At 63.1% G+C, this 113,974-nt stretch carries 100 protein-coding genes and 3 pseudogenes (1 of these 103 only partly in view); 48 read left to right on the forward strand and 55 right to left on the reverse strand.

Annotated elements, in window-relative coordinates; all coding sequences use genetic code 11:
* Window positions 1–1,713: 1,713 nt before the first annotated feature.
* From KSS90_RS25760 to KSS90_RS17235, 4 genes and pseudogenes are all read right to left on the reverse strand, one after another.
* Window positions 1,714–2,601 (reverse strand): annotated as a pseudogene (locus KSS90_RS25760) (dermonecrotic toxin domain-containing protein); the annotation flags it as partial.
* A 132-nt stretch (window positions 2,602–2,733) separates the two neighbouring features.
* The gene (locus KSS90_RS17225; protein WP_217866550.1) at window positions 2,734–7,230 is read right to left on the reverse strand and encodes an NEL-type E3 ubiquitin ligase domain-containing protein; all 4,497 of its coding nucleotides are present in this window, start codon (window positions 7,228–7,230) and stop codon (window positions 2,734–2,736) included.
* A 65-nt stretch (window positions 7,231–7,295) separates the two neighbouring features.
* Window positions 7,296–8,318 (reverse strand): AraC family transcriptional regulator, encoded by a 1,023-nt coding sequence (locus tag KSS90_RS17230; protein ID WP_217866551.1) that lies wholly within the window; start codon window positions 8,316–8,318, stop codon window positions 7,296–7,298.
* A 57-nt stretch (window positions 8,319–8,375) separates the two neighbouring features.
* Window positions 8,376–9,239, reverse strand: coding sequence for a LysR substrate-binding domain-containing protein (locus KSS90_RS17235; protein ID WP_217866552.1), 864 nt, complete (start codon window positions 9,237–9,239; stop codon window positions 8,376–8,378).
* A 113-nt stretch (window positions 9,240–9,352) separates the two neighbouring features.
* On the opposite strand from KSS90_RS17235, the gene KSS90_RS17240 reads away from it, so the two are divergent.
* Both KSS90_RS17240 and phnX read left to right on the forward strand, forming a co-directional pair.
* Complete coding sequence (locus KSS90_RS17240; protein WP_217866553.1) at window positions 9,353–10,459, forward strand: 2-aminoethylphosphonate--pyruvate transaminase; 1,107 nt, start codon at window positions 9,353–9,355, stop codon at window positions 10,457–10,459.
* 34 nt (window positions 10,460–10,493) lie between these two features.
* Complete coding sequence (phnX, locus tag KSS90_RS17245) at window positions 10,494–11,321, forward strand: phosphonoacetaldehyde hydrolase (protein ID WP_217866554.1); 828 nt, start codon at window positions 10,494–10,496, stop codon at window positions 11,319–11,321.
* 70 nt (window positions 11,322–11,391) lie between these two features.
* On the opposite strand, the gene KSS90_RS17250 is transcribed toward phnX, so the two are convergent.
* A complete protein-coding gene (locus KSS90_RS17250) occupies window positions 11,392–11,952 on the reverse strand; it encodes an NADPH-dependent FMN reductase (RefSeq protein WP_217866555.1) in 561 nt (186 codons plus the stop codon).
* A 158-nt stretch (window positions 11,953–12,110) separates the two neighbouring features.
* Here KSS90_RS17250 and KSS90_RS17255 point away from each other — a divergent pair, with 158 nt between their 5' ends.
* Window positions 12,111–12,329, forward strand: a complete 219-nt coding sequence (locus KSS90_RS17255) for a hypothetical protein (protein WP_028690532.1) — start codon at window positions 12,111–12,113, stop codon at window positions 12,327–12,329.
* Here KSS90_RS17255 and KSS90_RS17260 read toward each other — a convergent pair.
* From KSS90_RS17260 to KSS90_RS17275, 4 genes are all read right to left on the reverse strand, one after another.
* On the reverse strand, window positions 12,313–14,556 hold the full coding sequence (locus KSS90_RS17260) for an Orn/Lys/Arg family decarboxylase (protein ID WP_217866556.1): 2,244 nt from the start codon (window positions 14,554–14,556) through the stop codon (window positions 12,313–12,315). The genes KSS90_RS17255 and KSS90_RS17260 overlap by 17 nt on opposite strands.
* Window positions 14,557–14,698: 142 nt before the next feature.
* Entirely contained in the window at window positions 14,699–15,454 is a 756-nt protein-coding gene (dnaQ, locus tag KSS90_RS17265) for a DNA polymerase III subunit epsilon (protein ID WP_217866557.1), read from the reverse strand.
* A gap of 161 nt (window positions 15,455–15,615) precedes the next feature.
* On the reverse strand, window positions 15,616–16,062 hold the full coding sequence (gene rnhA / locus KSS90_RS17270; RefSeq protein ID WP_217866558.1) for a ribonuclease HI: 447 nt from the start codon (window positions 16,060–16,062) through the stop codon (window positions 15,616–15,618).
* Between the two features lie 13 nt (window positions 16,063–16,075).
* The gene (locus tag KSS90_RS17275; protein WP_217866559.1) at window positions 16,076–16,849 is read right to left on the reverse strand and encodes a methyltransferase domain-containing protein; all 774 of its coding nucleotides are present in this window, start codon (window positions 16,847–16,849) and stop codon (window positions 16,076–16,078) included.
* Window positions 16,850–16,933: 84 nt separating this feature from the next.
* Here KSS90_RS17275 and gloB point away from each other — a divergent pair, with 84 nt between their 5' ends.
* The 14 genes and pseudogenes from gloB to KSS90_RS17345 all read left to right on the forward strand — a co-directional run bounded on the left by gloB (window position 16,934) and on the right by KSS90_RS17345 (window position 32,105).
* A complete protein-coding gene (gene gloB, locus KSS90_RS17280; RefSeq protein ID WP_217866560.1) occupies window positions 16,934–17,713 on the forward strand; it encodes a hydroxyacylglutathione hydrolase in 780 nt (259 codons plus the stop codon).
* Between the two features lie 100 nt (window positions 17,714–17,813).
* On the forward strand, window positions 17,814–19,244 hold the full coding sequence (locus tag KSS90_RS17285) for a lytic transglycosylase domain-containing protein (RefSeq protein WP_046854819.1): 1,431 nt from the start codon (window positions 17,814–17,816) through the stop codon (window positions 19,242–19,244).
* 178 nt (window positions 19,245–19,422) lie between these two features.
* Window positions 19,423–21,255, forward strand: coding sequence for an extracellular solute-binding protein (locus KSS90_RS17290; RefSeq protein WP_217866561.1), 1,833 nt, complete (start codon window positions 19,423–19,425; stop codon window positions 21,253–21,255).
* Entirely contained in the window at window positions 21,252–23,084 is a 1,833-nt protein-coding gene (locus KSS90_RS17295) for an extracellular solute-binding protein (RefSeq protein WP_217866562.1), read from the forward strand. Before KSS90_RS17290 ends, KSS90_RS17295 begins: the two co-directional genes overlap by 4 nt.
* A 1-nt stretch (window position 23,085) precedes the next feature.
* The gene (locus KSS90_RS17300) at window positions 23,086–24,159 is read left to right on the forward strand and encodes a microcin C ABC transporter permease YejB (protein ID WP_046854817.1); all 1,074 of its coding nucleotides are present in this window, start codon (window positions 23,086–23,088) and stop codon (window positions 24,157–24,159) included.
* Window position 24,160: 1 nt separating this feature from the next.
* On the forward strand, window positions 24,161–25,180 hold the full coding sequence (locus tag KSS90_RS17305) for an ABC transporter permease (protein ID WP_217866563.1): 1,020 nt from the start codon (window positions 24,161–24,163) through the stop codon (window positions 25,178–25,180).
* Between the two features lies 1 nt (window position 25,181).
* Window positions 25,182–26,780: an ABC transporter ATP-binding protein gene (locus KSS90_RS17310; protein ID WP_217866564.1), complete on the forward strand. Its 1,599-nt coding sequence runs from the start codon at window positions 25,182–25,184 to the stop codon at window positions 26,778–26,780.
* 148 nt (window positions 26,781–26,928) lie between these two features.
* Window positions 26,929–29,019: a translation initiation factor IF-2 associated domain-containing protein gene (locus KSS90_RS17315; RefSeq protein ID WP_217866565.1), complete on the forward strand. Its 2,091-nt coding sequence runs from the start codon at window positions 26,929–26,931 to the stop codon at window positions 29,017–29,019.
* A gap of 517 nt (window positions 29,020–29,536) precedes the next feature.
* Entirely contained in the window at window positions 29,537–29,773 is a 237-nt protein-coding gene (locus tag KSS90_RS17320; protein WP_217866566.1) for a hypothetical protein, read from the forward strand.
* Between the two features lie 154 nt (window positions 29,774–29,927).
* Window positions 29,928–30,197: a DUF3077 domain-containing protein gene (locus KSS90_RS17325; RefSeq protein WP_062363628.1), complete on the forward strand. Its 270-nt coding sequence runs from the start codon at window positions 29,928–29,930 to the stop codon at window positions 30,195–30,197.
* 95 nt (window positions 30,198–30,292) lie between these two features.
* A pseudogene (locus KSS90_RS17330) lies at window positions 30,293–30,733 on the forward strand (GNAT family N-acetyltransferase); the annotation flags it as partial.
* A gap of 237 nt (window positions 30,734–30,970) precedes the next feature.
* A complete protein-coding gene (locus KSS90_RS17335) occupies window positions 30,971–31,438 on the forward strand; it encodes a hypothetical protein (RefSeq protein WP_217866568.1) in 468 nt (155 codons plus the stop codon).
* A 69-nt stretch (window positions 31,439–31,507) separates the two neighbouring features.
* Window positions 31,508–31,729, forward strand: coding sequence for a hypothetical protein (locus KSS90_RS17340; protein WP_217866569.1), 222 nt, complete (start codon window positions 31,508–31,510; stop codon window positions 31,727–31,729).
* Window positions 31,719–32,105 carry a hypothetical protein gene (locus KSS90_RS17345; protein ID WP_217866570.1) on the forward strand — a complete coding sequence of 129 codons (387 nt, stop codon included), beginning with the start codon at window positions 31,719–31,721 and terminating at the stop codon, window positions 32,103–32,105. The genes KSS90_RS17340 and KSS90_RS17345 overlap by 11 nt, the downstream gene beginning before the upstream one ends.
* A gap of 13 nt (window positions 32,106–32,118) precedes the next feature.
* Here KSS90_RS17345 and KSS90_RS17350 read toward each other — a convergent pair whose 3' ends face one another.
* The 3 genes from KSS90_RS17350 to KSS90_RS17360 form a co-directional block, all read right to left on the reverse strand.
* Entirely contained in the window at window positions 32,119–32,661 is a 543-nt protein-coding gene (locus KSS90_RS17350; protein WP_217866571.1) for a hypothetical protein, read from the reverse strand.
* A 115-nt stretch (window positions 32,662–32,776) separates the two neighbouring features.
* Complete coding sequence (locus KSS90_RS17355) at window positions 32,777–33,649, reverse strand: contractile injection system protein, VgrG/Pvc8 family (RefSeq protein ID WP_217866572.1); 873 nt, start codon at window positions 33,647–33,649, stop codon at window positions 32,777–32,779.
* Window positions 33,650–33,815: 166 nt separating this feature from the next.
* Entirely contained in the window at window positions 33,816–34,919 is a 1,104-nt protein-coding gene (locus KSS90_RS17360) for a polyamine ABC transporter substrate-binding protein (protein ID WP_217866573.1), read from the reverse strand.
* Between the two features lie 138 nt (window positions 34,920–35,057).
* On the opposite strand from KSS90_RS17360, the gene KSS90_RS17365 reads away from it, so the two are divergent.
* Entirely contained in the window at window positions 35,058–35,849 is a 792-nt protein-coding gene (locus KSS90_RS17365; RefSeq protein ID WP_217866574.1) for a response regulator transcription factor, read from the forward strand.
* Between the two features lie 2 nt (window positions 35,850–35,851).
* On the opposite strand, the gene KSS90_RS17370 is transcribed toward KSS90_RS17365, so the two are convergent.
* Genes KSS90_RS17370 through KSS90_RS17380 form a run of 3 tightly spaced genes read right to left on the reverse strand, consistent with a single transcriptional unit; the run spans window position 35,852 to window position 37,832 of the window.
* Window positions 35,852–37,015 (reverse strand): AAA family ATPase, encoded by a 1,164-nt coding sequence (locus KSS90_RS17370; RefSeq protein WP_217866575.1) that lies wholly within the window; start codon window positions 37,013–37,015, stop codon window positions 35,852–35,854.
* Window positions 37,016–37,029: 14 nt separating this feature from the next.
* On the reverse strand, window positions 37,030–37,521 hold the full coding sequence (locus tag KSS90_RS17375) for an MAPEG family protein (RefSeq protein ID WP_217866576.1): 492 nt from the start codon (window positions 37,519–37,521) through the stop codon (window positions 37,030–37,032).
* Window positions 37,518–37,832 (reverse strand): DUF2834 domain-containing protein, encoded by a 315-nt coding sequence (locus tag KSS90_RS17380; RefSeq protein WP_217866577.1) that lies wholly within the window; start codon window positions 37,830–37,832, stop codon window positions 37,518–37,520. Before KSS90_RS17380 ends, KSS90_RS17375 begins: the two co-directional genes overlap by 4 nt.
* Before the next feature lie 123 nt (window positions 37,833–37,955).
* Between KSS90_RS17380 and KSS90_RS17385 the strand changes: the two genes are divergently transcribed.
* Window positions 37,956–38,777, forward strand: coding sequence for a helix-turn-helix domain-containing protein (locus KSS90_RS17385; RefSeq protein ID WP_225933097.1), 822 nt, complete (start codon window positions 37,956–37,958; stop codon window positions 38,775–38,777).
* A gap of 164 nt (window positions 38,778–38,941) precedes the next feature.
* Here KSS90_RS17385 and KSS90_RS17390 read toward each other — a convergent pair whose 3' ends face one another.
* Entirely contained in the window at window positions 38,942–40,294 is a 1,353-nt protein-coding gene (locus KSS90_RS17390; RefSeq protein WP_217866579.1) for a spinster family MFS transporter, read from the reverse strand.
* Between the two features lie 487 nt (window positions 40,295–40,781).
* On the opposite strand from KSS90_RS17390, the gene KSS90_RS17395 reads away from it, so the two are divergent.
* Window positions 40,782–42,086, forward strand: a complete 1,305-nt coding sequence (locus KSS90_RS17395; protein ID WP_217866580.1) for a hypothetical protein — start codon at window positions 40,782–40,784, stop codon at window positions 42,084–42,086.
* Window positions 42,087–42,241: 155 nt separating this feature from the next.
* Here KSS90_RS17395 and cynS read toward each other — a convergent pair whose 3' ends face one another.
* Together cynS and KSS90_RS17405 are read right to left on the reverse strand one after the other, a co-directional pair.
* Window positions 42,242–42,712: a cyanase gene (gene cynS / locus KSS90_RS17400; protein WP_038706489.1), complete on the reverse strand. Its 471-nt coding sequence runs from the start codon at window positions 42,710–42,712 to the stop codon at window positions 42,242–42,244.
* 28 nt (window positions 42,713–42,740) lie between these two features.
* Complete coding sequence (locus KSS90_RS17405) at window positions 42,741–43,400, reverse strand: carbonic anhydrase (protein ID WP_046854796.1); 660 nt, start codon at window positions 43,398–43,400, stop codon at window positions 42,741–42,743.
* A gap of 112 nt (window positions 43,401–43,512) precedes the next feature.
* Here KSS90_RS17405 and cynR point away from each other — a divergent pair, with 112 nt between their 5' ends.
* On the forward strand, window positions 43,513–44,430 hold the full coding sequence (cynR, locus tag KSS90_RS17410; protein ID WP_217866581.1) for a transcriptional regulator CynR: 918 nt from the start codon (window positions 43,513–43,515) through the stop codon (window positions 44,428–44,430).
* Here the strand turns inward: cynR and KSS90_RS17415 are convergent.
* The gene (locus KSS90_RS17415; RefSeq protein WP_102683713.1) at window positions 44,418–44,756 is read right to left on the reverse strand and encodes a hypothetical protein; all 339 of its coding nucleotides are present in this window, start codon (window positions 44,754–44,756) and stop codon (window positions 44,418–44,420) included. The two genes, cynR and KSS90_RS17415, sit on opposite strands and share 13 nt — an antisense overlap.
* 92 nt (window positions 44,757–44,848) lie before the next feature.
* A complete protein-coding gene (locus KSS90_RS17420) occupies window positions 44,849–45,763 on the reverse strand; it encodes a LysR family transcriptional regulator (RefSeq protein ID WP_217866582.1) in 915 nt (304 codons plus the stop codon).
* A gap of 145 nt (window positions 45,764–45,908) precedes the next feature.
* On the opposite strand from KSS90_RS17420, the gene lysA reads away from it, so the two are divergent.
* Window positions 45,909–47,138 carry a diaminopimelate decarboxylase gene (gene lysA, locus KSS90_RS17425; RefSeq protein ID WP_217866583.1) on the forward strand — a complete coding sequence of 410 codons (1,230 nt, stop codon included), beginning with the start codon at window positions 45,909–45,911 and terminating at the stop codon, window positions 47,136–47,138.
* A gap of 40 nt (window positions 47,139–47,178) precedes the next feature.
* Here the strand turns inward: lysA and KSS90_RS17430 are convergent, their stop codons facing one another.
* The 7 genes and pseudogenes from KSS90_RS17430 to KSS90_RS25935 all read right to left on the reverse strand — a co-directional run.
* The gene (locus tag KSS90_RS17430) at window positions 47,179–47,874 is read right to left on the reverse strand and encodes a response regulator (RefSeq protein WP_217866584.1); all 696 of its coding nucleotides are present in this window, start codon (window positions 47,872–47,874) and stop codon (window positions 47,179–47,181) included.
* Window positions 47,871–50,525 (reverse strand): DUF4118 domain-containing protein, encoded by a 2,655-nt coding sequence (locus KSS90_RS17435; RefSeq protein WP_217866585.1) that lies wholly within the window; start codon window positions 50,523–50,525, stop codon window positions 47,871–47,873. The genes KSS90_RS17430 and KSS90_RS17435 overlap by 4 nt, the downstream gene beginning before the upstream one ends.
* A gap of 52 nt (window positions 50,526–50,577) precedes the next feature.
* The gene (gene kdpC / locus KSS90_RS17440) at window positions 50,578–51,135 is read right to left on the reverse strand and encodes a potassium-transporting ATPase subunit KdpC (RefSeq protein WP_217866586.1); all 558 of its coding nucleotides are present in this window, start codon (window positions 51,133–51,135) and stop codon (window positions 50,578–50,580) included.
* 12 nt (window positions 51,136–51,147) lie between these two features.
* Complete coding sequence (kdpB, locus tag KSS90_RS17445) at window positions 51,148–53,202, reverse strand: potassium-transporting ATPase subunit KdpB (protein WP_217866587.1); 2,055 nt, start codon at window positions 53,200–53,202, stop codon at window positions 51,148–51,150.
* 10 nt (window positions 53,203–53,212) lie between these two features.
* Window positions 53,213–54,907, reverse strand: coding sequence for a potassium-transporting ATPase subunit KdpA (kdpA, locus tag KSS90_RS17450; protein WP_217866588.1), 1,695 nt, complete (start codon window positions 54,905–54,907; stop codon window positions 53,213–53,215).
* A gap of 9 nt (window positions 54,908–54,916) precedes the next feature.
* Complete coding sequence (kdpF, locus tag KSS90_RS17455; protein WP_011534724.1) at window positions 54,917–55,006, reverse strand: K(+)-transporting ATPase subunit F; 90 nt, start codon at window positions 55,004–55,006, stop codon at window positions 54,917–54,919.
* A gap of 204 nt (window positions 55,007–55,210) precedes the next feature.
* Window positions 55,211–55,355: pseudogene (locus tag KSS90_RS25935) on the reverse strand (DNA polymerase V subunit UmuC); the annotation flags it as partial.
* 338 nt (window positions 55,356–55,693) lie between these two features.
* Here KSS90_RS25935 and KSS90_RS17465 point away from each other — a divergent pair.
* The 4 genes from KSS90_RS17465 to KSS90_RS17480 all read left to right on the forward strand — a co-directional run bounded on the left by KSS90_RS17465 (window position 55,694) and on the right by KSS90_RS17480 (window position 59,023).
* Complete coding sequence (locus KSS90_RS17465) at window positions 55,694–55,939, forward strand: hypothetical protein (RefSeq protein ID WP_217866589.1); 246 nt, start codon at window positions 55,694–55,696, stop codon at window positions 55,937–55,939.
* 138 nt (window positions 55,940–56,077) lie between these two features.
* On the forward strand, window positions 56,078–56,347 hold the full coding sequence (locus KSS90_RS17470) for a DUF3077 domain-containing protein (protein ID WP_217866590.1): 270 nt from the start codon (window positions 56,078–56,080) through the stop codon (window positions 56,345–56,347).
* A gap of 315 nt (window positions 56,348–56,662) precedes the next feature.
* Complete coding sequence (locus KSS90_RS17475) at window positions 56,663–57,001, forward strand: hypothetical protein (protein ID WP_217866591.1); 339 nt, start codon at window positions 56,663–56,665, stop codon at window positions 56,999–57,001.
* Window positions 57,002–57,277: 276 nt separating this feature from the next.
* Window positions 57,278–59,023, forward strand: coding sequence for an AIPR family protein (locus KSS90_RS17480; RefSeq protein WP_217866592.1), 1,746 nt, complete (start codon window positions 57,278–57,280; stop codon window positions 59,021–59,023).
* Window positions 59,024–59,156: 133 nt separating this feature from the next.
* Here KSS90_RS17480 and umuC read toward each other — a convergent pair whose 3' ends face one another.
* Together umuC and KSS90_RS17490 are read right to left on the reverse strand one after the other, a co-directional pair.
* Complete coding sequence (umuC, locus tag KSS90_RS17485; protein WP_217866593.1) at window positions 59,157–60,434, reverse strand: translesion error-prone DNA polymerase V subunit UmuC; 1,278 nt, start codon at window positions 60,432–60,434, stop codon at window positions 59,157–59,159.
* Window positions 60,424–60,852, reverse strand: a complete 429-nt coding sequence (locus tag KSS90_RS17490; RefSeq protein ID WP_217866594.1) for a LexA family protein — start codon at window positions 60,850–60,852, stop codon at window positions 60,424–60,426. The genes umuC and KSS90_RS17490 overlap by 11 nt, the downstream gene beginning before the upstream one ends.
* Window positions 60,853–60,959: 107 nt before the next feature.
* On the opposite strand from KSS90_RS17490, the gene KSS90_RS17495 reads away from it, so the two are divergent.
* Window positions 60,960–61,661: an SOS response-associated peptidase family protein gene (locus tag KSS90_RS17495; RefSeq protein WP_217869819.1), complete on the forward strand. Its 702-nt coding sequence runs from the start codon at window positions 60,960–60,962 to the stop codon at window positions 61,659–61,661.
* 58 nt (window positions 61,662–61,719) lie between these two features.
* Here KSS90_RS17495 and KSS90_RS17500 read toward each other — a convergent pair whose 3' ends face one another.
* Both KSS90_RS17500 and KSS90_RS25765 read right to left on the reverse strand, forming a co-directional pair.
* Window positions 61,720–61,875, reverse strand: coding sequence for a hypothetical protein (locus KSS90_RS17500; RefSeq protein WP_217866595.1), 156 nt, complete (start codon window positions 61,873–61,875; stop codon window positions 61,720–61,722).
* Between the two features lie 55 nt (window positions 61,876–61,930).
* Window positions 61,931–62,500, reverse strand: coding sequence for a hypothetical protein (locus KSS90_RS25765; protein WP_367616213.1), 570 nt, complete (start codon window positions 62,498–62,500; stop codon window positions 61,931–61,933).
* Window positions 62,501–62,606: 106 nt separating this feature from the next.
* Here KSS90_RS25765 and dusA point away from each other — a divergent pair, with 106 nt between their 5' ends.
* The 3 genes from dusA (at window position 62,607) to KSS90_RS17520 (ending at window position 66,746) form a co-directional block, all read left to right on the forward strand.
* On the forward strand, window positions 62,607–63,614 hold the full coding sequence (dusA, locus tag KSS90_RS17510; protein ID WP_217866596.1) for a tRNA dihydrouridine(20/20a) synthase DusA: 1,008 nt from the start codon (window positions 62,607–62,609) through the stop codon (window positions 63,612–63,614).
* A gap of 213 nt (window positions 63,615–63,827) precedes the next feature.
* Complete coding sequence (gene tal / locus KSS90_RS17515) at window positions 63,828–64,748, forward strand: transaldolase (RefSeq protein ID WP_217866597.1); 921 nt, start codon at window positions 63,828–63,830, stop codon at window positions 64,746–64,748.
* 144 nt (window positions 64,749–64,892) lie between these two features.
* Entirely contained in the window at window positions 64,893–66,746 is a 1,854-nt protein-coding gene (locus tag KSS90_RS17520) for an alkaline phosphatase D family protein (RefSeq protein ID WP_217866598.1), read from the forward strand.
* A 103-nt stretch (window positions 66,747–66,849) separates the two neighbouring features.
* Here KSS90_RS17520 and rssC read toward each other — a convergent pair whose 3' ends face one another.
* Complete coding sequence (gene rssC, locus KSS90_RS17525; protein ID WP_217866599.1) at window positions 66,850–67,332, reverse strand: anti-sigma factor antagonist RssC; 483 nt, start codon at window positions 67,330–67,332, stop codon at window positions 66,850–66,852.
* Window positions 67,329–68,513 (reverse strand): two-component system response regulator RssB, encoded by a 1,185-nt coding sequence (gene rssB / locus KSS90_RS17530; RefSeq protein WP_217866600.1) that lies wholly within the window; start codon window positions 68,511–68,513, stop codon window positions 67,329–67,331. The genes rssC and rssB overlap by 4 nt, the downstream gene beginning before the upstream one ends.
* Before the next feature lie 269 nt (window positions 68,514–68,782).
* On the opposite strand from rssB, the gene KSS90_RS17535 reads away from it, so the two are divergent.
* Window positions 68,783–69,082 carry a PilZ domain-containing protein gene (locus KSS90_RS17535; protein ID WP_217866601.1) on the forward strand — a complete coding sequence of 100 codons (300 nt, stop codon included), beginning with the start codon at window positions 68,783–68,785 and terminating at the stop codon, window positions 69,080–69,082.
* 51 nt (window positions 69,083–69,133) lie between these two features.
* On the opposite strand, the gene KSS90_RS17540 is transcribed toward KSS90_RS17535, so the two are convergent.
* Window positions 69,134–69,841 carry an MlaA family lipoprotein gene (locus tag KSS90_RS17540; protein WP_217866602.1) on the reverse strand — a complete coding sequence of 236 codons (708 nt, stop codon included), beginning with the start codon at window positions 69,839–69,841 and terminating at the stop codon, window positions 69,134–69,136.
* 188 nt (window positions 69,842–70,029) lie between these two features.
* Between KSS90_RS17540 and pcrP the strand changes: the two genes are divergently transcribed.
* Together pcrP and KSS90_RS17550 are read left to right on the forward strand one after the other, a co-directional pair.
* A complete protein-coding gene (gene pcrP, locus KSS90_RS17545) occupies window positions 70,030–70,581 on the forward strand; it encodes an HAD superfamily inactivated hydrolase PcrP (protein ID WP_217866603.1) in 552 nt (183 codons plus the stop codon).
* A 123-nt stretch (window positions 70,582–70,704) separates the two neighbouring features.
* Window positions 70,705–70,968 carry a DUF4404 family protein gene (locus KSS90_RS17550; protein ID WP_031315272.1) on the forward strand — a complete coding sequence of 88 codons (264 nt, stop codon included), beginning with the start codon at window positions 70,705–70,707 and terminating at the stop codon, window positions 70,966–70,968.
* A gap of 119 nt (window positions 70,969–71,087) precedes the next feature.
* Here KSS90_RS17550 and queF read toward each other — a convergent pair whose 3' ends face one another.
* Both queF and KSS90_RS17560 read right to left on the reverse strand, forming a co-directional pair.
* On the reverse strand, window positions 71,088–71,918 hold the full coding sequence (gene queF / locus KSS90_RS17555; protein ID WP_217866604.1) for an NADPH-dependent 7-cyano-7-deazaguanine reductase QueF: 831 nt from the start codon (window positions 71,916–71,918) through the stop codon (window positions 71,088–71,090).
* Window positions 71,919–71,986: 68 nt separating this feature from the next.
* Complete coding sequence (locus KSS90_RS17560) at window positions 71,987–72,490, reverse strand: cupredoxin domain-containing protein (protein ID WP_217866605.1); 504 nt, start codon at window positions 72,488–72,490, stop codon at window positions 71,987–71,989.
* A 158-nt stretch (window positions 72,491–72,648) separates the two neighbouring features.
* Between KSS90_RS17560 and KSS90_RS17565 the strand changes: the two genes are divergently transcribed.
* Window positions 72,649–73,329 carry a heavy metal response regulator transcription factor gene (locus KSS90_RS17565; RefSeq protein WP_217866606.1) on the forward strand — a complete coding sequence of 227 codons (681 nt, stop codon included), beginning with the start codon at window positions 72,649–72,651 and terminating at the stop codon, window positions 73,327–73,329.
* A complete protein-coding gene (locus tag KSS90_RS17570; RefSeq protein ID WP_437180041.1) occupies window positions 73,329–74,672 on the forward strand; it encodes a heavy metal sensor histidine kinase in 1,344 nt (447 codons plus the stop codon). The genes KSS90_RS17565 and KSS90_RS17570 overlap by 1 nt, the downstream gene beginning before the upstream one ends.
* Window positions 74,673–74,820: 148 nt before the next feature.
* Here the strand turns inward: KSS90_RS17570 and KSS90_RS17575 are convergent, their stop codons facing one another.
* The 3 genes from KSS90_RS17575 to KSS90_RS17585 form a co-directional block, all read right to left on the reverse strand.
* A complete protein-coding gene (locus tag KSS90_RS17575) occupies window positions 74,821–76,065 on the reverse strand; it encodes a lipoprotein-releasing ABC transporter permease subunit (protein WP_217866607.1) in 1,245 nt (414 codons plus the stop codon).
* A 62-nt stretch (window positions 76,066–76,127) separates the two neighbouring features.
* A complete protein-coding gene (lolD, locus tag KSS90_RS17580) occupies window positions 76,128–76,811 on the reverse strand; it encodes a lipoprotein-releasing ABC transporter ATP-binding protein LolD (RefSeq protein ID WP_172670900.1) in 684 nt (227 codons plus the stop codon).
* A 7-nt stretch (window positions 76,812–76,818) separates the two neighbouring features.
* A complete protein-coding gene (locus tag KSS90_RS17585) occupies window positions 76,819–78,069 on the reverse strand; it encodes a lipoprotein-releasing ABC transporter permease subunit (RefSeq protein WP_217866608.1) in 1,251 nt (416 codons plus the stop codon).
* 93 nt (window positions 78,070–78,162) lie between these two features.
* On the opposite strand from KSS90_RS17585, the gene KSS90_RS17590 reads away from it, so the two are divergent.
* Window positions 78,163–78,747 (forward strand): PilZ domain-containing protein, encoded by a 585-nt coding sequence (locus KSS90_RS17590; RefSeq protein WP_217866609.1) that lies wholly within the window; start codon window positions 78,163–78,165, stop codon window positions 78,745–78,747.
* A 30-nt stretch (window positions 78,748–78,777) separates the two neighbouring features.
* Complete coding sequence (locus KSS90_RS17595; RefSeq protein WP_038705752.1) at window positions 78,778–79,494, forward strand: glycerophosphodiester phosphodiesterase; 717 nt, start codon at window positions 78,778–78,780, stop codon at window positions 79,492–79,494.
* A gap of 48 nt (window positions 79,495–79,542) precedes the next feature.
* Here the strand turns inward: KSS90_RS17595 and sthA are convergent, their stop codons facing one another.
* The 3 genes from sthA to KSS90_RS17610 form a co-directional block, all read right to left on the reverse strand.
* Window positions 79,543–80,937 carry a Si-specific NAD(P)(+) transhydrogenase gene (gene sthA / locus KSS90_RS17600; RefSeq protein WP_023631920.1) on the reverse strand — a complete coding sequence of 465 codons (1,395 nt, stop codon included), beginning with the start codon at window positions 80,935–80,937 and terminating at the stop codon, window positions 79,543–79,545.
* Window positions 80,938–81,151: 214 nt separating this feature from the next.
* Window positions 81,152–82,186: an FAD:protein FMN transferase gene (locus KSS90_RS17605; protein WP_437180042.1), complete on the reverse strand. Its 1,035-nt coding sequence runs from the start codon at window positions 82,184–82,186 to the stop codon at window positions 81,152–81,154.
* A gap of 152 nt (window positions 82,187–82,338) precedes the next feature.
* Window positions 82,339–83,802 carry a glyceraldehyde-3-phosphate dehydrogenase gene (locus KSS90_RS17610; RefSeq protein ID WP_217866611.1) on the reverse strand — a complete coding sequence of 488 codons (1,464 nt, stop codon included), beginning with the start codon at window positions 83,800–83,802 and terminating at the stop codon, window positions 82,339–82,341.
* A 167-nt stretch (window positions 83,803–83,969) separates the two neighbouring features.
* Between KSS90_RS17610 and mfd the strand changes: the two genes are divergently transcribed.
* Genes mfd through KSS90_RS17625 form a run of 3 tightly spaced genes read left to right on the forward strand, consistent with a single transcriptional unit; the run spans window position 83,970 to window position 91,305 of the window.
* Window positions 83,970–87,419, forward strand: a complete 3,450-nt coding sequence (gene mfd, locus KSS90_RS17615; protein ID WP_217866612.1) for a transcription-repair coupling factor — start codon at window positions 83,970–83,972, stop codon at window positions 87,417–87,419.
* Window positions 87,420–87,428: 9 nt separating this feature from the next.
* On the forward strand, window positions 87,429–87,989 hold the full coding sequence (locus tag KSS90_RS17620; protein ID WP_217866613.1) for a CsiV family protein: 561 nt from the start codon (window positions 87,429–87,431) through the stop codon (window positions 87,987–87,989).
* Window positions 87,990–87,993: 4 nt separating this feature from the next.
* A complete protein-coding gene (locus KSS90_RS17625) occupies window positions 87,994–91,305 on the forward strand; it encodes a DEAD/DEAH box helicase (protein ID WP_217866614.1) in 3,312 nt (1,103 codons plus the stop codon).
* 67 nt (window positions 91,306–91,372) lie between these two features.
* On the opposite strand, the gene nagZ is transcribed toward KSS90_RS17625, so the two are convergent.
* Window positions 91,373–92,371, reverse strand: a complete 999-nt coding sequence (gene nagZ / locus KSS90_RS17630) for a beta-N-acetylhexosaminidase (protein WP_172670930.1) — start codon at window positions 92,369–92,371, stop codon at window positions 91,373–91,375.
* A 177-nt stretch (window positions 92,372–92,548) separates the two neighbouring features.
* A complete protein-coding gene (locus KSS90_RS17635; protein WP_217866615.1) occupies window positions 92,549–93,253 on the reverse strand; it encodes a TetR/AcrR family transcriptional regulator in 705 nt (234 codons plus the stop codon).
* Between the two features lie 219 nt (window positions 93,254–93,472).
* Here KSS90_RS17635 and lexA point away from each other — a divergent pair, with 219 nt between their 5' ends.
* Together lexA and sulA are read left to right on the forward strand one after the other, a co-directional pair.
* Entirely contained in the window at window positions 93,473–94,081 is a 609-nt protein-coding gene (lexA, locus tag KSS90_RS17640) for a transcriptional repressor LexA (RefSeq protein WP_023632613.1), read from the forward strand.
* A 13-nt stretch (window positions 94,082–94,094) separates the two neighbouring features.
* Window positions 94,095–94,571, forward strand: coding sequence for an SOS-induced cell division inhibitor SulA (gene sulA / locus KSS90_RS17645; RefSeq protein ID WP_217866616.1), 477 nt, complete (start codon window positions 94,095–94,097; stop codon window positions 94,569–94,571).
* A 51-nt stretch (window positions 94,572–94,622) separates the two neighbouring features.
* On the opposite strand, the gene KSS90_RS17650 is transcribed toward sulA, so the two are convergent.
* The 7 genes from KSS90_RS17650 to KSS90_RS17680 all read right to left on the reverse strand — a co-directional run bounded on the left by KSS90_RS17650 (window position 94,623) and on the right by KSS90_RS17680 (window position 102,847).
* A complete protein-coding gene (locus KSS90_RS17650; protein ID WP_023630868.1) occupies window positions 94,623–94,856 on the reverse strand; it encodes a hypothetical protein in 234 nt (77 codons plus the stop codon).
* 51 nt (window positions 94,857–94,907) lie between these two features.
* Window positions 94,908–95,429 (reverse strand): DUF6586 family protein, encoded by a 522-nt coding sequence (locus KSS90_RS17655; protein ID WP_217866617.1) that lies wholly within the window; start codon window positions 95,427–95,429, stop codon window positions 94,908–94,910.
* A 110-nt stretch (window positions 95,430–95,539) separates the two neighbouring features.
* A complete protein-coding gene (gene topA, locus KSS90_RS17660) occupies window positions 95,540–98,149 on the reverse strand; it encodes a type I DNA topoisomerase (RefSeq protein ID WP_217866618.1) in 2,610 nt (869 codons plus the stop codon).
* A 100-nt stretch (window positions 98,150–98,249) separates the two neighbouring features.
* Complete coding sequence (locus KSS90_RS17665; protein WP_050704830.1) at window positions 98,250–98,501, reverse strand: DUF1653 domain-containing protein; 252 nt, start codon at window positions 98,499–98,501, stop codon at window positions 98,250–98,252.
* 78 nt (window positions 98,502–98,579) lie between these two features.
* On the reverse strand, window positions 98,580–99,755 hold the full coding sequence (fadA, locus tag KSS90_RS17670; protein WP_217866619.1) for an acetyl-CoA C-acyltransferase FadA: 1,176 nt from the start codon (window positions 99,753–99,755) through the stop codon (window positions 98,580–98,582).
* Window positions 99,756–99,785: 30 nt separating this feature from the next.
* Window positions 99,786–101,933, reverse strand: coding sequence for a fatty acid oxidation complex subunit alpha FadB (fadB, locus tag KSS90_RS17675; protein ID WP_217866620.1), 2,148 nt, complete (start codon window positions 101,931–101,933; stop codon window positions 99,786–99,788).
* Between the two features lie 476 nt (window positions 101,934–102,409).
* A complete protein-coding gene (locus KSS90_RS17680) occupies window positions 102,410–102,847 on the reverse strand; it encodes a hypothetical protein (RefSeq protein WP_217866621.1) in 438 nt (145 codons plus the stop codon).
* 110 nt (window positions 102,848–102,957) lie between these two features.
* On the opposite strand from KSS90_RS17680, the gene KSS90_RS17685 reads away from it, so the two are divergent.
* Complete coding sequence (locus KSS90_RS17685) at window positions 102,958–103,401, forward strand: universal stress protein (RefSeq protein WP_046856401.1); 444 nt, start codon at window positions 102,958–102,960, stop codon at window positions 103,399–103,401.
* An 81-nt stretch (window positions 103,402–103,482) separates the two neighbouring features.
* Here the strand turns inward: KSS90_RS17685 and KSS90_RS17690 are convergent, their stop codons facing one another.
* A complete protein-coding gene (locus tag KSS90_RS17690) occupies window positions 103,483–105,414 on the reverse strand; it encodes an ATP-binding cassette domain-containing protein (protein WP_217866622.1) in 1,932 nt (643 codons plus the stop codon).
* Between the two features lie 206 nt (window positions 105,415–105,620).
* On the opposite strand from KSS90_RS17690, the gene KSS90_RS17695 reads away from it, so the two are divergent.
* Entirely contained in the window at window positions 105,621–107,549 is a 1,929-nt protein-coding gene (locus tag KSS90_RS17695) for a transglycosylase SLT domain-containing protein (RefSeq protein ID WP_217866623.1), read from the forward strand.
* An 80-nt stretch (window positions 107,550–107,629) separates the two neighbouring features.
* On the opposite strand, the gene KSS90_RS17700 is transcribed toward KSS90_RS17695, so the two are convergent.
* Together KSS90_RS17700 and KSS90_RS17705 are read right to left on the reverse strand one after the other, a co-directional pair.
* Window positions 107,630–108,433, reverse strand: coding sequence for an MOSC domain-containing protein (locus tag KSS90_RS17700; protein WP_217866624.1), 804 nt, complete (start codon window positions 108,431–108,433; stop codon window positions 107,630–107,632).
* A gap of 55 nt (window positions 108,434–108,488) precedes the next feature.
* Window positions 108,489–109,424: a chemotaxis protein CheV gene (locus tag KSS90_RS17705; protein ID WP_217866625.1), complete on the reverse strand. Its 936-nt coding sequence runs from the start codon at window positions 109,422–109,424 to the stop codon at window positions 108,489–108,491.
* A gap of 338 nt (window positions 109,425–109,762) precedes the next feature.
* On the opposite strand from KSS90_RS17705, the gene KSS90_RS17710 reads away from it, so the two are divergent.
* From KSS90_RS17710 to KSS90_RS17720, 3 genes are all read left to right on the forward strand, one after another.
* Complete coding sequence (locus KSS90_RS17710; protein WP_217869822.1) at window positions 109,763–110,275, forward strand: histidine kinase; 513 nt, start codon at window positions 109,763–109,765, stop codon at window positions 110,273–110,275.
* A 376-nt stretch (window positions 110,276–110,651) separates the two neighbouring features.
* Window positions 110,652–111,548 (forward strand): sensor histidine kinase, encoded by an 897-nt coding sequence (locus KSS90_RS17715; RefSeq protein WP_217866626.1) that lies wholly within the window; start codon window positions 110,652–110,654, stop codon window positions 111,546–111,548.
* Window positions 111,538–112,197, forward strand: a complete 660-nt coding sequence (locus tag KSS90_RS17720; protein ID WP_217866627.1) for a response regulator — start codon at window positions 111,538–111,540, stop codon at window positions 112,195–112,197. The genes KSS90_RS17715 and KSS90_RS17720 overlap by 11 nt, the downstream gene beginning before the upstream one ends.
* On the opposite strand, the gene yegS is transcribed toward KSS90_RS17720, so the two are convergent.
* Window positions 112,181–113,068 (reverse strand): lipid kinase YegS, encoded by an 888-nt coding sequence (gene yegS, locus KSS90_RS17725; RefSeq protein ID WP_217866628.1) that lies wholly within the window; start codon window positions 113,066–113,068, stop codon window positions 112,181–112,183. The genes KSS90_RS17720 and yegS overlap by 17 nt on opposite strands.
* A gap of 272 nt (window positions 113,069–113,340) precedes the next feature.
* On the opposite strand from yegS, the gene KSS90_RS17730 reads away from it, so the two are divergent.
* Window positions 113,341–113,974: the 5' portion of a mannose-1-phosphate guanylyltransferase/mannose-6-phosphate isomerase gene (locus tag KSS90_RS17730; RefSeq protein ID WP_217866629.1), read on the forward strand. 821 nt of this gene lie beyond the right edge of the window; the window shows 634 of its 1,455 coding nt (coding positions 1–634); the start codon lies at window positions 113,341–113,343; its stop codon lies off the right edge, out of view.

Raw genomic sequence — 113,974 nt, forward strand, 5'->3', positions numbered from 1 at the left:
CAGCGACACCCGCGATTGCGGAAGCTGGGCCAGCAGCAACTGACGCAGTTGCTCGCCCTGGTTCTCACCGACGATGCCCAGGCCGTTCAACCGCTCAGGGTTGAGCAACGCGACCAGCGTCTGGAAAAGCCCGGCAGGCTCGTCGACATCGACCTGGAGCACGCGCCCCCGATTGTCGTACAGGTGGAAGCGTCCCTCCCTGCGGACCAGCACCGCCGCAGCGCCAGATTGTGCCGGGGTGCCACTCCTGGCCAGCAGCAGCCCTGTAGCTGAATTGGCGCGCAACTCAAGGCAAAGCGAAACCGGCCAACCCGGTATCTGCGAAAGCAAGGAGAACACCAGCTTTCCCGTTTCCTGGCTGTAGCTGTTGCGCAGGAACACCCCCTCCAACGCCCGATTGAGGCGAGCGACTTGCAACAAGGCACGTACCCGGCCAGCCACGGTCGCGGGAACACGTGCCTCACGCGCGACCAGCAGGCGCTCGCCTTCGTTCACGGTTTGCGCCAGCTCGAGGACATACGCATCGGGAAGCGTCGGAAAATCACGTTTGATCAGCGCCAGCAAGGTGTCCTCGCCAAGGGTGACCCTCGTCAAGTACTCCATGAGTCGTTCGCGCAACAGCGGCGCCTGGGCCAGCAAGCGCTCGCGCAGGGCGGCGGCGTCGAGGCCGCTCATCCCGGATTGCTCCAGGCACCACTCCTGGATCTGCCGGTCTTGCATCTCCCCTTCCGGGTGCTCCAGGTTGCCGAAAAATGCATCGATACGGGCATCGGCCGCAAAACGCCGCAGCGTATCCCGCAAGTTGGCCGGCAGGGGACGGTTCTCGCCGATAACCGCCCGCAGTTCGTCCTTGTCCATGCCCGCCACCCGTAGGATCGAATCGGCGCGCTGCGAGTCCAGCGCTGGATGCTGCGGCCATACACTGTCGAGCATCCGCCCGCTGTCATTCCACGTCCGCGCCTGGTCGCTGCGCAGATGCCAACCGCGCTCACCATTGCCATCGACAATCGGCCCGAAGCCCTCTTCACGCCGAGGATGCAACAAACGCCACGGTCCGTCGGCCTCGGGGCGATGAATCCGGTAGTAACGCGCCTCGAGGCGCAACCAGCGCCGCTCGCCCTGGTGATACAACCCGTCCTCGCCCAGCGCCGCATCCTCCGGGGAGACTTCATACGCTTGCAAGTCATTGGCCCACAGGCGTTCGCCCCGTTCGCCGACACTAACCGGCTCCAACCCCTCGACAAAACCACTGCGCAGGAAGCCGCGCGCAACCATGCTCGCGCCACCGGCGACGGCAGCGCTAACCGCGAGGGTCTCAGCCACTCCCAGCATATGCTCCAGCGCCTCGTGCTGATGCCCCTGTGCCCAGTCGACGACGCCTTCGTAGACCTCATGAAGGGTCTGCAGCAGCAGTTGGCCCAACAGCACCATACCCACCACGGGAATGAAGAACCCTGCCAGATTGACCAGCGCCCATCCCGCCGATGTCCATGCCTCCAGCCGTGCTCGGCTGGCACGCAGATCAGCTTCGGCGCTGGGCACCAGCAGCAGACGGGCGTCTTGCTGCAGCCGCCGCAGCTGTTGCTCGACGAGGGCATCGAACAGCGGCCCGTCCGGCTCATCGGGGGCCACTTGGAGATCGGGCCGGTCGTCCTTGAGCCGCAATGCCAGGGTCTGGACAAACTGGGTACGCTGGCCCAGTTCTATCAGCTGCACGAAGAACCGCTCAAAGGCACTACTGCCCAGGCGCTCGGCCAGCGTGTCATTCATCGCGCTCAGCGACTCGAACCGAGACAGAGCCTGGGCCGGATCGCCGGGCAAATACAGAATCCAGCCGTTGTCAGCCTGCTGCTCATCGCGTAACTGGATGGCCAGCGCACCGGCCACCGACTGGCCAAGCAACGTCAGCAATTGTGGATGGGCCGTCATCCTGGAAGTCGCGGACTCGTCCGCGAGCAGACCGTTCAGCGCTTGTTGCTGGTGCGCGGTGATTTCGCTGCGCAATGCGGCCACTTCGATCGCCAGTCCGAACCCCGCGCGTTTGTCGGTGGCCAACAGCGCTTTGTTGTCAGCCGTGAAGGTGTCCCGCAGCAATTGCTGGTAGCGCCCTCCAGCATCCAAGACGCGGCAGGCTTGCGCCAACGTCGCCACGTCACCCGATAACACCGTCTCGCCATCCGCGGCCACCAGGCCACTGCCATCGAGTGGCGTAGCGCCCTCGCCGAAATTCTGCATCAAGCGCCACAAGGCCGGTTCATGGCGGTACTGGGTATCGATGTACGACCAGTTGGAGCCCATCGACCGGCCCACATCCAATTGCGCGGTTTGCCAGCGTAGTCCTGCCAGCTCGACGCCTTGCGGCAGACGCCCCGCCAGCAATGTCGCGAACTGCGCCTGGGCAAACTGCAACAGGTCTAACGGTTCCAGCATGGCTTTGACCGGCTCCTGACTCGATCGATAAGCCGTGAAGCGGTCACGCAGTCGGTTGATCTGCCCGGCGGAGGCCCGAGCCAGCCAGCCAGGCAGACGCCTGCCTATGAAATCATCGGTAATCGTGGCGCTGCTTGCCGGAACAGGAACGGGAGAGGTGTTGGACGACATGTCGACTCCAGGGGTTGGGTGGAGTCGCCATGTTCCGCGCAGCGTTGCTAGGCTGGCAGCGGGAAGCGCTTCAATTCTGCAGCCCAGATTGCTTGAAATCCCGGCCAGGCCCTGCGGCTGACCGGGACGGTTTCAATCGCCCGGGCTGGATACCTCGATCAACGCCTCCTGGGTCAGGCACAACACCAGTGCCTCGACCGCGTCCTGACGCTCGACCGCCAATTGATTGGACAGGATGAGATATTGACTGCTGTCCAAGCGCAAATTGTCGAGCGCCTCCAGGCGAGCCCAGAAAGGCGCCTCGACCTCGCTGAAACGCTCGCCATGCCAGCTACGCAAACCCTCTATCCAGAAATCACGCTGGCTGATGTAACGCGGCAGTGCTTCGCCCGCCTCGGCCTGGCGCACTGCCGCGAGCGCCGCATCCAGGTCGCTTTGGGCGACTCCGGCGATGGTTTCGAAGTGCATGGTGCGCGGTTGGCCCGGCAAATCAAGTCGGCTGGCCAGGCCAGTACGGTACGCCAGGCTTACCTCGATTTCATCCACGTGCTGGCCCAGGGAGATGCGAGTACGAATATCCTCGCGGGCGATTGCTTCGACCTGATCAAGACGAAACAGTCGCCTGGCCAAGCGCAAGCGCGCGGCACGGGCTGTGAGCGGATTGGCTTCGCGCAGGGTCTGTGCCATGTACAAACGGACCTCCAGGCTGCTGAAGCAAGACGCGACGCTGTCCGCGCACGTGCGCGCATTGCCGGCGAGGGTGAACAGCTCGTCACGCAAGGCGGTATCTTCGGCTGCAGCCTCCAGCATGGCCCATACCCTGCGGCGCAAGTCGACGGGCACTTGCTGGAAATCACGGGTAGCGCTCAGTTCCGCCAACAGCTGGAAAAAGTTGCCACTGCCCGCCTCGGCATGCAGCGTATCCCAGATATCGCCACGGGACTGAAGCTGCGGCGCGGCCTCGCCTTCCAGCCACGCAGCCCGAACCGCGGCCAACGCCGATGGTCCATCGGCGCCCTGTACCGCGATGGCCGAGGCTATCCCCAGACGCTGCCTGATCGCCTCGGGCAGCGGATTACCCGTCAGCAGCAATGCCCGACGCCATGCCTGCGGGGCATCGAGCACCGCCTGCGGCATGCTTGCCAGATGGTTGTCGCGCAAGTCGGCGATCTCCAGCTGGCCACACCACTGCAGGTCGGCGGGCACGGTCAGCAGGTTGGTGCTGCGCAGGTTGAGTTCACGTAGCCTGGTCAATGGGCGAAGGTGCAGGCTGATCGCGCCCAGTGGATTGAAGCTCAAGTCCAGCGACTGCAGGCGCGTCAAGCGGCCCAGTGCCTGCGCCCCGTTCATGCCCATGATGATCCGGTTCTCGGCCATGCGCAGGTTACGCAGCTGGCTCAGGTGGCCAATGTCGACCGGCACACTGGCCAAGGCGTTGTTGCCCAGGTTCAACCAGCGCAACTGTGCGAAGCAGCGCAAAAAACCATCAGGGATCTGTTCGAGGCTCAAACCGGTCAGGGTCAGCTCGGCCACATGGCCGAAATCGATACTGGCAGGAAGGTGTGGCAGGCTGCGCAGGACAGTGTTGTTCAAGCTCAGGCTCATGCCCAGGGGTACATCCCACTGGTCGACGATGCGCTCACCTATCAGTTGCCAGCAACGCCGCAGTTGCCGCCCCGCACGCCGGCGCAAGGCCATGGCATCCGAGCCCCTCGCCCGGCCGACCCACAAGGCCAGCACCCGTTTGAGGAGTTGATACTGTTGCTCCTGCTGCAACAGGTTGCGAAACGCCGAGCCTGGGCGCGCCAGCAGGATGTCCAGAAAAACCCTGGTTTCAAGCTGATTGAAACCGGGGTACAGGCTGCGGATACGCGCCATCAGCAAGGTGTGACTGGCGTGGTCACCCGACATGCGCCCGCTCAGCAGATAGCCCACGCGACCATCGGCCAGACGCTGCGGCGGATTGTGGGACGAGCCTATGTCACGCATCCCGAGCAGTTGCAACAGTGCCTCCCGGTCGCTCGGCAACCAGTTCTGCAGGTCTCTGCGCAACTGCCGCGCCGCATCGGCCTCTCCCCAGCCGAACCACATACGATCCTTTTGATCCAGACAGGCCAGCAGCGCTTCGGGCAAGCCGGCGGGCTCGGCCACGAGAACTTGGCTACCGTCGCCCTCATAAACGCTGAAGACACCGTTCGAGTTGACCAGCACCTTGGCCTGTCCCGGGGCAGACGGTGCGCCCAGGCTGGCCAGCACGCGTCCTGTGGGTGAGCCATCGCGCAACTCCAATGCCACCGAGGCCGGCCAGCGTACCTCCTGGCCAAGCAGGGCGAAGGCCAGCTTGACCAGGTCGGGCCGATAGCTGGCCCGCAGGTAGAACCCCTCGCACAGACGTGTCAACTTGGCCACCTGCAACAGTTCGCGCGCCTGTTGAGCCAGCGCCAGCGGAATGCGTGAACCCGTGCGCATCGCAGTGCGCTGCTCGACGCTGATACGCGTGAGCAAATGTACGGCATAGGCCTTGGGCAAGCTGGGGAAATCCCTGTTCAGCAGCGCCAGTTGCGGATCATCGAGCAGATAGGCCTCGGAAAAATACTCGAACAGCCGGCCACGCAGGGATTCGGCCTGCAAGCTGAGGGTATCTCTTTGCGCTGGCAACTCGAGGTCCTGGACGCCCAGTTCTTTCAAGCACCACTGCCAAAGTTCAGTATCGGAATCTGGGTTGGCGAGAAATGCGTCTACCCGGGTATCCACGGCAAAGCGCTCCAGCGTATCGCGCAACACTAACGGCAACCGCCGGCCCTCCACCAGCAGGCCACGCAAATATGCCTCGTCGACACCCGCTACCTTGAGCACCTGCGTGACCCGCTGGATGCTGAAATCCTCCGCCGGCGGCCACAGGCGCCCAAGCAACTGCCCTGACCCTTGCCATTCCAGCGGCCGCTCGTGCGTCATGCGCCAGGCGCGCTCGCCATTGAACTCCAGGGCCGGGCCATAGCCCTGTGGCCGCCTGCCATCGAGCAACCGCCAGGGACCGTTGGCGCTGGTGGCGCGTACCCGGTAATGCACACCCTGGTGGCGCCACCACAGACCTTTGCCATCGCTGAGCAGGCCATTGTCGAGCTCGCTCAGTTGCGCGGGCGGGCTTGCATCCTGGTAAGGCGTCAGGTCATTGCGCCAGAGGCGATGCTCACCGGCGTCATTGACCACAGGCTCCAGGCCATCCACCCAAACGCTGCGGGTGAAGACCGTGGTCACCACCTTGGCCCCAGCCATCACCGTTGCATTCACCGCCACAGATTCGGCGACCCCAAGAAGATGTTCGAACGCCTCGTGCTGATGCCCCTGGGCCCAATCGGCGACGCCCTCACACACCTGCGACACGGTTTCCCGCACCATGTTCGCCAGCAACAGACTGCCCAGCCCAGGCACGAACAACCCAGCCAGGTTGAGCATTGCCAGGCCCACCGAGGCCATCAACGCCAAACGCTCGGACGATTGGCGTTGATCCACTTGCGTATTGGGAACCAACAGAAAGCGCGCGTCGTCACGGATACGTCGGATCCGGCGCTCGGCCAGCTTAGTGAACAGATCCCCCACCAGGGCGTCGACCTCGGGGGCCAGATCGGGCTCATCATCCTGCAGGCGCTGGCCCAGTGTCTGGAGAAATTCCGCCCGGTCCTGCAGGGCGACTCGTTGCAGCAGCAGAGCACGCTTTTGCGGAACGTTCAGCCATTCCAGCAGTGTCGTGTTGACCGCTTCCCAGGTGGCCAAAAAGCGCACTGGGTTGCTCGGATCATCTGGCATGTACAGCAACACGCCGCTGATCCGTCGGCGCTTGACGGTACCGCTCAGGCCGGGCAGCCACGTGCCGGCCAACTCAACCACCAACATGCCGGACAAAACGCAGCCGAGCACTTGCAGCTCACCCCGCTGGATGTTCGGACATTGGGGATACACAACGGATCGCCCTGCCGCCAGATCGCGCAGCACCTGCAGCTCCCTGGGTGGCATCAGGCGCCGCGTGGCGGCGATTTCGGCCATGAACGCCGATGCCAGGCGCATATCCTCGCCAAGGTCATCTACGAAGTCCTTGGAGAACAACTGGTCCAGGCGCTCCTGATATTGCTTGCCGGCGTCGACGTCACGGGTCAGCTGGACCAGTTGCTGCGAAGCCGTGGTCAGCAAGCGCTCCTCGGCCCCAGTAGCCGCATTGGCCGGGTACACCAAGGCTGTTCCGCTGTAGAACGATTCGCCTTGCTTGAAGTTCTGCATCAGCTTTTGCAAGGCGGGAGCCGAAACGAAATACGAGTCGCTTTTGGGTAGCTGGCCTGGCTTGACGGTGAATGTACGCCGCTCCTCCCGCCAGCACGCCCGGGCAAGATCGACCGTCAACCCCGTTCTCCTGGTCAACTCGGTCTGAAGCAGGCCTTGGGCGAAGGCATCCACCGGTAAAAGACGCCCGAATACAGCCGCAACCTTGTGCTGGCTGGCCTTGTACGCGCTGTATGCTTCGCGCAGCTGCGCGATCTCAGCCGCCGGGGCTGTCTTGAGCCAAGTTGGCAACAACTCGCCAATGAATTGATCGGTCGCGTGCTCGACCTTCGGTGTCAGTGTGAACGCAGACATTACCAGTACCCCTCGGATGGAAACCATCGACACTGGGCTATCTCGATGTCGCACGGCAGGGGGAATCAGTGACCGGGTTGCCTGGCCTGGCTCAATGCACGGTAATGCCCTGGATTACAGCCGAACCATTTGCGAAACGCCTTGTAGAAGGAGCTGCTGTCAGCAAAGCCCAGGCGCTCGACGATCTCTCCCATGGTCAGTTCAGGCGTGGCCAACCAGGCGATGGCCAGCTCACGTCTTACGCTGTCCTTGAGCCCTTGATAGGTTTGCCCTTCTTCGGCCAGGCGCCTGCGCAGGGTGGACACCGACAGGCATAGACACTGCGCCAAGCGCTCGGCATCCGGCCAGAGGCTGGGCGGCTGGCGCAGCAGGTCGTTGCGAATGCGCCGCCCAAGGCTCGCGGGGTCGCGGTACTTGACCAGGATGTTGGCCGGTGCCTCGGCCAGGAAGCGTTGCAGCTCCTCCTCGCTGCGCCGCAGCGGCAAGTCCAGGCAGTCGGCAGCGATGATCATGCGGCTACGCGGGCGCTCGAACTGCAGGTTCTCGGAGAACATCACCCGGTAGTCGTCGCAAAAGGGCGGTTCGCCACAGCGCAGCTCGATGGCCAGGATCGGGATGCGTCGGCCCGCCAACCAGCACGCCACGCCATGCACGATCATCCAGAAGGTGAAGTAGGTAAAGGCTCGCCGTGGCTCGTCACGTGGTTCGTTGATTACGATCTCGGCCAGGCTTTGCTGGCGCACCAGGCCCGGTTGCATATCATCGAGCATCAGCGAAAGGAACGCCAAGGCAGTTTCCAGGCCCGCGCCGAGGGTCGGCTGCGCCATGCTCGCCCGGCACAGGAACGCCAGGCTGCCACTGCGCAGCCCACGCGGATCCATGGCGAAGAACTCGTCATTGCAGCGCCGCGCCAACAGGCGCCAAAGCCGGGCATAGGACTCGGCGCTGACCCGCGCCTCGGGCTCGCGCAACTGCTCGACGGCGATACCGGCGCGAGCCAGCAAACCGGCATCGGGCTCACCGTGTGGGCAAGTCTGCAACAGCGCCTCGCGCACCAGTTGCATGGAGATGGTGTCTTTTTCGCTCATCGACGGTCCTGTCGGCTCAATGCCGGCCATCTTAGGCCGCGCCACTGAAAACAGCCATCACAGGCCAGCCGCCAGCCCCAGGAATGCCTGGATCAGGCGCAGCTCCCGACGTCGCTCCAGGCAGCCGACCAGATGCTGGTTGACCAGCCCGGCACCGTTCAATGGCCGCGCCACGACCCTTGGGTCGTGGGCCACCTCGGTGGACGACACCACACCGATACCCAACTGCGCCGCCACCGCCTCGGTCACCGCCTCGCGGCTATCCAGCTCCAGCAGCACTCGCGGCTGCACCGAGGCATCGGCGCAAGCCTTATCGAAGGTACGGCGGGTGGTCGAGCTGGGCTCGCGCAGCACCATGATCTGCTTGTCCAGCTCGGCCAATGGCAAGTCGTCGGTGGCCGAGGCCCAGGCGTGCCCCACCGGCAGCAAGGCACACAGTCGCGACTCGCACAGGCTTTGCAGGTGCAGCCCTTTGCGCGGCTCGATCTCGGTCAGCACCGCCACATCGGCATGTTCGGACAACAGGGCCGCCAAGGTTTCCTGGGCATTGCCCAGGCGCAGGTTGACGGTGATCCCGGGGTAACGCTCGCGCAGTTGCGCCAGCATCGGCATGACTCGGTGCGGTCCGTCGGCGGCGACCTCCAGGCGGCCGGTAAGCAGTTGCCGATTGGCCTCGAGCATGGCCTGGGCCTCCTCGGCCAGGCCGAACATCGCCCGGGTGATGGCCGCCAGCCGTGTGCCCTCCTCGGTCAGCTCGACTCGTCGTGCGGTACGCCGCAACAAGGTGATCTGGTAGTGCTCCTCCAGCGCCTTCACGTGCCCGGTCACCGCCGGCTGGCTGATGAACAGGCGCTCGGCGGCACGAGTGAAGCTGCCCTCGCGGGCGACGGCATCGAAGGCACGGAGCTGGAACAGGTTCATATCTATCGGCCTGACTTATGGCTGGCATATCTACAAACAATTTGATTGATGACTCGGCGAATTGCAACCTAGCCCCACTAGTTTCCAGCCCACCGCAAGTGAGGAACCACGGAATGAGCAACGCCCCGATCCTGCTGACCCCCGGTCCTTTGACCACATCGCTGCGCACCCGCCAGGCCATGCTTGTGGACTGGGGCTCCTGGGACCGCGACTTCAACCAGCTGACCGCCAGCGTGTGCGAGCAGTTGCTGGCGATCCTCGACGGCGCCGCCAGCCACCACTGCGTGCCACTGCAAGGCAGCGGCACCTTCGCCGTGGAGGCGGCCATCGGCACCCTGGTGCCGCGCGACGGCAAGGTGCTGGTGCTGATCAACGGCGCCTACGGCCAGCGCCTGGCGAAGATCTGCAAGGTACTGGGCCGCGCCTACAGCAGCTTCGAGACCGCCGAGGACCAACCGACCACCGCCGCCGACGTCGACCGCCTGCTCGCCGCCGACCCCGCCATTACCCACGTGGCGCTGATCCACTGCGAGACCAGCACCGGCATCCTCAATCCGCTGGCCGAGATCGCCCAGGTGGTCCAGCGCCACGGCAAACGCCTGATCATCGACGCCATGAGCTCGTTCGGCGCGCTGCCGATCGATGCCCGCCAGGTGCCTTTCGAAGCGCTGATCGCTGCCTCGGGCAAATGCCTGGAAGGCGTGCCGGGCATGGGCTTCGTCTTCGCCGAAAAAGCCGCCCTGGCCGCCGCCGAAGGCAATGCCCATTCCCTGGCCATGGACCTGCACGACCAGCACGCCTACATGGCCAAGACCGGCCAGTGGCGCTTCACCCCGCCGACCCACGTGGTCGCTGCCCTGCACGAAGCGTTGCAACAGTACAACGAGGAAGGCGGCCTCACTGCCCGCCACCAGCGTTACGCCGACAACTGCAAGACCCTGCTCGACGGCATGGCACGGATTGGCCTGCGCAGCTTCCTCCCGGCCGAAATCCAGGCGCCGATCATCGTCACCTTCCACGCCCCGAACGATGCTCGCTACCAGTTCAAGGACTTCTACGAGCGGGTCAAGGCCAAGGGCTTCATCCTCTACCCCGGCAAACTGACCCAGGTCGAGACCTTCCGCGTCGGTTGCATCGGCGTGGTCGGCGCCGGGGGCATGCAGGCCGCCGTGAACGCCGTGGCCGAGGTGCTGCGGGAAATGGAAGTACTGGACATCTGACCTTCTGCCTACCCAATTCAAGGAAACAGCGCACATGAACTACAGCAACCCTACCCAGCTGCAAGCCGCCATCCTCGACTGGGCCGGCACCGTGGTCGACTTCGGCTCCTTCGCCCCCACGCAGATCTTCGTCGAGGCTTTCGCCGAGTTCGACGTTCAGGTGTCCATCGAAGAGGCCCGTGGGCCGATGGGCATGGGCAAATGGGACCATATCCGCACCCTGTGCGACGTGCCGGAGATCGCCGAGCGCTACCACAAGGTGTTTGGCCGCACGCCGAGCGACGATGACGTCACCGCCATCTACGAACGCTTCATGCCGCTGCAGATCGAGAAAATCGCCTTGCACTCGGCGCTGATCCCCGGCGCGCTGGACACCCTTACCGGCCTGCGCAAGGACGGCTTGAAGATCGGCTCCTGCTCGGGCTACCCGAAAGTGGTGATGGACAAGGTGGTGGAGCTGGCGGCGCAGAACGGCTACGTCGCCGACCACGTGGTGGCCACCGACGAAACCCCGAACGGCCGCCCATGGCCGGCCCAGGCCCTGGCCAACGTGATCGCCCTGGGGATCGACGATGTGGCGGCCTGCGTGAAGGTCGACGACACCGTGCCGGGCATTCTCGAAGGCCGCCGCGCCGGGATGTGGACCGTGGCGCTGGTGTGCTCGGGCAATGCCCTGGGCCTGACCTGGGAAGGTTACCAGGCCTTGAGCGCGGAAAAGCTGGAGAGCGAGCGCAAGCGTATTCACGCGATGTTTGCCGGGTCGCGCCCGCACTACCTGATCGACACCATCAACGAGCTGCCCGAGGTGATCGCCGATATCAACCGCCGGCTGGCCAAGGGGGAGATGCCGCAGGCTTGCTGATCGTCCGCGTGATGGCCATCGCCGGCAAGCCTGCTCCCACAGGAGCCGGCTTGCCGGCGATGAGGCATCTTCAGACCGCCCGGTTCAGCTTCACCCACGAGGCAAACTTGTCGATGAACCCCTGCAGGAACGGCCGGGTCTTGTCATTCAGCTTGCCACTGTCATCGAACAGCGTCGCAGCCCCGCCGATATAGGCCTCGGGCATCTGCATGCACGGCATGTCGAGAAACACCAGCGACTGACGCACGGCATGATTGGCACCAAAGCCGCCGATCGCCCCCGGCGAGACGCTGGCCACCGCCGCCGGCTTGCCGCCCCATACGCTCTGCCCGTAAGGCCGCGACCCCACATCGATGGCATTCTTCAACCCGCCCGGCACCGAACGGTTGTACTCCGGAGTGACGAACAACACCGCGTCGCTGCGGCGGATCTCATCGCGAAAATGTTTCCACGCCTCGGGAGCGCCCTCGGCCTCGACATCCTCGTTGTACAACGGCAGGTCGCCGATCTCGACGATCCGCAGGGCAAGGCTGGACGGCGCCAGCTCAGACAGCGCGCGGGCCACCTTGCGGTTGTAGGACTCCTTGCGCAAGCTGCCGACGACAACCGCTACCGAATAGACCTGGCTCATGGCGTTTTGCAACCTCTGCTCTGGGAATGGGACCAGTTAGTTATAGATGACCGTTCCTCGGCTTCCCGGTTTTTTTCCATTCGGCTGAAAACTTCCCAGGCGGTTCGCTGGTCTATGCCTACAGACATTTCCTACACGATTCAGAGGTTTCCACCTAAATGGCAGCAGTAATGGTCGGCCAGTTCCACGCCCGCGACGCAGAAGGCCGTATCTACCCGGTCCACGAGTTCCAGGAGTCCACCCTCCAGGCCGACGGCAGCACCCTCGGCGCGCCGGTTACCAGCTATCGCCTGGCTATCGGCGACCGCGTCAACCACCTGGGCGACGATCGTTTCGAGCTGGCCCAGACCGGCGTCGAGATCATTCGCATTCCTTGACGCAGTCCACCGTATACAACTGACCTTCCCGCTGCAGGCCATGCACGTCGGCGACGAAGCCCGGGAAACCCTGGTCGAAGGCCCGGGCGCAGTCCAGGTAGACCAGGATCGAGCGGGTCGCCTCGGTGAAGCGCTCGCCCGGCATGATCAACGGGATCCCTGGTGGATAGGGCACCAGCATCACCGCCGCGACCCGGCCCAGCAGATGCTCGATAGGCACCGCCTCCACCTCCCCGCGCACCATCCGGTCATAGGCCTCGGCCGGAGTCATCGCCACCTCCGGCAAACGGGTGAACAGCAGCTTGAGCTGCCTGGACGTGGCATTGCCACGGTAGAAACCGTGCAGTTGCTGGCACAGGTCGCGCAGCCCCAGCCCTTGGTAGCGTGACGGCTGCTCCACCATCACGCTGGGCAGGCAGTCGGCCAGGGCGGTATTGGCGTCGTAGTGGCGCTTGAATTCCAGCAGTTCGGTGAGCAGCGTGCTCCACTTGCCCTTGGTGATCCCCATCGAAAACAGCACCAGGAAGCTGTACAGCCCGGTCTTTTCCACCACCAGCCCACGCTCCCAGAGAAACTTGCCCACCACTGCGGCGGGAATTCCATGGCCCTCCGCTGCGCCAGCGGCGCCCGGCATCACCAAGGTGACCTTGAGCGGGTCGAGCAAGACATAGTCGTCGCCCAGCCCGCCGAAGCCATGCCACTCGGCCCCCGGCTGCAGCAGCCAGTCCGCCGCCGCCTGCAGCTCGCCGGCCTGCGCCGTCGGCGGCTGCCAGATGCTGAACCACCAGTCATCGGCGGCGAGGTGCTCGCGCAGGTTGGCCAGCGCCCGGCGAAAGCTCAGGGCCTCATCGAACATCTCCTGCAACAGCGAACGCCCCGCCGGGCCTTCCATCATCGCCGAGGCCACGTCCAGCGAGGCGAGGATGCTGTACTGCGGCGAGGTGGAGATATGCATCATGAACGCTTCGTTGAAACGGTCACGGTCCAACTGGCGGCTGGCACCGTCCTGCACATGGATCATCGAGGCCTGGCTGAAGGCCGCCAGCAGCTTGTGGGTGGAATGGGTGCTGAACAGCAGCGGCCCGTCGTCGCCACGCGGCGTACCCATGGCATAGCGGCCGACGAAGAATTCATGGAAGGCGGCATAGGCGAACCAGGCCTCGTCGAAGTGCAGCACCTCGGCGCTGGCACCCAGGGCCTGCTTGATCATCCCGGCGTGGTAGCACAGGCCGTCGTAGGTGGAGTTGGTGACCACGGCCAGCTTGATCTTCGCCGGCTTTCCCTGGGCCAGAGGATGGGCCTGGATCTTCGCCTGGATAGACGCCGGGCTGAACTCGCTGAGCGGGATCGGCCCGATGATGCCCAGCTCGTTGCGCTCCGGGCACAGGTAGATGGGGATGGCGCCGGTCATGATGATCGCATGCACCACCGACTTGTGGCAGTTGCGGTCCACCAGCACCAGGTCCCCGCGCCCGACCATGGCGTGCCAGACGATCTTGTTGGCGGTGGAGGTGCCATTGATGACGAAGAAGGTATGGTCGGCGCCGAAGTTGCGTGCCGCTCGTGCCTCGGCGGCCGCCAGCGGGCCAGTATGGTCGAGCAGCGAGCCCAGCTCCGGCACCGAGACCGACAGGTCCGAGCGCAGAGTGTTTTCACCGAAGAACTGATGGAAGGCCTGCCCCACCGGGCTCTTGCGGTAGGCCACGCCACCGCCGTGGCCCGGTGTGTGCCAGGAGTAGTTCGATTGCGCGGTGTGCTGCACCAGGGCCTTGAAGAACGGCGGCAGCAGGCCGTCGAGGTAGTTGTGCGCGGCCCGCGCCACTTGGCGGGCGAGAAACGGCACGGTGTCTTCGAACAGGTAGAGGATGCCGCGCAGCTGGTTCAGCTCGCCCATGGCCTCGGCCGGGGCATTCTCCAGGGTCACCTGCTCGCCCAGGGCGAAGATCGGCAGGTTGGGCGCCCGCAGCCGGGCCAGGCGGATCAGCTCGGCCATGTTCTGCAGCAGGCGGCTGTTGTCGCCGACGCCCTCGGCGGCGATCAGCATGCAGGCTAGGCCGTGATGGGTGGCAGCCACCAGCCGCGCTTCGGCCTGGTCGGCGGCGGCGAGGATGGCGAAGCCGTCCCGTGCCAGTTCATCGGCGATGCCGCGCACCCGCTCGCCGGCGACGCTGTCGGCCTTGATGGCCCGGTGGACGATGAGGATCGGGAACTGCAGGTCCTTGTACATCGGGCGGCTACCTCTGCGGGTAATTTCCCTCAGGGTAGTCGAGTGTGATGCTGTCATCGCCAGGCCGGCTCACAAGGTGCAGCGCTGGATCCGGTCCCTGTGGGAGCTGGCTTGCCAGCGATGGGCCGGGCCTGCCTTCAAGTCAGCTGGCGGCTGGCTCGGTCAATGCCTGCCACATCGACGGCCCACCCGCCGACTTGGCGATAGCCGCCAAACGCTCGGCATGGGCGTCGAGCTCTTCCGCGCTGGCCAGGATCACCCGCCCCGGCGCACGCCCGACGATTCGGCGGATCTCGCTGCCGGTACCGCCCTGCCCCTCCTCGTCGCCCGCCCCTTCGCCCGCCAGCGACAAGCTGGTCTGGCCACCGGTCATCGCCAGGTAGACGTCGGCCAGCAGTTCCGAGTCGAGCAGTGCGCCGTGCAGCTCACGGCCGGAGTTGTCGATGCCGTAGCGTTTGCACAGGGCATCGAGGCTGTTGCGCTGCCCCGGGTGGCGCGAGCGCGCCATCATCAGGGTGTCGAGGATCGGGCAATGCTGCGAGATGTCGGCGCGATCCTGCTGGCCGATCCGCGCAAACTCGTTGTTGATAAAGCCAACGTCGAACGCGGCGTTGTGGATGACCAGGGTGGCGCCCTGGATGAACTCGAAGAACTCCTCGGCCACATCGCCGAAACGCGGCTTGCCGACCAGGAAGGCATCGGTGATGCCGTGGACGTTGATCGCGCCCTCGTCACTCTCGCGGTCGGGCTGCAGGTAGACATGGAAGTGCCGCCCGGTCAGGCGCCGGCCCACGACCTCGACGCAACCGATCTCGATGATGCGGTGGCCTTCGGCCACCGGCATGCCGGTGGTCTCGGTGTCGAGGATGACGAACCGTTTGTCTTGCTGCTGCTCCACGCGGGGACTCCAACTGGCGGTGCTTGAATTCGGGGTGGGAGTATAACGAAATCGGGGCCGCTTTGCGGCCCATCGCGGCTGAAGCCGCTCCTACAGGAAGCACGCGGATCGGGGTAGGAGCGGCTTCAGCCGCGATGGGCTGCACAGCAGCCCCAATCGGATCAACGCTGAGCGCGAACCTCATCAACCCCACGATTGGCAAGCTGGTCGGCCCGCTCGTTGCCCGGATGGCCGATATGCCCACGGACCCACTTCCAGGTCACCTTGTGCCGGTTGACCTGTTCATCGAGCTGCATCCACAGGTCGGCGTTCTTCACCGGCTCTTTCGCGGCGGTCTTCCAGCCACGCTTCTTCCAGTTGACCATCCACTCGTTGATGCCCTTCATGACGTACTGCGAATCGGTGGTCAGCACCACCTCGCACTCACGCTTGAGCGCCTTCAAGCCCTCGATCGCCGCCATCAGCTCCATGCGGTTGTTGGTGGTCTCGCGCTCGCCACCCCACAGTTCCTTCTCGACGCCCTTGAAAACCATCAGCACGCCCCAGCCGCCCGGGCCAGGGTTGCCCTTGCAGGCACCATCGGTGTAGATCTCGACGCTATCGCTCATGTACCACTCGTGTTCAGTGCTTTTCGGATTCGGGATGGGTGGCACTGCGGTTGACCTTGGCCAGCGGCAGCGGCAGCAGTTTGCCCATCGGCTCGCGGCGCTCCAGGCGCAGCGGCCGCAAGCCCACCACCATCTTGCGCGCCACCAGCAGGTAGACACCGCCGCCGGCGGTTTGCCAGCCTCCGGCTACGCGCTCCCAGCCAGCCATACGCTGTTGCCAGGCCGGCGAGGCAAGCGGCGGACGATAACACCCGAAGCGGCGTTTCTCCAGCGCGAAGCCCAGCAGGTTGAGCCAGTCGCCAACCCGCGACGGCGAGATGCATCGGGCCTTGCGCAAGGCCCCGTTGCTAAAGAAATGGCGTATGCCCCAACTGCTCCACGGGTTGATCCCGATGATCAGCAGGTGGCCACCAGGGCGCACGGAACTGGCGGCCTCGCGTAACAGGCCATGGGGGGACAGGCTGAAGTCCAGGCCATGCTGCAGCACCACCACGTCGGCGGCATGCTCCGACAACGGCCAGGCCTGCTCCTCGCAGACGATCTCCACCCCCGGCAGCGGCGCGCCCAGGCGCACGTTGCGCTGCACCTGCGGGGCGTTGGGCGGGGATTCGGCGCAGGGGCCGTAATGCACAAGGTAGCCACCGAAGAAGCGCCGCAGCTCTTCTTCGAGCAACTTTTCCTCCTCCTTGAGCATCAACTGCCCAAGAGGCCCATCGAACCAGTCGCGGGCCAGGCGGATCAGTTCGACCCAGTCGGGGTCGGCCTGGGCGAAGGCTTGGTCGGTCATTGCGTTCTCCCTCGAAGGTTCTCCGCTCGCGCCATCGCGGCTAAGATGCCCTCAATGTCCAGGCTTGGCGATACGGATCCGCACATGATACAGATCGATGCCCTACCCGCTTTCAACGACAACTACATCTGGTTGTTACAGGATACTGCCAATCGCCGCTGCGCAGTGGTCGACCCCGGTGACGCCGGGCCGGTGCGCGCATGGCTGGAGCAGCACCCGGACTGGGCATTGGAGGCAATCCTCGTCACCCACCACCACCATGACCATGTCGGCGGCGTCGAAGCCTTGAAACAGGCCACCGGCGCCCAGGTGTACGGCCCGGCCAGCGAACGTATTCCGGGCCGCGATATCGCCCTGGAAGACGGTGCATGCATCGAGGTACTGGGCCTGGCCTTCGAGGTCCTGGCCATGCCCGGCCACACCCTGGGGCACATCGCCTATTACACTGCGCAATCGCCCACACCGCTACTGTTCAGTGGCGACACCCTGTTCGCCGCCGGCTGCGGCCGCTTGTTCGAAGGCACGCCTGAGCAGATGCACCACTCGCTGCAACGCCTGGCGGCGCTGCCTGCCGCGACCGAAGTGTACTGCGCCCACGAATACACCCTGAGCAACCTGCGCTTCGCCCGTGCCGTGGAACCCGACAACGAACACGTTCGCCAACGGTTCGAGGACGTTACCCGGTTGCGCGCCGACAATCGCATCACCTTGCCTTCCAACATCGGTTTGGAGCGCCTGACCAATCCGTTTTTGCGCACCGCTGAAACATTCGTTAAACAAAAAGCAGACGAATGGAAGGGACATTCCAACCCCACCCAAGCCACTGTTTTTGCTGCCTTGAGGTCTTGGAAGGACGTGTTCTGATAACCCCAAGATATATCGCATCATAGGCCCGATGGTTGACCCGGCCGGGAGCGGTTTCTAGAATCGCCCAACTTTTTTGCCCGGATAACCGTCCCCGCCGATGTCTTCCCGTAGCCGCAGAACCTCTCATTCGGTCGCCCTGACGCGACTGGCCCAGATCAGTGCATTGGCGCTGGCCGCCACCCTGGTCGGCTGCCAGAGCACCCGTCAGCTCGACGAAGCCGACAGCGTTCGCGCGCACAACTACCAGGCGCGGATCAAGCACAAACCGGCGCCGCTGGTGGTCAAGCCCAAGGAGCAGGCACCGCCGCAGGACGTCTGGGAGCGCATGCGCCAGGGCTTCGCCCTGCAGGACGGCATGGACGTCAACCCGCGCATCGAACAGCAGCGCCTGTGGTTCGCCAGCAACCCGTCGTTCCTCGAGAACGCCGGCGAGCGCGGCAGCCTCTACCTGCACTACATCGTCGAGCGCCTCGAAGAACGCGACATGCCGCTGGAGCTGGCCCTGCTGCCGGCCATCGAGAGCGCCTACAACCCGATGGCCTACTCCCGCGCGCACGCCGCCGGCATGTGGCAGTTCATCCCGTCCACCGGGCGCCACTTCAACCTGCGTCAGACCAACTTCTACGATGGCCGTCGCGACGTCACCGCCTCGACCAACGCCGCGCTGGACTACCTGAACCGCCTGCACGACATGTTCAACGGCGACTGGCTGCTGGCCCTGGCGGCCTACAACGCCGGTGAAGGCACCGTCAGCCGCGCCATCGAGCGCAACGAGCGCCTGGGCCTGCCGACCGACTACTGGAACCTGCCGCTGCCGCAGGAAACCCGCGACTACGTGCCCAAGCTGCTGGCCCTGTCGCAGGTGGTCAACACCCCGGCCGCCTACGGGGTCAACCTGAACCCGATCGCCAACGAGCCGTACTTCGAAGCCGTCGCCATCAACGACCGCCTCGACCTGTCCCGCGTGGCCGCCTTCGCCGACATCGACGAAGACGAACTGATCCAGCTCAACCCCGCTTTCAAGAAGCGCATGACCGTGGACGGTCCGCAGCAACTGCTGGTGCCAACCGCCAAGGCGCAACTGCTGAGCGACCGCATGTCCAACCTCAAGCCCGAGGAACTGGTCAGCCTGCAACCGAACAAGGCCGTGTTCCAGGCCGCCCTGGCCGAGGCCAAGGCGCCTGCGGCGCGCAGCTACCGGGTCAAGCGTGGCGACAACCTGGGCAGCATCGCCAAGGCTAACCGGGTGTCGGTCAAGCAGCTGCAAAGCTGGAACCGCATCCGTGGCAACAACCTCAAGGTCGGCCAGGTCCTGGCCCTGCGTGGCGGCAGCGCGCCGAGCGCGGCGGCCAACCGCGTGGCCGACTCGAAACAGCGCTCCACCCAGTACAAGGTGCGCAAGGGTGACTCGTACTACCTGGTGGCCAAGCGTTTCAACGTCGAGATGAAGCACCTCAAGCGCTGGAATCCACGCACCGGGCATGCGCTAAAGCCAGGCCAGACTCTGACCGTCTACCTGGCGCGCTGATACCTCGCTCGCGGGGCCAGCTCTCCTCCCACGCCAGTCACGATCGGCGTGGGAGCGGGCTGGCCCCGCGATGCTTTGAAGGCTGAAGCAAAGCCCCGCGCCCTACCCTTTTTCCATTCCAGACAAGCTGTTACTGTACCCCGAACCAAGCCCAACGCCCTCTGGATCGGATGCCGACTTGATACGTCCCCTCCTGCTGTCACTCAGCCTGGCCTTGAGCTTCCCCGCCGTCGCGATGGTGAGCGAAAGCCACGGATACGCACAGTTCGGCACGCTCAAGTACCCGGCCAGCTTCACCCACTTCGACTGGGTCAACCCGCAAGCCCCTAAAGGCGGCACGTTGCGGGCCATGGCCTTCGGCACCTTCGACACGCTCAACCCCTACACCTTCAAGGGCTCGAGCCCGGTCACCACGCCCAACTTCCTGCAGTACGGCATCAACGAGCTCAACGAGCCGCTGATGGTCGGCACCGGCATGTACGACCCCTCGGGCGACGAGCCCACCTCCAGCTATGGCCTGATCGCCCGCTCAGTCGAGTACAGCGAGGACCGCAGCTGGGTGGTGTTCAACCTGCGCCCCGAGGCGCGCTTCCACGATGGCGTGCCGATCACCGCGCAGGACGTGGCGTTTTCCTACCGCACCCTGCTCAAGGACGGCCACCCGATCTACCGCACCAACCTGCAGGAAGTGGCCCGGGTCGATATCCTCGGGCCGCTGCGCATCCGCTTCGTGTTCAAACGCGCCGGCAACCCGCTGCTGATCCTGCGCCTGGGCGAGATGCCGGTGCTGCCCAAGCACTACTGGGCCAAGCGCGACTTCAAGGCCACCACCTTCGAACCGCCGCTGGGCAGCGGCCCCTACCGCATCAGCGAAGTGCAACCCGGTCGCCGGCTGGTGTTCGAACGGGTGAAGGACTACTGGGGCAAGGACCTGGCGGTTAACCGCGGCAAGTACAACTTCAAGCGCGTCGAATACGAGTTCTACCGCGACGCCACCGTGGCCTTCGAGGCGTTCAAGGCCGGTGAATTCGACATCTACATCGAGCACCAGGCGAAGAACTGGGCCAACGGCTACAACTTCCCCGCCGTGCGCCGTGGCGAAGTGATCAAGGCGCAGATCCCGCACAAGATCCCCACCCAGACCCAAGGCCTGTTCATGAACAGCCGCCGCGCCGCGTTCAGCGACCCACGGGTGCGCCAGGCGCTGGGCCTGATGCTCGACTTCGAGTGGACCAACCGCGCCCTGTTCAGCAGCGCCTACCGCCGCTCGACCAGCTACTACCCCAACAGCGACTTCACCGCCAGCGGCCTGCCCACCGGCAAGGAATGGCTGTTGCTCAAGCCATTCCGCGACCAGCTGCCGGACAAGCTGTTCACCGAGCCCTACCAGGTCAGCCACACCGACGGCAGCGGCATCAGCCGCCCGGCCCTGCGCCAGGCCCTGGCATTGCTCGCCCAGGCCGGCTGGAAGCTCAACGGCCAGCGCCTGGTGGACAGCACAGGCCAACCGTTCAGGCTGGAGTTGCTGCTGGTGAACCCCAACCTCGAACGCATCCTGCAACCTTATGTCGAAAATCTGGCCAGCATCGGCATCGATGCGCGCTTGCGCACCGTGGACCGGGCCCAGTACAAACAACGGCTCGACCAGTTCGATTTCGACATGATCCTGATGACCCTGAACCAGACCCTGAGCCCGGGCCTCGAGCAGTGGCTGTATTTCCACTCAAGCCAGGCCGCCACCAAGGGCAGCAAGAACTATGCTGGCGTGAAGGACCCGGTGGTCGACCACCTGCTCGACACCTTGCTCGCCGCCCGCAGCCGCGATGACCAGATCGCCGCCGCGCGCGCCCTGGACCGCGTGCTCTCATGGCAGTACTACATGATCCCCAACTGGTACCTCGACAATCACCGCCTGGCCTACCGCAACCGGTTCGCCTTCGTCACCACTCCGCCCTACACCCTCGGGCTGAACAGCTGGTGGATCAAGAAGACTTCGGAGAAAGCCAAATGACGCCGACCCTGCGCCGCCTGGCCGCCAGCCTGCTGCTGACCTGCCTCACGCTCCCGGCCGTGGCCGCCCCGCAACACGCCCTGACCCTGTACGACGAGGCACCGAAATACCCGGCCAACTTCAAGCACTTCGAGTACGTCAACCCCGACGCACCGAAGGGCGGCACCTTCCGCCAGTCCAGCTTCGGCGGCTTCGACAGCCTCAACCCGTTCATCAACAAGGGCGTACCCGCCGACAACGTCGGCGCAATCTACGACACCCTGATGCGCCAGAGCCTGGACGAACCCTTCACCGAGTACGGCCTGGTGGCCGGCAAGATCGAAAAGGCCCCCGACAACAGCTGGGTGCGCTTCTACCTGCGCCCCGAGGCACGCTTCCACGACGGCCACCCGATGCGCGCCGAGGACGTGGTGTTCACCTTCAATGCCCTGATCAAGGATGGTGCGCCGCTGTACCGCCAGTACTACGGCGATGTCGCCGAAGTAGTCGCCGAAGCGCCGCTCAAGGTGCTGTTCAAGTTCAAGCACAACAACAACCGCGAGCTGCCGCTGATCCTCGGCCAGTTGCCTGTGCTGCCCAAGCACTGGTACCAAGGCCGCGACTTCGACCGCGGCAACCTGGAGATCCCGCTCGGCAGCGGCCCGTACAAGGTCGCCGAGGTGAAGGCCGGCCGCTCGATCCGCTACGAGCGGGTCAAGGACTACTGGGCCAAGGACCTGCCGATCAACCGCGGCTTCTACAATTTCGACGTGATGACCTTCGACTCCTACCGCGACAACACCGTCGCCCTAGAGGCGCTCAAGGCCGGCCAGTTCGACTACGGCCTGGAGGTGAGCGCGAAGAACTGGGCCACCGCCTACGACGTGCCCGCCGTGCGCGACGGCCGGCTGATCAAGGAAGAACTGCCCAACGGTACCCCGGTGGGCATGCAGGGCTTCATCTTCAACCTGCGCAAGCCGATGTTCCAGGACATCCGCGTGCGCCACGCCATCAGCCTGCTGCTGGACTTCGAGTGGACCAACAAGCAGCTGTTCAATGGCGCCTACACCCGCACCGGCAGCTACTTCGAGAACTCCGAAATGGCCGCCAGCGGCCTGCCCAGCCCCGCCGAGCTGAAGATCCTCGAGCCGCTGCGCGGCAAGGTGCCGGACGAAGTGTTCAACGGCGCCTTCCACAACCCGGTCACCGACGGCAGCGGCATGATCCGCGACCAGCAGCGCCAGGCCTACAAGCTGCTGCAGGAGGCCGGCTGGAAGGTCGTCGACGACAAGATGGTCGATAAAGACGGCAAGCCGATGACCATCGAGTTCCTGCTGGCCCAGACCCAGTTCGAGCGCGTGCTGCTGCCGTTCAAGCGCAACCTCGCGGACCTCGGCATCAACCTCGAGATCCGCCGCGTGGACGTTTCGCAGTACATCACCCGCCTGCGCTCGCGTGACTACGACATGATCGTCGGCGGCTTCGCGCAATCCAACTCGCCCGGCAACGAGCAACGCGAGTACTGGAACAGCGCCGCCGCCGACAACCCCGGCAGCCGCAACTTCATCGGCCTGCGCGACCCTGGCATCGACCAGCTGGTGGAGCAGTTGATCAACGCCGACTCACGGCAGAGCCTGATCGAGCACTGCCGCGCCCTGGACCGCGTGCTGCAATGGGGTTACTACGTGATCCCCAACTGGCACATCAAGACCTGGCGCGTGGCCTACTGGAACCATATCGGCCACCCCGCCGTATCGCCCAAGTACGACATCGGCATCGACACCTGGTGGATCAAGCCCGACGTCACGCCCGCGGTAAGCGAAGCCGCCGCACCGGATGAGGCCAACTGACATGCTGGCCTATATCCTGCGGCGCCTGCTGCTGATCATCCCCACCCTGTTCGGCATCCTCATCATCAACTTCATCATCGTCCAGGCCGCCCCCGGCGGCCCGGTGGAGCAGATGATCGCCAAGCTCGAAGGCTTCGAAGGCGCCACCAGCCGCATCGCCGGCGGCGGCGCCGAAGTCTCGGTGGCCGGCTCCAACTACCGTGGCGCGCAAGGCCTGGACCCGGCGCTGATCGCCGAGATCGAGCGCATGTACGGCTTCGACAAGTCCGCGCCCGAGCGGCTGTGGATCATGGTCAAGAACTATGCCCAGCTGGACTTCGGAAACAGTTTCTTCCGCGACGCCAAGGTCATCGACCTGATCGCCGAGAAGATGCCCGTGTCCATCTCGCTGGGGCTGTGGAGCACGCTGATCATGTACCTGGTGTCGATCCCGCTGGGGATCGCCAAGGCGGTGCGCCACGGCAGCCACTTCGACGTGTGGACCAGCTCGGCGATCATCGTCGGCTACGCCATCCCGGCGTTCCTGTTCGCCATCCTGCTGATCGTGCTGTTCGCCGGCGGCAGCTACTTCGACTGGTTCCCGCTGCGCGGGCTCACCTCCAACAACTTCGACGAACTCAGCACCACCGGCAAGGTCCTCGACTACTTCTGGCACCTGGTGCTGCCCATCACCGCCCTGGTGATCGGCAACTTCGCCACCATGACCCTGCTGACCAAGAACAGCTTCCTCGACGAGATCAACAAGCAGTACGTGGTCACCGCCAAGGCCAAGGGCCTGAGCCGCACCCGCGTGCTCTACGGCCATGTGTTCCGCAACGCCATGCTGCTGGTGATCGCCGGCTTCCCCTCGGCGTTCATCGGCATCTTCTTCACCGGCTCCCTGCTGATCGAGGTGATCTTCAGCCTCGACGGCCTGGGCCTGATGAGTTTCGAAGCGGCGATCAACCGCGACTACCCGGTGGTGTTCGGCACCTTGTTCATCTTCACCCTGCTGGGTCTTGTGGTGAAGCTGATCGGCGACCTCACCTACACCCTGGTCGATCCGCGCATCGACTTCGCCAGCCGGGAGCACTGACATGGCCCTCTCCCCCCTCAATCGCCGGCGCTTCGAGCGCTTCAAGGCCAACCGCCGCGGCTGGTGGTCGCTGTGGATCTTCCTGGTGCTGTTCGTGCTCAGCCTGGGCGCCGAGTTCATCGCCAACGACAAGCCCATCGCCGTGCGCTACGACGGCGAGTGGTACTTCCCCGCCTTCAAGCGCTACCCGGAGACCACCTTCGGCGGCGAGTTCCCGCTGGAGGCCAACTACAAAAGCCCGTACATCCGTGAGTTGCTGGCCAAGAAAGACGCCTTCGTGTTGTGGGCGCCGATCCCCTACAGCTACCAGAGCATCAACTACGACCTGAAAGTGCCCGCCCCCGCGCCGCCCTCCACCGACAACCTGCTGGGCACCGACGACCAGGGCCGCGACGTGCTGGCCCGGGTGATCTACGGCTTCCGCATCTCGGTGCTGTTCGCCCTGACGCTGACCATCGCCAGCTCGATCATCGGCGTGATCGCCGGCGCCCTGCAGGGCTTCTACGGCGGCTGGGTCGACCTGGCCGGCCAGCGCTTCTTGGAGATCTGGTCCGGCCTGCCGGTGCTGTACCTGCTGATCATCCTCGCCAGTTTCGTGCAGCCCAACTTCTGGTGGTTGCTGGGCATCATGCTGTTGTTCTCGTGGATGAGCCTGGTGGACGTGGTGCGCGCCGAGTTCCTGCGCGGGCGCAACCTGGAATACGTGCGCGCCGCCCGCGCCCTGGGCATGCGCAACGGCCCGATCATGTACCGGCATATCCTGCCCAACGCGATGATCTCGACCATGACCTTCATGCCGTTCATCCTCACTGGCGCCATAGGCACCCTCACCGCCCTGGACTTCCTCGGCTTCGGCCTGCCCGCCGGCTCCCCCTCGCTGGGCGAGCTGGTGGCCCAGGGCAAGTCCAACCTGCAAGCCCCGTGGCTGGGCATCAGCGCCTTCGCCGTGCTGGCGGTGATGCTGAGCCTGCTGGTATTCATCGGCGAATCCGCCCGCGACGCCTTCGACCCGAGGAAATGACATGAGCCAAGACACCCTGATCGAAGTCCGCGACCTGGCGGTGGAGTTCGTCACTGGCGAGCAGGTCAACCGCGTGGTCGACGGCATCAGCTTCGACATCCGCAAGGGCGAGACCCTGGCCCTGGTCGGCGAAAGCGGCTCGGGCAAGTCGGTGACCGCCCACTCGATCCTGCGCCTGCTGCCCTACCCGCTGGCGCGGCATCCTTCTGGCACCATCCATTACCAAGGCAAGGACTTGCTGCACCTGGGCGAAAAGCCCATGCAGCGCATTCGCGGCAACCGCATCGCGATGATCTTCCAGGAGCCGATGACCTCCCTGAACCCGCTGCACAGCATCGAGAAGCAGATCAACGAGATCCTCTTGCTGCACAAGGGCCTCACCGGCAAGGCCGCCACGGCGCGCACCCTGGAGCTGCTGGAGCTGGTCGGCATTCCCGAGCCGCAGAAGCGCCTGAAAGCCCTGCCCCACGAGCTGTCCGGTGGCCAGCGCCAGCGGGTGATGATCGCCATGGCCCTGGCCAACGAGCCCGAACTGCTGATCGCCGACGAGCCCACCACGGCGCTCGACGTGACCGTGCAGTTGAAGATCCTCGACCTGCTCAAGTCGTTGCAGGCGCGCCTAGGCATGGCCCTGCTGCTGATCAGCCACGACCTCAACCTGGTACGCCGCATCGCCCACCGCGTGTGCGTGATGCAGTGCGGCAAGATCGTCGAGCAGGCCGATTGCGCCACGCTGTTCAGCAAGCCGCAGCATCCGTATACGCAGATGCTGATCAACGCCGAGCCCAGCGGCGCACCGGCTGCGAATGCCGAAGGCGCGCCGTTGCTGGAGGTGAAGGACTTGAAGGTGTGGTTCCCGATCAAGAAGGGGCTGCTGCGCCGTACCGTGGACCATGTGAAGGCCGTGGACGGGGTGAACTTCAGCCTGCCCCAGGGGCAGACCCTGGGCATCGTTGGCGAGAGTGGCTCGGGCAAGTCCACCTTGGGGCTGGCCATCTTGCGGTTGATTTCCAGCCAGGGCGGGATTCGCTTCCACGGGCAGAATCTTGAGGGGCTGAACCAGAAGGAAGTGCGGCCGCTGCGGCGGGAGATGCAGGTGGTGTTTCAGGATCCCTTCGGCAGCCTGAGCCCGCGCATGTGCGTGGCGGATATCGTTGGCGAAGGGTTACGGATTCACAAGATCGGCACACCGGCTGAGCAGGAAGCGGCGATTATTGCGGCGTTGGAGGAAGTGGGGTTGGATCCGCGGACGCGGCATCGGTATCCCCATGAGTTTTCCGGCGGGCAGCGGCAGCGGATTGCGATTGCGCGGGCCTTGGTGTTGAAGCCCGCGTTGATTCTGCTGGATGAGCCGACCTCGGCGCTGGATCGGACGGTGCAGAGGCAGGTGGTTGAGCTTTTGCGGAATTTGCAGGTTAAGTACAACCTGACTTATCTGTTCATCAGCCACGACCTGGCGGTGGTCAAGGCGTTGAGTCACCAGTTGATGGTGATCAAGCATGGGCAGGTGGTGGAACAGGGGGATGCGGGGGCTATATTTCATGAGCCGCGGCATGGGTATACTAGACAGCTATTGGAAGCTGCATTTTTGCAATCGTAGCCAACTACAATAAAGTTCCCCCTATTGGAAGCACGAGCGCCAATGCATTCCACGCTCCTCATCAAGTACACAACACTCGAAATCAACAACAAAACCTAAAATTGCAACAAAAAGACTAACGAAAAAAAATAGCATAAAGATCAAAACAATGGACAGCAAAAAACCCGAATTACCGACCGCTCTGCAACTAGCGAACGAACTAAATACAACCCCTCAGGTGATACTGGATCATTTGAGAGCATCCGGAATCACCAAGACAACTGAAACCGAAATAATTACACACGAAGAACAAAGCATTATTAAAGATCGGTTACTCTCATCTAGCCAACCAACTCAATCCAAAAAAATAAAACTGGAAAGAAAAACAACCTCCACCCTAAGAATTGCCGGTTCAAAATCCATATCAGTAGAAATCAGAAAGAAAAAAGTATATATCCAACGAGCCCCTCACGATACGAAAGAAGAACCGTTGACCGAGGCCGAAAAAATAATTTCCTTTAGCAACGACCGAGGAGATGATAGTGCAAAAGCTGACCGCTGGATAAAGCCAACCTCAATAGAGGTTGAAAACTTCAAAGCCATTAAAAAGCTAAACCTACCTCTTGCTGATGTCACAATCCTAGTTGGCCCCAATGGCTCCGGAAAATCATCAATTCTTCAAGCAGTTCACTGGGCTGCTCGAGCGGCCAGCTATATAGAGCCAAAAAAACAGTCAGAAGTGGTATCTTTTGATCGATTAGACTACGCTCCGTCCAGCGAACCGCTGAAAACAGCACATAAAGCTGAGCTTTCGTCCGCTCGAGATACACCTTCTACAATTGTTAGTTTCATCATCTCCAATGAAACTGACGAAAACCCAACTATTGCAAGTATTAAAATTTGGGCCGCGCGAAACAAGAGTGGCATTTCGGTACACATAGAGGGCGGTTCCGCAGTCACCCCATTCAAACAGCGAACTGAACTTATAACTGCCTACATCCCTGGACTGGCTGGACTTTCTGAAAAAGAAACAATCTTGGTACAACCCCTACTACGAAGGCAAGCTGCGAGCGGCGATGCCGGGGGAGTTTTACGAAACATCCTATTTAACCTATGGAACAGACAACCTGGCGAGATAGACGATACCAGTGCAACAATGCGGAAGGAGAGCCTTGATCGCTTTATACAAATGATACACCCAGGTGTTTCAGTCAAAGTAACATTTGACGAACGTGAAGACTTCCATATAAACGTCACATTTGACGACGAACGCCTAAAAGGTGAAAGTCGACCATTAGAAAGTGCAGCAACTGGAATATTGCAGGTTATTCAAATCTTTGCATACCTTGTGCTATTTCGCCCAAAGCTTCTACTCATTGACGAACCGGATGCTCACCTCCATCCAGATAAACAAGAGAAGCTGATAGAGGCACTAGAGCTGGCTGCAAGAGAGTTTAACACTCAAGCCATTATTACAACTCACAGTCCTCACATAGTCCGTGGAGCCTCCCATACCTCAAAAATCTTATGGGTCAGAGATGGCCAAATAGTGAGTGAAGATGACAATCTAATAAAAAATCTACTTGGCTGGGGCGGTCTGAACAAAAAAATACTATTTTTCGTGGAAGATGAAAACGCAGAGCCTATCAAAGCAATACTAAAACAATGGCCAGAACTAGCCAAGAACATTGCCATATGTCGTTGCTTTGGCGTGGACAACCTTCCTCGCAACCCTTTACTAAAGGGATTAATTGGCGACAACAATCTAAACATAAAAGTTCTAATACACAGAGATCGCGACTTTATGACAGAACAAGATACTTTACTCTGGGGCGAAAGGTACAGCACCCCAGGCGTATACACCTGGATTACTGACCATGTTGATGCAGAGGCCTACTTTTGCCAACCTGAGTATTTATCCAACCTATACAATATCAGCCTAGAGCTTTCAAGCAAGATAGTAAGCCTCGCGATTTCCGACTGCAAAAACACACAAAAAATATTTTTTGAAAAGCGTAAAACAATCAACAGATCGCTCTATGAAGATGGAGGCTCCGAAAGCTCAGAAAAACTATGGAACTTGCTGAATAAAGAATCCATCGAAACAACGGTAGGCAAAACACTACATCGAACATTAAAACAGCATCTAAAAAACCACAACCTAGATGAAAAAGAAATCAATCGTTTTGCGACACCACAAAACCACGCAATAGCCATCTCCCTAAAAAATAAAATCGAAAAAATCCTTGAATCTTTCTAGCAGCCTACAACTTGCAAAAAACCATCACGCACAGCTCAGTACATATAAACATACTGAGCCAGCGAGAAACCACACAACACACTTTAAATTAAACTACTAAATCACTCTAAGTTCAGAAAAACAAAATCCGCAGAGCAATAGCCTATCATCACTAAAATTTTCTAGCCATCGCACAAGACGTTGTCGCAGGCACCTCTACCGAAGCCCTAGATTATGAAAAATAATCAGAATTATCTCCTTTCGTGTAGTCCGTTTCCCAAATATTCTTCTACCGCCTTTTTTCCGTTGCAGCCTCACTGGGAGCACCCTAGTCTCAGCCAGTCGCTATCTTCAGCGATCGACTTTGACAGGTCGCAACGGTATTAAGCATACGGCTAGCCCTCAATGGTAGCTGTACGTGCGGGCACGCTTGCGTGCGCCGGAACTTTGCTTATTCCGCCGGTCTGTCAACCCACGTACAGCTGCCACCCTTCTGTTTGACAGCAGAAAGGTGGCAGTCCCCAGAAGGAATAAGAAGATGCTAAAGATCGTCCCCGACCCACCCCACAACCACCACTCCCTCGAAGACACCATCATCCAGGCCACGGAGTACGCCCTGTGCGCACAGACCGTGGTGCATCAGGCTGTTCTGCTGCATCCCAGGTCGCCCGTGTCGATTCTGGTCATGGCCGCGATGCATGAAATGGAGGCGCTGCTCGAGTCAGCGTTGATTCAGGTGCAGATGCCGCAGGTGGAGCCTCGCACACTGCACTAGGCCGTTAGCCATGGGTTGCCTGGGCTGGCCTCATCGCCGGCAAGCCGGCTCCCACAGGGGATCGGCGTGGCCGCGCGGCAGATGCTGTGTAGCTGATAGCGGATCTAAATGCGAGAGCTCGCCCAGGCACCGATCATTTCAGGGAGATTGAGCAATAAGCACAGACGACACCACGCCCCACACCACGGTGGGCAAGACCAAGTTCTACCAGGGTGAAGGGCATACCGACCCGCTGTTCTGCATCGAACCCGGCATCCCTTGCCAGCACGCACGGGAACAGGCTTCGGAGTTGATGGGCTGCGTGTGCGACCTGACCATCACCGGGATCATGGAGGAAAAACCTCAGCTGATCTGGGCATCGTATTACCTGAGCGCGCTGGCCAAGGCGCTGATGGATGATGCGGAGCTGGGGATGAAGCACTGAGGTCACAGATGCACAGGGCCGCTTTGCGGCCCTTTCGTAATACAAGGACGCTCGACACGGGTTAGGCTTTGGAGACATCAGTTCGGGATACGTCCATGGAATGTCATATCCGTCGCGCTAAGCGCGAAGACGCACAAGCCATTAGTCGCCTCGTGATCGCGGCACTGCACGAATCCAACTCGCAGGATTACCCGGCAGAGGTGATCGCCCAGGTAGAACAAAGTTTTTCACCTACGGCGGTCAGTGCCTTGCTCGATAGCCGGTTGATATTCGTGGCGGTCAAGCAGCACGATCTGCTGGGGACGGCAAGTCTCGATGGTGATGTCGTCAGGACAGTGTTTGTCGCGCCGATCCATCATGGGGCAGGTATTGGCAGGCAACTGATGAGGGCTATCCACACAGCGGCGATCAAGGCCGGCGTCACAGCATTGCGCGTTCCTTCATCCATCACAGCCCAAGGCTTCTACGCGCGGCTGGGATATCGGAAACTTCGTGATGAATTCCATGGTGCAGAACGCACCATCGTCATGGAAAAGTCTACTCTGACCATTTCGGAAGCGGCACGCGCGCTCAACGCTTCTTGCGAGTGTCTGGCAAAGCAGTTGGACGAGGGGGCAATCCCTCATACCTGCGTCGACGGTGAGCGGGGTATCACGTTCCTCGACCTGATTGCCTACAAGGACAGGCATGACGCGATCAACCAGACCTGACATTGGCATCGTCAGGCGTTTCCTGTATTACGACCGCTTCGCACCTCGCTTCAAGGACGCCCCATGCACCATCGCCTCACCGCCCTCTGCCACCAAGCCAGCTGTTCGCGCAGTGCCTGTGCCTGGCTGGCCATCGATGATGTACCCATCGAGGTATGGCTGGCCAAGCACCTGGACCAACCCGATCTGGAACGCAGCGGCCTGTCCTTAATGTGGTTGCTGGACGAGGAAGAAGACGCCCTAGCCAACCGGCGCATCATCCCCGCCGAGGATGGCACCTCCACCCTGGTACCGCTGCTGGTATGCAGCGACGACATGAACTTCGACTGCTTCGCCTTGATGACCGAGCAGGTGATCGACGGTGATACCGTGCAGTGGCGGCGGTTCGGGCACAGCGCCACTGGCGGCCTGGAAGTGGGTGCTTCCACGCACTGGTATCCCGACAGCAAGCCGATGAGTTTCAACCTCGGCGACTTCAACCAGGCGTTGAGCGAGCATCGTCGGCTGATCAAGGCATGTGTCGGCCTATAGTCGCAGGTACCTTGGCGCAACGACCACAGCACGATGCACAATGCTCGCGCCCATAGCCAAGGAAGCCGAATGGACACCTCCCTGCTGAACAATTGGCACGCCCTGGTCGACGGTCGGGCCGATTTCGACAAGTGCCAGTTCATCACGCTGTTCAAGGAACATGGCCAACCCCACAAGGTGGCCGTCACCTGGCGATGGCGCCTGGGTGGCGCCTACCTGCACCTTGGAGAAAAACGCCGGGTCGCCCAGCGGTTCGAAGCACTGACCGAGGGTAACGTAATTGAGCCTTGATCTGTTCCTGGAAGCTGACGCTGCGCTTGACCCAGCGGCACTGGCAAACGCCCTGCAAGAAGCCGGCGCGATCGAAGTCACGCGTACAAACGACAGTCTGCAAGCCTACTTCGCGTCATGGCTGACGCTGACCGCCGACCTCGTCATCACCGACCACACCCTCTATGCAGAGGAAACCAAAGCGCTCGATTTCAGGGTCGCCACACGTTGCAGCATCAGGATCAAAGGGCCCGGACCGCAGGAGCATTCACCCATGGCGGACCTGGACAGGATTGCCAATGCCATTGCGCGGACAGGTTCACGCTTCGTGATCAGCTTCCAATTCGAGCGAACCCTGTATTGGCAAGACGCCGAAGGATTGCATCGGCACGTTTAACCGGCCCCATGCATCAACTGCACTTCAATGCCTCCCCCGACACCACATCAAAACGGTAGACGGTGTCGTAGAAATCCACGACTTCCACATAGTCAGGCGCCAGCTGAAAGCGTCCGGTAAAGATGTCGGCGCCCATGGCCTTCCAAATGATGTCGCCCTCAAGAGAAACACCTGTGATTTCCAGCTCGCCGTGCGAAATCAGGACACGCTGCTGCGCTGCCCAATAAAGACCGAAACACGTCGCCAGGTCCACCTTGCGCGACCAAAGCAGATCATTGGGAACGATCAGCGACACGCAGGCGATCTGGTTGCCCACGGCCAGTAGCAGCTTGTCGTCGATAACCAGCGCCGAATGTGCGTGTACGCCTGTCCCACCCCCACCGGCACGGACCACCAACATGCTGGCTTCGTCCAGCATCACACCATGAACCGATGACGGATCGTCGTCATCCAGGGTGATTTCCCGCGCATAACGCCGAGTATTGTCTATGGAGTCGAACGTGTAAGTGGGTTCGTCAACGACGGTAATCACGCCATACCGAGAGTCGATGTTCATCGGCGTGTCCAAACGGGCAGGGAATCGTCAGCCATGGGTTTAATCGTAATTATGGGATGCCAACAATTATCGGCCTGGAATACTTTCGGATAAAGCTGCCGTGGCCGGAATGAGCCTAACGGCAACACAGGCACCCACCGACCCGCGGCTGATCGGGGTCGTTCCCGAGAAACGAGACCATCACCTCCGTGCCCATTTGCAAAGGCGTAACAGCACAAGGCCAATCGGAGGCCACCGTCAGCCAGCAACAGCTCTTGTCATCAAACCTGTCCTCGGGGTCCCACGGGAATTTGACCTGAATCCTGGCAAGCCGGCGCTCACACGGGCTCTCGCCTGCCTCCACGGCGATGACGACGGCAGTCTGGCTCCCCGGCACCTGGGGTTTGGCATGCACCAGGGGCGGACGATAGAGCACGCCCCACGGCAACACCGTCTGACCATCGGTGAACACCAGCACATGGCCTTGGATACCGTGCTGAAAGTGAAAGCGAATACCCTCCTCTTCACACAAGCGCTGGACGAAGTGCAGATCCGTTTCGCCGTACTGGGTGCAGTAATCGCGCTCGGGATAGCTCGAACTCAGCTCGAAACGATAAGCGTCCCCCACGATCCCATGCTCTTCCAGGATCAAGGCCACGATCCTGGGCACCGAGAACTGTTGAAAGATTCTCTGGTTGATGCGATGGCGCAAGTAGGACAAATGCGGCACGAGGGTCAGCCTGTAGCGGATCGAACACGAGCCCTGCCCCAACTGCGCGATATGGTAGATCCGCCCATGGATACCATTGCCGTGCATGTCAAAGGCGAAGAACGCCTCAAGGTCGAGAAAGCGCTCGAGATCCAGAACAGGCCATTCGCTGGCAAGTTCCACGTTGCAGAAGTAAGGCCGGTTGGCCACCACTTCCCCGGTATAGCCGAGCACTTGAAAATCGTGCTCTACACCTTCGATTGTCAAACTCAGGTGCGTCTTATGGGCTGGGCTGAACATCCGCTGTTCTCCTCCGGCATAAGATGGGGATGAAGCACGCGAAAGCATCGCCCCGCCCAACTGGGCGCCATCAGACGATGTTTCACAAGTCACTTGAATCAGTAGGCCGCAAACGTGCTGCCCGATACCCACCGGCACAGGGCAGCTGGCGACACATCAACTCAGCTCAGACGCCACTCTTCACCTTGGTCCAGACCCGCGTACGGATCCGCTCCAGCTTCAACGGCAATGGCTCGAGCGGAATCAGCGTGGCGACCGTTTTCTTGTCGGGGTAGATCCACGGGTTGTCCCGCAACGCCTGCTCGACGAACTGGGTGGCATCCTTGTTAGCGTTGGGGTATAGGGTGTGGTTCGAAGTCTTGGCGATCACTTCCGGGCGCATCATGTAGTTGATGAACGCCATGCCCTCCTTGGGATGGGGCGCATCCTTGAGCAGCACCAGGTTTTCCGACCACACCAACGCACCTTCACGCGGCAGGCTGTAGCTGATCCTGCGCCCGGTGTTGTTTTTCTCGTTGAGCGCCTGCGCGGCCAGGGCGCCGTTGGCCCAGCCGACCACCGCACAGATATTGCCGTCGGCCATGTCGGTGTCGATGCGCGACGAGTCGAAGTACAGCACGTAGGGGCGGATTTTCATCAGCAGGTCTTGCGCCTTCTGGTAATCCGCCGGGTTAGTGCTGTTACTGGGCAGGCCCAGGTAGTTCAGGGCAATCGAGATGATCTCGCTGGGCGAGTCGAGCATCGCCACGCCGCAGCCCTTGAGCTTGCTGATGTTCTCTTCCTTGAAGATCAAATCCCAGCTGTCCACCGGTGCCTCGTCGCCCAGCGCGGCCTTGACCTTGTCGACGTCGTAGCCGATGCCGGTGGTGCCCCACAGGTAGGGCACGGCGTAGCGGTTGCCAGGGTCATTGACCGCCAGTTGGGCGAGGATATCGGGGTCGATGTGCGACAGGTTGCCCAGTTGCGCTCGGTCCAGCGGCTGCAGCACGCCCGCCGCGATCAGGCTGGGCAGCACGTTGGAGGTCGCCACTACCACGTCGTAGCCGGTGCGCCCGGCCATGACCTTGCTCTGCATGATGTCGGCGCTGTCGAAGGCATCCATATGCACGCGGGTGCCGGTTTCCCGCTCGAAGGCCTTGGGGGTTTCCGGCGCAAGCAGCCCGAACCAGTTGTACAAGTGCATTCCGGGCTCGGCGGCGAGCACCGAGGTGCTGATCCCGGCGCAGAGCAGCGACGCCGCAAAAAGGGTTCGCAAACGTGATCTTCTCATGCAACATCCTTATCGAATCGATGTATCTTCACGGCCATCCCAGGCCCAGTGAGCGACTATACCGGGCAAGGCCGGAGAGTAAATACCTCCGAGTACTTACCTGCGACCCACACCTGCCTAACCCAAAAGGGGTAGAAAATGCCGCTCGACCTCCAAAACCTGGCCTGGCATCGATCGATCGGCAAATTGATCATGCAGCTGGATCGCCCGGACTTCTGGAGTTCGCTGGTGCGGGTCTTGAATGAGTACGTGCAGGTCGACAACTGGGTGGTGTTGATCTTCGCCAGCCAGCAAGTGGAAGTGGTGAGCCTGCCCGAAGTGGCGGATGCCGAAGAAGTCGATGCGTTCATTCATCGTTATGTAAAGGGGCTCTACTTGCTGGACCCGTTCTACATCGCCAACCGGGAACACCCGCAGAGCGGTTTCTTTCATCTGCTGGATATCGCCCCGGAATACTTTCTGCACACCGAGTACTACGACCAGTATTTCGCCCAGTACATTTGCACAGACGAGGCGCAATACAACGTCCAGCTCGACCCGGACCGCACGCTGTGCATCTCCATTGGCAGCAAGATGCGTTTCAGCCAGGAGCAGATCACCATGCTCGATCTGATCAAACCCTGGGTCACCGCGCTCATGCTCCAGCGCATGAACTTTGAAATCGACCTCGAGAAGAACCTTAGCGAACCACCGCCCTGGCAGGAGACGATCGCCCAGCTCGGCACACAGATCACCACCCGCGAAAGCGATGTACTGCGGTTGTTGCTCAGCGGGTTTTCCAACAAGGAAATAGCCGGCAAGCTGGCACTGTCGACGGAAACGATCAAAGTTCACCGTCGCAACCTCTACGCCAAACTGAACATCAAGTCGCAATCGGAGTTGTTTGCCCGTTTCTTCATGCCGAAACAGGAAGCCCACCCGGCCAGTTGACGTCAGCGCTTGCCCAGCAAGGCCTGGCGCTCGCGCCAGATCTCCTGCACGAACGGATCGGTCACGCCATACAGGCCATGCCCACGGCGAATGATGAGGTTGGCGGCCAGCAGGTCATTGGCCACCGGCTGGACCTCCTCCACGCGCACCTCGCGCCCGACGAACTTCGAATACTCCCCCGCCGCCTCGCTGGAGAACACTCCGCGGGTCTCGCCGTCCACCGAGGCGATGCGGGCGAAAATGGCCTGGGCCAGCACGCCCAGTTCCTCGACTTTCATCAGTTCCAGGTCTGCCGCCGCCGAACGCAGGGTGGCCGCGATCACCGGCAGTACCACGTCCGCGCCGGTACTGAGGCTTGGCGAATGGACCAGCTGCCGCAGGGCACGGATGAACTCCTCAGGCCGGCTGCCCAGGGTAGCGAACGCCTCGCTCGCCACCGCCAGCGACGGCAGGTTATCCAGGCCCTCGGCCGCAAGCCGGTCGAGCCAGAACGCGACATAGTCCTCGCCCAGCACCGGGTAGGCCACGTTGGTCGCGCCGGCGAACGCCTGGTTACGGCGGGCAGTCAGCTCGTTGACCATCGCTCGGTGCGAGCCGGTGCCGATGAACAGGAAATGCCCGGCAGGGGAGGGCCGCGGGTTGATGGCGTCGCGCGCGGCCTTCAACGCCAGCATCATCTGCTGGCCGTCCTCGGTGGTGATGGCGTGCTGCACTTCGTCGACGATCAACACCACATTGGCCTTGGCCTGATCCACCACTTCGCTCAGGGCCTGGGCCAGCGTCACGCCGCCCGCCTCGCCCAGGGTGTCGAGGTTGAAGCCAAACTTGAAGCCGGCCAGCTCCACCTCGGCGCCGCGCAGGGCCCGCAGCCGTTGCATGAACGACGAGGCTGGGGTCTGCAGCTCGTGCAAGGCCTTGCGCACGGCGGCGAGTACCAGCTTCACCGGGCTGGTCTGGGTGTCGCTCCACAGGTCGACGTAGATGACCAGCGCGCCCTTGGCTTCCAGCGCGGGGATCAGGTCGTTCTTGAGGAAGGTGGTCTTGCCCGTGCGCCGCAGGCCAGACAGGAACAACCCGGAGCGCAGGCCGATATCCAGCGCGGACGGCTCGAGCAACTGCTTGGCCATGTCGGCGGCCAGTTCAGGGCGCAGGAAGATGTCGGCCATGGGTTTATCCTGAATTATGCAATGGCAATAATTATTGGCTTTGAATAATTCAATGTAAAGGCGCCAACGCGCCCGTCGCTGCTGATATCGGCCACGGCCTCGATGACCAAGGCCGCCAACCCGATCAAACAGACTACCCCCAAGGCGTAACTCACCGTCCTCCACGGTTGAATGCTCGCCAGGTAGGTCGCCGTGTGCAGTATCCGTGCGACGGTGAATAGCCCCATCAGCCAGGCGCTCGGGGTCAACGGTGTTTCAAGCGCTACTGCCAGCCCAGACAACGCGAGGAACAGCGGAATGTTCTCCAGATCATTCCGCCAGGCCTGCGTGGCCCGCGTAACCTGCGGCAGTTCCGCGGGCCACGCCGAGCGTCTGAACACCGCCGCATCCTCACTATTGGTGAAGGCCAGGAAGCGCAGGCGGAAGTAACCCTGGTAGCAGGAAATCGCCAGCATCTTGAAGAACAGCACCACCACGCAGCAGGCATAGATCGTCAGGCCACTCATGCCTCACGCCTCTGCGCAAAGCCCCTGACCACGATGTACAGCAGCGGCCCCATGGAAACAAACACCGCCGTCAGCAACAGATAGGGCAACACGCCGAGCAACGACCCACCTCTCTGGTACTGGTCGCGTGCCATCCACACACAGCCCAGACCGGCCATCACATACAGGTCGATGACAACCTGGGCCGTATCTGGCCGAGACATCAGTTCAAGGCCAAAGGCGATGAGCGACTGATCCGCGACTATCAAGGTCCAGCCGGTGTACAGGGTGAACAACAGCAATACGGGCAGCGCGATCCATTCAGCTTTCATTGTTCGATTCCTTGGCAGGGACCTATAGGAGGATGTTGCCGTCACGGTAGTGATAGAGTCGTTTCCGCCTCAATGACCTCACAGGTCATGGACGCATCCGCCAAGGACAGCCAGAGTCGAAGCATGAGCCCCTCTCCCTTTCACCCCACGCGAACGCCTGCCGTCACTGAAGCGGGAGAGCACCTGCGGCGCCTGCGACGCCAGGCCGGGCTCAGCCAGCTGGACCTGGCGTTGCTCGCTGGCGTTTCGCAACGCCACCTGAGCTGCGTGGAAACCGGCCGCGCCAAGGCCAGCCCCGCCACCCTGCACGCTTTGCTCGGCGCGTTGAGCGTCCCGCTCGAGCACTGCAACGAAGTCTTCCTCGCCGCCGGCTACGCACCGCGCTACGCCGCTTCGGCGCCAGACGCCCCGGCCTTGAAGATGGTGCATGACGCGCTCGAACACATCCTGCTGGCCAACAACCCCGCGCCGGCCATCGTCATCGCCAGCAACTGGGACATCATCGCGGCCAATGCCAGCGTCGGCTTGCTGTTCGCCATGGCCGGCGTACCGACAAGCAGCGCTACGCGCCTCAACCTGCTGGACACACTGCTGCGTCCAGGCGGGCTGGGGGATCATCTGGTCAATGCCGACGAGATACGCGCAATCGCCTGGCAGCGGGCGGCGCGGGAAGCGCTGGGCAACCCTGACCTGGCGCAGCGGCTGCAAGGCTTGCCTGCCCCACCTGCGCTGGCGCCCGACACCCCGCTCGCACCGGTGGTGCTGACCCGGGTGCGCACTGCCGAGGGTGAGCTGAGGTTCCTGTCCACCTTCACCACCTTCGGCATGCCGCAGGACATCACGGTGGCATCGCTGCGCATAGAACACCTGGTACCGGCCGACGATGAATCATGGCAAGCCATGGCGACAGCCTATCAACGGGTAATCCGCAACGCCGAGATTTGAGTAACAGCCTCGGCGTTAACCTCAGTGACAACCTTCACGACGACGACAAGCAAGTACTGATAAACCAAGCTATCCGCTTAATCACCCGCACTGCCCATCAGTATCCAGCGCTGCCCCTGGGTTCGAATGTCGCAGGCAAAATCCCACCACAGATACGCGTGGACTCAAGCCTGTACTGCCTGCCCCGTCACCGCTGCGCCTTCCAGCACCATCCCCTCGCGCATCCGCTGCGCATCCCGGCTGAAACACCTCGAAGCCGCCAGTAGGAACACCATGGTCAGCATCAGCGCCACGGGTATCAGGTACATCGCGTCATGCAGCCCCTGGGCCTTGAACGCCTCGCTCATCACGCCCTCGCCCGCCGCCGTCATCGCCGCCACGGCGAAGTGGTCCGACAGCCCGCCGACCACTACCGGCCCCAGACCGCCGCCAAGCAGGTACAGCCCGGCGAAGAACAGCGCCATGGCGGTGGCCCGCAAACGCGGTTGCACCACGTCCTGGATGGCGGTGTACACGCAGGTGTAGAAGTTGTACGAGAACAGCCAGCCGATCCCGAAGACCGCCACGAACACGCCCAGCTCGATGCGCCCGGCATGCAGTGCCCAAGCGGTACACAAGGTTGCGACCAGCATGCTCAGCGCGGCGAACACCAGGCGGCCATTGGTGAAGCGCTGATGCACCTTGTCGGCCACCCAGCCGCCGAGGGTCAGGCCCACCAGGCCGCTGAGCCCGACGATCAGCCCGGTAGCCACGGCGGCGTCGTGCAGCGGTAGTGCGAAGTAGCGCTGCAGCATCGGCACCATGAACGAGTTGCAGGCGTAGGTGGCGAAGTTGAAGGTCAGCCCCGCCAGCACCAGCCAGGCGAAGGTGGGCACGCTCAGTACCCGGCGCAGCGGGCGGTCCAGCGGGGTCTGGGCGATGGCCACAGACTCCGCCGCACCGCGCGCGGGTTCGCGGATCATGAAGATGAACAGCGCCAGCAACACGCCGGGCACGGCGGCAATGAAGAACGGTGCGCGCCAGCTGCCGAAGGCCTCGACCATCGCGCCGATGCTGAAGAACGCCAGCAACAGGCCAAGCGGCAGGCCGAGCATGAAGATGCCCATCGCCCTTGCCCGCCGCCCGGCGGGGAACAGGTCGCCGATCAGCGAGTTGGCCGCCGGCGCATAGCTGGCCTCGCCGATGCCCACGCCCATGCGCACCAGCAGGAAGCTCCAGAAGCTGCCGACCATGCCGTTGACCGCCGTCAGCCCGCTCCAGGCCAACAGGCCCCAACCCATGAGCTTGCTGCGTGAACCGGTGTCGGCGATACGTGCCAGCGGCAGGCCGGCGATGGCGTACACCAGGGTGAAGGCGGTGCCGATGATGCCGATCTGGAAGTCGCTCAGGTGCCACTCCAGGCGGATCGGCTCGATGACGATGGCGGGTATGGTGCGATCGAAGAAGTTGAACAGGTTGGCCAAGAACAGCAGGAACAGGATGCGCCAGGCGTTGGACGCTTGGGGGGCGGTGGGCATAGTCGGGTCCCTCGTTATTGTTGTTCGGGGCTTCCAGCACGCCACACGAAATCTAGAGAGAGACCGTGGAAACGTCTGCCAACATTGACCGCATTGATGACGGTAAATGCTTGGCGGCGATCATTACCAAGCCGCTGCGACTGCGGATTGCAGCAACATAAGACTGAAAAGTCAGACTCACTTGCCCCTACCGCTCTCCCTTCGGCAGGGAAAATGCTTGCAGTTATCACCGACCACTTCTGAGCAACAACAAAAAATCACACTACTCCCTTCCAGACATTTAATCCTAGCTGTTGATCAAGCGCATGCTATGACATTTCGAAATTCTCCCTTCGCAAAACCGAACAAACTACAAATATTCACGCTCGTCGTACGAAAACCCACGCCAGCCATACAGCACCTATAGTTTAAATACGCGTGACAACTGACTAACACCCCCTACGCCTGCCAGCATAAAGCAGCTCAATTGAACCAAGGGGACACACGAATGAACAGACACTGTGCCTATCGCACCTCTAAAAGCATGTTAAAGCTAGTAATTTTTTGCACTTTCACATTGGGCGCAGTGGGTTGCTTGAGTCGCCATCTCCCCCCAGACAACGACCAGATAAAGTGCGAGCACGGTGGCGGATTCGACCCATTCACCAATTCGTCGTTTGATCCAGGTAGCAAAGCGCGACTCGACGCAAACCCTCTACTGAGGGTTGTCGAATTCACGGACGATGGCGAATTTGTAAACCGCTGCCAGTTGAGCGATGTTATCTATGCCGTCAGAGGCACCCCTCGCGCCACTGGCACGCAGATACCACCCGTAAAGGTGCGGACCCCTAAGCTTGTCGTGATTTACATACACGGTTGGAAACACGACGCGGACACCCAGGACAATGACGTCCTTCAATTCCAGACGTTATTGAAGCAGCTCAAGACCCTGGAGTCGCACCGCGATAAGCCACGTGATGTTGTGGGTATCTTCATCGGCTGGCCTGGCAGAGCATTAGATGTTCCAATTCTGGATAACTTGAGTTTCTGGGGGCGTAAGGGCGGGGCAGATCGTGTGGCAGCAGCAGGCAATGTAGCGAAACTTTTGAGTTCGATCAGGAGTGTTAGCTGCCTGGAAGAGGCCTCTGAAGACTTCATTGTAGGTATCGGCCACAGCTTTGGTGGACGAGTACTCTACACTGCAACAGCGCCCATGTTTATCAATGCGCTGGCGATGAGTCACCCTGGCAATAAAAACATGCACTATGAGCAAATTTCCGGAGTTATCGACCTGACCATATTACTGAACCCTGCATTCGAAGCATCGCGATATACAGCTCTGGCAGCCAGCAGGAGATACCAAGAGACCTTAGGCAATTCACAGCAGCCGGTACTACTCACCGTGTCAACCGATAATGACCTGGCGACTCGCTATGCGTTTCCAACCGGACAAATACTGGGAACTCGCTGGAGAGAACGTGAGCGCACCACGCTAGGAAACCACCAACCTTACCAAACACACACACTAAGTTCGAGTGAAGGCCTGCCAGCATCAGGCGAAAACTTTTGGTACGACAGTTTTTGCCAAAGCAACATTTGCCTAAAGAATAAAGACACCATTTCAGGCTATCCATTTATAGTAGCCAGCACCGACGCTACTGTACTGAATGGTCACAACGGCATATGGTCGGAAGATTTCAAATCCTGGCTCTCCAACTTCATTGAAGTCAGTAGCGCCAAACAGGGCGATGCCGCGGGTTCAGGACTTAAATGCCCGACACGATCCAAAGCCACTGTCCAGGCCAAGCGTTAGGACTATTACAATCCAGCGCGCGAGTTTCATCTACAGGGAACCCGCTTGCTCCCAAAGGGATATCATTTTCTGTATGACAGCACTTCCTGCGAAACGATAGGAATTAGTTTTCCGTGCTAACGGCCCCGGCCGCCCGAAGGCGGCCGGGCTCCAGCTTAGAAAGGCTTGGTCGGCAAGTACTTGCCATCCAGGGTGATCACCGCGCGGGAACCGCCTTCCGGGTCGTCGACCTTCTTCACGTCGAGCTTGAAGTTGATGGCGCTGATGATGCCGTCGCCGAACTTCTCGTGGACCAGTGCCTTCAAAGTCGTGCCGTACACCTGCAGCATCTCGTAGAAGCGGTAGATGGTCGGGTCGGTCGGCACGCCGCCTTGGATGCTGCCGCGCAGCGGCACGGTCTGCAGCAGGGCGATACCGTCGGCGTCCAGGCCGAGCTTGTCGCCCACCACCTGGGCAGCGCTGGCCGGCAGCGGGTGCTGGCCCAGCAGCGCGGCAGTGACGAAGGCTTCGGACAGGCCGGTGCCGTCGGTGATCTGGGCGAACGACAGGTCCTTGCGGGCCTTGGCCAGGAGGATGACTTCGCTCAGGGCAAGGCGGGCGTTCTGGCTGATTTGCGACTGGATCATGGTGTGTCTCCTTGGGTTTGAAAGGGGTTCAGGCAACGTGCCTGGAGGGGTGGGAAACGGCGTTGACGTCGGGGTTCTGCGCCAGGGCGACGAACTGGCCGGTACGTCCGTCGAAGGCATCGATGCGGCCGCTTTCGATGTCGTAGATCCAGCCATGCAGGCGCACGCGGCCCTCTTCCAGGGCCAGGCGTACCGAGGGGTGGGTCTGGATATTGGCCAGTTGGGCGATCACGTTCTCGCGCACCATAGCCTCGACCTTGGCCTGCGGGCTGTGATGCTGGCGCGCCTCGTTGACCACCCGGGCGGAGTCGGCGTAGCGCAGCCAGCCGGCCACGGCGGGCATGTGGTCCAGGCACTTGCAAGTGGCGATGGCGGTCATGGCGCCGCAGTCGGAATGGCCGCAGATGACGATGTCGGCCACCTGCAGGGCGGCGACGGCATATTCGACCGAGGCCGATACGCCGCCAGGCTCAGGGCCGTAGGACGGCACGATGTTGCCGGCATTGCGGATGACGAACAGGTCGCCCGGCTCGCGCTGGGTGACCAACTCGGGCACCAGGCGGCTGTCGGAGCAGGAGATGAACAGCGCCCGCGGGCTTTGCTGGGTGGCCAGGTCCTTGAACAGCTTGACCCGCTCGGGGAAGGCGTCGCGCTGGAACTTCAGAAAACCGTCGATGATGTCTTTCATGGCTGCTTGCCTCAATGTCGCGGTGTGTTGAGGCAAAGGTTACGCAGCGCATTACATAAGGTAAAAGTCTCATTTATGATGAAGCACATCAGATTATCTTATGGGAACAGCCATGCTTGCCCGGCACCTCCAGTACTTTCTCGCAGTGGCGCAACACCACAGCTTCACCCGCGCCGCAGCGGCGCTGCATGTCTCCCAGCCGGCGCTGTCACAGCAGGTCAGGCAACTGGAAGAAAGCCTCGGCGCGCAGTTGTTCGACCGTTCCGGGCGCGCCACACGCCTGACCGATGCCGGGGAGGTCTACCTGCGCTATGCCAAGCGGGCGGAACAGGAACTGCTGGAGGCCAGGCGCGCCATCCATGACGTGGGCGACCTCAGCCGGGGATCGCTGCGGGTGGCGGTGACACCGACCTTCACCACCTACCTGATCGGCCCGCTGGTCGAGGCCTTCCATGCGCGTTATCCGCACATCACCCTGAACCTGCGCGAGATCGCCCAGGAGCGCATGGAGGAGCTGTTGCAGGCCGATGAACTGGATGTCGGCATCGCCTTCGATGAGGTCCACAGCCAGGACATCGACAGCCGCCCGCTGTTGGTGGAAACCCTGGCGCTGGTGGTCGGCCGCGCGCATCCGCTGGCCACTGCCCGCAGCATTGGCCCGCAGGCGCTCAACGACGAGTCGCTGATCTTGCTTAGCGCCGAGTTCGCCACGCGCGAGCAGATCGAGCGCTATTGCCGCCAGCACGGCATCCAGCCCAAGGTGCGCATGGAGGCCAACGCGATTGGCGCGGTGACCGAAGTGGTGCGCCGCACAACCCTGTCGACCCTGCTGCCTGCCACCCTGGCCCAGGCCCATGACGACCTGACCGCCATTGCCCTGGACCCACTGCGCCTGCAGCGCACCGCAGTTTTGATGCAGCGCAGGGGCGCCTACCAGAGCGCGGCGGCGCAGGCGTTCATCGAAGTGGCCACGGCAGTGGCGGCACGCCTGGAAACGGGCGACAGCGCAGCCGAAATTCAGCTCAGCTGAGCGATCAACACCGCATTGGTGTAGATCAGGCTGCCATCGCTGGCCCGGTGCCCGACCAGGTGGAACTGGCCACGCTCGTCGTCGCTCAGGTAGACGCGCAGGCGGCAGTCCGACAACGGGCCGTAGCCCTCGGGCAGCACCAAGTTCAGGCTATCCATGTCGACATCCACCATCGCCTCGGGCTCGTGGCTCTGTTGCAGGCGTTCTTCGGCCTGCTCCAACTTGCGGTGGTTCACGCCCTGGATGTCGAAGTGAATATCACCCACCGGGGTGGATCTGCGATCACCCTCAGCTTTGAACCAGCCTTCGATCGTCAGCGTACTCATGGCAACTCCTCATGCTGTGGAGCATTTTCGATCACTGCTGATGGGGTTGACCCTGGCGTGGTTCGGAACGTTCCACTCGGTCGCCCGGCCGCTCAGGCGCCTTGCGCCAAGGCCGCCTCCATTGCCCTGGCCTGCTCCCGCAGTGCCTGGCAGAACGGCTCCAGCACCGCCGATGCGGGCCGCAGCTCGGGCCGGATCAGCATCACCTGGTACGGCACCGACAGGCTCAGGCGGCGAATCGCCAGCCCAGCCTGCCCCGCTTCCAGCCCGCTCAACGGGTTGATGATCGCCACCCCCAGGCCCTGCCGGACCATGGCGCACACCGAGGCGGCGCTGGTGGTCTCGATGATCGTGCGGCGGTTCACGCCGGCCTCGCGGAAATGCCGGTCGAGTTGCTGGCGGTAACTGTCCAGGCTGGCCAGGTTGATAAAGTCGACCTCGTGGAAGTCCTGCAACTGGAGTACCGGCTTGGCCAGCAAGGGGTGCTGCGCGGGCAACACGCAGACCATGTCGGCACTGAACAACAGTTCGCCGACCGCGCCCCGCGGCACCTGCGCGGTCTCGGTCAGGCCGAGGTCGTGCTGCTGGGCGACCAGCGACTCCTCCAGCAACGGCGACTCCTGCGCGGTAATGCTCAGGCTGACACCGGAGTGCTGCTGGTGAAACGCCTTGCAGGCCTTGGGCAACAAGGTTTGCGAGAACAATGGCAGGCAGGTGATGGCCAGCCGGCCTTGCTCAAAGTTGCGGATGGCCTGGGCGAAGCGGTCGATGCGCTCGAGGCCGACGAAGGCACGCTCGACTTCCTCGATCAGCAGCAAGGCTTGGGCGCTGGGCACCAAGCGCCCGCCTTCGCGTTCGAACAGGTTCAGGCCGGTGACCTGCTCCATACGCGCCAGCTCGCGGCTGACCGTGGGCTGTGAGGTAAACAACAGCCGCGCGGCGCCGGTGACACTGCCAGCGGCCATGATGGCGCGGAACACTTCGATGTGGCGGATGGAGAGTTTCATGGCATGCCCGGAGGTATGGGAATAAGCGGGGAAGCGAATTTGGTCAGAATGGATATCAAATGTGAATGGCCATCAGAAAAATAGCTATTTTTCTGAATCGATCAAATACCCCACCATCGGTGCATCCAAAACAAGGAACGCCACCATGACCACCACCCTCCTGGCCGACGCCGTCCGCCAGCACGGCTCGCCGCTGTGGGCCTACGACGCCCAGACCATCCACCAGCGCATCGACCAGCTCAAGCAGCACTTCGATACCGTGCGCTTCGCGCAGAAGGCTAACCCTAACCTGCACGTGCTGCGCCTGATCCGCGAACGCGGCCTGGTGCTCGACGCGGTGTCCCTGGGCGAAATGGAACGCGCCTTCGCCGCCGGCACCTCGGTGGGCGGCGAGCCAGCCGGTGTGGTGCTGACCTGCGACGTGCTAGACCAGCCGACCCTGGCGCGGGTGGTGGAGACCGGTATCGAGGTCAACGCCGGTTCCATCGACATGCTCCGCCAGCTCGGCGAGCGCTCCCCCGGCCACCGAGTGTGGCTGCGCATCAACCCCGGCTTCGGCCATGGCCACAGCCGCAAGACCAATACCGGCGGCGAGAACAGCAAGCACGGCATCTGGCACGAACAACTGCCCGAGGCGCTGGCCTGCGTGAAACAGCACGGCCTGCACCTGGTGGGCGTACACATGCACATCGGCTCGGGGGTGGACTACCAGCACCTGGAGCAGGTGGCCAGCGCGATGGTCGGGCTGATCGGCCGCCTGGGGATGGACATCGAGGCCTTCTCCATCGGCGGCGGCCTGTCCACGCCCTACCGCGACGGCGACCAGCCGGTGGACCTGCAGCGCTACGCCCGCACCTGGGCGATGGCGCGCTCGGAGATCGAGGCGATGCTCGGCCACCCTGTACGCATGGAGATCGAGCCGGGGCGCTTCCTGGTGGCCGAGTGCGGCTACCTGGTGGCCGAGGTGCGCGCCGTCAAGCAGATGGGCGAGCGCCACTACATCCTGGTCGACGCCGGTTTCAACGACCTGATGCGCCCGGCGATGTACGGCGCCTATCACCGCATGAGCCTGTTCGACGCCGTGGGCCGGCCGGTGAGCCGCCCGCTGCAGCCGACCGTGGTGGCCGGGCCGCTGTGCGAGTCGGGTGATGTGTTCACGCAGAACGACGAGGAGCTGACCCCGCAGCACCTGCCAGAGGCCAAGGTGGGCGACCTGCTGGTGATTCACGATGCGGGGGCCTACGGGGCTTCGATGTCGTCGAACTACAACAGTCGCCCCCTGCTGCCCGAGTTTCTGATCGAACAGGGCAACCTGCGGATGATCCGCCGGCGCCAGACCGTGCAGGAGCTCTTGGCGCTGGAATTGGTCGTGTAAACCCAGCTCCACTGTGGGGTATCGCGGGCCAAGCTTGCTCCTACAGGGCCGGCGTCACCAACCGATAGCCCACACCCGCCTCGGTGACGATGAACCGCGGCGCCGTGGGATCGTCCCCCAACTTCTGGCGCAGATGCCCCACCACGATGCGCAGGTAGTGAGTATCGTCGACGTGGGTCGGCCCCCAGATATCCTTGAGCAGTTGCTGCTGGGTAATCACCCGTCCGGGGTGCCCGGCCAACTGCGCCAGCAGCGCGTACTCCTTGCGCGTCAGTGCCACCTCGACACCGTCCAGGGTCACCTTGCGAAAGGCGAAGTCCACCACCAGCGGGCCGAAGCTCGCTGCCGAGGCCACGTTACCCACCTGGGGCGCCTGGCGCAGCAACGCCCGCACCCGGGCGAGGAATTCCTGGATACCGAAGGGCTTGGTCACGTAGTCGTTGGCCCCGCCATCGAGCGCATCGACCTTCTGCACTTCGCTGGCACGCACCGACAGCACCATCACCGGCACCGTGCTCCACTCGCGCAGCTCGCGCAGCACCTGCTGGCCGTCCATGTCCGGTAGGCCGAGGTCGAGCACCACCAGGTCGGGTTTGTTCAAGGCGGCCTGGGCCAGGCCGTCGGAGCCGGTGCCGGCCTCGATCACCTTGTAGCCCTGGGACGCCAGGCTGATGCGCAGGAACTTGCGAATCTGCGGCTCGTCGTCGATGACCAGCAGGGTGGCGGCTTGGCTCATGGGGCTTCACTTTCGGTGGCAGGTTGGGTCGGCAGCGGCAAGCATAGAGTGATGCGGGTGCCGTGGCCATCGATGCCATCGTCGACCAGGATGCGCCCGCCATGGGCACCGATCATGCCCTGGCAGATCGCCAGGCCCAGGCCGGTGCCCTGCCCGCCTCGATCGCCGCGGGCGGCGGTGTAGAACATGTCGAAGATCTTCTCGCGCTCGTCCGGGGGGATGCCGGGGCCTTCGTCGGCGACGGCGAAGCACAGTTGCTCGTCGCGCACCGAGACCTGTAGTTCCAGTCGGCCATTGGCCGGGGAAAAGCGCGCGGCGTTTTCCAGCACGTTGATCAGCGCCTGCTCGATCAACGCCGCATGCACGAACAGCAGCGGCAGCTCGGGCGGGACTTCGGTATGTATGCGCAGGGGCGCCAGCACCACGCGCAAGCGGTTTAGGGCGCTGCCGACGATATCGGCCGGGGCCACCCAGTCGCGGGCCAGCTTGAGCGTGCCGTGACCCAGACGGGTCATGTCCAGCAGGTTCTGGATGTAGCGGTCAAGGCGCTCGGCTTCGTTGCGAGTGCCTTCCAGCAACTCGCGGCGGTCGTCCGGAGGGATGGCATCGCCCAGGGCCAGCAGACTATCGATGCTGCCGCGCATCGACGTCAGCGGCGTGCGCAGGTCGTGAGACACCGAGGCAAGCAAGGCGCTGCGCAGTTGCTCGGTTTCGCCGTGCAGACGCGCGGCTTCCAGTTGCTCGCCCAGGCGGGCGCGGGCCAGGGCCTGGGCCAAGGGCTGTGCCAGGGCCATCAACAGCCGGCGGCGCGGGTCACTCAGTGGTTCGCCGTCGCGTGGGCGGATGCCGAGCAGGGCCAGCGGCTGTTCCTCCACGGCCAGCGGCCACCACCACCAGCGACCGTGGGGCAAGGTGTCACTGCCAAAGCCCGCAGCCTGGCCATGTTGCCAGGCCCATTCGGCGGCAGCGCGTTCATTGTCGGTGAAAGCTGGCGAGCCACCACTGGCTACCTGCAGCAAGCCGTCGGCGCTGCGTTCGAGCAGACACACCTGCACCCCCTGCCAGCCATCCATATGCTGGCCGGCAGCGCTGAACACCGCCTGGCGGTCGGTGGCCACGGTCAGGCGACGCGACAGGTCGAGCAACTGGCGAGTCTCTGCCTGGGTCTCGCGCAGCGCCTGCAACTGGCGGCGCTGGCGCGCGGCGAGGTTGCCGGTAAGCGCGGCCATCAGCAGGAAGAACACCAGGGTCAGCACGTCCTCTTCGCGCTGGATGGCGAAGGAGAAGTTCGGCGGGATGAACAGGAAATCGTAGGTGAGGAACGACAGCGCCGCGCACGCCAGCGCCGGCCCCAGGCTGCTGCGCACTGCCACCAGCAGCACGGCGGCGAGGAACACCAGGGAGATGTTGGGCAGCGCCAGCACGCTCGACACGGCCCAGGCCAGGCCTGCGGCCAGCAGCGTGGCGAGCAGCGCCAGCACATAATGGCGCCACACCCATACGCGCTTTACCGCCGTGCGCGCCGCTGGCGGCTGGGCGTCGCGGTCGAGCACGTTGATCTCCAGGCCGTGGCTCTCACGCAGCAGGCGCGCCGCAACACCGGCGCCGAAAAGGCGCCGACGCAACAGGTCACGGGACTGGCCCACCAGCACCAGGCTGGCGCGGCGCTCGGCGGCGTGCTGGATCAGCGTGCGCGCCACTTCACCGGCGCGCAGCAGCACCACTTCGCCGCCAAGGCGCTCGGCCAGTTGCTGGGCGGCCTGCAGGCGATGGCGGGCGGTCTCGTCGCGCAGGCGGCCGTTGTCGACGTGGACCACGCTCCATGGCAGATGGCGACGCTGGGCGACGCGGCAGGCATGGCGCACCAGGCGTTCGGCCTGCTCGTCGCCATCGATGCCCACCAGCAGCCGGCCGCGCAGGGTCGGCGCTTCCTGGCCGCGCTGGCGGTAGCCGCTGGCCAGGTCCGCGTCCACCTGTGCCGCAGCGGTCTGCATGGCCAGCTCGCGCAGGGCGGTGAGGTTGGTCTGGGAGAAATAGGCCTCGATAGCCGCCCGAGCCTGTTCGGGCACGTAGACCTTGCCCTCGCGCAGGCGCTCGAGCAGCTCGCGCGGCGGCAGGTCGATCAGCACCAGTTCGAAGGCTTCCTGCAGCACCCAGTCGGGCAATGTCTCGCGCACCTGCACGCCGGTGATATCGCGGACCTTGTCGTTGAGGCTTTCCAGGTGCTGGACGTTGACCGTGGTGTATACGTCGATGCCGGCGGCGAGCAGTTCCTGCACGTCCTGCCAGCGCTTGGCGTGGCGGCTGCCGGGGGCGTTGGTGTGCGCCAGTTCGTCGACCAGCACCAGCGGTGGCGCGGCCTTGAGCAGGCCGTCGAGGTCCATTTCCTCGAGCACCACGCCGCGGTACTCGCTGCGCAGCAGGGGTTGTTGGGTCAGCCCGCCGAGCAGGGCCTCGGTCTCGGCGCGGCCGTGGGTTTCGACCACTCCGGCCACCACTTGCACGCCCTGGCGCTGCTGAGCGTGGGCGGCCTGGAGCATGGCAAAGGTCTTGCCGACCCCGGGCGCGGCGCCGAGGAACACCTTGAGCCTGCCGCGGCCTTCGCGGGGCAGGCCGGCCAACAGCGCGTCGGCGCGGGTGGGGTTGCTCATGCTTCATCCTTCAAAATGTAACGAATGAGGGCCTGCTGCGCAGGCCCCGGCTTCAGTGGCTTGGAGCAAGGCGCTCAAGCGCCTGGTTCAACGCCAGCACATTGACCACCGGCGGCCCGACCAATGGCCGCAGGGTGGCCCCATTCACCAACGCTTGCAAGCGCTCCTCAGAGACCTGCCGCGCCGCCGCCACCCGCGGCAGCTGGTAGGCGATGGCCTCGGGCGGCAGGTGCGGGTCCAGCCCGCTGCCGGAGGTGGTCAACAGCGCCTGGGGCACCGGCCCCTGCTGCGCCTGGTACTGCTGGGAGGCGTCAGTCTTGACCCGTTCGGCCAGCGCCGGGTTGCTCGGCGCCAGGTTGCTCGCGCCGCTGGCCACGGTGGCATAGGCCCCCGCCGAAGGCCGCGACTGGAACCAGGCGTCGCCCTTGAACTCCTGGGCGATCAGCGCCGAGCCGCGCACCTGGCCACGGTCATCGCGCACCAGGCTACCGTTGGCCTGCTCAGGGAAGGCGACCTGGGCGATGCCGGTCACTGCCAGGGGATACAGCGCGCCGGTGACCACGGTCATCAGCAGGACCAGGCTCAAGGCCGGGCGTACATAAGCGGTCATGTCAGTCTCTCCTCAGACCAAGTGCAGCGCAGTGAGCAGCATGTCGATCAGCTTGATCCCGGCGAACGGCACGACAATGCCGCCCAGGCCGTAGATCAGCAGGTTGCGCCGCAGCAAATGGGCGGCGCTGGCGGCCTGCACCCGCACCCCGCGCAGCGCCAGGGGGATCAGCACGATGATGATCAGCGCGTTGAACACGATGGCCGAGAGGATCGCGCTCTGCGGGCTGGCCAGGTGCATCAGGTTGAGCACGCCCAACTGCGGGTAGATGGCGGCGAACAGCGCCGGCAGGATGGCGAAATACTTGGCCACGTCGTTGGCGATGGAGAAGGTGGTCAGCGCACCACGGGTGACCAGCAGCTCCTTGCCCACCTGCACCACGTCCAGCAGCTTGGTCGGGTCGCTGTCCAGGTCGACCATGTTGGCGGCCTCGCGGGCCGCCTGGGTGCCGTCGTTCATGGCCATGCCGACATCGGCCTGGGCCAGGGCCGGCGCGTCGTTGGCGCCGTCGCCGCACATGGCCACCAGGCGACCGTCGTTCTGCTCCTGGCGGATCCGCGCCAGCTTCTTCTCCGGCGTGGCCTCGGCGAGCACGTCGTCGACGCCCGCCTCGGCGGCGATGGCGGCGGCGGTCAGCGGGTTGTCGCCGGTGACCATCACGGTGCGGATGCCGAGCTTGCGCAGTTCGGCGAAGCGCTCGCGGATACCGGGCTTGACCACGTCCTTGAGGTGGATCACGCCGAGCAGGTGCTTGTCGACGCACACCAGCAGCGGGGTACCGCCGCTCTGGGCGATGCGCTCCACTTCACGGGCCAGGGCCGTGGGCAGCTCCAGGCGCTGCATGCCACAGAAGGCCAATACCGCGTCGACGGCGCCCTTGCGGTAGCGGCGCTGCTGGAAGTCGATGCCCGACAGGCGCGTCTCGGCGCTGAAGGCGATGGCTTCGTACTGGTTGCTCGCAGGTTCCGCGAAGTCGTGCAATTGGCGCAGGTACTCCACGATCGACTTGCCTTCGGCAGTGTCATCGGCCAGCGAGGCGAGCAAGGCGCCCTCCCCCAGCTCCTTGGCGGTCACCCCGGAGGCTGCGTGCAGCGCGCTGCAACGGCGGTTGCCAAAAGTGATGGTGCCGGTCTTGTCGAGCATCAGCGTGTGCACATCGCCTGCCGCTTCCACGGCGCGGCCCGAGCGGGCGATCACGTTCAGGCGCACCAGGCGGTCCATGCCGGCGATGCCAATGGCCGACAGCAGGCCGCCGATGGTGGTGGGGATCAGCGTCACCAGCAGCGCGGCGAGGAAGATCAGCGGCAGCTCGCCGCCGGCAAAACGGGCGAACGGCTGCAGGGTCACCACCACGATCAGGAAGATCAGGGTCAGGCCGATCAACAGGATGTCCAGGGCGATCTCGTTGGGCGTCTTCTGCCGCTTGGCGCCTTCGACCAGGGCGATCATGCGGTCCAGGGTCGACTCGCCAGGGTTGCTGGTGATGCGGATCAGCAGCCAGTCGGAGACCAGGCGGGTGTTGCCGGTAACGGCCGAACGGTCGCCGCCGGACTCGCGGATCACCGGCGCGGACTCGCCGGTGATGGCCGCCTCGTTGACTGCGGCAATGCCTTCGAGCACCTCGCCGTCGCCGGGGATCAGCTCACCGGCCACCACGCGCACCACGTCGTCCTTGCGCAACTGGGTGGCGGCGACGGTCTCGAACGTACCGTCGCTCTTGCGACGCTTGGCGGCCAGGCCCTGGCTGCCGGCCTTGAGGCTGTCGGCGCGGGCCTTGCCGCGGCCTTCGGCGAGGGCTTCGGCGAAGTTGGCGAACAGCACGGTGAACCATAGCCACACGGTGATCTGCACGGCCACTGAAGTGCTCACGCCACTTTCAGGGGCAAAGCAAAGCACGGTGGTCAGCATGGCGGTGAGGGCCACCACCAGCATCACCGGGGCGCGCCTGAGCTGGCGCGGGTCGAGCTTGACGAAGGCCTGCACCAGCGCCGGGCGCCACAGGGCGGCGAAACGGGTCTGGTCCTTGGCGCTATGACGCGCCTTCACTTCGGGAATGGGCATGTTCATGGTGTGTTCCTCAGAAACCCAGGCTCAGGTGTTCGGCAATCGGCCCCAGGGCCAGGGTCGGCAGGAAGGTCAGGCCACCGACCAGCAGGATGGTCACCAGCAGCAGCGTGGTGAACAGCGGGCCGTGGGTGGGGAAGCTGTTCAGGCCTTGCGGCGCGCTCTTCTTGGCCGCCAGGCTGCCGGCCAGGGCCAGCACCGGCAGGATGTAGCCGAAGCGGCCGATCAGCATGGCCAGGCCGATCATCACGTTGTGGAACGGGGTGTTGGCGCCGAAGCCGGCGAAGGCCGAACCATTGTTGGCGGTACCCGAGGTGTAGGCGTACAGCAGTTGGCTGAAGCCATGGGCGCCGGGATTGGTCACCGCGCCGGCAGGCCCAGGCAGGCTGGCGGCGATGGCGCCGAGCACCAGCACGCCCACCGGCATCACCAGCAGGGTCGCCACCAGCAGTTGCACCTCACGGGCCTGCAGCTTCTTGCCCAGGTACTCCGGAGTCCGTCCGATCATCAGGCCGGCCAGGAACACGGCGATCAGCACGAACAGCAGCATGCCGTAGAGGCCCGCGCCGACACCGCCGAAGATCACCTCGCCTAGCATCATGTTGACCATTGCCACCATGCCGGTCAGCGGGTTGAGGCTGTCGTGCATGGCGTTGACCGAACCGTTGGAGGCCGAGGTGGTGGTCACCGTCCACAGCACCGAACCTGTGGTGCCAAAGCGGCTTTCCTTGCCTTCCAGCGGCGCGCTCTGCTGCACCTGAGCGCTTTCCAGGGCTGGGTTGGGCTGGTGCTCCGACCACAGCGCGGTGCTGCCGCCGATCAGGAACAGCGCCAGCATGCAGGCGATGATCGCGCGGCTCTGGCGCAGGTCCTTCACGTAGTGGCCAAAGGTGAATACCAGGGCCACCGGGATCAGGATGATCGAGGCCACTTCGAACAGGTTGCTCCAGGCCGTGGGGTTCTCGAACGGATGCGCCGAGTTGACGCCGAAGAAGCCACCGCCGTTGGTGCCCAACTGCTTGATGGCGATCTGGCTGGCGGCCGGGCCCAGCGGGATGGTCTGGTCGGTGCCTTGCAGGGTCACGGCGTGGACATAGTCGGCAAAGGTCTGCGGCACGCCCTGCCAGACCAGCAGCAGCGCCAGCACCAGGCACAGCGGCAGCAGGCCGTAGAGGGTGGCGCGGGTCAGGTCGACCCAGAAGTTGCCCAAGGTATTGGCCGAGCGACGGGCGATACCCCGGCACAGGGCGACCAGCACGGCAAGGCCGGTGGCGGCGCTGACGAAGTTCTGCACGGTCAGGCCGATCATTTGCGTCAGGTAGCTGACCGAGGCTTCACCACTGTAGGCCTGCCAGTTGGTGTTGGTCATGAAGCTGACAGCGGTGTTGAACGCCAGCGACCATTCCTGGCCCGGCAGGTGCTGCGGGTTCAGTGGCAGCGAGCCTTGCAGCAGCAGCACGGCGAACAACAGCAGGAAGCCTGCGAGGTTGAATGCCAGCAGCGCCAGGGTGTACTGCTTCCAGCCCTGCTCCTGTTCGGCGTTCACTCCGGCCAGGCGATAGCAACCCCGCTCCACCGGGCCGAGGACGGGGGACAGCCAGGTGCGCTGGCCCTCCATGACCTTGAAGTAGAAGCGTCCGAGCCAGGGCGCCGGCAACAGCACGATGGCGAAGAACGCCAGCAGCAGCAGGTAATCGTAACTGTGCATGGTCGCCCCTTAGCCGCGATCGGCGCGCAGCAGCGCCACCAGCAGGTAAACCGCCAACGCCACCGCCAGAAGCAGTGACAGCCCGTCGAGCATGTACATGTGTGGATCTCCCCTTGGTGCGACGTGAAAGCCGCTATGGGGAAATTGTCCGAGGGAGGGGCGTAAAGGCGCGAGAGTGGGGGTATGGCCGAGGCATAAAGAAAGCGTAAAGAGTCAGTTGTTGTGGTGTCCGGCTGCCCCTTCAGCCAACACGATGGGCGCTCGATAGCGTTGCGCTGTCGATGGTCAGGTGGCCAAACAGGCACGCAAGCCGGACTTCGCGGCGTTCGCCAGGTCCATGGCCATGCGGATGCCCATCGCCTCGAGGGTGTGCCGTCATCCGCCGGCCAACGCCCCAGACCTCTTTCACCTCAGTGTTGCGCAGTACCCAGTCGCGCTTGAAGTCATCACGGCGGCGCTGGAGACGGATGAAGGTCATCAACAATCAGATTTTCGCCCTTCCTTGTAGTCCATTTCCCAAACATACTTCTGCCGCCTGTTTGCCGTTGCGGCTGCTCTGTGGGCGCTCTAGTCTCGGCCTGTCGTTGCACATCAACGACACAGCTTTGACAGGCTGTGACGGTAGAATCACGCTGGCAGTCCCAGTTGATGGTGGCTGTACGTGTGGGCACGCTTGCGTGCGCCGGAACTTTTGCGTGATTTACCGCCGGTCTGTCAACCCACGTACAGCTGCCGCCTTTCTGTTTGACAGCAGGCTGGTGGTGGCACCGTCAACGGTAAATCACCATGCTAAAGATCGTCCCCGACCCACCCCACAACAACCACTCTCTCGAAGACACCCTTATCCAGGCCACCGAGTACGCCCTGTGCGCGCAGAGCGTGGCGCATCAGGCTGTTCTGCTGCAGCCCAAGTCACCCGCCTCGATTCTGATGCTGGCTTCCATGCATGAGATGGAGGCACTGCGCGTGCTGCTGGAGTCGGCATTGATCCAGGTACAGATGCCGAACACGCAGTCGCGTCCATTGCACTAGACCACAGGTATGTGACGACTGAACTGACGTCATCGCGGGGCAAGCCCGCTTCCACGCCCATTGCGTTCCAACGTGGGAGCGGGCTTGCCCCGCGACAGCGCCAGACCAGGCAGCGGAACACTTCAGGGAGATTCAACGATGACCACAGCTACCACCCCGCCCCAGACCACCGTGGGCAAGACCAAGTTCTACCAGGGCGAAGGCCAGACCGACCCACTGTTCTGCATCGAACCCGGCATCCCTTGCCAGCATGCGCGGGATCAGGCTTCGGAATTGATGGGCTGCGTGCGTGACCTGACCATCACCGGCATCATGGAGGAAAAGCCGCAGCTGCTCTGGGCGTCGTATTACCTGAGCGCACTGGCCAAGGCATTGATGGACGATGCGGAGTTGGGGATGAGCCGCTAGGCAAAACGGCTGATCGGCCGGTGCCAAAAGCCGAGGCACCGGCTTCTCTGAGTTCGTGCCCCACACTTATGCGTTCTCCAGCCGCTAGCCCCGCCGCCCTGCGCCCCGAGCGGTCCCGCCGCTTCTCCGTGGCGCCGATGATGGATTGGAGTGATATTTCCTGAATCCCTTATAGTACTAGGCATTCAGCGGTAGTGCCTTGGTCGCGTACCAATTTTGTACCACTCATGTAACCATTGATCTTTTTCTAGCTACCAAATTCAGCGCGAATGATATCGTAGTGCCACTCACGGATCGTGATGCTAGGAGGGAGCTATGAGCCACGAAGTGGATGTCCTGCGACAGCTTATTAACAACGGCAGTCTTGACGAGCAAGAAGCCATGGTGAGGGGTATCGCTCAGCTGGCTGTGGACCAAGGTTTTGAGAACCTCTCTGATCGCCAACAGGCCGTACTTCAACCCCACCTGACTCAAGCATGTGCAGGGGTCGAAGATCCTGGTGGCTATCACAACGACTGCAACGTGATTCTTGAAGGCAGGGCACTAGCAGTAGCACTGGAACAGGAAGGGTACTACGGGGCAGTTCTTTGCGAGGATTGTGTCAACGAGACCGAGCAATACGCACAAGAGTGGGAACGCATTAAACGCGAATAGTCCTATGCACACCCCGATTGTGCTGCAGCATTGATGTAAAAAACGCGCAACCCCTATGACTAAAGGGCTTGGGCGTTTTTTATGCCTGCCGAATGAACGCCTGCAGGGCGTGGGCTGGCATGGAATGGCGCTCGGCTTGCCCCATTTTTGACCCGCTCCAGTGCTCTATCTAGGCTCGACGACACGTGCCGCTCTCAAAAAAATCTTCCCTAGGGTGCTTTACCTATGCGTCTCGTGCCAGAATAGCAAATTGCCACCAGGACCACGGATTGACCTATGCACATTATAATTGAAAATCACATCGAAGGACTCCAAAAGGACTTCCAATTCCCTAAAAAAACCCCAGAGTCTAAACTGTTCGAGTACTTTTCAAACTACTGTATAACCTCCAAGCATTACCTGGGACGATTCAATCCAAAAGATATTACAACTGACGAAGACGATGCATCTATCGACGGGATCTCGATAATAATTGATGGCGACCTAATAACCACCGTAGACGACGCCACCAATATTTTTGCAAAACACAAAAACAATTTGAGCGCCGATATAATTTTCACGCAATGCAAGAGCGGTGAAGCGTTCAAAAAAGCCGAGATCAATAATTTTAGCGTCGGAGTAGAAGACTTCCTCAGCTTGAAGCCTCAATACCCTCAAGGCAAACTCAACGCCATTTCATTGAAAATATTTAATATAATTCTTAAGAATTTAAAAAAAGTAAAAAATCGCCTGCCAAATTTCCACGCCTACTATTGCACGAGTGGGAACTACAAAGCAGCAAAAGAAATTTCAGCGTCATTCAGGGCGCTAAAAAGCAAAGTCGAAGGTACAGAACTATTTCATGAAGTACATATTACCCCTATGGGGCGCGCGGAACTACTGAAGCTTTACGCAACTGCTACCGAAACCAATGAAGCGACGTTAAAGCTCATCGATTACTTCGGAATGCCAAAAATTGCTCACATCCCGCAATCTTATATTGGAATTGCCAATGCTTTGGACTTTGTGAGAAATGTGATTTCTGACAGCGAAGGCAACCTCAATCATCGAGTTTTTGATGAGAACGTTCGCTCATTCCTCGGGGCCAACAACAGTGTTAATGGAAAAATTCAAGCAACGCTAAAAGACGCCACTAAGAAAGATCTATTCTCGGTGCTTAACAACGGCATTACCATTGTAGCTCCCGAGCTAACACTTACACCAAACACAAAAGAAATAAATTTAACTAATTATCAGATCATCAACGGCTGCCAAACGAGCAATACACTTTTCTTGAACAAGCACTTGCTTGACCCCTCCGTGAATCTGGTAATTAAGTTTATAGAGTCCGCAAACAGCGATGTATCTGACGATATAATCGCAGCAACCAACAACCAGACCGAAGTACAAACCGAGTCATTCCATGGTCTCAAAAACAAAGCAAAGCTTGTCCAAAAGTACTTTGATGCCAAAAACACTAAAAACCCGTCTGACAGTAAAATTTACTTCGAGCGAAGAGAAAAAGAATACGGATCTTCCGGCTTTCAAAATACTAGGATTTTTGATGTCCGCGAGCTAGCACGCGCTTATGCCGCAATGTTCTTGAACCAACCTCACAATTCCGCACGTTATGTAAAAGAAATTTTTTCATCAAGCGGCGAGGACTTGTTTTGCGACACCGACCATGAATCACTCTACTACGCATCAGCCCTAGCCCTTTACAAGTACAACACACTTGTAAATGGTCGAAAAAATGGCGCGCACAACTTCATAAAATTACGCTGGCATGTTATCCAAGTGTACAAATGGGTTGTACACGGCAAAACTGAAATGCCCTCCCCGTCCTCAAATGCGGCGGAGGCATATGCTAACAAAATAATAGCATCACTTTTATCTGAAGACCGAGCCTACATGGAAAAATTCATTGTCTGCCAAGATATCATTAAAGAGGCAGGGAAGCCCTCAGCCGACGCCTTGAAAAGAGGAAAATTTACCGCTGACCTTCTCCAAAAAGCCAATGAATATTTTGCACGAAAAAAATAACTAGCAACTTTTACTTTGGTCGATTTGATCACAGCATCCCTGCCCCCAGTCGTTGGGGCGGGGCATTAAATATACAGTTCCACACACTTGAGTTGCTCATAGGATGTGGAGTCTATAGCCGCCATTATCGCCGCTATCTCGCATACACCTTCCACAGTTGGTCAAACCGCGTCGTGTAGGATTGACTCATCAGGTCCCGTCGCATGCCCCAATCCGGGCTGTTGGGTACGCTACCAGCCCGCACCATTCCCCTACCATACCGATCGTTGATTTCATCCAGCACTGACATCAAACGATCACATGCCACAGGTTGTGAGACCGCAAACAAGTCGTCGGTAAACTCGCCATGCTGACGCAGATCCATCAGCAGAACCTCGGCCTTGCTATAGCGGAAGCCCGATCGGTAGACCTGCCCCACCGCTTCGGTGGCGGCCCTGGTGAGCAGCAGTGTGTCATTGGTTGGGTATGGCAACTCGACCATGGCGCCCTTGGCATACTTGGCTTCGTCCGGATTGAACATCCCAGTACGGATGCTGACCCGCATGCGCTTGCATACCGATCCCTGAGCGCGCAGCTTCTCCGCCGCTCGCGCCGTGTAGGTGGCCACCGCCTGCTTGATCGGTGCCAGCTCCGTCAGCCGCTTGCCAAACATCCGACTGCAGCAGATCTCCTGCTTCGGCGGGTCCGCCTCATCCAACTCGAGGCAGGGCGTGCCGGCGAGCTCGCGCGCGGTCTTCTCCACCACCACGCTGAATTTGTCGCGCAGCATCCGCGGGTCTGCTTTCGCCAGGTCCATGGCCGTGCGGAAGCCCATGGCTTCGAGGTGCGCCGTCATTCGCCGGCCGATGCCCCACACCTCTTTCACCTCGGTGTTGCGCAGCACCCAATCGCGCTTAAAGTCATCGGTGATATCGACCACCCCACCCGTATGCGCCTGCAGGCGCTTAGCCGTGTGATTGGCGAGCTTTGCCAGGGTCTTGGTACGGGCGATCCCCACACCCACAGGGATGCCGGTACAGCGCAGCACCTTGGCACGCACCTCCCGGCCGAACTGGGTCAGGCTCCCCTGCACGCCAGTCAGGTCAGCGAAGCATTCATCGATCGAATAGACCTCTGCCGCCGGCACCATCGACTCGATCAGCGACATGACCCGCTCGCTCATGTCGCCATACAGCGCATAGTTGGACGAGAACGCCACGATGCCATGCTGCCGCAGCTTCTCCTTGGCCTGGAAATAGGGCTCGCCCATCTTCACGTAGGGCTTAGCGTCGTATGACCGGGCGATCACACAGCCGTCGTTGTTGCTCAGCACCACGATGGGCGTCTTGGCCAGATCCGGGCGAAACACACGCTCGCAGCTCGCATAGAACGAGTTGCAGTCGATCAGCGCGAACACCTGGTCACTGGGCATGATCGCGCACGCTGTAGCGAACCACACCCCAGATGACCAGGTCGTCGCCTTCCATGACATGCCGCGGCGGGTAGGCGGGGTTCTCCGACTGCAAGACCAGCACGCCGTCGCGCCGATACAGGCGCTTGCAGACGGGCTCGGCGTTGATCGCGGCGATCACGATGTCGCCGTGCTCGGCCTCCTTGCTGCGGTCTACGATGAGAAGATCGCCCGAGAAGATCCCGGCGCCCTGCATGCTGTCGCCCTCCACCTGCACCAGGTACACGTGCGGAGCACGCAGGTCGAACAGCTCATCGAGGGAGATATGCCGCTCCAAGTGATCCGCCGCCGGCGAAGGGAATCCGGCCGGCACACGGAACGAATACACCGGCAGCAGCGCGGGGCCGCCCGTCGGCGCGCCCAGGAAGGTGATGCTCATGGCAGATCAACTCAAATGAATAGCTGTATATTCATACAGTAAACTGTCAGACCGTTCCTACGTCAATGCGCGGACGCGAGGCAGCCGACAAACGAGCGAGGTGTGGTATGTGCGGGAGGTATTCGATCTACGAGAGCATGGACGACTACCTGCGGCAGTTGGCTCTCGATCTGGAGGTCATCAACGGGTACGACCATGAGCGGATCAACCGGTACAACGTGGCGCCCTCTACCCGTGTAGAGCTGATAAGGCCAGCACCTGGAGGGTTGAGCGTCGATCGAGTGAAGTGGGGATGGTCGCCATTCTGGGCGAAGGGGAAGCGGCCCGACCCGATCAATGCGCGGGCCGAGACGGTGATGACGGGGAAGTTCTTCAAATCGCTTTGGCCGAATGGCCGAGCCTTGGCGCCGGCCAATGGCTGGTTCGAGTGGATACCCGATCCTGCGGAGCCGAAGCGCAAGCAACCCTACTACATCCAGGCTGCGGACGAGGCCCCGCTGTTCTTCGCGGCGCTGGCTGAAGTCCACCCAGGCATCGAGCCAGACGAGCGCGACGGTTTCGTGATCATCACAGCGGCAGCTGACCAAGGTCTCGTCGACATCCACGACCGTAAGCCGTTGGTCCTCAGCCCTGCGTTGGCGCGCGAATGGATCGACCCTGCCACCTCGGAGGAACGCGCCGCCGAAATCGTCCAGGCGGGTTGCCGCCCGGCACGCGACTTCAAGTGGCACCCCGTGGACAAGCAGGTGGGCAACGTACGAAACGAAGGCGAGGCATTGATCCACAGCGTGGGGCCGAAAACGCAGTGAGTGTGCCGGATGAAGATCAAAAGCCCAGCACAAAGCTGGGCTCGGCCTGACAACCCGCTCACTCAGGCATACGCGTCGGGTCATCCGGATTGCGCTGCTGCCCCATGCCGTCGCCTTCCTCTTCCTCTTCCATGAGCGGATCGTCTTCCACTGGATCAAGCGTCGTGGGATCGTCTGGGTTGGTGCCGCCCTGCTCTCTCGGATCGGTGCTCATCGCTGCATACCTCGGAAGGAATTGCTGGATACCACACCTGATTTGAGAAAGAGGCTCACGGGCTCGTTCGATTTTCCGTCGCGCCGCCGGTCGCCTTGGCATTGGGCCCCAGCGTCGCGTGTGATGCTCCGAGATCGCGTGCCAAGGCGACGCCCCAGAGCATCGCGGTGGTCATGGATTGACCGGGCCTCGCCTTGTGCGCTTCCTCATGGAGGCAAGCGCCGTCCGGCCCATAAACACCGATGAACATTTGAGTGGCACCCACACGGGAAAGTCGGACCTGAACATCAATGGTCAACCCGGACTCGAGCACTTCGGTATGTGTACGACTGTGCAGCTGGGCATCCGCCCAATCCCAGTAGGTCTGGCCTCTCGATCTCATCGCGTCCTCCGTCAGCAGGAGATCTAAGTAAGGCACAGATAGCGAAGCGGCTCTATGCCGGCTATCCAGTTGTTGGGAAAACCTGACACATTCGACGAATTCACTCCGCAAAAACCCGCATGGCCTGCTGAAGCTCATTGATCGTGGCGCCAACGTGCGCTTCATCGATCCACTTCCATCGAGCACCGGTAAGCAGCCCTCCAATGGCATGAAGGCACCGGCCAGCACCTGATCGCCGATCAAACCGGACGAATCCCGCCATGCTTGGTAAACTGGCAGCCATTCATACTTAATATTGCCTGCCAGCGCACCCCGCCGCCTGGCTTCGCTGAGTTCGTGCCCCTCACTTATGCATTCTCAAGCCGCTACCTCCACTGCACCGCGCCCCGAGCCATCCCGCCGCTTCTCCGTGGCACCGATGATGGACTGGACAGACCGCCACTGTCGCTTCTTCCTGCGCCTGCTCTCCCAGCACGCCCTGCTCTACACCGAAATGGTCACCACCGGGGCCCTGCTGCACAACGACGCCCAGCGTTTCCTGCGCCATGACGACTCCGAGCACCCGCTGGCCCTGCAACTGGGCGGCAGCGTGCCGGCGGACCTGGCCGCCTGCGCGCGCCTGGCCGAGGACGCCGGCTACGACGAGGTCAACCTCAACGTCGGCTGCCCCAGCGACCGGGTGCAGAACAACATGATCGGCGCCTGCCTGATGGGCCACCCGGCGCTGGTGGCCGATTGCGTCAAGGCCATGCAGGACGCGGTCAGCATTCCGGTCACGGTCAAGCACCGCATTGGCATCAATGGCCGCGACAGCTACGCCGAGCTGTGCGACTTCGTCGGCCAGGTGCGCGACGCCGGGTGCCGCAGCTTCACCGTGCATGCGCGCATCGCCATCCTCGAAGGCCTGTCGCCCAAGGAAAACCGCGAAATCCCGCCGCTGCGCTATGACGTGGCGGCGCAACTGAAGGCCGACTTCCCGGACCTGGAGCTGGTGCTCAATGGCGGCATCAAGACCCTCGACGAATGCCGCACCCACCTGCAGACCTTCGATGGCGTGATGCTGGGACGCGAGGCGTACCACAACCCGTACCTGCTGGCCGAGGTCGACCAGCAACTGTTCGGCAGCACGGCACCGGTGGTCAGCCGGGCCGAGGCCATTGAAAAGCTGCGCCCGTACATCGTCGCGCATATGCAAAGCGGCGGTGCGATGCACCATATCACCCGGCATATCCTCGGGCTGGGCCAGGGCTTCCCGGGGGCGCGGCGCTTCCGCCAGTTGCTGTCGGCGGACATTCACAAGGCCAGCGAGCCGCTGAAGGTGCTGGACCAGGCCGCCGAGCTGCTGCAAGGGCGCTGAGGGAACCTGCGGCGGGGTTGGCACTCGAAGGCAATGCCTTTTGCTGCAGGCCCGGCATGAGCCGGGGCTGCTTTGCAACCCGACGCGGGCAAGCGCGCGCCTACAGAAGGATCGCGTTGCCTGCGAAGGCTTTCCCCATATGCCTGCGACGGACCTTGAGTGGCTGTCGGGGCTCGGGTAATGTCGAGCCATTGCACAGGACAGAGCACGCCCATGACCTCCAAGCTGGAACAACTCAAGCAGTTCACCACCGTGGTCGCCGACACCGGCGACCTGGACGCCATCACCCGCCTCAAGCCGGTCGACGCCACCACCAACCCGTCGCTGCTGCTCAAGGCCGCGGCCATCCCGGGCTATGCCGACCTGCTCAAGCAGGTCAAGGCCGACGCCAAGGGCAATGTCGACCTGGCCTGCGACAAGTTCGCCGTGTCGGTGGGCTCGGGCATTCTCAAGGTCATTCCGGGGCGCATCTCCACCGAGGTGGACGCGCGGCTGTCGTTCGACGAGCCGGCGCTGCTGAAAAAAGCCCGTCAGCTGATCGAACTGTACGAAGCGGCCGGTGTGCCGAAAGACCGCGTGCTGATCAAGCTGGCTTCCACCTGGGAAGGCATCCGCGCCGCCGAGAAGCTGGAGAAGGAAGGCATCCAGACCAACCTCACCTTGCTGTTCTCCTTCGCCCAGGCCCAGGCCTGCGCCGATGCCGGGGTGTTCCTGATCTCGCCGTTCGTGGGGCGCATCTACGACTGGTACAAGAAGAGCACCGGCAAGGAATACGTCGGCGCCGAGGATCCGGGTGTGGTATCGGTCACGCGCATCTACGACTACTACAAGACCAATGGCTACGACACCGTGGTCATGGGCGCGAGCTTCCGCAATATCGGCCAGATCGAACAGCTGGCCGGCTGCGATCGCCTGACCATCAGCCCTGAGCTGCTGCAGCAGCTGTCGGACGACCAAGGCGATCTGCCGCGCATCCTCAAGCCGGGCAATGCCGGCGAGGCCAAGCAGCAGTTGAATGAGAGCCAGTTCCGCTGGGCAATGAACGAGGACGCCATGGCCACCGAGAAGCTGGCCGAAGGCATCCGCCAGTTCGCCCGCGACCAGGAGAAGCTGGAAGCGCTGATGGCTGGCTGACAAAGCCTGATACATTTTCGGCTTGATCGACGGGCGGTTAATGCAGAGCATTTCCGCCCGTTTTCGTTGGGGCCGCATTCCCCATAACCTGTGGGAGCGGGCTTGCCCCGCGATAGCGTCATAGCAGACAAAGCCGAGCCTTAGATGATCCCCAGCACCACCCTCCCCCTCGTCCTTGCCGGCCCGGTACTGCGCCGCCTGGAGCCGCAACGCCTGGCGATCTGGCTGGTCGGTTCGCAACCGCTGCAAGCCGAATTTGTCCTGGAACAGGCCGGCATCAGCGCCACTGCGCATTGCGAGGTGATCGCGGTCGGTACGCACGCCTTCATCCACCTGCTGGATATCCACTTCGAGCAGCCGCTACCCAGCGACGTGGCGCTCGAATACGACCTGCGCCTGGCCAACGGCCAGGGCATCGCCGACTGGGCCCCGCACCTGCTCTATCCCGGCGCCAGCCGCCCCAGCTTCGTGCTGCGCGAACGCCTCGACCAGGTGCTCCACGGTTCGTGCCGCAAGCCCCATCATCCGGCTGCCGACGGCCTGCTGTGCGCCGACCGCTTGCTGGCCGCCGGCCCGCGCCCCGAGGAGCGCCCCGCCGTGTTGCTGATGAGTGGCGACCAGGTCTATGCCGACGATGTCGCCGGCCCCATGCTGCGCGCCATTCACGGGTTGATCGAGCGCCTGGGCCTGTTCGACGAGGCATTGGACGGTGCCCTGGTCGACAGCGGCGCCGCGCTCTACCAGCACCCGGCCTGCTATTACCACCGCGCCGACCTGCTGCCGGCCCAGGAAGGCAACGAGACCCTGCGTGAGCGCTTCTTCGGCGGCAAGCGCAAGCCGATCTTTTCCTCCAGCAACGCCGACAACCACCTGGTGACCTTCGCCGAAGTCATGGCCATGTACCTGTTGGTCTGGTCGCCGCTGCCCTGGTCGCTGGTGGGCATGCAGATGCCATCCGGCCTCACCGACAAGCGCCAGGCCCGCTACCGCCACGAACTGCCGCTGATCGAGGCCTTCCGCGACAGCCTCGGCCAGGTGGCGCGGGTCATGGCCCACCTGCCCTGCCTGATGATCTTCGACGACCACGACATCACCGACGACTGGAACCTGTCGGCGCAGTGGGAACAGACCGCCTACGGCCATCCGTTCTCGCGGCGGATCATCGGCAACGCGCTGCTCGGCTACCTGCTGTGCCAGGGCTGGGGCAACGACCCGGACGGCTGCGCGGCGCTGGTCCGGCAATGCCGCCAGTTGCACGAGGCGCGGGATGAACTGATCGGTGAACTGCTGCGCTTCCAGGGCTGGCAATATGCGCTGCCGAGCAACCCGCCGCTGCTGGTGCTGGACACCCGCACCCGGCGCTGGCGCAGCGAAAGCAACCTGGCCAAGCCTTCGGGCCTGCTCGACTGGGAGGCGCTGAGTGAACTGCAGCAGGCGCTGCTCGATCACCCCTCGGCGATCATCGTGTCGCCGGCGCCGATCTTCGGGGTCAAGCTGATCGAGACCGTGCAACGGGTGTTCAGCGCCCTGGGCTACCCGTTGCTGGTCGATGCCGAGAACTGGATGGCGCACCGCGGCGCGGCGCAGGTGGTGCTCAATATCTTCCGCCACTCGCGCACGCCGGGGCATTACGTGGTGCTGTCGGGCGACGTGCACTACTCATTCGTCTACGAAGTACTGATCCGCCATCGCCAGCGCAGCCCGCACTTGTGGCAGGTGACCAGCAGCGGGATCAAGAACGAGTTCCCCCGGCGCCTGCTGGATGTGCTCGACCGGCTCAACCGCTGGCTGTACTCGCCGCGCTCGCCGCTCAACTGGTTCACCAAGCGTCGGCAGATGGAAGTGGTGCCGCGCACGCCCAGCCGGAGCAAGGCCGGCGAGCGGCTGTGGAACAGCGCGGGGCTGGGGCAGGTGTTCTTCGATGACCAGGGGCGGCCGGCGCGGGTGTATCAGTTGAATGCCGATGGCTCGCCAGCTACGGCGTTCATCAAGGACTGAAGCCATCGCGGGGCAAGTCGCATCGGCGCACCGCCGCTCGCACAAAGCCCCCTCGCACTGCTTGTTGGTGGGCTGAGTGTAAGCGGGCTTGCCCCGCGATAGGTCAGGATCTTTCCAGCGCGCTCACCAGGTCATGGAACGCCTCGCGGTTGGAGTCGTTCAAGCCCATGAGGATCTTGTGCGCCTCCAGCACCTTGGAGCGCACCACGCTTTCGTCCTGGTCCTGGGACGGCAGGTCGGTCAGGCATTCCGGGCACGGCACCGGGCGGTCGACGATGTTGAATACCTGGTCGAAGCCCATGGACTGCAGCAGCCGGGAAATGTCCGGGTTGGTGGTGACCACGGTCGGCAGCAGGCCGACCTTTTGCCGGGACAGGATCGACAGCTTGGCCAGCAGGCCGAGGGTGGTGCTGTCGATGCTTTCGGTTTCGGTCAGGTCGATGACGATGGCCGAGAAGTTCAGCGCGGTGAAGATCTTCTCGATCGTCGCATCCAGTGCCGAACACAGGGTCAGGCGCACTTCACCGACAAATTTCAGAACGAAGGTCCCGTTTTGTTCGGCGAACTGGATTCTACCAGTACTCATTCAAGGTTCCTGCTCAACACCAATAGGGCGATATCATCCGGCATCTCCCCAAGCGTAGCCAATTCGAATCGTTGGCGCAGCCCCTCCAGGCTGCCACCCGCCGCCTTGACGATTTCCGGCAAGGCAGCTTCCTTATCTTTGAGTGTGTCCCCGGGCAAAAGGTCCAGAATGCCATCGGACATCAGGGTGAGGCTGAACTGCTCGGGCAGCTCCAGCACCAGGTCCTGGTAGCTGGCCTCGTCGAACAACCCCACCGGCAGGCCGCGGCCTTCGAGGTAGCGGGCTTGCCCGGGGGTATACAGCACCGGCAGCGGCAAGTGGCCGCCAACGCTGTAGGTGAGCAGGCCGGTGTCCTCGTCGATGACGCCACCGACCATGGTCACATGCTTGCCCAGCTTGCAGTTGATCAGGCCACGGTTGATGTGGCTGAGCACCTGCGAAGGCTTGAACTCGCGCATCTTGCCGCCACGCTTGAATTCGAACAGCAGGCGCGTGGTCATGAACTTGAGCAGCACCGTCACGAATGCCGACGAGGCGCCGTGACCGGACACGTCCGCCAGGTAGAAGGCGATACGCCGCTCATCCACACGGAAGTAGTCGGCAAAATCCCCCGACAGGTACAGCGACGGGATGATCTGGTGCTCGAACGCGAACGCCCCAGCCGTCCAGGGATTTTCCGGGAGCATGTTCATCTGCACCTGGCGCCCGGCGGTCTGGTCTTCCTGCAACAGGTGCAGGCTGGCCTCCAGTTCGCGGTTGGCGGCTTCGAGCTTTTCGCGGTAGCGCTGGTTCTCCAGCACCAGGCGCGAACGGTCGAGCGCGCGGCGCACCGAGTGCTCAAGCACGGCCAGGTCTTCCAGGGGCTTGATCAGGTAGTCCGCCGCGCCCAGGCGCAAGGCTTCGACCGCGTCGCTCATCACGCCGGCACCGGACACCACAATCACCGGCAATTGCGGCGCACGCTCGCTGATCCGGCGGATCAGTTCGAGGCCGCCCATCTGCGGCATGCGCAGATCGCAGATAACGAGGTCGGGCTGGTGTGCTTCGAAGACCTGGAGGCCCTGCTGGCCGTTACCGGCCTGGAGGACGCTGAAGCCGCTGTCTTCCAGATAAGCGGCGAGGCTGGCACGGACCACCTCGTCGTCATCGATGATCAGCAGCGTTGCACTGGGTTTCTGCATGTGGGCGAACGGCGCCAGATTTGGGTTGGCGTAGCGACTGTGTAGAACCGACAGACGGCTACTGGGATGCTCTCTAGCCACTCTCTACTTGAGTTGTAGGACAAGAAGACTGGTCCGGCAAATAGTGAGGTGCCCTGTAAGGCGCTGACGGTACTCCCATCCGCCTGGCGTTTCAAGCATGGGCAGGTAGACTTCCCCGCACTTTACAGGGCAAATCACCCGGCGTTATAAGAATGTGGAGCAGCGCAACCTGACGAAAGGATGCAAGCATGTCCCAGCCCCCCGTGGATTACAGCGAAAAACGTGATTTCATCCGCATGCGTATTGATGCCGAGGTCCAGCTACTGCAGGCCGACCAGGTGATCAGCGCTGTGTGCATCGACCTCTCCAGCACCGGCATGCAGGTGCAGGCACCGCAGCGTTTCCAGGTGGGTGACCGCCTCGAGGTACGCATCGACTCCGACCACACGGCCCTCGCCGGGCTGCATGCCAGCACCGAAGTGGTGTGGATCGCCGACCAGCCAGGCGGCGCGCAGCGCTTCGGCTTGCGCATCCTGGCGATGCATTGAACTGTTACGAAAAAGGCGACCCGAAGGTCGCCTTTTGCGTAAGCCGGCAGATCAGAAGTCGTCTTCGACCTGGCCGTCCTTGACCTTGAACTCGCGGTTCTGCAAGTAGGCGTTGCGCAGGAAGATGTACTTGTCGCCCTGGATCAGCTTTTCTGCCGACAGCAGGCTGGCGCGGGTATCGATCACGTCCAGGGCGAAGATCGAATTGCGCGTCGGTACATGGTCGATGTAGCGGTAGGGTTCGGTGTAGGTGTCCGGGTACTTGGCCAAGCCGTCGCGCACGGTGCTTGGGCCAAGGAACGGGATGACCACGTACGGCCCGCTGGGCACGCCCCAGTAACCGAGAGTCTGGCCGAAGTCTTCGTCGTTGCGCTGCAGGCCCATCTTGGTGCCGACGTCGAAGAAGCCACCCAGGCCGAAGGTGGTGTTGACGATCAGCCGCGCCGTGTCGACGCCCGCCGCACGGGGCTTGAGCTGCAACACGTTGTTGGCCAGGTTGGTGACGTCGCCCAGGTTGCGGAAGACGTTGTGGATGCCATCTTCGAGGAACTGCGGGGTGACGAACTGATAACCCTGTGCCAACGGCTTGAGGGCATAGGTGTCGAGGACGTCGTTGAACCGGAAGATCGGCCGGTTCACCGCCTCCCAGGGATCCTCCTCGGTGGCCGCCTGGGTGGCCGCCACGGGCGCCAGCAGCAAGCTGGCGCAGACACAGGCCTGGGTGACTCGCTCGATCACTCCGGCACCGATCCTACGCATAGATGTTTCTCCATCGGATTTCACGGCGGCAACGGCCTTTGGCACGCTGCTCGATAGGGCGCAAGTATACTGGCTTGCTGGCTGAACGATAGTTTTACATATCTCTGTCAAGATTTTGTGAACAACTGTTGCCGTCATCCGCTGGTAACAATCGCCGACTAGCCTGCGGGCTATTTAGGGACGTTGCCATGCAAGACGCACCCGCCTTCACCGCTGTGCTGTTCGGCCTGCGCGGCTGCCTGGTCCAGGCGAGCGCCGACGGCGCCCTACCCGCTTCCGGCGCCCTCGACTCCCTTCACCGCCTGCGCGCGCAACAGGTGCCATGCATCTGGCTCGACGACGTCAGCGCAGCACAAGGCAAGCGCCTGAGCGGCGTACTGCCCGACTGGCTGCCGGGCCATTGCGTCAACGGCAGCAAATGGCCGACCCCCAACGCTTGCTGGCAGGCGTTGATGAGTTTGCAAAGCCGCTGCCTGGAGGGCTGCGTGCTGGTCAGTGGCGAACCGCTGTTGTTGCAGTCGGGGCTCAATGCCGGCCTGTGGACGGTGGGGCTGGCGGCCTGCGATCAGGGCTCGGCGCAATGGCAGGCGCTGACCCGACAGGAACAGGAACGGGCCCGCGGCACGGCCACCCTGGCCCTGTTCGGCCTGGGCGTTCACTCGGTGATTGACCACCTCGAATCCCTCGATGCCTGTCTCACGGACATCGCCCAGCGTCGGCACAAGGGCGAGAAACCCTGATACATCCCCGTTGATACGGGTCATGCAAAGCGCCGGCAGGTGGATTACGCTAGAAGACAGGCCCGAACCTTTGCCGCTTCGCTGAGGTCCATGCCTTGCCAAGTCATTGATGGAGTAAGAACAATGCCTGCCCGCGAACTGCAAGAGCGCCTGAATAGCCTGCGCGAGCAACTGGATCGCAATGTGCCGCTTTCGGAGGAGGAACTGGCCAGCCTGCATGAAGAAGCCAGGCAGATCGAAGCCCAGCTGAAGCTTGAGGAAGCCACCCCGGACAACAACCTCGTCGATGGCGTGAACCTCGCCATCGAACGCTTCGAGGCCGAACATCCCGACCTTACCGCCACCCTGCGCAGCATTGCCAACTCGCTGCACAGCATGGGGATCTGAACCCAACGGGGCTGCGCTGCAGCCCATCGCCGGCAAGCCGGCTCCCACAGGGATTGCGCCAATCTGCTCTCTGTGGGAGCCGGCTTGCCGACGATGGGTCGCTTCGCGGCCCCGTTACATTACTGCCGCACCAAGCGCAGGTTCCGCGGGCTGATCGCCCCGGTGCTGCGATACGGGTTGATATCCAACCCGCCCCGGCGCACATAGCGGGCATACACCGTCAGGTGCTCAGGCTTGAGCAGGTTCTTCAGGTCCAGATAGATCCGCTCCACGCACTGCTCGTGGAAGTCGGCATGCTGGCGGAAGCTGATCAGGTAGGTCAGCAGGCTGGCATGGTCCAGCGCCCGCCCCTTGTATTCCACCACCACGCTGCCCCAGTCCGGCTGGCCGGTGACTGGGCAATTGGATTTGAGCAGGTGGCTGTGTACGGTCTCTTGCACCACACGATCCGCCGCGCAGCGCAGCAACTCAGGCTGCGGTTGCTCGTAGTTGCTGATGGTCACGTCCAGCGCATCGATGCACTGGCCCGGCGAGGCAGTCACGCCTTGGCCTTCGACCTCGGCCAGGGTGCTGACCTTGACCGCGACCGGCTTGCCCGCGGCAGCAGACAAGTCGTTCACCAGGCAAGCTTGCAACTCGGCCATCGAGGCGAACACAGTCTGGTTCAGCGAGTTGAGGTACAACTTGAAGGACTTGGACTCGATGATGTTCGGCGAGTCGCAAGGGATGGCGAACTCGCCGATGGCCACCACCGGCTTGCCCGAGGGCAGCAGCCAGGACAGCTCGAAGCAGTTCCAGAAATCCACGCCCTGCCACGGCAGCGCATCGCCACTGACACCCAGCTCGGCCCACTTGGCCAGGCGCGGAATGGGGAACAGCAGCGAGGGGGTGTAGGTGGAGATGTATTCGCTGGACTTGCCCAGCGGGGAATGTTCGGCGGCGGGGTGCATGGAAACTGACCTGAAGGTTCGAAATTGCCCCTAGTCTACCGGTTTTGCACCCCGCCTTGGAGCCGATGTCACTCGATGGTCAACGGCCCGACCATGCCGGCCTGGTAATGGCCCGGCACGTTGCAGGCGAACTCGATGGGTGCCGACTTGCGGAAGGTCCAGGTCAGCTCCGCGCGCTGGCCAGGCTGCACCAGCACGGTGTTGCCGGTGTCGTGGCCATGGCCGCCGCCCATCATCTGGCTATGATCCATGCCTTCGTGATTCATGCCGGCGGTAAATATCTTGCCCTGCATGGCGACCATTTCCTTTTGATGCTCGGCGTGCATGGCTTTGTCGCCCAGGTTGAACTCGTGGGGCAGCTTGCCTTCGTTGACCAGCACGAAACGTACGGTTTCGCCGGCCTTGACCTTGATGCTCTTGGGTTCGAAGGCGATGTCCTTGAGCACCACCTCGACAGTGCGGGTGGCCTTGGCTGCCGGCGCCGGCTCGCCGAAGGCGAAGGGCTTGGCTTCGCCAGCGAAGGTGGGCAGGCTGGTCAGGGCAAGCGCGGCGGTGAGGAACAGGTGTTTCATGGGTGACTCCAGATCAATGCAGCGAAGATGGCGCCATTGTCGAAAAAGCTGGCTGGCAGCTGGCTGACGGGAAGATTACAACTTTGTCAGCTTGGGCAGGCCGCCAGATCGTCACGTATCATTTCGGCATCACGTTGGCCCGAACCGTTGGTAAACACATGAAACTGCTGATCGTCGAAGACCAGGCCAAGACCGGCCAGTACCTGAGCCAGGGCCTGAGCGAGGCCGGCTTCGCCACCGAACTGGCCAGCGACGGCGACACCGGCCAGCACCTGGCCCTGAACGGCGACCACGACCTGCTGATCCTCGATGTGATGCTGCCGGGGCGCAACGGCTGGCAGATCCTCCAGGCGGTGCGCCAGGCCGGGCTGGACACCCCGGTGCTGTTCCTCACCGCCTGCGACGCCGTCGAGGACCGCGTGCATGGCCTGGAGCTGGGCGCCGACGACTACCTGGTCAAACCCTTCGCCTTCTCCGAACTGCTGGCCCGCGTGCGCAGCCTGCTGCGCCGTGGCGCCAGTGCCAGCCAGGATACCTGCCTGGCCCTGGCCGACCTGCGCCTGGACCTGATCCGCCGCCGCGCAGAGCGCGCCGGCGAGCGCATCGACCTGACCGCCAAGGAATTCGCCCTGCTCGAACTGCTGCTGCGCCGCCAGGGTGAAGTGCTGCCCAAGTCGCTGATCGCCTCGCAGGTGTGGGACATGAATTTCGACAGCGATACCAACGTCATCGAAGTGGCCATCCGCCGCCTGCGCCTGAAGATCGACGACAGCCATGCCACCAAGCTGATCCACACCGTGCGCGGCATGGGCTATGTGCTCGAAGAGCGCCAGGACTGATGCGCCGCCTATCGCTCGGCAGCCGCCTGGCCCTGCTGTTCGCCGCCTGCACCGCCAGCGTTTCGCTGGGCGCCGGACTGCTGTTCGGTCGCGCCAGCGAGCAGCACTTCGTCGAACTCGACCAACAGTTGCTCAGTGGCCGGCTTTCATTGATGAGCAGCCTGCTCGCCGGCGTCACCACCCAGGAGCAACTGGCCACGCGGCTACCGGCACTGCTCAACGAACTGAGCCACCAGTCCGACCTGGCCTTGCGCGTGCGCGGCGCCGACGGCACGCCCTGGTTCGCCAGCCGCGGCGAGCTACCGCAGGCCCCCGCCCCTACCGGCCTGGCCACACTGCACAGCCACGGGGTCGATTACCGCAGTCTGAGCGCGCCCCTGGTCGACGGTCAGCCCGCTTCGCCGCAACTGACTCTATTCCTCGATATCACCCATCACCAGCACTTCCTGCAAGGCATGCAGCGCCTGATCTGGCTCACCGTCGGCCTCAGCGCGCTGGTCACCGCGCTGCTCGGCGCCTGGGCCGCCCGCAGCGGCTTGAAGCCGCTGCGGCAGATGGGCAAGGTCGCCGCCAGCGTCAACGCCGGTTCGCTGACCACGCGTTTGCCGGCCGCCGAGATGCCCGAAGAGCTGGCCGAGCTGGCCGGCACCGTCAACGCCATGCTGCAGCGCCTGGACGATGCCTTCCAGCGCCTGTCGGCGTTCTCCGCCGACATCGCCCACGAGCTGCGCACGCCGCTGTCCAACCTGCTGACCCACACCCAGGTCACCCTCACCCGTCCGCGCAGCCTCGAGGAGTATCGCGAGGCCCTGCACGGCAACCTCGAGGAGCTGCAATGGATGGCCCAGCTGGTCAACGACATGCTCTACCTGGCGAAGGCCGACCACGGCTTGTTGATGCCCAGCCGCCAGCCGCTGGACCTGGCGACGGAGGTCGATGCGTTGCTGGAGTATTACGCGACACTGGCCGAGGACGCCGAGGTGCGCTTGCTGCGCGAGGGCCAGGCCCGTACCGAAGGCGACCGACACATGCTGCGCCGGGCGCTATCCAACTTGCTGGACAACGCCCTGCGCTTCACCCCCGCCGGGGGCGAGATACAGGTAAGCCTGGAGCCTGGGCTGCGCATCGTGGTGGCCAACACCGGGCCGGCGATTGCGCCGCAACTGCTTGAGCGATTGTTCGACCGCTTCTACCGGGCGGATCCGGCGCGCCAGGAAGGCAGCAGCGAGCATGCGGGGTTGGGACTGGCGATCACCCGCTCGATCGTGCAGGCACACGGTGGGAAAATTCGGGCGGAGTGTGAAGATGGATGGACGCGGTTCGTGATCGAGTTGCCCGCGTAGGGGCTGCTATGCAGCCCATCGCTGGCAAGCCAGCTCCCACCCCGACCGCGCCGCCCTCAAGCCAAGCGCTATACCTGTGGGAGCCGGCTTGTCGTGGCGACGAACCGCGGCGAAAGGCGCGCAAAGCGCCTCCCGGTACTGCCATGCCTTACTCGTAACGCAACGCCATGGCCGGCTCGATCTGCGAGGCGCGATAGGCCGGGTAGATCGTCGCCAGGAAGCTCATCACCAGCCCCGCCACGCAGATGATCGCCACATCGCCCCATTGCAGCTCCGACGGCAGGCTGCTGATGAAGTAGATGTCGGAGGTGAAGATATGCTGGCCGCTGACTCGCTCGAGCCAACCGACCACCGCGCTGACGTTCAGCGCCAGGATCACCCCCAGCACCCCGCCAAGCAAGGTGCCGACGATACCGATCAAGCTGCCCTGGACCATGAAGGTGCCCATGATCTGCGCCGGTGTGGCGCCAATGGTGCGCAGGATGGCGATGTCCGCGCCCTTGTCGTTCACCACCATCACCAGGGTGGCGATGATGTTGAACGCGGCCACGGCGATGATCATCATCAGCAGCAGGCCGATCATGGTCTTTTCCATCTTCATCGCGCTGAACAGGCTGCCCTGGGTATGCGACCAGTCATCGGCGCGGTAGCCTTCGCCCAGGCCCGCGGCGATGGCCTTGGACACTTGCGGCGCGGCATACAGGTCATGCAGCTTCAGACGCACGCCCTGCACCTGGCCCGGGGCCCAGCGCTGCATCTCGCCGGCATCGGCGACGTGGATGTAGGCTTGCGAACCATCCAGCTCGGCACCGACCTTGAAGATACCGACCACAGTCAGGCGCTGCATGCGCGGGGTAATGCCGCCCGGCTCCTTGCTGATCTCCGGCACGATCAACGTCAGCTTGTCACCGGTGTTCAGGCGAAAACGCCGTGCCGTCAACTCACCGATGACCACGCCGTACTCACCTGGCACCAATGCCTGCAAGCTGCCCTGGACAATATGCTGGGTGACGATGGAGACCTTGCCTTCCTCGGCCGGGTCGATGCCGGCAACCTGGATCGGCTGCATCGCCCCCTTGTACGAGAGCATGCCTTCCATCTCGGTGATCGGCGCGGCAGCCATCACCGCCGGATTGCCTTCGGCGGCGTTGGCCACCGTACGCCAGTCGTCCAGCGGCTGCGCGCCGAGGATCGCAGCGTGCGGCACCAGGCCAAGCACCCGCGAACTCATCTCGCGCTGGAAGCCGTTCATCACCGACAACACCGTGATCATCGCCAGCACGCCGAGCGACAGGCCGATCATCGAGGTCATCGAGATGAACGAGATGAAATGGTTGCGGCGCTTGGCACGGGTGTAGCGAGCACCGATGAACAAGGACAAGGGTCTGAACATGAACGGGAACACCCAAGTAGAAAAAGAACCGGGGCCGCCTCACGGGGCCCCGCGCAAGCGACTCAGATCGCCACCAGGTGCCCGTCTTCGAGGCTCAGCACGCGGTCCATCTGGCGCGCCAGGTTGAGGTCGTGGGTCACCACCAGGAAGGCGGTCTGCGAGTGGGTAGACAACTCGCGCATCAGCTCCTGGATGCCCTGGGCGGTATGGTGGTCGAGGTTGCCGGTGGGCTCGTCGAGCATCACCAGGCCCGGGCGGTTGACCAGGGCTCGGGCAATCGCCACGCGCTGGCGCTCACCACCGGACAGCTCGGCCGGCTTGTGATTGAGGCGGTGGCCCAGGCCGACGCGCTTGAGCAGCGCCTCGGCGCGCTCGCGGGCCTCGCTGATCGGGGTCTTGCCGATCAGCAGCGGCATGCAGGCGTTCTCCAGGGCGGTGAACTCTGCCAACAGGTGGTGGAACTGGTAGACGAAGCCCAGCGCGCGATTGCGCAGCAGGCCGCGGGCCCGCTCGCCCAGTGCCGACAGCTCTTCGCCGGCCAGCCAGACACTGCCCTGCGTCGGCGTGTCGAGGCCGCCCAGCAGGTTGAGCAGGGTACTCTTGCCCGAACCCGAGCTGCCGACGATGGCCACCCGCTCGCCCGGGTGCAGCTCGAGGTTCAACCCCGACAACACCTGCACCGACTCCGGGCCTTCCTCGTAGCTCTTGCCCAGGTTGCGGCAGCTCAACACGGCTTTATCACTCATGCGCGACTCACTCATAACGTAGCGCCTCTGCAGGCTGGGTGCGCGAGGCGCGCCAGGCCGGGTACAGGGTGGCGAAGAAACTCAGGACCAGCGCCGCACCGCAGACCATGTACACGTCCTGGGCCTGGATCTGCGACGGCAGGTAATCGATGAAGTACACGTCGGCATTGAGGAACTTGTGCCCGATCAGGGCTTCGATGCCGGCGATGGCCGCGCTCACGTTGAGCGCGCCAAGGATGCCCAGCACCGCGCCGATCAGCGTGCCGACCACGCCGATCACCGTGCCCTGGACCATGAAGATGGCCATGATCTGCCCGGGCGTGGCGCCCAGGGTGCGCAGGATGGCGATGTCGCCGCGCTTGTCGTTGACCACCATCACCAGGGTGGAAATGATGTTGAACGCCGCCACCGCGACGATCAGCAGCAGCAGCAGGCCGATCATGGATTTCTCCATGCGGATCGCCTGGTACAGGTTGCCGTGGGTGCGGGTCCAGTCCCGCGGGTAGTACTCCTGCTCGCCCAGCTGCTGGGCGATGGCCCAGGTGGCGCGCGGCGCCTGGAACAGGTCGTCGAACTTCAGGCGCACGCCCTGGACCTGATCGGCCTTCCAGCGATGCAGGCGCGACAGGTCGGCGATGTTGGTCAGGCCCAGGTAGCCGTCGATCTCGCCGGCGCCGACATGGAAGGTGCCGACCACGGTGAAGCGCTTCATGCGCGGGAACATGCCCGCCGGGGTGACGCTGACCTCGGGGGCGACGAAGGTCAGCTTGTCGCCAATGGCCACACCCAGCTTCTGCGCGGCCTTGTCGCCGATCATGATGCCCCACTCGCCCGGCGCCAGCTTGTCGAGGCTGCCGTCGAGGACGAACTTGTCGATGATCGACACCTCGCGCTCGCGGGCCGGGTCGATGCCGTTGAGCAGCACCTTCTGCACCTTGCCCTCATGGGTCAGCAGGCCCTGCATCTGGGTGAAGGGCGCGACCGCCAGCACCTGCGGATTCTGCTTTACTTTAGAGGCGAGGGCTTGCCAGTCGTTGATCGGCTGGCCGGTCTCCAGCGTGGCATGGGGGATCATCCCCAGCACGCGGGTACGCATCTCGTGGTCGAACCCGTTCATCACCGACAGCACCACGATCATCACCACCACGCCCAGGGCGAGGCCGATCATCGAGGTGAGCGAAATGAACGAGACGAAGTGATTGCGGCGCTTGGCACGGGTGTAGCGCGTACCAATGAATACGAATAGAGGTCTGAACATGTCGGGGCTTGTTCGGATGAAAGGGAACGTCCTTGTGGCGAGGCGCCTACGGCGGCTTTACACTCGGACCACCGCCGTAACCTTGGGTTCGCCATGACGACATTAGACGAAGAAGATCGCCGCGAATACTACCGCATCGAAGATCGGATCGCACTTCAAATCAGCCCCCTCAGCGCGGCCGAAGCCCTTGAGACAGAACTGTTGCAGGATGATTCGGAGCTGTTCAACCTGCTCAGCGAACTGCACCTGTCCGACTTCGAGTCGCAACACCTGCTGCGCCAACTGAGCGAGAAGGACCGTACCCTGGCCGCCTTCCTGCGCGCCCAGAACAAACGCCTCGACCTGCTCAGCGCCGTGGTCGCACAAACCCTGATCGGCGAAATCGGCCAGCCGATGCCGGTGATCATTTCCGAAGGCGGCATCGAGTTCGCCCAGGCGCAGAAGATCGCGCCCGGCACCCGGGTCAAGGTGAAGATGGTGCTGATGCCCCGTGCCCATGGCCTGCTGCTGCGCGGCCGGGTCACCCATTGCGACCCGCGCCCGGACGGCGACTTCGAGGTCGGCACCGAATTCATCGACATGACCGACGCCCAGCGCCAGCTCCTGGCCCGCTACATCCTGCAGCGCCAGCAACAGCAACGGCGCCAGGCGCTGGAGCAGAACCAGCCGGACGCATAAGCCCTTTTTCCCTGATTTGAAGGAACGAACGTGACCCTGATCTATGGCCACCGCGGCGCCAAGGGCGAAGCACCCGAGAACACCCTGCAGAGTTTCCGTCAGTGTCTGTCCCATGGCGTGGACCGCTGCGAACTCGACTTGCACCTGTCGGCCGACAACGAGCTGATGGTGATCCACGACCCGACCCTCAAGCGCACCACCGGCCGGCGCGGCAAGGTGGTCGAGCACACCGCCGCCGAGCTGGTGACTTACGATGCCCGCAAAGGCGGGCCGGGCCATGTGCAGCCCTGCCCCATCCCACGGCTCGAGGAGCTGTTCGCGAAGTGCCCGTTCGAGCATTGGCAACTGGAGGTCAAGAGCGCCTCGCGCACCCGCGCCGCCAGCACGGTGCTGGCGATCCGCGAACTGGCCCTGCAGCACGGCCTGCTGGACAAGGTGACCATCACCTCGAGCTCACGGGAAGTGCTCGGCGCCGCCCAGGAGCTGGTGCCGGATGTGAAGCGCGGGCTGGTCGCCGAGTATGCCTGGCTCGACCCGTTGAAGGTCGCGCAGAACTACGGCTGCGAGATGCTGGCGTTGAACTGGACGCTATGCACCCCCGAGCGCCTGATCAAGGCGCAGCGCCAGGGTTTGCACGTGTCGGTGTGGACGGTCAACGAACCGGCACTGATGCGCCGGCTCGCTGACTTTGGCGTGGACAGCCTGATTACAGACTTTCCCGGTTTGGCCAGGACCACCCTCGGGTAGGGCTGAAATCGGTCTCCCCGACCGGCTCAGGCCACCGGTCGGAGCCGCTCAAAAAAGCCGGTTCAGACCATCATAGGCGGCTACCCGATAGGCCTCGGCCATGGTCGGGTAGTTGAAGGTGGTGTTGACGAAGTATTTCAGGTTGTTCTGCTCGCCCGGCTGGTTCATCACCGCCTGGCCGATGTGGACGATCTCCGAGGCCTGGTAGCCGAAGCAGTGCACGCCCAGGACCTCCAAGGTCTCGCGGTGGAACAGGATCTTCAGCATGCCTTGCGGCTCGCCAGCGATCTGCGCGCGGGCCATGCTCTTGAAGAAGGCCTTGCCCACTTCGTAGGGCACCTTGGCCTGGGTCAGTTCCTGCTCGTTCTTGCCGATCGAGCTGATCTCCGGAATGGTGTAGATGCCGGTCGGCACGTCGTTGACGAAGCGCCAGCTGCCGTTGTCGACGATGCTGCCGGCCGCCGAGCGGCCCTGGTCGTGGGCGGCGCTGGCCAGGCTCGGCCAGCCGATCACGTCACCGGCACCGTAGATGTTCGGCACGCTGGTGCGGTAGGTCTCGTCGACCTCGATCTGGCCACGGCTGTTGACCTTGATACCGATGTTCTCCAGGCCCAGCTTGTCGGTGTTGCCGGTACGCCCGTTGCACCACAGCAAGGCGTCGGCCTTGATCTTCTTGCCCGACTTCAGGTGCAGGATCACCCCGTTGTCCAGGCCTTCGACACGGTCGTACTCCTCGTTGTGGCGCACGGTGATGTTGTTGTTGCTGAAGTGGTAGCTCAGCGCCTGGGAAATCTCCGAATCCAGGAAGCTCAGCAGCTGGCCGCGGTTGTCGACCAGCTCCACCAGCACACCCAGGCCGCTGAAGATCGAGGCGTATTCGCAACCGATCACCCCGGCGCCGTAGACGATCAGCTTGCGCGGGGTATGGCTGAGGCTGAGGATGGTGTCGCTGTCATAGACGCGCGGGTGGTGGAAGTCGATGTCGGCCGGACGGTACGGGCGCGAGCCGGTGGCGATGATGATGTGCTTGGCGTTGAGCTTCTCGACCACGCCGTTGGGGCAGACCACTTCGACGGTCTGCTCGTCGGCGAAGCTGCCGGTGCCGACGAACACATCGACGCGGTTGCGCGCGTAGTAGCCGGTGCGCGAGGCGACCTGCTTGCTGATGACCTTCTCGGCGCTCTTGAGCACGTCGGGGAAGGAGAACCAGCGCGGCTCGCCGATGGCGCGGAACATCGGGTTGGTGTTGAACTGCATGATCTGCCGCACGGAGTGACGCAGTGCCTTGGACGGGATGGTGCCCAGGTGGGTGCAGTTGCCACCGACCTGGCGACGGCTGTCGACCATGGCCACCTTGCGCCCTGCTTTGGCGGCGTTCATTGCCGCGCCCTCACCGGCCGGGCCGGAACCCAGCACCACTACGTCGTAGTTGTAGACAGCCATGCGTACTCCTTCAGAACTGGCCCGCCGGCCGGGTGGCCGCGGGGCGCGATCATGTCGCCGGGGCGCCATGAGAAAATTCGGGTGCAGTCTAATCAAGCGTGAACGCCGCGCACATTAACCCTTGGTCGCGTCGTAGGCCATTATTGCCTGCACTACATGTCGTTTCACCGTTTCCCTGGCTTCGATCATCCGTGGCTTGCCTTTCACTCGCCTTTCACTCGCCTTTCACTCGCCGCTCGAAGGCCGGCGTGGAACGGGAGACGAAACCACCCTCGACCCGGGTCACCAGCACCGCGGCGATACCGTGGGCGATGGCGAAATCCCAGCCTTGCTGCGGCCCGAGGATCAACAACAGGGTCGAGTAGCCGTCGGCCTGCAACGCCGAGGCATCGAGCACCGTCACCGCCGCCAGGTCGTGGGCGACCGGGCGCCCGAGGCGGGCATCGAAGGTGTGCGAATAGCGCCGGCCATTGTCCTCGAAATAATGCCGATAGTCACCCGAGGTCGACACGGCCAGGTCCTGCACGTCGATGACCTGGCGGGCGATCTGGCGATTCTCGCGCGGCAGCTCCAGCGCCACTCGCCAGGCACTGCCGTCGGGCTTGCGGCCCACGGCCTTGAGCTCACCGGTGGCCTCGGCGAGGAAGTTGTCGATGCCCATGGCGCGCAGGCGTTGGGCGATCAGGTCGACGGAGTGGCCGGCGGCGATGCTGTTGAAATCCAGCTCGATGGCGGCGTCCTTGCACAGGGCCTCACCCTCGAGGCGTAGGTGGCGGTAACCCACGCGCAGGCGCGCCCTGGCCAGCGCCTGCGGCTCCGGCACCTGCATTTCGCGGGCTTGCGGGCCGAAGCCCCAGAGGTCGAGTAGCGGTTCGACGGTAAGGTCGAAGGCACCCTGGCTCTGTTCGGCCAGGTGCTGGCCGAAAGTAACCAGCTCCAGCATGTCGGCATCGATGGGCAGGCACTGGTTGGCCGGCAACTGGTTGAAACGGCTGACGATGGAGTCGCCGCGGTAGGTGGAGTAATGCGCGTCGATGGCCTGCAGGACGCTTTCGACCGCCGCCTGCACCTGCTCCGGCGCCGGGCCGCCTGGCTGGCGCACGTACTGGATGCTGTAGCTGCTGCCCATGGTCGGGCCGCCGAAGCGCTCGAGGGTCGGGGTTGGCTTGCAGGCTGAAAGCAGCGTAAGGATGGACAACAGTAGTATCGCGCGCAAACGAGAGCTCTCAGGAGACTGCACTGGCCTCATCGCCGGCAAGCCGGCTCCCACAAAAGGCTCGGCGCCAGCGCCTCTGTGGGAGCAGGCTTGCCGGCGATGAGGCCGGTACAGGCACAGCAGTTATCAGGCAAAAAAAAACGGGAACCCGAAGGTTCCCGTTTTCTCAACGCATTACAAGCGGATCAGCGTGGAAACGCTGGCGGGTTCACACCGGCCATGTCTTCCATCACGCGCACCACCTGGCAGCTGTAACCGAATTCGTTGTCGTACCAGACGTACAGGACAACACGGTTGTCGTTGCAGATGGTCGCCTCGGCGTCGACCACACCGGCGTGGCGCGAACCGACGAAGTCGGTCGATACCACTTCCTGGGAGCTGACGTAGTCGATCTGCTTGTGCAGCTCGGAGTGCATGGCGGTCTGGCGCAGGTACTCGTTCAGCTCTTCGCGGTTGGTGGCCTTCTCGAGGTTCAGGTTGAGAATGGCCATCGACACGTTCGGCGTCGGAACACGGATCGCGTTACCGGTCAGCTTGCCCTTGAGCACTGGCAGCGCCTTGGCGGCGGCAGTGGCGGCACCAGTCTCGGTGATGACCATGTTCAGCGGCGCGGCGCGGCCACGGCGGCTGCCCTTGTGGAAGTTGTCGATCAGGTTCTGGTCGTTGGTGAACGAGTGAACGGTTTCGACGTGGCCGTTGACGATGCCGTACTGGTCGTTGATGGCCTTGAGCACCGGCACGATGGCGTTGGTGGTGCAGGACGCCGCCGAGATGATCTTGTCGTCGGCGCTGATGTCGCCGTGGTTGATGCCGTGCACGATGTTCTTCAGCGCGCCCTTGCCAGGCGCGGTGAGGATCACGCGGGCGGCGCCCGGGCAGGCCAGGTGCTGGCCGAGGCCGTCGGCGTCACGCCAGACACCGGTGTTGTCGACGATCAGTGCATCGTTGATGCCGTACTGGGTGTAGTCGACTTCGCTCGGGCTCTTGGCGTAGATCACCTGAATCAGGTTGCCGTTGGCGGTGATGGTGTTGTTGGCTTCATCGATGACGATGGTGCCGTCGAACGGACCGTGTACCGAGTCGCGGCGCAGCAGGCTGGCGCGCTTGACCAGGTCGTTCTCGGCGCCCTTGCGCACGACGATGGCGCGCAGGCGCAGGCCGTCGCCGCCACCGGTCTTCTCGATCAGGATGCGCGCCAGCAGGCGGCCGATGCGGCCGAAGCCGTACAGCACGACGTCGGTGCCCTTGCGTGCGGAAGCGTTCTGCTGACCCACGACGTCGGCCAGTTCGTCACGGACGAACTGCTCGGCGCTGCGGCCATTGCCTTCGGCCTTGAACTTGTTGGCCAGCTTGCCCAGGTCCACCGAGGCGGCGCCCAGCTTCAGCTCGCTCATGGCCTTGAGCAGGGGGAATGTCTCGTGGACGGACAGCTCGGTCTCGTCGGTCTGACGGTGACGGGCAAAGCGGTGGGCTTTGAGGATCGAGATAACCGAACGGTTGATCAGGCTGCGGCCATAGATCGAGCTCACCACGTTGTTGTTGCGGTAGAGCTGACCGATAAGCGGGATCATCGCTTCAGCCAGGGCTTCACGATCGATCCACTCACCAAGACACTGGTCGGGCTTCTGAGTCACGGTAACCTTCCACATGTAGGGGAACAAAAAAGGGGCTACATTATGACGCCCCGCGGCGTATCGGGCAATGAGCGCCTGTCGCCGGCGCCAACCCCCGTCGCCAAGCCCTTTCGAACCTGACAGCGCGCCTCGTCACCGGTACAATCGACCTCTTTGCCGCAACGCTTGGAGTCCGATCTCCCGTGTCAGTTCTGCGCCTACCGCAAATGTCGGCCACGGCCGGCAAACAAACCTGGGGCAACCTGCCCGGCGCGGCCTTGAGCCTGGCCGTCGCCGAGGCTGCCAGTACCGCCGGTCGCTTCACCTTGCTGCTGACCGCCGACAGCCAGGCGGCCGACCGCCTGGAGCAGGAACTGCGCTTCTTCGCGCCGGATCTGCCGGTGCTGCCTTTCCCCGACTGGGAAACCCTGCCCTACGATCTGTTCTCGCCGCACCAGGACATCATCTCCCAGCGTATCGCCAGCCTCTACCGGCTGCCGGAGCTGGACCACGGCATCCTGGTCGTGCCGATCACCACCGCCCTGCACCGCCTTGCGCCCACGCGCTTCCTGCTGGGTAGCAGCCTGGTGCTGGACGTGGGCCAGAAGATCGACGTCGAGCAGATGCGCGCGCGCCTGGAGGCCAGCGGCTATCGCTGCGTCGACACGGTCTACGAGCACGGCGAGTTCGCCGTGCGCGGCGCGCTGATCGACCTGTTCCCCATGGGCAGCAAGCAGCCGTACCGCATCGACCTGTTCGACGACGAGATCGAGACCCTGCGCACCTTCGACCCGGAGAGCCAGCGCTCGATCGACAAGGTCGACTCGATCCGCCTTTTGCCGGCGCGCGAGTTCCCCATGCAGAAGGACGAGGTGACGCGCTTCAAGGCGCGCTTCCGCGAACGCTTCGACGTCGACTTCCGCCGCAGCGCGATCTTCCAGGACCTTACCAGCGGCATCATCCCCGCCGGCATCGAGTACTACCTGCCGCTGTTCTTCGAAGAAACCGCCACCCTGTTCGACTACCTGCCGGCCGACACCCAGGTGTTCTCGCTGCCGGGCGTGGAACAGGCCGCCGAACACTTCTGGAACGATGTGCGCGGGCGCTATGAAGAGCGCCGCGGCGACATGACCCGGCCACTGCTGCCGCCGGCGGAACTGTTCCTGCCCGTGGAGGATTGCTTCGCCCGCCTCAAGCAATGGCCACGGGTGGTGGTCAGCGCCGAAGACCTCGACCCCGGCGCAGGCCGCGAGCGCTTCCCCGCCCGCGCCCTGCCCAACCTGGCCATCGAGGCCAAGGCCCACCAGCCGCTGGCGGAACTGGCCAACTTCCTCGACCAGTTCAGCGGCCGCGTGCTGTTCACCGCGGAGTCCGCAGGCCGGCGCGAGGTACTGCTGGAGCTGCTCGAACGCCTCAAGCTGCGCCCGCAGACCGTCGACGGCTGGGCCGACTTCATCACCGGCGGCGAGCGCCTGGCGATCACCATCGCCCCCTTGGACGACGGCCTGCTGCTGGACGACCCGGCCATTGCCCTGGTAGCGGAAAGCCCGCTGTTCGGCCAGCGCGTGATGCAGCGCAGGCGCCGCGAGAAACGCGGCGAGGCGGCCAACGACGCGGTGATCAAGAACCTCACCGAGCTGCGCGAAGGCGCGCCGGTGGTACACATCGACCATGGCGTGGGCCGCTACCTGGGCCTGGCCACCCTGGAAATCGACGGCCAGGCCGCCGAGTTCCTCACCCTCGAATACGCCGAGGGCGCCAAGCTCTACGTGCCAGTGGCCAACCTGCACCTGATCGCCCGCTACACCGGCAGCGACGACGCCCTGGCCCCGCTGCACCGGCTGGGCTCCGAAGCCTGGCAGAAAGCCAAGCGCAAGGCCGCCGAGCAGGTGCGCGACGTCGCCGCCGAGCTGCTCGACATCTACGCCCGCCGCGCCGCGCGCAAAGGCTACGCTTTCGCCGATCCCGCCGCCGACTACGCCACCTTCAGCGCCGGCTTCCCGTTCGAGGAAACCCCCGACCAGCAGACCGCCATCGAAGCCGTGCGTGCCGACATGCTCGCCGGCCAGCCCATGGACCGCCTGGTGTGCGGCGACGTCGGCTTCGGCAAGACCGAGGTAGCCATGCGCGCCGCCTTCATCGCCGTGCATAGCGGCCGCCAGGTGGCGGTGCTGGTGCCCACCACCCTACTCGCCCAGCAGCACTACAACAGCTTCCGCGACCGCTTCGCCGACTGGCCGGTGAAGGTCGAGGTGATGAGCCGCTTCAAGTCGGCCAAGGAAGTCGCCAGCGCCGCGGCGGAGCTGGCCGAAGGCAAGATCGACATCCTCATCGGCACCCACAAGCTGCTGCAGGACGATGTGCGCTTCAAGGACCTGGGCCTGGCCATCATCGACGAGGAACACCGCTTCGGCGTGCGCCAGAAGGAACAGCTCAAGGCGCTGCGCAGCGAGGTGGACATCCTCACCCTGACCGCCACGCCGATTCCACGCACGCTGAACATGGCGGTGTCGGGCATGCGCGACCTGTCGATCATCGCCACGCCCCCGGCGCGGCGCCTGTCGGTGCGCACCTTCGTCATGGAGCAGAACAAGAGCACGGTGAAGGAAGCGCTGCTGCGCGAACTGCTGCGCGGCGGCCAGGTGTACTACCTGCACAACGATGTGAAGAGCATCGAGAAGTGCGCCGCCGAGCTGGCCGAGCTGGTGCCCGAGGCGCGCATCGGCATCGGCCACGGGCAGATGCGCGAACGCGAGCTCGAGCAGGTGATGAGCGACTTCTACCACAAGCGCTTCAACGTGCTGATCGCCTCGACCATCATCGAGACCGGCATCGACGTGCCGAGCGCCAACACCATCGTCATCGAGCGCGCCGACAAGTTCGGCCTGGCGCAATTGCACCAGTTGCGCGGCCGGGTCGGGCGCAGCCACCACCAGGCCTATGCCTACCTGCTGACGCCACCGCGCCAGCAGATCAGCGCCGACGCCGAGAAGCGCCTGGAGGCCATCGCCAATACCCAGGACCTGGGCGCGGGCTTCGTCCTGGCCACCAACGACCTGGAGATCCGCGGCGCCGGCGAACTGCTCGGCGAAGGCCAGAGTGGGCAGATCCAGGCGGTCGGCTTCACCCTGTACATGGAGATGCTCGAACGCGCGGTCAAGGCCATCCGCAAGGGCACCCAACCTAACCTCGAACAGCCGCTGGGCGGCGGCCCGGAGATCAACCTGCGCCTGCCAGCGCTGATCCCCGAGGACTACCTGCCCGACGTGCATGCGCGCCTGATCCTCTACAAGCGCATCGCCTCGGCGGCCGACGAAGAGGGCCTCAAGGACCTGCAGGTGGAGATGATCGACCGCTTCGGCCTGCTGCCGGAGCCGAGCAAGAACCTGATGCGCCTGACCCTGCTCAAGCTGCAGGCGGAAAAGCTCGGCATCAAGAAAGTCGATGCCGGCCCCAACGGCGGCAAGCTCGAGTTCGAGGCCGAGACACCGGTCGACCCGCTGACCCTGATCAAGCTGATCCAGGGCCAGCCCAAACGCTACAAGTTCGAAGGCGCGACCCAGTTCCGCTTCCTGGTGCCGATGGAACGCCCCGAAGAACGTTTCAACACCCTGGAGGCGCTGTTCGAGCGCCTTACCCCACAAAATCCATAAGGAAGCTTCATGCGTGCCATCCGTTGCCTGACCCTGCTGCTGACGCTGATCGCACCAGCCGCCTTCGCCGCAGGCCCCTACCAGGTGGAAATGATCCTGGTGCGGCAGAACGCCGTGCCGGCGATCACCAGCCCGTTCGCCCCGGAAGACTGGAGCGCCGGCGCGCCGCGCCTGGACAAGGGCGCCGAGCGCCCGACCGGCCTGGGTGACGAAGTCACCCGCCTGCAGGCCACCGCCGACTACACCGTGCTGCTGCACAAGGCCTGGCAGCAGGATGGCGAAACCGTTGCCCTGAGTGCCGGTGACGAACAGTTCGGTCACTTCCCGATCGAAGGCAACCTGAGCATCCAGGAAAGCCGCTTCATCGCCGTCGACGCCAACCTTTGGGTCAACCAGCTCGACAGCAATGGCAGCGTGCTGCGCAGCGAGCAGTTCAAGCAGAGCAACAGCAACATGAAGGCCGGCCAACTGACCTTCCTCGATGGCGGGCACCTGGCCGTGCTGCTCAAGGTTTCACCGGCCGGCATGCGCAAGATGCCGCTGCCCGATCCGGAAATGATGGAGCAGTGAAACCGTGAACGCCGACGTGCAGAAGCTGGCAGCCGAGAATCCGAGCTGGAAGCACGATTTTTCTGCGGCCACCCTGCAACGTGGCGAGCGCTACGCCGAACAGGGCCTGGTACAAATCCAGTCCCACGGCGATTCGCGCATCGAGTCCACCTGCCGCGGCAGCGGCAGCAATGTCTACCGCCAGCGGATCATCATCACCGCGGGGCCATCCGGGCAATGCCACGTGCGCGGCAACTGCTCCTGCCCGGTCGGCGAGAACTGCAAGCACTGCGCCGCCGCGCTCTACACCCTGGCCAGCAGCTACGGGCGCGGTGCGGCCAGCGGCGAGCAACTGCCTCATCACCTGCAGCATTGGCTGCAGGGCCTGGAGCAGCCCACACCCAGGCAAGACAGCACTGAAGACCGGCGCGGGCGCATGGTCTGCTACCAACTCATGCTCAAGGACGACCAGAGCTGCGCCTTGCGCGTGCGCAAAGGCACCCGCGAAGAGCATGGTATTCGCTACAGCCGCATTCATTCGCTGTACGAACTGCTCTACGAGCCGCCGAAGTACGTCAAGGAAGAGGACCTGCGCATCCTGCGCCAACTGTCGGCGCAGAACGCGCCCTTCGGCCAGGAGCGCGGTTTCGCGCTGAAAGGGCACGAGGGCGGCGAACTGCTGCAGCGGGCGCTGGACACCGGGCGCCTGATGTTCATCGAAGACTTGCCCTTGATGGTTCAGGGCGCCCCGCGCCAGGCGCAATTTCGCTGGGTACGCCTGAACAGCGGCGACTATCGGGGCATGTGGTACAACGGCGAGGAACCGCTCAATTGTGTGCTGCCGCTGATGCCGCTGTTCTATTTCGATGTCGACAGCAAAGAAGTCGGCACCGTCACCCACACCCTCGACCCGCACACCGCCCTGCAGCTGTCCCTTGCCCCCGATGTACCGGAACACCTTATCGTGCCCCTCAGCCACAAACTCAACGCCCTCAATCATCACCTGCCGACGCCCACCACCGTGCAGCAGGAACAGGTTGAGGGCATCGAGCCGACGCCCCACCTAACCCTGGGCAGCCTCGAATTCAGCGCCTATACGCCCAAGACCGGACGCATGCAACGGCAGATGCAGCACCGCGCGGCACTGGCGTTCGATTACGACGGCCTGCGCGCCAGCGGCGCCGACGACAAGCCGCTGAACCGCCTGGTCGGCAGCACCAGCCAACGCATCCGCCGTCAGCCCCAGGCCGAACAGGCCCTGCGCAAGGTGCTTCGCGACTATGGCTTCAAGCCTGCCACCCGCCAGAGCAAGGCCCTACCCGACAGCGCCGGCGAGATGCTCCAGTTACCCGATGACGAAGCCTGGCTGCGTTTTGCCCGCGAGGGCCTGCCACGCCTGCGCGAAGCCGGCTGGGCCATCGAAATACACCGCGACTTCGCCTTCAACCTGCATGAGGTCGACGACTGGTACGCCAACATCGACGAAGCGCCTGGCCACGAGTGGTTCGACCTGGAGCTGGGCATCGTCGTCGACGGCCAGCGCCACAGCCTGCTGCCCATCGTCCTGCAACTGCTGCGCGCAAACCCGGAACTGCTGCGGCCCAGCGAACTGGCGCGGCGCAACGACGACGAGCACCTGCTGATCGACCTCAACCGCACCCGCCATGACAGCCCGGCGTTGCGGGTCGCCCTGCCCTACGGGCGCATCAAGGCGGTGATGGGCACCCTGGGCGAACTGTACCTGCACGAGGACACCGTGGGCCCGAGCCTGCGCCTGGACCGCACCGATGCCGCACGCCTGAACGACATCGAGCACCTGCCACTGCGATGGGAAGGTGGCAACCATGTGCGCGACCTGGGCCGACGCCTGCGTGACGCCCGCGACCTGCAGGTGGCGCCACCCAAAGGCTTGAACGCCACATTGCGCCCCTATCAGCAACAAGGCCTGAACTGGCTGCAAGCCCTGCGCGACATGAGCACCGGCGGTATCCTCGGCGACGACATGGGCCTGGGCAAGACCCTGCAGACCCTGGCCCACCTGCTGCTGGAAAAGGAAAGCGGGCGACTGGTCCACCCTGCACTGGCGGTAATGCCCACCAGCCTGGTGCCCAACTGGCTCGACGAAGCCCGGCGCTTCGCCCCCGATCTGCGCGTCCTGGCCCTGCACGGCCCTGGCCGCAACAAGCACTTCGCCCACCTGGCCGACTACGACCTGGTGCTGACCACCTATGCGCTGGTACCGCGCGACCTCGAACACCTCAAGGCCCTGCCCTGGCACCTGCTGGTGCTGGACGAGGCGCAGAACATCAAGAGCAGCACCAGCAAGGCCGCCCAGGCCGTGCGCGAGCTGCAGGCCAGCCAGCGGCTGTGCCTGACCGGCACGCCGATGGAGAACAACCTCGGCGAGCTGTGGTCGATCTTCCACTTCCTGATGCCCGGCTGGCTGGGCGACAGCAAGCGCTTCACCCAGGACTACCGCACCCCGATCGAGCGCCACGGCGACGCTGAGCGCATGGCCCACCTGGCCAGCCGCATCCGCCCATTCCTGCTGCGCCGCACCAAGGAGCAGGTGGCCACCGAACTGCCGGCCAAGACCGAGATGATCCACTGGGTCGAGCTCAGCGACGCCCAACGCGACACCTACGAGGCGTTGCGGGTGGCGATGGACAAGAAGGTCCGCGACGAGATCGCCCGCAACGGCGCCGCCCGCAGCCAGATCGTCATCCTCGATGCGCTGCTCAAGTTGCGCCAGGTGTGCTGCGACCTGCGCCTGGTCAAGGGCACCGAGGCCAAGGGCACGTTCGCCGACAAGGGCAAGCTGGGCAGTCTGCTGGAGATGCTCGAAGAGCTGCTCAGCGAGGGGCGCAAGGTGCTGCTGTTCTCGCAGTTCACCTCGATGCTCGCGCTGATCGAGTTCGAGCTGGAGAAGCGCGGCATCCGCTACAGTCTGCTGACCGGCGACACCCGCGACCGTCGCGCCCCCGTGCAGCAGTTCCAGAATGGCGACAGCGAGGTGTTCCTGATCAGCCTCAAGGCCGGCGGCACCGGACTTAACCTGACTGCCGCCGACACCGTGATCCACTACGACCCATGGTGGAACCCGGCCAGCGAGAACCAGGCCACCGACCGCGCCTATCGCATCGGCCAGGACAAGCCGGTGTTCGTGTTCAAGCTGATTACCCGAGGCACGGTGGAGGAAAAGATCCAGCAGTTGCAGCAGGAGAAGGCGGCGCTGGCGGCCGGGTTGCTCGATGGCGGGCAGGCCGGGCAATGGCGGTTGGGGGATGAAGAGATCGAGGCGCTGTTCGCGCCGCTGCCGGGCAAACGAAGTAAGTAAAAGCCCGCTGCCACGAACCCTTAGGGCTTCGTGGCAGCGGGCTTGCTCCGCGACAAGGCCAGCGAGGTCAATCGACCAACTGGGCTTCCTTCAACGCTCCCAGCGCCTCCAGCCAACGCGGCTGCTGGCGGTAATCGGTACGCGCAAAGCCCTGCCCGCGCATCCGTGCAATCCGCGGCGACGGCTTGACCTTCATGCGCTGCGCCGCACTCAGCGCCAGCTCGGCCGAAGCCCGGTCATTGCACACCAGGCCCATGTCGCAGCCCGCGCTCAATGCGGCCTCTATGCGGCTGGCGGCATCGCCCACCACATGGGCGCCGGCCATGGACAAGTCGTCACTGAAGATCACCCCGTCGAAACCCAGCTCGCCGCGCAGGATGTCCTGCAGCCAACGCCGAGAGAAGCCAGCCGGCTGGTTGTCGACTTGCGGATAGATCACGTGGGCCGGCATCACCGCAGCCAACTGGCCGCTCAGACGGGTGAACGGCACCAGGTCGGCCGCGCGCAGCTGTTCCAGGCTGCGCTCATCGACCGGGATCGCCACATGTGAGTCGGCCTCGGCCCAGCCGTGACCGGGGAAATGCTTGCCACAGGCGGCCATGCCCGCGGCATTCATGCCACGAATGAAGGCGCCGGCCAGTTCGGTAGCCCGCTGCGGATTGCCTTCGAAGGCGCGGCTGCCGACCACGGCACTGCGCTGATGGTCGAGGTCCAGCACCGGGGCGAAGCTCAGGTCCAGGCCTACCGCCAGCACCTCGGTGGCCATCAGCCAGCCGCATTGTTCGGCCAGGTACTCGGCGTTGGCATTATCGGCGATCGCACGCATGGCCGGCAGGCGCACGAAGCCCTGGCGCAGGCGCTGGACCCGCCCGCCCTCCTGATCCACGGCGAGGATCAGCTCGGGGCGAATGGCGCGGATCGAGGCGCACAACTCGCGCACCTGACGCGGGCTGTCAATGTTGCGGGCAAAGATGATCAGGCCGGCCACTTCGGGCTGGCGCAGCAGATGGCGGTCTTCGGCGGTCAGCCATTTACCGGCGATATCCACCATCAGGGAGCCTTGCAGGCTGGCAGTCATAGGGAATCCTTCATTGGAGATCCAGTCGCATAGACGCACGCGAGCATCGGACAACTTAGTATCCGATGGTTCAATGGCGAAGCTGCCGTGCTGACGGGAGTTGCGGCGGGGGCGAGTTCAGGCATGGGCGCTAGCTTAGCGCAAGCGCCCTGCCCCGCCCAGCAATCAAGCCTTGGCGGGCGCGGCGGACTTACTGCGCGGGCGCAACTGCGCCGCGGCCATCGCCGCGTCGGTGACACCACTATCGGCACGCATGCCCGCGGCCAGGAACGGCACCATCAGGCGCATGACCTGCTCGATCGAGGTGTTGATGCCGAAGTCGGTTTCAGCGATGGCGCGCAGGGCCTTGATGCCCGACATGCTGAACGCCGCGGCGCCGAGCATGAAATGCACGCGCCAGAACAACTCCAGCGGCGGGATGCGCGGCGCGGCCTCGTTGACCAGCAGCATGTAGCGGCGGAACACCTTGCCGTACATGTCCTCCAGGTAACGACGCAGGTGCCCCTGGCTCTGACTGAAGGCCAGGCCCAGCAGACGCATGAAGATCGACAGGTCGTTGTTGCTGCGCGGCTGCACGACCAAGGCCTGCTCCACCAGCATTTCCAGCAATTCCTCGAGCGAGGCCTTCTGCTCAGGACGCGCCTGATGGCGGTCGAGTTCACGCTCGAGGCTCGCGCAAAACGGCCCCAGGAAGCGAGAAAAGACCGCCTGGATCAGGGCTTTCTTCGAACCGAAATGGTAGTTCACCGCCGCCAGGTTGACCCCGGCCTTGCTGGTGATCAGCCGCAATGAGGTTTCCGCGAACCCGCGCTCCGCGAACAGCTGTTCCGCCGCATCGAGGATGCGCTCAACGGTTTCCGATTGGGCCATGACTACTCCGCCTGACAAACAGTTGTTTGAAACATACGTTTCAGTGCTGCCCATGTCAAGGCTGAGTGACCGGTCGGTCGCCATTTAAAAGCGCCAAGTCACAAGCTGCAAGCGACAAGATGCGCCCGACGCGCGCTATTTCTTGCGGTTAGTAGCTTGCAGCTGGCTCGGCACTGTATATAATCCCAGTCACTGTATATAAAGACAGAGCCCTCGCCCATGCTGAAACTGACGCCACGCCAAGCCGAGATTCTGGCTTTCATCAAACGCTGCCTCGAAGACAACGGCTTCCCGCCGACCCGTGCCGAGATCGCGCAGGAGCTGGGCTTCAAGTCGCCCAACGCTGCCGAGGAGCACCTGAAAGCCCTGGCCCGCAAGGGCGCCATCGAGATGACCCCTGGCGCCTCCCGCGGTATCCGCATCCCCGGCCTCGAGCCCAAGCAAGAGGATAGCGGCCTGCCCATCATCGGTCGCGTCGCCGCCGGTGCACCGATCCTCGCCGAGCAGCACATCGAGGATTCCTGCAGCATCAACCCAGCCTTCTTCCATCCCCGCGCCGATTACCTGCTACGCGTCCACGGCATGAGCATGAAGGACATCGGCATCTTCGATGGCGACCTGCTCGCTGTGCATACCACCCGCGAAGCCCGCAACGGCCAGGTCGTGGTAGCCCGTATCGGCGACGAAGTGACCGTCAAGCGCTTCAAGCGCGAAGGCAGCAAGGTCTGGCTGATCGCCGAAAACCCCGAATTCGCCCCCATCGAAGTCGACCTGAAGGAACAGGAACTGGTGATCGAGGGCTTGAGCGTCGGCGTCCTGCGCCGCTGAACCAGGAGGCGTCATGCAGCCGTTCACCCATGCACCCCAGCAAGCCCAGTTGCCGCTGTTCGAGGCCTTCCTGGCCCAGCCGGTGCTGCCAGGCCTCAAGCCCAGCGAGGCGCCGCGCAAGAGCAGCCAGCCAGAACTGTTCAGCGAACTGGCCCTGCGCGGTGCGCCAGGGCACTGCCAGAGCTTGCTGGCACCGGTCCTGCGCGAACTCAGCGAAGAAGACGACAGCCGCTGGCTGACGCTCATCGCCCCGCCCGGCAGCCTCACCCAGGCCTGGCTGCGCGATGCCGGCCTGAACCGTGAACGCATTCTGCTGCTACAACCCGGCGGCAGACAGACTGCCCTGCAACTGGCCTGTGAGGCCTTGCGCCTTGGGCACAGCCATACCGTGGTCAGCTGGCTGGGTACCATCAACAGCAATGCCCGCCAACAACTGCAGCGCGCAGCGGCCAGTGGAAACGCACAAAGCCTGAACATCCGCCTCGGCTGATGTTCAGGCTTTGCCTGTCAAATGCTTGAAACCCTGGGCCGCTACCGTGGCTCAATGAAGGACGCGCGGCCCCTCTTCACGCTCGAAGTCGCCCTCAACCAGGCGACCGGCCATTTGCACGCCAACGCTGAGCATGGCCTTGGCCACTTCCACATGCTGTCCTTGCAGGAATGCCTTGGCATCCTCGGAGAAATCCAGGGTCACCAGGGAGCCTTCATCTTCGGCGCGGCGCAGCTCGATCCGGCCATCAGGCAACTCGACAATTTCTAGAAAGGACGTTGACATAAAGGGCCTGCTTTTCACGAAAGGCCAGTAGTGTACCAGCCATGACGGCGGTCAGCACTCACTCAGCGCTTCGCGGAAACGTCTCACCAGGCTTTTCAGGTTCTGCCGCCAGGCTTCGAGCTCCTCGCGGGAAAGCTCGGCCGGCTCGGGCTCGTCCAGATTGACGGCCTGGATCAGCGGTTGGGTGACGTCGCCCTTCGCAGCTTTCTTGGCGACCGGCGGTCGGAACAAATCGGCATAAGCGGTCAGCAGACGCGCTAGCCAGGTTTCCGGCTGGCGGGCCAGCTCCAGCAGCTCGGCCATTTCCGGGATCGCAACGCTCTGCAGTACCTCATCACTGAACAGCAGCTCGGCCCGTGGCGCAGAAGCCTGGGGCAAGCGGTAGAAGCCAGCGATCTCGTGGCACAGCCCCAGCAGCGCACCATACAGGTGGAACAGCGCCGATTCGCGCTCGGCCTGGAGCAGGCCCTGGGCGTTCATGGCCTGGCTATCGGCGGCCTTGGCCATGGATTCCAGGGCAAGGCCGGCGAAAAACAGTTTCTGGTTGGTGCGGGTGTAGAGTTCCTGGGCCATTTCGGCTGACTCCTGAAGGCTGCAAGGCGATTGCCTGCAGTTTCAGGGATTGTGCTTTGCTTGTCATCAAATGACTGGGGCCGCTTCGCGGCCCCAGTCACAACTTCAGATCAGCGCTTGTCTTCGACCTTCCACGCCTTGCCGTCGTAGAACGCCTTCCAACCAGTCGGCTTGCCGTCAACCTCGGACTGCACATACTGCTCCTTGGTCTTGCGGCTGTAGCGGATCACCGCCGGGCGCCCGTCTGGATCCTTCTGCGGAGCTTCGCAGAGGAAGTGATACTTCGGATCGATCTCGTGCTTGTGCGGGACGATCTCCAGCACCAGCGGCGCGCGGGTTTCGCGGTTTTTCGGGAACTGGCTGGCGGCCAGGAACAGACCCGAGGCACCGTCGCGCAGCACGTAGGTGTCGTCGACCTTCTCGCACTTGAGCTCTGGCATATCCACCTTGTCCATCTTCGGTGGCGCCGCCTCGCCGCTCTTGAGCAGCTTACGGGTGTTCTTGCAGGCTGGGTTGGTGCAACCGAAGAACTTGCCGAAACGGCCGGTCTTGAGCTGCATCTCGCTGCCGCACTTGTCGCACTCCAGGCTCGGACCTTCGTAGCCCTTGATGCGGTAGTTGCCCTCTTCGATCTCGTAACCAACGCAGTCCGGGTTGTTACCGCAGATGTGCAGCTTACGCTTCTCGTCGAGCAGGTAGGCGTCCATTGCCGTCGAGCAGATCGGGCAGCGGTGCTTGCCACGCAGCACCAGGGACTCGGATTCACCCTCGTCATCGGCGGCAATCTCGTCGCCCGGCACCAGGTTGACCGTCGCCTTGCAACGCTCCTTCGGCGGCAGGCTGTAACCCGAGCAGCCGAGGAACACGCCGGTGGAGGCTGTACGGATCATCATCGGCCGTCCACATTCCTTGCACGGAATGTTGGTCAGGGTCGGCTGGTTGGCACGCATGCCGTGCTCGCTGGACTCGGCGGTCTGCAACTTCTTGTTGAAGTCGCCATAGAATTCGTCGAGGACGTTCTTCCAGTCACGCTCGCCCTGGGCCACGTCGTCGAGGTTCTCCTCCATGCCGGCGGTGAAGCCGTAGTCCATCAGGTTGGCGAAGCTCTCGGACAGGCGCTCGGTGACGATGTCGCCCATCTTCTCGGAATAGAAGCGGCGGTTATGCAGCGTGACGTAGCCGCGATCCTGGATGGTGGAAATGATCGCCGCATAGGTGGATGGGCGGCCAATGCCACGTTTTTCCATTTCCTTGACCAGGCTGGCTTCGGTGAAGCGCGCCGGCGGCTTGGTAAAGTGCTGGCTGGGATCGAGCTGGATCAGTTTCAGCGCCTCGCCCTGGGCCATTTCCGGCAGCACGTCGTCTTCGCCCGGCTTGCTCTGCTGCGGCAGGACACGGGTGTAACCATCGAACTTGAGGATGCGACCCTTGGCGCGCAGCTCGAACTCGCCCGCCACCACGGTGACGCTGGTGGACAGGTACTGCGCCGGCGGCATCTGGCAAGCCAGGAACTGGCGCCAGATCAGTTCGTACAGGCGCTCGGCGTCACGCTCCATGCCACTGAGCTTGGTGGGGTGGGTGCTGACGTCGGACGGGCGGATCGCCTCGTGCGCCTCCTGGGCCCCTTCCTTGCTGCCATAGACGATGGGCGCGGCAGGCAGATACTGCTTGCCGAACTCCTTCTCGATGTAGCTGCGGGCCATCTCGACGGCGTCGGTCGACAGGTTGGTCGAGTCGGTACGCATGTAAGTGATGTAGCCGGCTTCGTACAGACGCTGGGCCATCATCATGGTCTTCTTCACCCCAAAGCCCAGGCGATTGCTTGCGGCCTGCTGCAGGGTGGAGGTAATGAACGGCGCCGAAGGCTTGCTGCTGGTCGGCCGGTCCTCGCGCTTGCTCACGCTGTAGCTGGAGGCCTTGAGCTTCTCCAGTGCGGCCATGGCCTGGGCTTCGTTGAGCGGCTTGAAGGCCTCGCCCTTCTCACGGGCTACCTCGAAACGCACCTTGGCGTTCTTGGCGGTGCCCAGGTCGGCATGGACCTCCCAGTACTCTTCCGGGTTGAACGCGCGGATTTCGCGCTCACGCTCGACCACCAGCTTCACCGCCACCGACTGTACGCGGCCGGCGGACAGGCCACGGGCGATCTTCGCCCACAGCAGCGGCGAGACCATGTAGCCGACCACGCGGTCAAGGAAACGCCGCGCCTGCTGGGCATTGACCCGATCGATATCGAGCTCGCCCGGCTGGGAGAAGGCTTCCTGGATGGCTTTCTTGGTGATTTCGTTGAACACCACGCGCTTGTAGCGGCTGTCGTCGCCGCCGATGGCTTCGCGCAGGTGCCAGGCGATGGCTTCCCCCTCGCGATCCAAGTCGGTTGCGAGATAGATGGTGTCGGCATCCTTGGCCAGGCGGCGCAGTTCCTCGATGACCTTCTCCTTGCCGGGAAGGATCTCGTACTTGGCCTTCCAGCCCGCCTCGGGGTCGACGCCCATGCGTGCGACCAGAGTACGGCGCGCCTTCTCCTTCGGCGACAAGGCCGGAGCCTCGGCCGCGGCCTTGCCGCGCTTGGCCGCCGGTTCCTTGCTCGCACTGGCGGAACCGCTGGTGGGAAGGTCACGGATGTGGCCGATACTCGACTTCACCACGTACTGGCTGCCCAGGTACTTGTTGATGGTCTTGGCCTTGGCCGGGGATTCCACAATGACCAGCGATTTGCCCATGGATCGGAGTATTCCTGAATCTGAAGATGAAAAACGCGTCAGGTGCCGGACGCGGCACCGCTATATATAGTGGCAAAAGAGTGAGGTCAAGCGCGGTCTATCACTCGTGCGCCTTGCCCAGCCGCTCGCCGAGGCCCTCTTCGGCCTTGACCAAAGCAAAGCGTGGCACCTGCTCGCCGTCAACCTCGACGGACTCCTGGAACATCGAAAGTGGCCTGACCCAGAAGCTGTAATCACCATACAGGCACTGGTAAAACACCATCCACTCCTCGCTCTCGGAGTGTCGCGCAGCGCTGAAAACACGGTACTCAGGGCCTTTGTAATGCCGGTACACACCAGGTTGTATCTGCATGTCGCTCGCCCTCTTGAACAAATCCTGTAAAAAACAAAAGCCGGGGCACATGGCCCCGGCTGCTGTCCTACGACGCGATCAGACGCGTTCGAAGACAGTGGTGATGCCTTGGCCCAGGCCGACACACATGGTAGCGACGCCCAGGGTACCGCCGTTCTGCTTCATGACGTTGAGCAGGGTGCCGGAAATCCGCGCCCCCGAGCAACCGAACGGGTGGCCCAGGGCGATGGCGCCGCCGTGCAGGTTAACCTTCTCATTCATCTTGTCGAGCACTTTCAGATCTTTCAGCACCGGCAGGGCCTGTGCGGCGAAAGCTTCGTTGAGCTCGAAGAAGTCGATGTCGGCGATGGTCAGACCAGCGCGCTTGAGCGCTTTCTGCGTCGACGGAACCGGGCCGTAGCCCATGATCGCCGGGTCCACGCCGGCGACCGCCATCGAACGGATGACCGCCAGTGGCTGGATCCCCAGGTCCATGGCGCGCTGGCCGGACATGACGATCATGCACGAGGCGCCGTCGGTGATTTGCGACGAGGTGCCCGCGGTGACGGTGCCACCTTTAGGGTTGAATGCTGGCTTGAGCGACGCCAGACCTTCGAGGGTGGTTTCCGGGCGAATGGTCTCGTCGTAGTCGAAGACCTTCAGGAAGCCATTCTCGTCGTAACCCTGCATCGGGATGATCTCGTCCTTGAACTTGCCCTCGACCGTCGCCTTGTGGGCGAGCTGGTGCGAACGCAGGCCGAACAGATCCTGTTGCTCACGGGTGATGCCATGCATCTTGCCGAGCATCTCGGCAGTCAGACCCATCATTCCGGAAGCCTTGGCAGCGTGCAAGGACAGGTGCGGGTTGGGGTCGACGCCATGCATCATGCTGACGTGGCCCATGTGCTCGACACCACCGACGACGAACACGTCGCCGTTGCCGGTCATGATTGCTTGGGCGGCGGTGTGCAGCGCGCTCATCGACGAGCCGCACAGGCGGCTGACGGTTTGCGCCGCGGAGGTGTGCGGGATCTGGGTCATCAGCGACGCCATGCGGGCGATGTTCCAGCCCTGTTCCAGGGTCTGGTTGACGCAGCCCCAGATCACGTCCTCGACTTCTTTCGGATCGACCTTGTCGTTGCGCTCCAGCAGCTTGCTGATCAGGTGCGCGGACATGTCTTCGGCACGGGTATTGCGGTGCATGCCACCCTTGGAGCGGCCCATCGGCGTGCGACCGAAGTCGACAATCACCACGTCTCTTGGATTCAGGCTCATATCAATATTCTCGCTCTAGCTCGTGGGCGCTCAGTTGAAGAAGCGCTGGCCGTTCTTGGCCATTTCGCGCAGCTTCGCAGTGGGGTGGTACAGCGGCCCCAGGTCGGCGTATTTGTCAGCCAGCGCGACGAACTCGGCGACCCCGATCGAATCGATGTAGCGCAGCGCGCCACCGCGGAAGGGAGGGAAACCGATGCCGTAGACCAGGCCCATGTCGGCTTCGGCGGCGGTGGCGACGATGCCGTCTTCCAGGCAACGCACGGTTTCCAGGCACAGCGGCACCATCATCCAGTTGATGATGTCTTCGTCGGTGACTTCACGCTGCTCGAAGATGACCGGCTTGAGCACGTCGAGCACAGTGGCATCGGCGACTTTCTTCGGCTTGCCGCGCTTGTCGGTCTCATAGGCGTAGAAGCCCTTGCCGTTCTTCTGGCCCAGGCGGTTGGCTTCGTACAACGCGTCGACGGCCGAGCGGCGCTCGTCCTTCATGCGATCCGGGAAGCCTTCGGCCATTACGTCGCGGCCGTGGTGGCCGGTGTCGATGCCGACCACGTCCATCAGGTAGGCCGGGCCCATCGGCCAGCCGAACTTCTCCATCACCTTGTCGATGCGTACGAAGTCGACGCCTGCGCTGACCAGCTTGGCGAAGCCGCCGAAGTACGGGAACAGCACGCGGTTGACCAGGAAGCCCGGGCAGTCGTTGACCACGATCGGGTTCTTGCCCATCTTCTTGGCGTAGGCCACGGTGGTGGCGACTGCCACATCACTGGACTTCTCGCCACGGATGACTTCGACCAGCGGCATCATATGCACCGGGTTGAAGAAATGCATGCCGACGAAGTTTTCCGGACGCTTGAGCGCCTTGGCCAGCAGGTTGATGGAGATGGTCGAGGTGTTGGAGGCGAGAATCGCATCCTCTTTCACCTGGCCTTCCACTTCAGCCAGCACAGCCTGCTTGACCTTCGGGTTCTCGACCACGGCCTCGACGATGATGTCGACGTTGCCGAAGTCACCGTAGGACAGGGTCGGGCGAATGGCGTTGAGGGCCTCGGCCATCTTCGCCGGGGTCAGGCGCCCCTTCTCGACGCGCTTGCCGAGCAGCTTGGAGGCCTCGTTCAGGCCCAGCTGGATGGCTTCCTCGCGGATATCCTTCATCAGGATCGGAGTACCCTTGACCGCCGACTGATAGGCGATGCCGCCACCCATGATACCGGCGCCGAGCACGGCAGCCTGTTTCACGTCGTGAGCGATCTCGTCGTGGGCCTTGGCCTTGCGCTTGAGCTCCTGGTCGTTCAGGAACAGGCCGATCAGGCTCTCGGCGACCGAGGTCTTGGCCAGTTTGGCGAAGCCTGCGGCCTCGACCTCGAGGGCCTTGTCACGCCCGAAGTTGGCGGCCTTCTGGATGGTCTTGATTGCCTCGACCGGTGCAGGGTAGTTCGGGCCGGCCTGGCCGGCGACGAAGCCCTTGGCGGTCTCGAACGCCATCATCTGCTCGATGGCGTTGAGCTTGAGCTTCTCCAGCTTAGGCTGGCGCTTGACCTTGTAGTCCAGCTCGCCGCTGATGGCGCGCTTGATCAGGTCCAGGGCTCCGGCCTGCAGCAACTCGGGAGCGACCACTGCGTCGACGGCGCCGACCTTCAGGGCGTCCTCGGCGCGGTTTTCCTTGCCCGAGGCGATCCATTCGACGGCGTTGTCCGAGCCGATAAGGCGCGGCAGGCGCACGGTACCGCCGAAGCCTGGGTAGATGCCCAGTTTGACTTCCGGCAGGCCGATCTTGGCGCTGCTGGACATGACCCGGTAGTCGGCAGCCAGGCACATCTCCAGACCGCCACCCAGGGCGATGCCGTTGATGGCGACGACGGTCGGCACCTGCAGGTCTTCGAAGTCACTGAAAATGCGGTTGGCTTCCAGGTTGCCGGCGACCAGTTCGGCCTCGGGCAGCTTGAAATTGTCGACGAACTCGGTGATGTCGGCGCCGACGATGAACACGTCCTTGCCACTGCTGACGATCACGCCCTTGACCGAGGCATCGGCCTTGATCACGTCCACGGCCTGACGCAGCTCGTTCAGAGTGAGACGGTTGAACTTGTTGACGGACTCACCCTTGAGGTCGAACTTCAGTTCGACGATGCCGCTTTCAAGAGCCTTAACCGTGATGGCTTTACCTTCGTAAATCATCAACTGATCTCCACGATATGGAAGCTGAACAGTACACGTCGATCGCTGGCAGCGAGAGCCGGTCTACCGGTCCCTCACCCCAGGCACACCCGTCGACGCGCTAATCGGGATTCTGTAAGAGCCGTCTGACATACAAACGCTCAATTCATACGCCCGTTTGACTTGGGTGTGCACACATTCCCCGAAAAGAACCGCGTTGTCAAATACTCGCGAAAGCCGTGAAAACGCGACTTTCCAGTCATCTTCCACCCTCCGGGTACGAAACATGATGACAGTGATCGCCCTCCATTCATGTCAGCGATAGACCACCACCGACGGCACACGCGCTTTTTTTCTAAACGCATCCAGTCAGGATGGCTACACTGCGACTGATTGAAAGTATTTCCGGCCTGCCTGGCCCTGTGCTTGCACGCACAAACGCAAAACGGCGCACAAGAGCATGTCTGCTCCTGTGCGCCGTTTTGCGTCACACGGGCTCAGGCGAGGGTTTCGAGGGTCTGGGCAATATCCTGCAAAACAGATTTGTCGCCGCGCTCACTCCAGTACAGAGCAATCATGCGACTGTCGGCCTTGACCTTGTAGACCGTTGCCGGCAGGCGGCCGAAGGCCTCGGCCAGACGCTGATCCTCACAGGGCTCGCGCCACTGGTTCCACCACACGCCCGGAGTGATCTGCCAGTAACACCAGCTGTCTTCGTGCCCCTTGCGCCGCGCCCGGTGGTACTGCGGGCAGGGGCTGGGCGGTTCGTTTACCAGCCAGTGCGGCCACTGTTGCGGTGCCAGTTGCATGGCCAACCCCATGCGGCGCCCCTCCAGTCGCAGGCTCATCTGCTCGCTCTGTTTGCGCGAGGGGCGCAACCAGGCGAGCGGGCTGAGAATCAGCGCAAGGATTGACACCACCAGCCATACCGTCATATCTGTAGACCTTATAAAGCGTTGCAAATGAGCGGGTTAGTCAGGTTTCACGGAAGATCCGCGCGAAAGCGACCATACTTCTACTATCGCGATTGTCAGGAGTACTGCACATGTCCTATGAACATCTTCTGGTCGCTGTCGACCTGACCGAAGAATGCGACCCGGTGATCAAGCGGGCCAAGGCCATCGCCCTGGCCAGCGGCGCCAAGGTCTCCCTGGTGCATATCGTCGAGCCCATGGCCATGGCCTTCGGCGGCGACGTGCCGATGGACCTGTCGCAGTTGCAGCAGCAACAGTTCGACCAGGCCAAGGAACGCATGGAGCGCCTGTACAACAAGTACCCGGATATCAATCGCGGCGACTCGCACCTGGTCTACGGCCAGCCGCGCCAGGAAATCCACCAGCTGGCCAAGGATCAAAAGTGCGACCTGATCGTGGTCGGCAGCCATGGCCGCCACGGCCTGGCACTGCTGCTGGGCTCCACCGCCAACGACGTGCTGCACGGCGCGCCGTGTGATGTATTGGCGGTGCGGTTGCAGAAGAAGGCCGAGTAATACTTTCATCGCGGGGCAAGCCCGCTCCCACAAAGCCCGTCAAACAGGGCTGCGCGGGAGCAGGCTTGCCCCGTGATGGCTTCAGCCTTCCAGCTCGGCCCAGCGCTCTACCAGTACGTCCAGCTCGCCCTGCAGCTTCTCGATCTTGGCCAGCACCGCCGCAGTCTCGGCAATCGGCCGCTGATAGAAGCCCGCCGCACTCACTTCTTCCTGCGCCTCGGCCATCCGCTGCTCCAGCGCATCGATCTGCCCCGGCAGCATCTCCAGCTCACGCTGCAGCTTGTAGCTGAGCTTCTTCTTGCTGGCATCGGCCGCAGGCGCAGCGGCGGCAACAGGCGCCACCTCCTCCACCGGCGCCTGCACCACGGCGCTGTTGAGCTCGGACTTGCCGCCCTTGCTTTCGGTCACGCCGAGCAGCTTCGGCGAACCACCCTGGCGGATCCAGTCCTCGTAGCCGCCGACGTACTCGCGCACGCGCCCTTCACCTTCGAACACCAAGGTGCTGGTCACCACGTTGTCGAGGAAAGCCCGGTCGTGGCTGACCATCAGCACCGTGCCTTTGTAGTTGGACAGCACCTCTTCGAGCAACTCGAGGGTCTCGACGTCTAGGTCGTTGGTCGGTTCGTCCAGCACCAGCAGGTTGGCCGGTTTGCTGAACAGCTTGGCCAGCAGCAGGCGCGCGCGCTCGCCCCCGGACAGCGCCTTGACCGGCGTGCGCGCACGCTGCGGGCTGAACAGGAAGTCGCCGAGGTAGCTGAGCACATGGCGGTTCTGACCATCGATCTCGATGAAATCGCGGCCTTCGGCCAGGTTGTCGATGACGGTCTTCTCCAGGTCCAGCTGATGGCGCATCTGGTCGAAGTAGGCCACCTCCAGCTTGGTGCCACGCTCGACCTTGCCACTGGTGGGCTCCAGGTCGCCCAGCATCAGCTTGAGCAGGGTCGTCTTGCCGGTGCCGTTGGCACCCAGCAGGCCGATACGGTCCTGGCGCTGCAGCACCATGGAGAAGTCCTTGACCAGCTTCGGTCCATTCTGGTGGGCGAAGCTGACGTCCTCCAGCACCATCACCTGCTTGCCGGACTTGTCGGCCACTTCAATCTGGATATTGGCTTTACCCTGGCGTTCGCGGCGCTCGCCGCGCTCCACGCGCAGCGCCTTGAGCGCACGCACGCGGCCTTCGTTGCGGGTGCGTCGGGCCTTGATGCCCTGGCGGATCCACACTTCCTCCTGGGCCAGGCGCTTGTCGAACAGTGCGTTGGCAGTGGCCTCGGCGGCCAGCTCGGCCTCTTTATGCACCAGGAAGCTGGCGTAGTCGCCATTCCAGTCGATCAGCCCACCGCGGTCCAGCTCGAGGATGCGCGTGGCCAGATTCTGCAGGAAGGAACGGTCGTGGGTGATGAACAGCACCGCGCCACCGAAGCCTTTGAGCGCCTCTTCCAGCCAGGCGATAGCGCCGATGTCCAGGTGGTTGGTCGGTTCGTCCAGCAGCAGCAGGTCGGGCTCGGAGACCAGTGCCTGGGCCAGCAACACGCGCCGGCGCCAGCCACCGGAAAGCTCGGCGAGGGTCTTGTCGGCCGGCAACTGCAGGCGGCTCAGGGTGCTTTCGACCACCTGCTGCAGGCGCCAGCCATCACGGGCTTCGAGCTCGTGCTGGACATGCATGAGCTTTTCCAGATCCTCGTCGCCGTGGATGTTCTGGCTCAGGTGATGGAACTGCGCCAGCAGCTCGCCGACGCCGTCAAGGCCGGCGGCTACCACATCGAATACGCTACGCTCGTCGGCCACCGGTAGTTCCTGCGGCAGTTCGCCAATCTTCAGGCCCGGGGCGCGCCAGATATCACCGTCATCGCCCTTCTGCTCGCCCTTGACCAGGCGCAGCATGCTCGACTTACCCGTGCCGTTGCGGCCGATGATGCACACCCGCTCGCCACGGGCGATCTGCCAGGACACTTTGTCCAACAGCGGCATGGCGCCGAACGCGAGGGACACATCGCTGAATTTGAGCAGGGTCATGATCATCTCCAAAAACCGGGCGCGCATTCTACCTGACTTACCCCTTCAGGGCATCAAAAGCCCGTTGCCGCGACAGGGCGTCGGATAACAACTCGATACAAGCACAGTGCTTTCGCCGGCCACCGGCAAACGGCTAAGCTAAGCAGTAATACCCAACAGTGCTGGCTCCGCCGTCACTTTCCATGGTTCCACTGCCCGGACGTATCATGCGCAGCCGCCTGTTACAAATTGCTTCCTGCCTGTTGCTGACCACCCTCGCCGCGAGCGTCGCACAGGCCGCCGACATCACCCAGCAACGTCAATACTACGACGAGGCCAAGCGCGCGCTGGCCAAGGGCGACAAGGGCCCCTACCTGCGCTACGCCCAGGCGCTGCGCGATTACCCGCTCACGCCCTACCTCACCTACGACGAGCTGACTGCCCGCCTCAAGAGCGCCAGCAACGAAGAGATCGAGGGCTTCCTCAAGGCCCATGGCGACCTGCCCCAGGCCAACTGGATGAAACTGCGCTGGTTGCGCTGGCTGGCCGAGCGCGGTGAATGGAACACCTTCACCCGCTATTACGACCCCAAGCTGAACTTCACCGAACTGGACTGCCTCAACGGCCAGTACCAGCTCTCCCACGGCCAGCGCGCCGAAGGCTTCGCCAACGCCGAAAAATTGTGGAACGTCGGCAAATCCCAGCCCACGGCCTGCGACACCCTGTTCGCCATGTGGGCCGCCGAAGGCCAGCTGACCGAGGCCAAGCGCTGGCAGCGCGCGAAGCTTGCGGCACAGGCGCGCAACTACGGCCTGGCCAACAACCTGGTGAAAACCCTCACCACCCTCGCCCCCCAGGGCAAGCTGCTGATCGACGTGGCGCAGAAGCCCGAGCTGCTCAACCAGCCTTCGCGCTTCACACCGGTCAACGAGGCCATGTCCGACGTGGTCAGCCTGGGGCTTCGCCGCCTGGCCCGGCAAAATCCGGAGCAGGCCATGGCGTTGCTCGACGATTATGCCCAGCGCATGCACTTCTCCCGCGACGAGAAGGTCGCCATCGCCCGCGAGATCGGCCTGACCCTGGCTCGCCGCTACGACCCGCGCGCCCTCGACCTGATGACCCGCTACGACCCGGAACTGCGCGACAACACCGTCAGTGAATGGCGCCTGCGCCTGCTGCTGCGCCTAGCCCGTTGGGAAGAAGCCTACGAACTGACCAAGCGCCTGCCCCAGGACCTGGCCAGCAGCAACCGCTGGAAGTACTGGCAGGCGCGTAGCCTGGAGCTGGCCCAGCCGAACAACCCGCAGGTCCCGCTGCTGTACAAGACCGTCGCCCGCGAGCGTGATTTCTATGGCTTCCTCGCCGCCGACCGGGCGCAGACGCCCTATCAGCTGAACAACAAGCCGCTGGCGCTGAGCCAGGCGCTGACCAACAAGGTCCGCAACACCCCCGGCATCCGTCGCGCACTGGAATTCCACGCCCGTGGCCAGATCGTCGAAGGGCGCCGCGAGTGGTACCACGTCAGCCGCCACTTCAACCGTGACGAGATGGTCGCCCAGGCCCGCCTGGCCTACGACATGCGCTGGTACTTCCCGGCCATCCGCACCATCAGCCAGGCCCAGTACTGGGACGACCTGGATATCCGCTTCCCGATGGCCCACCGCGATACCCTGGTGCGCGAGGCCAAAGTGCGCGGCCTGCATTCGAGCTGGGTGTTCGCCATCACCCGCCAGGAGAGCGCCTTCATGGAAGACGCCCGCTCCAGCGTCGGCGCCAGCGGCCTGATGCAGCTGATGCCGGGCACCGCCAAGGAAACCGCGCGCAAGTTCAGCATCCCGCTGGCGTCACCGGCCCAGGTCTTCAACCCGGACAAGAACATCCAGCTCGGCGCCGCCTACCTGAGCCAGGTACACAGCCAGTTCAATGGTAACCGCGTGCTGGCCTCGGCCGCCTACAACGCAGGCCCCGGGCGTGTACGTCAGTGGCTCAAGGGCGCCAAGCACCTGAGCTTCGATGTGTGGGTCGAATCGATTCCGTTCGACGAGACGCGCCAGTACGTGCAGAACGTCCTGTCGTATTCGGTCATCTATGGGCAGAAGCTCAATTCACCGCAGCCGCTGGTGGATTGGCATGAGCGGTATTTCGACGATATGTGATCGTTCGCCGAGGGCGCTGCAGCGCCTATGAGATCAAGCGCCGCGCGAGCGGCGCTCGATCTATCGCCCAGCACCTTGCCTTACTCAATAACCTCAACCGCCATCCCCACCTTCAGTTCCCCCTCGCCATCCACCGCCAGGTTCTGACCAAACAGCACATCCCCTTCTTTCTCGCGGAACGTCTTGAGCGTGGTCAACGGCTCACGGTCCGGGCTGCGTTCGCCCGTGGCGGGATCGAGAGTGGTGAGGATGCAGCGCACGCTCGGCTTGAGCACACGGAAGGTCATGTCGCCAATACGAATGCGCTTCCAACGGTCTTCGGCAAAGGCCTCGGCCCCCTCGACCACAAGGTTCGGGCGAAAGCGCAACATCTCCATGGGGCGCCCCACACGGCTGCTCAACTCATCCAGCGAGGCTTGGCCGATCAACAGCAGTGGAAAACCATCGGGAAAGGCTGCCCGGTCACTGTTGAGGCCGTAGCCGCTTGGCAGGTAGCGGGCCCGCTGCTCGGGGCAGTACACCAGCCTTACCGCCTTGCCCAGAAGCTCGCTGAGCCAGGCCGCGGCGGCATCGCCGGCATCGGGCACGCGCAAGGTGTCGCGCCAGATGGTCACGCCACGCAGGGAATTGTCAGCGTGCGGTACCGGCACCTCCAAGGGCGCTTGCCCCGGCGCCTGGAGCAGCAGTTGGCCCTGCTCGCCATAACTGGCACTGATCTGCCCCAGCCGGGGCCAAGCGCGCTGGGTCAGAAAGCGGCCATTCTCTTGCTCCACCACCAGCCAGCGCCGGTCACCGTCAAGGCCCAGATTGCCGACCATGGACGCCTGCAGGCGCTGGGCCTGGGCCGATTTCACCGGGTACCGATACAACGCACTCAGAAACATCCCTGCCACCTTGCGCCAGTCAAAATACCAAGCTTATACCGGACCGGTGCCGCCGTTACACCGTGGCGTGGTCCAAGCTCAGGCGTTGACGCACCACATCCACCAGGCGATCGGGCTGGAACTTGGAAAGGAAGTTGTCGCAACCGACCTTCTTGACCATGGACTCGTTGAAACTGCCCGACAGCGAAGTGTGCAGCACCACATAGAGACCACGCAGGCGCGGGTCGTTGCGGATTTCGGTGGTCAGCCGGTAACCATCCATCTCGGGCATCTCGGCATCGGTGAAGACCATCAGCAACTTCTCGCAGACGTTCTCCCCGGCGTCCGCCCAGCCCTTGAGCAGGCGCAGGGCCTTGAGGCCGTCGCTGGCCACGTGCAGCTTCACCCCCAATTGCGACAGCGTGTCGCGCAACTGCGCCAGGGCCACGGTGGAGTCGTCCACCAACAGCACCTCACGGCCACGGGCGCGGGCCAGCACCGGGTCTTCGAGCTTGTCGCGGGAGACCTTGGCATTGTAGGGCACGATCTCGGCCAGCACTTTTTCCACATCGATGACTTCCACCAACTGCTCGTCGACCTTGGTGATCGCCGTGAGGTAGTGCTGGCGACCGGCGCTGGCCGGCGGTGGCATGATGGCTTCCCAGTTCATATTGACGATACGATCCACCCCCCCCACCAGGAACGCCTGCACCGAACGGTTGTATTCGGTGACGATGATGGTGCTGTTCGGCCCCGGCTGCAGTGGACGCATGCCGATCGCTTGGGACAGGTCGATGACCGGCAGCGTTTGGCCGCGCAGGTTGACCACGCCGCAAACGAAGGAATGGCGCTGCGGCATAAGGGTCAGCTTGGGCAGTTGCAGCACCTCCTGGACCTTGAACACGTTGATGGCGAACAACTGTCGGCCAGCCAGGCGGAACATGAGGATTTCCAGGCGGTTCTCACCCACCAGTTGCGTGCGTTGGTCTACCGTGTCGAGAATGCCAGCCATTGGAAGCCCCCAGGCGTGAGTCGGGAAAAAGTGAATGCATCCCCCTGTATCGGCGGACACGGACGCAGCTTGACCCCTGATGGAAAAAGCCATGCAGGGTGATTGATATCACTTTACCATCATGCTTTACTGCTGCCACATCCCGCCACGCCCATCGCTCGCAACGAACGACCCGCCTGAAACCGCATCAGGGAAACCCCTAGTAGCAATCGGGTGCAACCTGATGTTCGCAATATCCATTAGCCATTAATGTGACGCCATTCTCACTGCATGAACGGAGTCAGGCTTTTGCGAGCGATCATCTTGGTACGGCCAATCCCTGACGACGGGGCGCCATGATGGATAGCACTCCACTGCACAACGCCGCCGTGGCGGCTTTTCTGCAGGACGCACAGGTCCTGCTGGCCAGGTCCCAGGAATGCCTGCAGCACTTGGAACTCATCACCAACGATCCGGATGCCTGCCACAGCCTCAACGCGGCGCTCGACACCCTCGCCCGGCGAGCAATCGCGCTCGGCCTGCATGAGGTGGCCCACCATACCCTGGCCCTGCAACGTCTCATCGCACCCGCTTGCGCCCAGCAGCACCTGCACGGCGACAGCCTGTCCGCGCTTGCTGCCTGCCTGACCCTGCTGGACTGGCAATTGGAACTGCTAGACCCGCAAACCGGCCGCCTGGACATGGACACCGAGGAACAACGACACCTGCTGACAGAGCTCGCCATCACCCTGGGCCAACCCGCTTCGCAACTGTGTGCCGACTGCCAGGAAAGCGGCGTGTCATGCGCCCACCCTCACGCCCAAGGCGCATCAGTGGAGCAAAGCCACGCCGCAGCCGACCGCCAACATTAACCCGACTAATTGCGCGGCAACTAAGCCCACCCAGCGTGCAACTTGCAAAGTTCGGAAAGTTTTTCCCGGATGTTTTTGGCGGATGGCTTTTAGTTACTCAATGTGAGCTGGGAAACATCTTTTAATAATGGCACTATGCTAGTCAGCGCCTCGCCCGCCAGGTCCGCCACAGCCCGGAAAACCCGAGGCTTCAAGCAGTTATCCCCCCGCGACCAAATTCAATCAAAGTGATAACATGCGCACACTCGAACATGCGCGCCCTGAATATCGGGCGATTGGATGCGTGCCCAATGCTTGATTGAACGCGCGGCACCAGAACCTCTGGCCAGGCATGTGCAATGCCCTCAACTGCAATAACTCAGTGGCTTCCCTATCTATGCTCCCACGCTTGAAGTTTCTCCAGCGTTGCCGCTCCAGAGTTGCCCTGCTCCGCTGGACGACCACGCTGCTGTGCTTGGCATCACTGGCAGCGAACCTGGTGGTGTACCTGCGTACCCTGCCATTGTCAGCCAGCCTGCTGATGCTCCAGTTGCTGGCGATGATCGGCGTGGGCTGGCACCTTCGCCATTGGGCGCGCTCGATCAGCCTGCGCCCAGCGGAACTGGCAACGCGCATGCTCAAGGTGCAGGAAAGTGAGCGCCAACGCCTGAGTCGTGAACTGCATGACGATATCGGCCAGCTGCTGACCGCCGCCAAGCTTCAGGTCGACTGGCTGCAACGCCGCGTGCCGGCCGAACTGCAGGAGCACTGCGCTACCTTGCGCAGCACCCTGGACCACACCCTGGGCAACGTGCGTGACGTTTCGACCATTCTCAACCCTCGGCAACTGGCCAGCCTGGGCCTGGAGGCGAGCCTGCGCGCGCATTTGCTGCGCACTTTGGAAAACACCGACGTACATTGGAGCCTGGAGTGCAACCAACGCCTGGGCGGCATCAGCGAAGAGGTGGCCATGGCGGCGTTTCGCATCACCCAGGAGGCGGTTACCAACATGCTCCGCCACGCACACGCACGCAACCTGGTGGTCCGCCTGCAGCGGACCTCGGCCGGCCTTGCCTTGTCGATCCAGGATGACGGTGGCGGCTTCGTGCCGGCCCAGGCGCCTGCGCAGAGTGGCCTGCGCGGCATGGCCGGCATGCAGGAGCGAGTGACCGCCCTGCAGGGCAGCTTGACCATCACCAGCCAGCCCGGTCAGGGCACCCGGATCGACGCCCTCTTCCCATGGCCACCCCGCAACCAAGAACGCGCCAGGACCCCTGCTTCCGATGACCTGTAATCTATTGCTGGTGGACGACCACTCCCTGATTCGTGCAGGTGTCAGGGCACTGGTATCGGACATTCCCGGCTACACCGTGATTGGCGAAGCCGACGATGGCGGCCAACTGCTGGAACACGTCCTGCGCCTCGCGCCGGACATCGTCCTGCTGGACATTTCCATGCGCTCGACCAGCGGCCTGGATGCCCTGACGCAATTGCGTGCAAACGGCTGCCTCTGCAAAGTCCTGATCCTGTCGATGCACACCGACCCTGAGATGATCATGCGCGCCCTGGAAAGCGGCGCCCATGGCTACCTGCTCAAGGACACCACGGCTACCGAGCTGGAACAAGCGTTGACCGCCCTGCGCAACGAAGAGCGCTATCTCAGCCCGGCCATCGCCCACACGGTGATCAACCAGGCGTTGTTGCGCGCCCAGAGTGGCCGTCAGCCAAGCAACGATGGCCATAACCTGACCGCCCGCCAACTGGAAATCCTGCGTCTGATCGTGCGCGGCAAATCGACCCGGGAAATCGCGAGCGGCCTGGGCCTGTCGATCAAAACCGTGGAAACCCATCGTTCGCAGATCATGAAGCGCCTGCAGATCTACGACGTGGCGGGCCTGGTGCTGTTCGCCGTGCGCGAGAAGATCATCAGCCTGGACGACTGAGCAACGGCGAGTTCGCCGGTAAATGCACGCGCAACGCCCTGGGTACCGCCTCGAAGCGCAGGCTGGTCGCTTGCAGGGGCTCACCGTCGAGGTTCATGTCCAGTCCCTGGGCGCCCTTGATCTCCACCCACGGCAAGCGGGCGCGCACGAACAACCCTTCACCGGCCAGCAGATCACGCAGGGCCCCCGCCATCTCCTGGGGTGCCGGCAGGATACCAACGTCCAACAGGCCATCGTCCACACTCGCCTCCGGGCACAACACGTGCCCGCCACCGGCCTGGCGACCATTGCCGATCCCCAGCGCCAGCAACTCGCCCTGCCACTGGAAGTCTGGGCCCAGCAGCTCGACCGAGGCGGCCTGCAGCTCGCTGAAACGCGACAAACCGGTGAACAGGTAGGCCGCCGCGCCGAGTACCTTCTTCAGGTCTTCGGAGGTATTGGCGGTGACCTGGCTTCCGAATCCGCCAGTGGCCATGTTCAGGAACAGCTGGTCACCCACCCGGCCCAGGTCGATCGACCGCGCCGGCACCTCTAGCAGCGCCAGGGCCGCTTGCGGCTCAAGAGGCACACCGGCCGCCTTGGCGAAGTCGTTGGCCGTGCCCAGCGGCAGCAGCGCCAGGCTGGCCTGGGTAGCCGCCAGCCCCATGGCTTCGGCCACATCCCGCAGCGTGCCATCACCACCCCCGGCCACCACGTGCCCATAGCCCGCCGCCAGCGCTTCGCCGACCAGGCGCCGAGCATCACCGCCTTCCCAGGTCAGGCGCACATCCAACGTCCAGCCACGCTCACGCAATTGGCCCACCGCGGCGCGTACGTCTTCGTTGACGGCCTGCTTGCCATGCAGGATCAGCAATGCCTTGCGTTCGCTCATATCACCCTCCCCGAAAATACCCAGAAATGCCCTACAGCAATCTCGACCGCCCGCGCGCGCAGATTGCTGCATGCGCCGTCCAAAAACCGCCACTCCTGACAATCACCATTGAAAGCCGATCGGTTCAGGCGCATCATTCGACAATTATTTGGCCTTCACGGAAGATGACGCCAGGAAAAGTCATTTTATTGACTTTGTGCCGCCAGACGCCTGACAGGTCGTGATTCCCTTGCATTGCGCTGCCCACAGCGCCCCGATCCGAGGTTGTGACTATGAGCGTTCTGATCCCCTGCATCATCGCTGGCGGCGCCGGCACTCGATTGTGGCCGGTCTCACGCGAGGCCATGCCCAAGCCGTTCATGCGCCTGCCCGATGGCATGAGCCTGCTGCAGAAGACCTTCAGCCGCGCCAGCAGCCTGCCTGGGGTCGAGCGGGTGCTTACGGTGACCAACCGTGAAGTGGTGTTCCGCACCCAGGACGAGTATCGCCAGGTCAGCACCCAGCACGTAGCCCTCGATTTCATTCTCGAACCCCTGGGCCGCAACACCGCCCCCGCCATTGCCGCCGCAGCACTGCACTGCGCCCGCCTGCACGGTGAGGACAGCCTGCTGCTGGTACTGCCCGCCGACCACCTGATTCAGGACCTGGGCGCTTTCGAGGCAGCCGTCCAGCAGGCCATGGCGCTGGCCGGGCAAGGTTGGCTGACTACCTTTGGCCTGCAGCCGAGCCGCGCCGAGACCGGTTTCGGCTACATCGAGCAAGGCCAGCCGATCGCTGCTGGTGGCTACCAGGTCGCCCGCTTCGTCGAAAAACCCGACGCCGACACCGCCCAGGCCTACCTCGACGGTGGCCGGCACCTGTGGAACGCCGGCATGTTCTGCCTGCGCGTCGGCACCGTGCTGCAGG

The sequence above is a fragment of the Pseudomonas maumuensis genome (assembly GCF_019139675.1).
GTDB lineage: Bacteria > Pseudomonadota > Gammaproteobacteria > Pseudomonadales > Pseudomonadaceae > Aquipseudomonas > Aquipseudomonas maumuensis.

Excerpts from the sequence above, each read along its gene's own strand:
- KSS90_RS17650 (WP_023630868.1), bottom strand. The coding sequence starts at position 94,856 with ATGTCAACGTCCTTTCTAGAAATTGTCGAGTTGCCTGATGGCCGGATC.
- KSS90_RS17240 (WP_217866553.1), top strand. The coding sequence starts at position 9,353 with ATGAGCAACGCCCCGATCCTGCTGACCCCCGGTCCTTTGACCACATCG.
- KSS90_RS17690 (WP_217866622.1), bottom strand. The coding sequence starts at position 105,414 with ATGACCCTGCTCAAATTCAGCGATGTGTCCCTCGCGTTCGGCGCCATG.
- KSS90_RS17490 (WP_217866594.1), bottom strand. The coding sequence starts at position 60,852 with ATGAGCATCACCTTCCTGGGCGCGCCGACGGGCGGCCCCGCGCTGCTG.
- KSS90_RS17305 (WP_217866563.1), top strand. The coding sequence starts at position 24,161 with ATGGCCCTCTCCCCCCTCAATCGCCGGCGCTTCGAGCGCTTCAAGGCC.
- kdpC (WP_217866586.1), bottom strand. The coding sequence starts at position 51,135 with ATGACCGCTTATGTACGCCCGGCCTTGAGCCTGGTCCTGCTGATGACC.
- KSS90_RS17635 (WP_217866615.1), bottom strand. The coding sequence starts at position 93,253 with ATGGCCCAATCGGAAACCGTTGAGCGCATCCTCGATGCGGCGGAACAG.
- KSS90_RS17255 (WP_028690532.1), top strand. The coding sequence starts at position 12,111 with ATGGCAGCAGTAATGGTCGGCCAGTTCCACGCCCGCGACGCAGAAGGC.
- yegS (WP_217866628.1), bottom strand. The coding sequence starts at position 113,068 with ATGAGCGAACGCAAGGCATTGCTGATCCTGCATGGCAAGCAGGCCGTC.
- pcrP (WP_217866603.1), top strand. The coding sequence starts at position 70,030 with ATGCAAGACGCACCCGCCTTCACCGCTGTGCTGTTCGGCCTGCGCGGC.
- KSS90_RS17565 (WP_217866606.1), top strand. The coding sequence starts at position 72,649 with ATGAAACTGCTGATCGTCGAAGACCAGGCCAAGACCGGCCAGTACCTG.
- KSS90_RS17470 (WP_217866590.1), top strand. The coding sequence starts at position 56,078 with ATGACCACAGCTACCACCCCGCCCCAGACCACCGTGGGCAAGACCAAG.
- KSS90_RS17435 (WP_217866585.1), bottom strand. The coding sequence starts at position 50,525 with ATGAGCAACCCCACCCGCGCCGACGCGCTGTTGGCCGGCCTGCCCCGC.
- KSS90_RS17335 (WP_217866568.1), top strand. The coding sequence starts at position 30,971 with ATGCACCATCGCCTCACCGCCCTCTGCCACCAAGCCAGCTGTTCGCGC.
- phnX (WP_217866554.1), top strand. The coding sequence starts at position 10,494 with ATGAACTACAGCAACCCTACCCAGCTGCAAGCCGCCATCCTCGACTGG.
- cynS (WP_038706489.1), bottom strand. The coding sequence starts at position 42,712 with ATGATCCAGTCGCAAATCAGCCAGAACGCCCGCCTTGCCCTGAGCGAA.
- KSS90_RS17365 (WP_217866574.1), top strand. The coding sequence starts at position 35,058 with ATGCCGCTCGACCTCCAAAACCTGGCCTGGCATCGATCGATCGGCAAA.
- topA (WP_217866618.1), bottom strand. The coding sequence starts at position 98,149 with ATGGGCAAATCGCTGGTCATTGTGGAATCCCCGGCCAAGGCCAAGACC.
- KSS90_RS17355 (WP_217866572.1), bottom strand. The coding sequence starts at position 33,649 with ATGTTCAGCCCAGCCCATAAGACGCACCTGAGTTTGACAATCGAAGGT.
- KSS90_RS17605 (WP_437180042.1), bottom strand. The coding sequence starts at position 82,186 with ATGAGGCCAGTGCAGTCTCCTGAGAGCTCTCGTTTGCGCGCGATACTA.
- KSS90_RS17375 (WP_217866576.1), bottom strand. The coding sequence starts at position 37,521 with ATGAGTGGCCTGACGATCTATGCCTGCTGCGTGGTGGTGCTGTTCTTC.
- umuC (WP_217866593.1), bottom strand. The coding sequence starts at position 60,434 with ATGCCCAGTGACCAGGTGTTCGCGCTGATCGACTGCAACTCGTTCTAT.
- tal (WP_217866597.1), top strand. The coding sequence starts at position 63,828 with ATGACCTCCAAGCTGGAACAACTCAAGCAGTTCACCACCGTGGTCGCC.
- KSS90_RS17655 (WP_217866617.1), bottom strand. The coding sequence starts at position 95,429 with ATGGCCCAGGAACTCTACACCCGCACCAACCAGAAACTGTTTTTCGCC.
- KSS90_RS17695 (WP_217866623.1), top strand. The coding sequence starts at position 105,621 with ATGCGCAGCCGCCTGTTACAAATTGCTTCCTGCCTGTTGCTGACCACC.
- lysA (WP_217866583.1), top strand. The coding sequence starts at position 45,909 with ATGACCACCACCCTCCTGGCCGACGCCGTCCGCCAGCACGGCTCGCCG.
- KSS90_RS17430 (WP_217866584.1), bottom strand. The coding sequence starts at position 47,874 with ATGAGCCAAGCCGCCACCCTGCTGGTCATCGACGACGAGCCGCAGATT.
- KSS90_RS17560 (WP_217866605.1), bottom strand. The coding sequence starts at position 72,490 with ATGAAACACCTGTTCCTCACCGCCGCGCTTGCCCTGACCAGCCTGCCC.
- KSS90_RS17390 (WP_217866579.1), bottom strand. The coding sequence starts at position 40,294 with ATGCCCACCGCCCCCCAAGCGTCCAACGCCTGGCGCATCCTGTTCCTG.
- fadA (WP_217866619.1), bottom strand. The coding sequence starts at position 99,755 with ATGAGCCTGAATCCAAGAGACGTGGTGATTGTCGACTTCGGTCGCACG.
- KSS90_RS17310 (WP_217866564.1), top strand. The coding sequence starts at position 25,182 with ATGAGCCAAGACACCCTGATCGAAGTCCGCGACCTGGCGGTGGAGTTC.
- KSS90_RS17520 (WP_217866598.1), top strand. The coding sequence starts at position 64,893 with ATGATCCCCAGCACCACCCTCCCCCTCGTCCTTGCCGGCCCGGTACTG.
- KSS90_RS17465 (WP_217866589.1), top strand. The coding sequence starts at position 55,694 with ATGCTAAAGATCGTCCCCGACCCACCCCACAACAACCACTCTCTCGAA.
- queF (WP_217866604.1), bottom strand. The coding sequence starts at position 71,918 with ATGCACCCCGCCGCCGAACATTCCCCGCTGGGCAAGTCCAGCGAATAC.
- KSS90_RS17230 (WP_217866551.1), bottom strand. The coding sequence starts at position 8,318 with ATGAGCGAAAAAGACACCATCTCCATGCAACTGGTGCGCGAGGCGCTG.
- rssC (WP_217866599.1), bottom strand. The coding sequence starts at position 67,332 with ATGAGTACTGGTAGAATCCAGTTCGCCGAACAAAACGGGACCTTCGTT.
- KSS90_RS17360 (WP_217866573.1), bottom strand. The coding sequence starts at position 34,919 with ATGAGAAGATCACGTTTGCGAACCCTTTTTGCGGCGTCGCTGCTCTGC.
- dusA (WP_217866596.1), top strand. The coding sequence starts at position 62,607 with ATGCATTCTCAAGCCGCTACCTCCACTGCACCGCGCCCCGAGCCATCC.
- KSS90_RS17710 (WP_217869822.1), top strand. The coding sequence starts at position 109,763 with ATGGATAGCACTCCACTGCACAACGCCGCCGTGGCGGCTTTTCTGCAG.
- KSS90_RS17480 (WP_217866592.1), top strand. The coding sequence starts at position 57,278 with ATGCACATTATAATTGAAAATCACATCGAAGGACTCCAAAAGGACTTC.
- KSS90_RS17590 (WP_217866609.1), top strand. The coding sequence starts at position 78,163 with ATGACGACATTAGACGAAGAAGATCGCCGCGAATACTACCGCATCGAA.
- rnhA (WP_217866558.1), bottom strand. The coding sequence starts at position 16,062 with ATGAGCGATAGCGTCGAGATCTACACCGATGGTGCCTGCAAGGGCAAC.
- kdpB (WP_217866587.1), bottom strand. The coding sequence starts at position 53,202 with ATGAACATGCCCATTCCCGAAGTGAAGGCGCGTCATAGCGCCAAGGAC.
- KSS90_RS17235 (WP_217866552.1), bottom strand. The coding sequence starts at position 9,239 with ATGAACCTGTTCCAGCTCCGTGCCTTCGATGCCGTCGCCCGCGAGGGC.
- KSS90_RS17610 (WP_217866611.1), bottom strand. The coding sequence starts at position 83,802 with ATGTGGAAGGTTACCGTGACTCAGAAGCCCGACCAGTGTCTTGGTGAG.
- KSS90_RS17535 (WP_217866601.1), top strand. The coding sequence starts at position 68,783 with ATGTCCCAGCCCCCCGTGGATTACAGCGAAAAACGTGATTTCATCCGC.
- KSS90_RS17680 (WP_217866621.1), bottom strand. The coding sequence starts at position 102,847 with ATGACGGTATGGCTGGTGGTGTCAATCCTTGCGCTGATTCTCAGCCCG.
- KSS90_RS17285 (WP_046854819.1), top strand. The coding sequence starts at position 17,814 with ATGTCTTCCCGTAGCCGCAGAACCTCTCATTCGGTCGCCCTGACGCGA.
- KSS90_RS17320 (WP_217866566.1), top strand. The coding sequence starts at position 29,537 with ATGCTAAAGATCGTCCCCGACCCACCCCACAACCACCACTCCCTCGAA.
- KSS90_RS17475 (WP_217866591.1), top strand. The coding sequence starts at position 56,663 with ATGAGCCACGAAGTGGATGTCCTGCGACAGCTTATTAACAACGGCAGT.
- KSS90_RS17620 (WP_217866613.1), top strand. The coding sequence starts at position 87,429 with ATGCGTGCCATCCGTTGCCTGACCCTGCTGCTGACGCTGATCGCACCA.
- KSS90_RS17350 (WP_217866571.1), bottom strand. The coding sequence starts at position 32,661 with ATGAACATCGACTCTCGGTATGGCGTGATTACCGTCGTTGACGAACCC.
- KSS90_RS17395 (WP_217866580.1), top strand. The coding sequence starts at position 40,782 with ATGAACAGACACTGTGCCTATCGCACCTCTAAAAGCATGTTAAAGCTA.
- KSS90_RS17420 (WP_217866582.1), bottom strand. The coding sequence starts at position 45,763 with ATGAAACTCTCCATCCGCCACATCGAAGTGTTCCGCGCCATCATGGCC.
- lolD (WP_172670900.1), bottom strand. The coding sequence starts at position 76,811 with ATGAGTGATAAAGCCGTGTTGAGCTGCCGCAACCTGGGCAAGAGCTAC.
- KSS90_RS17665 (WP_050704830.1), bottom strand. The coding sequence starts at position 98,501 with ATGCAGATACAACCTGGTGTGTACCGGCATTACAAAGGCCCTGAGTAC.
- KSS90_RS17550 (WP_031315272.1), top strand. The coding sequence starts at position 70,705 with ATGCCTGCCCGCGAACTGCAAGAGCGCCTGAATAGCCTGCGCGAGCAA.
- KSS90_RS17275 (WP_217866559.1), bottom strand. The coding sequence starts at position 16,849 with ATGACCGACCAAGCCTTCGCCCAGGCCGACCCCGACTGGGTCGAACTG.
- kdpA (WP_217866588.1), bottom strand. The coding sequence starts at position 54,907 with ATGCACAGTTACGATTACCTGCTGCTGCTGGCGTTCTTCGCCATCGTG.
- KSS90_RS17340 (WP_217866569.1), top strand. The coding sequence starts at position 31,508 with ATGGACACCTCCCTGCTGAACAATTGGCACGCCCTGGTCGACGGTCGG.
- rssB (WP_217866600.1), bottom strand. The coding sequence starts at position 68,513 with ATGCAGAAACCCAGTGCAACGCTGCTGATCATCGATGACGACGAGGTG.
- KSS90_RS17415 (WP_102683713.1), bottom strand. The coding sequence starts at position 44,756 with ATGAGTACGCTGACGATCGAAGGCTGGTTCAAAGCTGAGGGTGATCGC.
- gloB (WP_217866560.1), top strand. The coding sequence starts at position 16,934 with ATGATACAGATCGATGCCCTACCCGCTTTCAACGACAACTACATCTGG.
- fadB (WP_217866620.1), bottom strand. The coding sequence starts at position 101,933 with ATGATTTACGAAGGTAAAGCCATCACGGTTAAGGCTCTTGAAAGCGGC.
- cynR (WP_217866581.1), top strand. The coding sequence starts at position 43,513 with ATGCTTGCCCGGCACCTCCAGTACTTTCTCGCAGTGGCGCAACACCAC.
- KSS90_RS17715 (WP_217866626.1), top strand. The coding sequence starts at position 110,652 with ATGCTCCCACGCTTGAAGTTTCTCCAGCGTTGCCGCTCCAGAGTTGCC.
- KSS90_RS17540 (WP_217866602.1), bottom strand. The coding sequence starts at position 69,841 with ATGCGTAGGATCGGTGCCGGAGTGATCGAGCGAGTCACCCAGGCCTGT.
- KSS90_RS17225 (WP_217866550.1), bottom strand. The coding sequence starts at position 7,230 with ATGTCTGCGTTCACACTGACACCGAAGGTCGAGCACGCGACCGATCAA.
- KSS90_RS17575 (WP_217866607.1), bottom strand. The coding sequence starts at position 76,065 with ATGTTCAGACCCTTGTCCTTGTTCATCGGTGCTCGCTACACCCGTGCC.
- KSS90_RS17720 (WP_217866627.1), top strand. The coding sequence starts at position 111,538 with ATGACCTGTAATCTATTGCTGGTGGACGACCACTCCCTGATTCGTGCA.
- KSS90_RS17685 (WP_046856401.1), top strand. The coding sequence starts at position 102,958 with ATGTCCTATGAACATCTTCTGGTCGCTGTCGACCTGACCGAAGAATGC.
- KSS90_RS17250 (WP_217866555.1), bottom strand. The coding sequence starts at position 11,952 with ATGAGCCAGGTCTATTCGGTAGCGGTTGTCGTCGGCAGCTTGCGCAAG.
- KSS90_RS17405 (WP_046854796.1), bottom strand. The coding sequence starts at position 43,400 with ATGAAAGACATCATCGACGGTTTTCTGAAGTTCCAGCGCGACGCCTTC.
- KSS90_RS17315 (WP_217866565.1), top strand. The coding sequence starts at position 26,929 with ATGGACAGCAAAAAACCCGAATTACCGACCGCTCTGCAACTAGCGAAC.
- KSS90_RS17300 (WP_046854817.1), top strand. The coding sequence starts at position 23,086 with ATGCTGGCCTATATCCTGCGGCGCCTGCTGCTGATCATCCCCACCCTG.
- KSS90_RS17500 (WP_217866595.1), bottom strand. The coding sequence starts at position 61,875 with ATGAGCACCGATCCGAGAGAGCAGGGCGGCACCAACCCAGACGATCCC.
- sthA (WP_023631920.1), bottom strand. The coding sequence starts at position 80,937 with ATGGCTGTCTACAACTACGACGTAGTGGTGCTGGGTTCCGGCCCGGCC.
- sulA (WP_217866616.1), top strand. The coding sequence starts at position 94,095 with ATGCAGCCGTTCACCCATGCACCCCAGCAAGCCCAGTTGCCGCTGTTC.
- KSS90_RS17495 (WP_217869819.1), top strand. The coding sequence starts at position 60,960 with ATGTGCGGGAGGTATTCGATCTACGAGAGCATGGACGACTACCTGCGG.
- KSS90_RS17385 (WP_225933097.1), top strand. The coding sequence starts at position 37,956 with ATGAGCCCCTCTCCCTTTCACCCCACGCGAACGCCTGCCGTCACTGAA.
- KSS90_RS17370 (WP_217866575.1), bottom strand. The coding sequence starts at position 37,015 with ATGGCCGACATCTTCCTGCGCCCTGAACTGGCCGCCGACATGGCCAAG.
- KSS90_RS17570 (WP_437180041.1), top strand. The coding sequence starts at position 73,329 with ATGCGCCGCCTATCGCTCGGCAGCCGCCTGGCCCTGCTGTTCGCCGCC.
- KSS90_RS17295 (WP_217866562.1), top strand. The coding sequence starts at position 21,252 with ATGACGCCGACCCTGCGCCGCCTGGCCGCCAGCCTGCTGCTGACCTGC.
- KSS90_RS17700 (WP_217866624.1), bottom strand. The coding sequence starts at position 108,433 with ATGTTTCTGAGTGCGTTGTATCGGTACCCGGTGAAATCGGCCCAGGCC.
- lexA (WP_023632613.1), top strand. The coding sequence starts at position 93,473 with ATGCTGAAACTGACGCCACGCCAAGCCGAGATTCTGGCTTTCATCAAA.
- KSS90_RS17260 (WP_217866556.1), bottom strand. The coding sequence starts at position 14,556 with ATGTACAAGGACCTGCAGTTCCCGATCCTCATCGTCCACCGGGCCATC.
- KSS90_RS17585 (WP_217866608.1), bottom strand. The coding sequence starts at position 78,069 with ATGTTCAGACCTCTATTCGTATTCATTGGTACGCGCTACACCCGTGCC.
- kdpF (WP_011534724.1), bottom strand. The coding sequence starts at position 55,006 with ATGTACATGCTCGACGGGCTGTCACTGCTTCTGGCGGTGGCGTTGGCG.
- KSS90_RS17380 (WP_217866577.1), bottom strand. The coding sequence starts at position 37,832 with ATGAAAGCTGAATGGATCGCGCTGCCCGTATTGCTGTTGTTCACCCTG.
- KSS90_RS17705 (WP_217866625.1), bottom strand. The coding sequence starts at position 109,424 with ATGGCTGGCATTCTCGACACGGTAGACCAACGCACGCAACTGGTGGGT.